The 90,952-nt window shown below is 71.4% G+C and carries 75 protein-coding genes and 2 pseudogenes; 64 read left to right on the top strand and 13 right to left on the bottom strand.

What is annotated here, in order from left to right:
• Nucleotides 1–1,302 precede the first annotated feature (1,302 nt).
• From ACFVU9_RS17715 to ACFVU9_RS17675, 9 genes are all read left to right on the top strand, one after another.
• Nucleotides 1,303–2,172: a hypothetical protein gene (locus ACFVU9_RS17715; RefSeq protein WP_387594218.1), complete on the top strand. Its 870-nt coding sequence runs from the start codon at nucleotides 1,303–1,305 to the stop codon at nucleotides 2,170–2,172.
• A 41-nt stretch (nucleotides 2,173–2,213) separates the two neighbouring features.
• Nucleotides 2,214–2,795, top strand: coding sequence for a hypothetical protein (locus ACFVU9_RS17710; RefSeq protein WP_387594216.1), 582 nt, complete (start codon nucleotides 2,214–2,216; stop codon nucleotides 2,793–2,795).
• Between the two features lie 30 nt (nucleotides 2,796–2,825).
• Complete coding sequence (locus ACFVU9_RS17705; protein WP_387594214.1) at nucleotides 2,826–3,101, top strand: hypothetical protein; 276 nt, start codon at nucleotides 2,826–2,828, stop codon at nucleotides 3,099–3,101.
• Nucleotides 3,098–4,192: a conjugal transfer protein gene (locus tag ACFVU9_RS17700; RefSeq protein ID WP_387594212.1), complete on the top strand. Its 1,095-nt coding sequence runs from the start codon at nucleotides 3,098–3,100 to the stop codon at nucleotides 4,190–4,192. The genes ACFVU9_RS17705 and ACFVU9_RS17700 overlap by 4 nt, the downstream gene beginning before the upstream one ends.
• 62 nt (nucleotides 4,193–4,254) lie before the next feature.
• Nucleotides 4,255–4,536 (top strand): hypothetical protein, encoded by a 282-nt coding sequence (locus ACFVU9_RS17695; RefSeq protein ID WP_387594211.1) that lies wholly within the window; start codon nucleotides 4,255–4,257, stop codon nucleotides 4,534–4,536.
• Nucleotides 4,533–5,129 carry a hypothetical protein gene (locus ACFVU9_RS17690; protein ID WP_387594209.1) on the top strand — a complete coding sequence of 199 codons (597 nt, stop codon included), beginning with the start codon at nucleotides 4,533–4,535 and terminating at the stop codon, nucleotides 5,127–5,129. The genes ACFVU9_RS17695 and ACFVU9_RS17690 overlap by 4 nt, the downstream gene beginning before the upstream one ends.
• Nucleotides 5,130–5,168: 39 nt before the next feature.
• Nucleotides 5,169–7,676 carry an ATP-binding protein gene (locus ACFVU9_RS17685; protein WP_387594207.1) on the top strand — a complete coding sequence of 836 codons (2,508 nt, stop codon included), beginning with the start codon at nucleotides 5,169–5,171 and terminating at the stop codon, nucleotides 7,674–7,676.
• A complete protein-coding gene (locus tag ACFVU9_RS17680) occupies nucleotides 7,676–9,859 on the top strand; it encodes a hypothetical protein (protein ID WP_387594205.1) in 2,184 nt (727 codons plus the stop codon). The genes ACFVU9_RS17685 and ACFVU9_RS17680 overlap by 1 nt, the downstream gene beginning before the upstream one ends.
• Nucleotides 9,856–11,040: a C40 family peptidase gene (locus ACFVU9_RS17675; RefSeq protein ID WP_387594203.1), complete on the top strand. Its 1,185-nt coding sequence runs from the start codon at nucleotides 9,856–9,858 to the stop codon at nucleotides 11,038–11,040. The genes ACFVU9_RS17680 and ACFVU9_RS17675 overlap by 4 nt, the downstream gene beginning before the upstream one ends.
• Before the next feature lie 74 nt (nucleotides 11,041–11,114).
• On the opposite strand, the gene ACFVU9_RS17670 is transcribed toward ACFVU9_RS17675, so the two are convergent.
• Nucleotides 11,115–11,897 (bottom strand): hypothetical protein, encoded by a 783-nt coding sequence (locus ACFVU9_RS17670; RefSeq protein WP_387594202.1) that lies wholly within the window; start codon nucleotides 11,895–11,897, stop codon nucleotides 11,115–11,117.
• Nucleotides 11,898–12,447: 550 nt separating this feature from the next.
• A complete protein-coding gene (locus tag ACFVU9_RS17665; protein ID WP_387594200.1) occupies nucleotides 12,448–13,821 on the bottom strand; it encodes a tetratricopeptide repeat protein in 1,374 nt (457 codons plus the stop codon).
• A 269-nt stretch (nucleotides 13,822–14,090) separates the two neighbouring features.
• Between ACFVU9_RS17665 and ACFVU9_RS17660 the strand changes: the two genes are divergently transcribed.
• The 8 genes from ACFVU9_RS17660 to ACFVU9_RS17625 all read left to right on the top strand — a co-directional run bounded on the left by ACFVU9_RS17660 (nucleotide 14,091) and on the right by ACFVU9_RS17625 (nucleotide 19,620).
• A complete protein-coding gene (locus ACFVU9_RS17660) occupies nucleotides 14,091–14,474 on the top strand; it encodes a hypothetical protein (RefSeq protein WP_387594198.1) in 384 nt (127 codons plus the stop codon).
• Complete coding sequence (locus tag ACFVU9_RS17655; RefSeq protein ID WP_387594196.1) at nucleotides 14,474–14,740, top strand: hypothetical protein; 267 nt, start codon at nucleotides 14,474–14,476, stop codon at nucleotides 14,738–14,740. The genes ACFVU9_RS17660 and ACFVU9_RS17655 overlap by 1 nt, the downstream gene beginning before the upstream one ends.
• A complete protein-coding gene (locus ACFVU9_RS17650; protein WP_387594195.1) occupies nucleotides 14,737–15,324 on the top strand; it encodes a hypothetical protein in 588 nt (195 codons plus the stop codon). The genes ACFVU9_RS17655 and ACFVU9_RS17650 overlap by 4 nt, the downstream gene beginning before the upstream one ends.
• A 487-nt stretch (nucleotides 15,325–15,811) precedes the next feature.
• Entirely contained in the window at nucleotides 15,812–16,516 is a 705-nt protein-coding gene (locus ACFVU9_RS17645; RefSeq protein WP_387594193.1) for a hypothetical protein, read from the top strand.
• Nucleotides 16,516–16,917, top strand: a complete 402-nt coding sequence (locus tag ACFVU9_RS17640) for a hypothetical protein (RefSeq protein WP_387594191.1) — start codon at nucleotides 16,516–16,518, stop codon at nucleotides 16,915–16,917. The genes ACFVU9_RS17645 and ACFVU9_RS17640 overlap by 1 nt, the downstream gene beginning before the upstream one ends.
• A 249-nt stretch (nucleotides 16,918–17,166) precedes the next feature.
• Nucleotides 17,167–17,658, top strand: coding sequence for a hypothetical protein (locus ACFVU9_RS17635; protein WP_387594189.1), 492 nt, complete (start codon nucleotides 17,167–17,169; stop codon nucleotides 17,656–17,658).
• Complete coding sequence (locus ACFVU9_RS17630; RefSeq protein WP_387594187.1) at nucleotides 17,655–19,043, top strand: tetratricopeptide repeat protein; 1,389 nt, start codon at nucleotides 17,655–17,657, stop codon at nucleotides 19,041–19,043. The genes ACFVU9_RS17635 and ACFVU9_RS17630 overlap by 4 nt, the downstream gene beginning before the upstream one ends.
• Before the next feature lie 37 nt (nucleotides 19,044–19,080).
• Entirely contained in the window at nucleotides 19,081–19,620 is a 540-nt protein-coding gene (locus ACFVU9_RS17625; RefSeq protein WP_387594185.1) for a LuxR C-terminal-related transcriptional regulator, read from the top strand.
• 667 nt (nucleotides 19,621–20,287) lie between these two features.
• Here ACFVU9_RS17625 and ACFVU9_RS17620 read toward each other — a convergent pair.
• Both ACFVU9_RS17620 and ACFVU9_RS17615 read right to left on the bottom strand, forming a co-directional pair.
• Nucleotides 20,288–20,503, bottom strand: a pseudogene (locus tag ACFVU9_RS17620) (GNAT family N-acetyltransferase); the annotation flags it as partial.
• Between the two features lie 220 nt (nucleotides 20,504–20,723).
• A complete protein-coding gene (locus tag ACFVU9_RS17615; RefSeq protein WP_387594183.1) occupies nucleotides 20,724–22,097 on the bottom strand; it encodes a sporulation protein in 1,374 nt (457 codons plus the stop codon).
• Between the two features lie 255 nt (nucleotides 22,098–22,352).
• Here ACFVU9_RS17615 and ACFVU9_RS17610 point away from each other — a divergent pair, with 255 nt between their 5' ends.
• The 26 genes from ACFVU9_RS17610 (at nucleotide 22,353) to ACFVU9_RS17485 (ending at nucleotide 45,991) form a co-directional block, all read left to right on the top strand.
• Nucleotides 22,353–22,832, top strand: a complete 480-nt coding sequence (locus ACFVU9_RS17610) for an NUDIX domain-containing protein (protein WP_387594182.1) — start codon at nucleotides 22,353–22,355, stop codon at nucleotides 22,830–22,832.
• Between the two features lie 31 nt (nucleotides 22,833–22,863).
• Nucleotides 22,864–24,132 (top strand): hypothetical protein, encoded by a 1,269-nt coding sequence (locus tag ACFVU9_RS17605; protein WP_387594180.1) that lies wholly within the window; start codon nucleotides 22,864–22,866, stop codon nucleotides 24,130–24,132.
• 73 nt (nucleotides 24,133–24,205) lie between these two features.
• A complete protein-coding gene (locus ACFVU9_RS17600; protein ID WP_387594178.1) occupies nucleotides 24,206–25,543 on the top strand; it encodes a UDP-glucose dehydrogenase family protein in 1,338 nt (445 codons plus the stop codon).
• 63 nt (nucleotides 25,544–25,606) lie between these two features.
• Entirely contained in the window at nucleotides 25,607–25,945 is a 339-nt protein-coding gene (locus ACFVU9_RS17595) for a hypothetical protein (RefSeq protein WP_387594176.1), read from the top strand.
• Between the two features lie 75 nt (nucleotides 25,946–26,020).
• Nucleotides 26,021–26,515: an NUDIX domain-containing protein gene (locus ACFVU9_RS17590; RefSeq protein ID WP_387594174.1), complete on the top strand. Its 495-nt coding sequence runs from the start codon at nucleotides 26,021–26,023 to the stop codon at nucleotides 26,513–26,515.
• Nucleotides 26,516–26,737: 222 nt separating this feature from the next.
• Nucleotides 26,738–27,166, top strand: coding sequence for an NUDIX domain-containing protein (locus ACFVU9_RS17585; protein ID WP_387594172.1), 429 nt, complete (start codon nucleotides 26,738–26,740; stop codon nucleotides 27,164–27,166).
• A gap of 248 nt (nucleotides 27,167–27,414) precedes the next feature.
• Nucleotides 27,415–27,747, top strand: coding sequence for a hypothetical protein (locus ACFVU9_RS17580; protein ID WP_387594170.1), 333 nt, complete (start codon nucleotides 27,415–27,417; stop codon nucleotides 27,745–27,747).
• Nucleotides 27,748–27,914: 167 nt separating this feature from the next.
• On the top strand, nucleotides 27,915–28,043 hold the full coding sequence (locus ACFVU9_RS17575; RefSeq protein WP_387594169.1) for a hypothetical protein: 129 nt from the start codon (nucleotides 27,915–27,917) through the stop codon (nucleotides 28,041–28,043).
• 227 nt (nucleotides 28,044–28,270) lie between these two features.
• Entirely contained in the window at nucleotides 28,271–29,284 is a 1,014-nt protein-coding gene (locus ACFVU9_RS17570; RefSeq protein WP_387594167.1) for an NAD(P)H-dependent glycerol-3-phosphate dehydrogenase, read from the top strand.
• Between the two features lie 70 nt (nucleotides 29,285–29,354).
• The gene (locus tag ACFVU9_RS17565) at nucleotides 29,355–29,489 is read left to right on the top strand and encodes a hypothetical protein (RefSeq protein WP_387594165.1); all 135 of its coding nucleotides are present in this window, start codon (nucleotides 29,355–29,357) and stop codon (nucleotides 29,487–29,489) included.
• 162 nt (nucleotides 29,490–29,651) lie between these two features.
• On the top strand, nucleotides 29,652–30,086 hold the full coding sequence (locus ACFVU9_RS17560) for a hypothetical protein (protein ID WP_387594163.1): 435 nt from the start codon (nucleotides 29,652–29,654) through the stop codon (nucleotides 30,084–30,086).
• The gene (locus tag ACFVU9_RS17555) at nucleotides 30,083–32,269 is read left to right on the top strand and encodes an ATP/GTP-binding protein (RefSeq protein WP_387594162.1); all 2,187 of its coding nucleotides are present in this window, start codon (nucleotides 30,083–30,085) and stop codon (nucleotides 32,267–32,269) included. The genes ACFVU9_RS17560 and ACFVU9_RS17555 overlap by 4 nt, the downstream gene beginning before the upstream one ends.
• A 13-nt stretch (nucleotides 32,270–32,282) precedes the next feature.
• Nucleotides 32,283–33,287 (top strand): replication-relaxation family protein, encoded by a 1,005-nt coding sequence (locus tag ACFVU9_RS17550; protein WP_387594160.1) that lies wholly within the window; start codon nucleotides 32,283–32,285, stop codon nucleotides 33,285–33,287.
• A gap of 111 nt (nucleotides 33,288–33,398) precedes the next feature.
• Nucleotides 33,399–34,193, top strand: coding sequence for a hypothetical protein (locus ACFVU9_RS17545; protein ID WP_387594158.1), 795 nt, complete (start codon nucleotides 33,399–33,401; stop codon nucleotides 34,191–34,193).
• Nucleotides 34,187–35,113 (top strand): ATP/GTP-binding protein, encoded by a 927-nt coding sequence (locus tag ACFVU9_RS17540; protein WP_387594156.1) that lies wholly within the window; start codon nucleotides 34,187–34,189, stop codon nucleotides 35,111–35,113. Before ACFVU9_RS17545 ends, ACFVU9_RS17540 begins: the two co-directional genes overlap by 7 nt.
• A gap of 24 nt (nucleotides 35,114–35,137) precedes the next feature.
• Nucleotides 35,138–35,815: an SAF domain-containing protein gene (locus ACFVU9_RS17535; RefSeq protein ID WP_387594154.1), complete on the top strand. Its 678-nt coding sequence runs from the start codon at nucleotides 35,138–35,140 to the stop codon at nucleotides 35,813–35,815.
• 1 nt (nucleotide 35,816) lies between these two features.
• Entirely contained in the window at nucleotides 35,817–36,626 is an 810-nt protein-coding gene (locus ACFVU9_RS17530; RefSeq protein WP_387594152.1) for a hypothetical protein, read from the top strand.
• Between the two features lies 1 nt (nucleotide 36,627).
• Nucleotides 36,628–38,265 carry a CpaF family protein gene (locus ACFVU9_RS17525; protein WP_387594150.1) on the top strand — a complete coding sequence of 546 codons (1,638 nt, stop codon included), beginning with the start codon at nucleotides 36,628–36,630 and terminating at the stop codon, nucleotides 38,263–38,265.
• The gene (locus tag ACFVU9_RS17520) at nucleotides 38,265–39,161 is read left to right on the top strand and encodes a type II secretion system F family protein (RefSeq protein ID WP_387594148.1); all 897 of its coding nucleotides are present in this window, start codon (nucleotides 38,265–38,267) and stop codon (nucleotides 39,159–39,161) included. The genes ACFVU9_RS17525 and ACFVU9_RS17520 overlap by 1 nt, the downstream gene beginning before the upstream one ends.
• Entirely contained in the window at nucleotides 39,158–40,045 is an 888-nt protein-coding gene (locus ACFVU9_RS17515; protein WP_387594146.1) for a hypothetical protein, read from the top strand. The genes ACFVU9_RS17520 and ACFVU9_RS17515 overlap by 4 nt, the downstream gene beginning before the upstream one ends.
• 27 nt (nucleotides 40,046–40,072) lie before the next feature.
• Nucleotides 40,073–40,297: a hypothetical protein gene (locus ACFVU9_RS17510; RefSeq protein WP_387594144.1), complete on the top strand. Its 225-nt coding sequence runs from the start codon at nucleotides 40,073–40,075 to the stop codon at nucleotides 40,295–40,297.
• A 6-nt stretch (nucleotides 40,298–40,303) separates the two neighbouring features.
• Nucleotides 40,304–40,723 (top strand): TadE/TadG family type IV pilus assembly protein, encoded by a 420-nt coding sequence (locus ACFVU9_RS17505; protein ID WP_387594143.1) that lies wholly within the window; start codon nucleotides 40,304–40,306, stop codon nucleotides 40,721–40,723.
• Nucleotides 40,708–41,184 carry a TadE/TadG family type IV pilus assembly protein gene (locus tag ACFVU9_RS17500; protein WP_387594141.1) on the top strand — a complete coding sequence of 159 codons (477 nt, stop codon included), beginning with the start codon at nucleotides 40,708–40,710 and terminating at the stop codon, nucleotides 41,182–41,184. The genes ACFVU9_RS17505 and ACFVU9_RS17500 overlap by 16 nt, the downstream gene beginning before the upstream one ends.
• A complete protein-coding gene (locus tag ACFVU9_RS17495) occupies nucleotides 41,184–41,633 on the top strand; it encodes a pilus assembly protein TadG-related protein (RefSeq protein ID WP_387594139.1) in 450 nt (149 codons plus the stop codon). Before ACFVU9_RS17500 ends, ACFVU9_RS17495 begins: the two co-directional genes overlap by 1 nt.
• A gap of 7 nt (nucleotides 41,634–41,640) precedes the next feature.
• On the top strand, nucleotides 41,641–45,249 hold the full coding sequence (locus ACFVU9_RS17490) for a LysM peptidoglycan-binding domain-containing protein (RefSeq protein WP_387594137.1): 3,609 nt from the start codon (nucleotides 41,641–41,643) through the stop codon (nucleotides 45,247–45,249).
• Nucleotides 45,250–45,262: 13 nt separating this feature from the next.
• Nucleotides 45,263–45,991, top strand: a complete 729-nt coding sequence (locus ACFVU9_RS17485) for a prepilin peptidase (RefSeq protein ID WP_387594136.1) — start codon at nucleotides 45,263–45,265, stop codon at nucleotides 45,989–45,991.
• Between the two features lie 77 nt (nucleotides 45,992–46,068).
• On the opposite strand, the gene ACFVU9_RS17480 is transcribed toward ACFVU9_RS17485, so the two are convergent.
• Nucleotides 46,069–46,842 (bottom strand): hypothetical protein, encoded by a 774-nt coding sequence (locus ACFVU9_RS17480; RefSeq protein ID WP_387594134.1) that lies wholly within the window; start codon nucleotides 46,840–46,842, stop codon nucleotides 46,069–46,071.
• A 273-nt stretch (nucleotides 46,843–47,115) separates the two neighbouring features.
• On the opposite strand from ACFVU9_RS17480, the gene ACFVU9_RS17475 reads away from it, so the two are divergent.
• From ACFVU9_RS17475 to ACFVU9_RS17465, 3 genes are read left to right on the top strand one after another with little or no spacing between them, the layout of a single operon-like run.
• The gene (locus ACFVU9_RS17475) at nucleotides 47,116–47,244 is read left to right on the top strand and encodes a transposase (protein ID WP_387594220.1); all 129 of its coding nucleotides are present in this window, start codon (nucleotides 47,116–47,118) and stop codon (nucleotides 47,242–47,244) included.
• Complete coding sequence (locus ACFVU9_RS17470; RefSeq protein ID WP_387594132.1) at nucleotides 47,241–47,405, top strand: hypothetical protein; 165 nt, start codon at nucleotides 47,241–47,243, stop codon at nucleotides 47,403–47,405. Before ACFVU9_RS17475 ends, ACFVU9_RS17470 begins: the two co-directional genes overlap by 4 nt.
• The gene (locus tag ACFVU9_RS17465; protein ID WP_387594130.1) at nucleotides 47,402–48,199 is read left to right on the top strand and encodes an IS3 family transposase; all 798 of its coding nucleotides are present in this window, start codon (nucleotides 47,402–47,404) and stop codon (nucleotides 48,197–48,199) included. The genes ACFVU9_RS17470 and ACFVU9_RS17465 overlap by 4 nt, the downstream gene beginning before the upstream one ends.
• 75 nt (nucleotides 48,200–48,274) lie before the next feature.
• On the opposite strand, the gene ACFVU9_RS17460 is transcribed toward ACFVU9_RS17465, so the two are convergent.
• Nucleotides 48,275–48,757 (bottom strand): ATP-binding cassette domain-containing protein, encoded by a 483-nt coding sequence (locus ACFVU9_RS17460; protein WP_387594128.1) that lies wholly within the window; start codon nucleotides 48,755–48,757, stop codon nucleotides 48,275–48,277.
• A 13-nt stretch (nucleotides 48,758–48,770) separates the two neighbouring features.
• Nucleotides 48,771–48,944, bottom strand: a pseudogene (locus ACFVU9_RS17455) (ATP-binding cassette domain-containing protein); the annotation flags it as partial.
• Between the two features lie 830 nt (nucleotides 48,945–49,774).
• Here ACFVU9_RS17455 and ACFVU9_RS17450 point away from each other — a divergent pair.
• From ACFVU9_RS17450 to ACFVU9_RS17435, 4 genes are all read left to right on the top strand, one after another.
• Entirely contained in the window at nucleotides 49,775–50,389 is a 615-nt protein-coding gene (locus ACFVU9_RS17450; protein ID WP_387594126.1) for a LuxR C-terminal-related transcriptional regulator, read from the top strand.
• Between the two features lie 90 nt (nucleotides 50,390–50,479).
• The gene (locus ACFVU9_RS17445) at nucleotides 50,480–51,358 is read left to right on the top strand and encodes a GNAT family N-acetyltransferase (RefSeq protein ID WP_387594124.1); all 879 of its coding nucleotides are present in this window, start codon (nucleotides 50,480–50,482) and stop codon (nucleotides 51,356–51,358) included.
• A gap of 1,448 nt (nucleotides 51,359–52,806) precedes the next feature.
• Entirely contained in the window at nucleotides 52,807–53,070 is a 264-nt protein-coding gene (locus ACFVU9_RS17440) for a helix-turn-helix domain-containing protein (RefSeq protein WP_387594122.1), read from the top strand.
• A gap of 134 nt (nucleotides 53,071–53,204) precedes the next feature.
• Complete coding sequence (locus tag ACFVU9_RS17435; RefSeq protein WP_387594120.1) at nucleotides 53,205–53,663, top strand: hypothetical protein; 459 nt, start codon at nucleotides 53,205–53,207, stop codon at nucleotides 53,661–53,663.
• Nucleotides 53,664–53,727: 64 nt separating this feature from the next.
• Here ACFVU9_RS17435 and ACFVU9_RS17430 read toward each other — a convergent pair whose 3' ends face one another.
• Nucleotides 53,728–57,597 carry a discoidin domain-containing protein gene (locus ACFVU9_RS17430; RefSeq protein WP_387594118.1) on the bottom strand — a complete coding sequence of 1,290 codons (3,870 nt, stop codon included), beginning with the start codon at nucleotides 57,595–57,597 and terminating at the stop codon, nucleotides 53,728–53,730.
• A 364-nt stretch (nucleotides 57,598–57,961) separates the two neighbouring features.
• Between ACFVU9_RS17430 and ACFVU9_RS17425 the strand changes: the two genes are divergently transcribed.
• The 11 genes from ACFVU9_RS17425 (at nucleotide 57,962) to ACFVU9_RS17375 (ending at nucleotide 81,158) form a co-directional block, all read left to right on the top strand.
• Entirely contained in the window at nucleotides 57,962–60,022 is a 2,061-nt protein-coding gene (locus ACFVU9_RS17425; protein WP_387594116.1) for a hypothetical protein, read from the top strand.
• 313 nt (nucleotides 60,023–60,335) lie between these two features.
• On the top strand, nucleotides 60,336–65,702 hold the full coding sequence (locus ACFVU9_RS17420; RefSeq protein WP_387594115.1) for a DUF6603 domain-containing protein: 5,367 nt from the start codon (nucleotides 60,336–60,338) through the stop codon (nucleotides 65,700–65,702).
• Nucleotides 65,702–68,167 carry a hypothetical protein gene (locus ACFVU9_RS17415; RefSeq protein WP_387594113.1) on the top strand — a complete coding sequence of 822 codons (2,466 nt, stop codon included), beginning with the start codon at nucleotides 65,702–65,704 and terminating at the stop codon, nucleotides 68,165–68,167. The genes ACFVU9_RS17420 and ACFVU9_RS17415 overlap by 1 nt, the downstream gene beginning before the upstream one ends.
• Nucleotides 68,164–73,128, top strand: coding sequence for a hemopexin repeat-containing protein (locus tag ACFVU9_RS17410; protein WP_387594111.1), 4,965 nt, complete (start codon nucleotides 68,164–68,166; stop codon nucleotides 73,126–73,128). Before ACFVU9_RS17415 ends, ACFVU9_RS17410 begins: the two co-directional genes overlap by 4 nt.
• Nucleotides 73,125–74,525, top strand: coding sequence for a hypothetical protein (locus ACFVU9_RS17405; RefSeq protein WP_387594110.1), 1,401 nt, complete (start codon nucleotides 73,125–73,127; stop codon nucleotides 74,523–74,525). The genes ACFVU9_RS17410 and ACFVU9_RS17405 overlap by 4 nt, the downstream gene beginning before the upstream one ends.
• 13 nt (nucleotides 74,526–74,538) lie before the next feature.
• Nucleotides 74,539–75,960, top strand: a complete 1,422-nt coding sequence (locus tag ACFVU9_RS17400) for a hypothetical protein (RefSeq protein ID WP_387594108.1) — start codon at nucleotides 74,539–74,541, stop codon at nucleotides 75,958–75,960.
• 95 nt (nucleotides 75,961–76,055) lie between these two features.
• The gene (locus ACFVU9_RS17395; RefSeq protein WP_387594106.1) at nucleotides 76,056–77,537 is read left to right on the top strand and encodes a hypothetical protein; all 1,482 of its coding nucleotides are present in this window, start codon (nucleotides 76,056–76,058) and stop codon (nucleotides 77,535–77,537) included.
• A 198-nt stretch (nucleotides 77,538–77,735) separates the two neighbouring features.
• Nucleotides 77,736–78,263, top strand: coding sequence for a hypothetical protein (locus tag ACFVU9_RS17390; protein ID WP_387594104.1), 528 nt, complete (start codon nucleotides 77,736–77,738; stop codon nucleotides 78,261–78,263).
• Between the two features lie 504 nt (nucleotides 78,264–78,767).
• A complete protein-coding gene (locus ACFVU9_RS17385; protein WP_387594102.1) occupies nucleotides 78,768–80,183 on the top strand; it encodes a S8 family serine peptidase in 1,416 nt (471 codons plus the stop codon).
• A 236-nt stretch (nucleotides 80,184–80,419) separates the two neighbouring features.
• Nucleotides 80,420–80,641 (top strand): hypothetical protein, encoded by a 222-nt coding sequence (locus ACFVU9_RS17380; RefSeq protein WP_387594101.1) that lies wholly within the window; start codon nucleotides 80,420–80,422, stop codon nucleotides 80,639–80,641.
• Nucleotides 80,642–80,687: 46 nt separating this feature from the next.
• Nucleotides 80,688–81,158, top strand: a complete 471-nt coding sequence (locus tag ACFVU9_RS17375; protein ID WP_387594099.1) for a hypothetical protein — start codon at nucleotides 80,688–80,690, stop codon at nucleotides 81,156–81,158.
• A gap of 249 nt (nucleotides 81,159–81,407) precedes the next feature.
• Here the strand turns inward: ACFVU9_RS17375 and ACFVU9_RS17370 are convergent, their stop codons facing one another.
• From ACFVU9_RS17370 to ACFVU9_RS17355, 4 genes are read right to left on the bottom strand one after another with little or no spacing between them, the layout of a single operon-like run.
• Complete coding sequence (locus ACFVU9_RS17370) at nucleotides 81,408–82,274, bottom strand: glycosyltransferase family 2 protein (protein ID WP_387594097.1); 867 nt, start codon at nucleotides 82,272–82,274, stop codon at nucleotides 81,408–81,410.
• 19 nt (nucleotides 82,275–82,293) lie between these two features.
• The gene (locus tag ACFVU9_RS17365) at nucleotides 82,294–83,055 is read right to left on the bottom strand and encodes a hypothetical protein (protein ID WP_387594095.1); all 762 of its coding nucleotides are present in this window, start codon (nucleotides 83,053–83,055) and stop codon (nucleotides 82,294–82,296) included.
• Complete coding sequence (locus tag ACFVU9_RS17360; protein WP_387594093.1) at nucleotides 83,052–83,813, bottom strand: hypothetical protein; 762 nt, start codon at nucleotides 83,811–83,813, stop codon at nucleotides 83,052–83,054. The genes ACFVU9_RS17365 and ACFVU9_RS17360 overlap by 4 nt, the downstream gene beginning before the upstream one ends.
• Nucleotides 83,810–84,457: a 2OG-Fe(II) oxygenase gene (locus ACFVU9_RS17355; RefSeq protein ID WP_380506171.1), complete on the bottom strand. Its 648-nt coding sequence runs from the start codon at nucleotides 84,455–84,457 to the stop codon at nucleotides 83,810–83,812. Before ACFVU9_RS17355 ends, ACFVU9_RS17360 begins: the two co-directional genes overlap by 4 nt.
• 1,267 nt (nucleotides 84,458–85,724) lie before the next feature.
• On the opposite strand from ACFVU9_RS17355, the gene ACFVU9_RS17350 reads away from it, so the two are divergent.
• Entirely contained in the window at nucleotides 85,725–87,437 is a 1,713-nt protein-coding gene (locus ACFVU9_RS17350) for a protein kinase (RefSeq protein ID WP_387594091.1), read from the top strand.
• 331 nt (nucleotides 87,438–87,768) lie between these two features.
• Here ACFVU9_RS17350 and ACFVU9_RS17345 read toward each other — a convergent pair whose 3' ends face one another.
• Entirely contained in the window at nucleotides 87,769–88,980 is a 1,212-nt protein-coding gene (locus tag ACFVU9_RS17345) for a hypothetical protein (RefSeq protein ID WP_387594089.1), read from the bottom strand.
• A 286-nt stretch (nucleotides 88,981–89,266) separates the two neighbouring features.
• On the opposite strand from ACFVU9_RS17345, the gene ACFVU9_RS17340 reads away from it, so the two are divergent.
• Nucleotides 89,267–89,557, top strand: a complete 291-nt coding sequence (locus ACFVU9_RS17340; RefSeq protein WP_387594087.1) for a YciI family protein — start codon at nucleotides 89,267–89,269, stop codon at nucleotides 89,555–89,557.
• Nucleotides 89,558–89,626: 69 nt separating this feature from the next.
• Complete coding sequence (locus tag ACFVU9_RS17335; RefSeq protein ID WP_380498732.1) at nucleotides 89,627–90,880, top strand: phenylacetate--CoA ligase family protein; 1,254 nt, start codon at nucleotides 89,627–89,629, stop codon at nucleotides 90,878–90,880.
• The last annotated feature ends 72 nt before the right edge of the window (nucleotides 90,881–90,952 follow it).

Here is a 90,952-nt window from a genome sequence, read left to right as displayed (position 1 = left end):
GGCTCCAGCACAGCCCACTGGCCATCCGACAGATCCCCACGCCCCATCCGATGAGCCTGGCATCAAGTCCGATGACCTTCCAAAACAGACCCTAGTCACGTGCTGGTCCTTCACTTCTCGATGGTTGGTGTATCGGTGACGGCTTGCCGGGCCTGCTCACCGAGCGCGTCTGGGGCCAGCATTTCGGTCACGTAGCGGGATTGTTCAGCCTACGAAGGTAAAGAGTTTCGGACCAGGCTGTTCCGATTGAACAAACGGGCGACCACATCTGTCGCATGGGCCGTATGGCCAGCGAGGATTCGGTAGCCCCGTGATCATTCAAGGATTAATCACACTTTCCCCGTCCTGGCTTTCAAATCTTCAACTACTGAATCAATGTCGGAGGTCGGTCGGGGATGTCCCGTGCGGCCGCACCAGTGCGACCGTTCACCTCCGCCAGGAAGTTCGTCCGACGCTGGCACCACGCCCGTCGGGGCACAGTCGGGATCCTCACCGCCCACAGCGGTGTCGGCCGGATAGGACGAACAGCAGCGCCCCAACAACAGCTCGCCGCACCGGCGACCCAACCGGTTGCAGGCTGGAGGATCGACGGTCCAGGGGTGGCGGAGAGGGAAGGCCGTGCGCGGGCTCCGGCAAGGCACGTTCCGTCCGGCCTGACTCTTCCTCGGCTATCGCGAGGAAGAGGTGTCGTCTGCCGTGGTTCGCTTGCCCAGGGGTTCTGACCTGCAGAAATCCCTTCGGACGCGGCTGCAGGACTGCAACACCCGGTGGCACTCTCAGTACAACTTCCCAGCCCCCGGCTCAGACAACGGTCCGGCACCCCACAGAAGCACTCGGACACGACTGGCTGCTCCTGGTGAAGCGTCGTCGGGCTCCGGACAGGCAGTACTGACGCACTGGCCGATGAGGCTCATGCGCTCCTCGGCCATGGCGGGGCCTGCAAGGGCTGCGTTGAGCGCCTCATCCTGGTTGCCGGCTCGCCGGCCGACTTCCCGTCCCCCGATGCGGACGCGGGTGATCCTCCAGGGCCATCGAGCGTCTGCGGCGAAGGCACAGGGCGCGACCACGGCCGATCTGGGACAGCGGACGGTCTGTCGCTTGGGGACGCCGTACTTGATCCGGGATACCGCGGGGTCGGGCAAGCGGGGCTTGCCCGAGGCTGCTGGCGGCTTGCCCAGGTTGACCGTCGCAGCGGGCAAGCCCGTCGGGCAAGCCCGTGGCCTGGGCTTTTCGTGGAACGGGCAAGCCGGTGGGCAAGCCGGTGTGAGGAGAGTTCAGGCATCGATCCGAGACGGAGGTGCCATGACTCCCCCATCGTTTTCCCCGGGGCTCTTCGACCGCCTGGATGCCGAATGGGCGCTGCTGTGTTCCGACGGCTCGGTGCGCGCCGTTGTGGCCGGCTGGCTGACGGCCGACCAATTGGGGCCCGGCATCGCCGCGGCCTGTGATGTCTGGGTATCGGATCTCGGTCCGGAGCATGTCCTTGCCGTCCTGCGGCCGGCAGGCAGGCCCGGGTTCGGTGACAGCCTGTCCGACGGGGTGCTGCGTGCGCTCCTTCGGCGCGCGAGCGGGGCCGGCGGTGCGGCGGTGCTCGCCGCTCGCGTCGTGCTGCAGACGATGGTGCCCGCAGCCGTGCGTCTGGCCCGGAGCCAGGTGCGGTCGTTCGGCGGCCGTTGCTTCGAGGACGTCGCCCAGGTGGTCGTCGCCGCGTTGTTCGAGACCGTGGTGTCCGGCCGCATCCACGCGCGGCCTGGCCGTCCCGCCGCCAACCTCATGCTCGACGCTCTCAAGCGCGCGTGCCGCGAGCTCGGTGCCGACCGGGATTCGCTCGACGCCGACGTGTTCGGAGCCAAGGAGCAGATCTGCAGCGGTCCCGGCCCGTACGAGCACGCCTATGCCTCGACCGTGCGCGCCGCCGCCCACGCCGCGGGTCTGGCATCTGACGAGGAGCCGGACCGCGGCCGCCTCGAACTTCTGGGGCTGCTGGTCGACGCCATCGAATCCGGTGTCCTGTCCCCGGCCGACGCGCGGGCCATCGCCTGGCACTACACGGTTTCGCCCGTGCCGGACGCCCGGGCCGCCGCGGCCGCCGGAACGACCGCGGGCGCCTGGCAGCGCCGCCGCTCGCGCGCCGTGCACGCCCTCAGGGCCTCGCTGCGGCCCGTCGGCTGACCCGTCCCGGCCCTGCCCCTCCTTCCTGTCTGGAGACATCTGTGTCCTCTCTGCTCCCCGCCTTCACCGTCGGGCTCGACACCACCACGCGCCTGCTCGTGCTCGGGGCGCTCGCCTATGTCGTGGCGGGCTGGATCTACGTGGCGTCGACCGGGATCGGCGGCGGCATCCGCCGGCACGAGATCGGGGACGGCGCCCTTGCGGCCGTGGCCGCCGTCCTTGTCTGGACGGCGGTGACGCTGCTGTGGCCGGTCCCTCTTGCCGCACGCACCCTCCGCGCGGTGCGCCGTCCCCGCACGGTGGCGGACCCGGTGCTGTGGCGGCGGCAGACCGTTCCCCCGCCTGCGCTCACGCCCGCGAACACACCGCCGCCGTGGCCGGCGCCGCCGTACTGGTACCGCCAGCGCTACGAGGCCGCCCGGGCCGTGCTCGCCGAGAGCGGGCCGGTCGCCGCACTGGAATCCGTCTCGGGCCTGCTCTCCGACTGCGCCCTGCTTCTCGGCGACGACCACACGTGGACGCTCGACGCCTGGGACCTGGTAACGCACCTCGCCGCCACCGCGGCCACCGCCGACGGGGCCTGCCGGGCCGACGGCGTCTACCGCTCCCTCACCTTCTGCTGACCCCGCCCCTCTTCTCATGTGGAGACGACGATGACCAGGCCCCATGGCCTTCGGGTCCAAGAGCTCGACATCGACGAGGAACGCGTCACCCGCGCCCGCCGGCTGCTCGTCGGGCTCGGCGCGGCCCTCGTCCACCGCCCTTTCGACACCGATGCCCACCAGCGCCTGCACGCCTTCCTCACCGAGGACGCCTCCGGGGTCCTGGCCTCGCTGAGCGTCCTTCGCCGACGTCTCAAGGAGCAGCTGCGGCGCAGGAGCGCCGAGCTGTGCGGCAACCGCCTCCGCCCGGGCGGAGGCGCGTCGTGAGGTTCCTGTCGAAGCGCAGCCCCGTGCCGGCCGAAGAGCATCTCGGTACCGCGGTGGCCGAGGACGGCGACGCCGAGGACGGGGGTGTCGAGGCTGGCGGCTGGTCCACGGGGGCGCGGGCGAACTCTGTGGTCCTCGTCCGCTGGGCCGCTTGGTGTCTGCTGCTCCTCGGCCCGGTGCTCGGCGTGGCCGCCTGGTTCTCGATGCCGGCGCCGACGGCGGCGGGCCTCCCGCAGGCCCAGCCCGGTTTGCCGGCCACGGGGTCGCAGGGCGCGGCGGGTTTCGCCCAGCTGTTCGTCGCCGCGGTCATCTCGGCCGGGGACGGCGACCAGGCCCGGCTCGCCGCCTACTTCCCGGCGGCCTCCGGCCTGCGCCTGGAGGGGACGCCGGGGCGGCGCAGCGGTGAGCAGCTGGCGGTGGTGCGGTTGCGGCAGACGGACCGGGATGTGTGGTCGGTGACGGTGGCCGCCCGCATCACGGGGGCCGGCGGGTCGCCGGGGGCGGCGCCGTCCGCTGATGGGCGGCGCGATCCGAAGGTGGAGGCGGCGGTCGCTTCGGCGGCGGCGGTGCACTACTTCCAGGTGCCGGTGGCGGCGGTGCCTTCGGGTGGCGGCGTGATGGGGTATGTGGCGCTGGCGATGCCGGCGGAGGTGTCTGCGCCGCCGCGGGCGCAGGCACCGGTATTGGTGTATGGGCCGGTGCGCCCGGCGCTGCCGGGCGATGCGCGGACGCAGGCGGTGGCGGCGTTCCTGGCGTCGTATCTGACGGGGGCCGGTGAGCTGGACCGGTATCTGGCGCCGGGGGTGCGTCTGGAGGCGGTGGCCCCGGTGCCGTACACGGCGGTGGTGGTCGACCAGTTGGCGGTGGAGGGTGAGCGCGGCGGTGAGGGTGCCGGTGCGGTGCCGGCGGACGGTGTGCGCGCGCGGCTGCTGGTGGTGCTGCGGGCGACCGGTCACGACGGGGTGCGGGTGCCGCTGACGTACGCGTTGACGCTCAGTTCCCGGGCGGGGCGGTGGGAGATCGCCTCGCTGGACGGTGCCCCGTCTGAAGCACTCGACCCTGCCCCGTCCGGGCCTGCCACCACGTCCTGACCCTCCCCCTTCTCCTCTCCTCCCCATTCCCCTCTCTGGTCTCTTTGTTCGAGGAGTTCGTCATGCACAACGCCGTACTCGCCGCCGGCTGGATCACCACCGGCACCGGCCTGGGCAACGACTTCAAGGCGCTGATCTTCACCGTGGGCATCCCGGTGCTGTGCGGGATCTTCGTCATGGTCGTCGGCTGGAAGACGAAGGCCCCGGGGCCGACGATCATGGCCGTCATCCTGGCCACGGTCGTGTGGGGCCTGTCGGCCAACATGGACACCCTGAAGGACAAGGCGACCGAGGACGTCACCCACTACGACAGCACCCCGGCGGTCCAGAAAGGCGACCGGTGAGCGCGCCCGAGGACGAGGACGTCCTCGTCGGGCGCTGCTACACCAGGGCGCGCCGCTCCCCCGTGGTCGTGGGGGTAGTGCCGGGTGGCGGCGGCCGGAACCTGCGGCTGGCCGGCGGGCCGTACACGGTGACGCAGCTGGGGACGATGGTCGTCTCGGTCGTGGTCCTGGTACTGACGCGGCCGGTGTGGGGCAGGCACGGCGTGGCGGACCTGGCGGTCCTGGCCGGCGTGCCGTTCGGCGCGGCCTTCGCACTGCGGCATCTGCACATCGACGGCCGCAATCCGCTGGCCGCCGCGGCCAGCGTGGTGATGCTGCTGTCCGCGCCCGGCGCGGGTCTGCTGCGTGGCCGGCCCGTGCGGCCGGTGCGCCCGTCGGATACCCGTGCCCTGGTAACGCTCGGTTCGGGCCCGGGGACGCCCGTGCCCGGGCCCGCACTCTCCCCCGGAACCCGCACGGCCCGCACGGCCGCAGGCATCAAGGCCGGGACCGGATCTGCCGGAGCGACCGCGTCCGCCGTGCCGGTGGAGGCGCCCGTCGCCTCCGGGGTCCAGGCCCTTCTCGCCGCCCGCCGTACATCTCTGGGGGACTGACCTGTGGGACGACTGCCGATCCGTCATATCGCCGGCAACGTGATCTGGACGACGCACGGCGCGTGCTGGGCGGTGTGGCGGGTGGGGGCCACCAGCTACACCTACGCCCCGGCCTCGGCGAAGCGGGCGCGTCTGAGGGCGATCGAGGCCCTGCTGAAGGGCCTGACCGGCGAGCCGATGCTGCTGAGCCTGTGCCCGCAGGTGGACCCCGTCGCCGTGGTGCGCGCGATGGTCGAGGGTGTCGACCTCGACGCGAGCCCGCGGTTCGAGCGGCTCGGGCACGCGGTGCTGGACCACCTCGGGCAGATGGAGCTCACCGGGCGCACCGACTGGCTCGCCGTGCCGCTGCCCGCTGCCTCGCCCAGGGACGCGGTGGCGTCGGTGTTCTCCGCGGCGACGGCGGAGCTCTCCGCCCAGCTCGGTCTGGTGCCCGCCCCCGTCGGGGTGCGGGAGAGCGAGCGGCGCCTGGCCCAGGCCCGGCAGATGCAGGCCCGGTGGCCGGCCGGGGTGGCGATGCGCCCGGCGAGCGAGGCCGAGATCCTGTGGATCTACGCGCACAGCATCCGCCGCGGCCTGCTGGAGCCGCAGCTGCCCGGCGACGGCGGGCAGCGGCTGCGCGGACGCGGGCGAGGGATCGCCGCTCTGGAAGACGTCGTACTCGCCGAGGGCAGCGGCGCCGACGGCTCGGTGCCGGTGAACCCGTTCGCGCGCCGCTTCCTGCGGATCTCCAGCGAGTGGGGCGACTCCTACCAGGCGCTGCTGGCCCTGGCTCAGATGCCGGAGGCGTTCACGCTGCCGGGCGCGGCCTACCTGCAGCAGCTGGACGACATCGCGTTCCCGGCGGACTGGGCGGCGCGCCTGGTCATCGTGCCTGGCACCAGGGCGGAGGCGAAGGTCCGCAAGCGGGCCCGGCACCTGCGTGCCCAGGCCGCCGAGTACGCGGGCGATCCGGCCGGTCCGCCGCCGCTGGTGGCCCGCAACGCAGCCGACAACGACGAGTACCACGAGAAGCTGACCGCCTCGCCGCGGGAGGTCGAGATCCGGGCGATGGTCACGCTGGCGGTCTGGGGCGCCACGGCGCAGGAGGCGCAGGACCGGGCGGCCGCGCTGGCGTCCGATTTCGGCGGCGACGACTACGCCTTCGCGAGGCCGGTGGGCGAGCAGCTCGGCCTGTGGCGCTCGATGCTGCCGGGATGCCGCACGCCGCGAGTGATGGCCGGCTACGCGCAGATCCTGCTGGCGCGGGACTTCGCGATGGCGATGCCGTGGTGCGGGTGCCGGCTCGGCGACGAGCGCGGTGGCCTGTTCGGCGTGCAGGTCGCCGCGGGCGGGGCCCGGCCGGTCCTGCTCGACTCCGCCCGGGGACCGCGCGAGGACTGCGCCGCCTCGATGGCGTTCATCGGCGAGCTCGGCAGCGGCAAGTCGGTGGCGATGAAGGCCTCGGTGTTCAACGTGCTCACGCGCGGGCGCCTCCTGGGCCGGCCGGGGTCGCGGGGCCGGGCGGTGGTCGTGGACCGCACGCGGGACGAGGAGTGGGTGCGCTTCGCCCGTGCCTGCCCCGGCACGACCCAGGTCATCCGCATTGGCCAGGGCGCGGAGGTGAGCCTGGACCCGCTGCGGCTGTTCGCCGGTGAGAGCCCGAAGGCGGCGCGGTTCTGCGAGAGCTTCCTGACGCTGCTGCTCGGAGTACGGCCGATGGACCTGGAGGGCGTGGCGCTGTCGGAGGCGGTGCAGGCGGTACTGGAGCGCCCGCATCCGTCGATGCGGCGGCTGGCCGACGAACTCGCCGCGCGCGGCGCCGGCGACGACGCGGCCCGCGGCTTGGCCCGCAAGCTCGCGGCGGTCGCCCGCAAGGACCTCGCCGCCGTGGTGTTCGACGAACACCTGCCGGTGGTCGACACGTTGGGCGCCGACAGCGTCGTGTTCGCCGTCAACGCCCTGCAGCTGCCCAAGAAGGCCGAGCTGGCGAGCGACCACCGCATCGAGCGCCTGGAGTTCGAGAAGGTCCTCGGCCGGGCGGTGATGTACCTGATCGCGGCGGTGGCCCGCGAGACCGTGCTGCGAAGCCCGGAGGAGTTCGGGGTCGTGGTCTTCGACGAGTGCTGGTGGCTGACCAGCAGCGACGAGGGGCTGGAGCTGCTGCTGGAGATGTTGCGCGACGGGCGCAAGCGCAACGCCGCCGCCCTTCTCGGCAGCCACGACCCGGACGACATCGGCCCCGCGGACAGCGAGAAGGGCGCCATCGTGCGGGGTCTGATCCCGCACCGGCTGATGTTCCGCCAGACTTCCCGGCCGCTGGCCGCGCGCGCCCTGGCCTTCCTCGGCCTGGACGCGGCCGACGCGGATCTGCTGGACCTGGTCACCGGCGGCCTGTCGCCGATCGACCTGCCCGAGGAGGAGAAGGCGGAGCGCGCCGGGGAGTGCCTCTATCGCGACCTGGCCGGGCGGATCGGGCTGATGAAGGTGCTGATCCCGTTCGACGAAGCCGTCGCCGACGCGATCCACACCACCCCGGGCCGGGACACCTCGTCCGGGAGGGCGGCCTGATGGGCGCCTGGCTGCGTTCGCTGCGGCTGCTCGGGGCGGCCCGCCTGCGTGCGGCGCTGGCGGTGGCGGTCCTGGCCGCCACCGCGCTCACGCTCCTCACGTCCCTGCCCGCGCAGGCCGACCCCACGCCGGCCCCCGCTGCCCCTTCGGCGCCCGCGCAGCCCTCGGCCTCGGCCCCGGCGCCGACGACCGAGCAGCTGCAGCAGATCCAGGACGTCCTGCGCCAGCAGAGCGAGAGCGTCTCCCCCGACGAGCAGGAGGCCCGTCTCGCGCGCGAGACGGCGGAGCTGCGCAAGCTGCTGCCCGACGAGGGCGGGCTGCTCGGCGCCTTCAACGTCACCGACGCACGCGGCCTGCCCGTCTCCGCCTACACCGTGCGCAGCAGCACCGGCGGCGTCCTGGACTGGGACCTGGGTGTGGAGAACCTTCTGACCGAACTCGCGTTCATGGTCACCAAGTGGCTGATCGCGTTCGGGTGCTGGCTGATCGCCTGGGCGCTGTCCTTCGGGCTGGCGAAGCTGCTGCTGACGCCGGCGCTGTCGGTCGCCGCCTCCCTGCACGCCCAGGTCGTCGTCGCGATGGGGCTGCCCTCGCTGTTCCTTGCGGTGTGCGCGCTGATCTGTGCCGGGAGGATCTTCTTCGGCGACAAGGCCCGCGGCTGGGGGGACGCGGCGGTGTCGATCGTGCTGGCCGCGCTGACCACGACGCTGCTCGCCTCTCCCCCGCAGATGCTCCTGGGCGAGGACCACGGCGCGCTCGCTGCCGCCCGCGGCCTGTCCCTGGAGATCGCCGGCATCGTCCTCCAGACCGACCCCGTCGCGCCGCGCTCCGAGAACGACGCCGCCACACACTTCACTCTGTCCCGCCCGCTCACCAACGCCCTCGTGGACGCTTTCGTCGTCAAGCCGGCGATGCTGCTGCAGTACGGCCGGGTCTTCGACGGCGCTTGCTCGGAGGAGTACGCCCGCGCCCGCATCGCCCAGCTCGCCTGGGAGCGGGGGGCCGATCAGCAGGCCGACAGGATCAAGAAACTCGCCACCACCGTCACCAGCTACCTGCCTGGCGGCGCCATGCTCAACGCTTCTGGGCTCGTCGACCAGCCCATGGACATGGCGCTGCAGTGGGCGGCCCACCACTACGGCGTCCCGCCGATGGAGAAGTTCGAGAAGAAGTGTGTGCCCGGCGACGTCACCGCCGCCAAGCAGGCCAGCCTCGACAAGGTGGGCGGCGGCGCGTTCCTCCTCCTCGCCGCCGCCATCGTCACCGTCCTGATCTGCGCCCTCGCCGGATCCTTCCTCATCGCGCAGTGCCGCATCGCCTGGGACGCCGTCCGCGGCGAGGGCGCGCTCGTGTTCGGCACGATCCCCGGCGCCGGGCGCGCCTACCTGTGGGACTGGTGCGCCTCCGTGCTGCGCTCGCTCGGCCAGATGATCGCCAGCATCATCGCCCTGGCCGTGTTCATCGTGGTCCTGCGTGCCGTGCTCGATCCCTCCCAGAGCGACTGGGGCGGCGAACTGACCCTGCGCTTCCTCGCCATCGACGTTGTGTGCCTGGCGGCGGTGCGCAAACGCCGCCAGATCGCCGCCCGCTCGCGGCAGGTCGCCACCGCCTGGCGCCAGAAGATGTCGTCGGCCCGGATCGGCGGCAGCCACGGCAGCGTCTTCGGCCCGCCCACCGGCCCCGCCGTGAAACCGCCTCAGATCGGGCGCACCACCGCCCGCGTGCTGGTGCGTACCGCCCTGGCCGGTGCCTCTCTGGCCCAGGGCAACCCGTTGGCCGCCGCCGGCTACGCGATGCCGCAGTCGATCGGCGCCACCGCGCTGATGTCCCGTCTCGCACGAACCCAGGGAACGAACCGGCGGCGTCCCGCCCAGCGTCCGGCCCGCCCGAGCGGGCGCCCTGGTGCCCGGCCCGCCGGGCGCCCCGCATCCGCCGCGCCCCGCACGGCCCCGCCGGGCCGCCCCCGTACCGGCCCCACACCGGCCGCCCCGACCGCGCCGGCCACGGCCCCCGGCACGACGCTGGCCCGCCCGGCCCGGCGCGCAGGCGCCCCTGGTCCCGCCGCGCGCGCGGCCGCCCGGCGCCAAGCCGCCACGCCGGCGGCCTCCGCGCAGCAGCAACGGCTTCGCCAGCGTCTCGACCGGGCGAACCGGCCCGTGCCGCCACGGCGGCGGCGCCGGTGAACGAGCCGGAGAAGAAGCGATCCGCCGTCAAACCCCTGCTGCTGGCCGCCGGGATCGTACTCGTGCTGGGTTTCCTGCTGGTCGCCGCCGCCGCGTCGCACGCCTCCAACGCCGCCAACGCCCGGCAGAAGAAGGCCAAGGCGGCCGCCCGCCAGAACGCGGTCCCGTGCCCGGCCGCCCCGGCGGCGGATCCGGACACCGGGCGGATCGCCGAGCAGGTGAAGGCTGTCCTGGCCGGCACAGCCGGATCCGGCACACCGGCCGACCTGTCCCAGCTGGCCGAACAGATCCCCAGCGCGAAGACGATCGTCGCCACCGGCATCCGCATGTCCGTCCCGGCGCGCGGCCAGGTCATCGCGCTGGCCACCGCTCTGCAGGAATCCGGGCTGCGCAACCTTCCCGCGGGCGACCGCGACTCGGCCGGCCTCTTCCAGCAGCGCCCCTCCCAGGGCTGGGGCACCCGCGAGCAGATACTCGACCCCGTCTACGCCAGCGCGCGCTTCTACACCGCCCTCCAGCAGGTCGACGGCTGGCAGCAGCTGCCGCTCACCGTCGCCGCCCAACGCGTCCAGCAGTCCGCCTACCCCGACGCCTACGCCCACCACGAGCCGCTCGCCACCGCCCTCCAGCAGACCATCGCCCCCACCCTGGGCGCAGCCCCCGCCACGGCGACCACCCCCGCACCGGCCGGCTACGCCTCCTGCACCGGCACCGTCCCGGTTTCCGATTCGACGACCGCCCCGGGCACGCTCCCGGCGGGCTACCAGATCCCGCTCGACGCGCCCGTAGCGGTGCGCACCGCGATCCGCTGGGCCCTGGAACAGCTCGGCACGCCCTACCAATGGGGCGGATCCTGCACCAACGCCCACGGCCCCGACCCGTCCGGGCGCTGCGACTGCTCCTCCCTGGTCCAGCGCGCCTACGGCGTCGCCGGCATCCAGCTGACCCGCACCACCTACGACCAGGTCGGCGAAGGCACCGCCGTGCCCGCCGACCCGGCGTCACTACGGCCCGGAGACCTCGTCTTCAGCCGCGGCACCGCGCAGCACCCCGAGCACGTGGCCATGGTGATCGGACCCGGCCTCATCGTGCAGGCGCCGCGCACCGGCGACGTCGTCAAAGTCTCCGAGCTGGCGCAGCAGGGACCGATCCTCGCCGCCCGCAGGATGGTTTCCGGCTGACGACTTCGGCGCCCCGCCGGGTTGCCGCGAGGCGGTCGGCACCGTCCAGTGGGACGACCGGTGCCGGTCGTCCGTCATCCGGTTGAGAAGGCCGTTCTGGCCGTCAGCAGGGCCGCGCGGGCGCGGGCGGCTCCTCTGGTCGCCACGGTCGTTTCCGCCTTTCCCGCCGCAGGCGGGCTGCCGAGGCCCGCGCAGCTGCGGCAGATGCCTGGCCGGGGCACGGGGTCGTGGCACTGCCGGCACTCCAAGTACCGGGCCGGGTGGCGCTCTTGGGTGCGGACGGGCGGCATCTTGTGTTCAAGGCGGTAGCGGAGCACTGCCACCGCCGAGTGCATGGGGGTGGGCAGCCCCGGCAGCAGGGCCTGGGCCAGATCTCCCGGCGTGCTGCCGCGCTCCAGCCACTGCGCGACCAAGGGCGCCAGCTCCCGCGCTTCGGATTCGCCCAGGCGAAGACGCGGTTCGGGCCTGATCACGCGGAACAGGATGGCGACCGCTTCACGGACCGCCTCGTCCGTCACGGGACCCGGATCCGGAACGCTCCCAGGACCCGCCTCCCGCCCCTCCGGCCTGCCGACGGCGGCGGCGGTCACCGGCGAGTCGTCCGGCCCCGCGGGGAGGGAGGGTTCTTCATGCCGGTTCTTTACAACAGGACGGCCTGCACGCCCGGCACCCGCTCCACCGGAGGCCGGACGGACGGCACCCGGTGCCACCAGCCGCGGGACGTCGTAGACGTGAGCCTCGCTGCGAAGCGTGCCGTCGGGCAGACGGATCAACTCGACGCGGTAGAAGCCGGCTTCGGTCAGCTCCTTGAGTGCCTTGCGGACGGCACCGCGGCTCTGCGTGCTGGTGTCGGCCATGTGCCGGCCGTCCTCCCTCCAGCCGTCAGGGCGGGAGAGGAGATCGGCGAGGAGGCCTCGGGCGGTGTAGCTCAGCCGCCGGTACTGCAGAACGGCGTTCGGAAGCACGGTGAAATGACGTGCATGTTCTGTACGATGTAGTCGCATCGGGAGTTTCAGCTCCTGTTGCCGGACCCCGGGGTGTTACCAGCACCGCCGGGGTCGCTCTATCTTCGGTTAGATTACGGAACGTACCACGACACGTGGCGTGGCAAGGGCCCTTCACAGCATCAACCTTGACTTTCCGTCAAGACCGATCATGGTGCGTGGTCCAAGCAGCACGCCGTCGCGGCCACGGTCGCGATCCCACTGTTCTGGATTGAGGCCGCCCAGGGGCGCGCCCCCGAAAGCCCCGACTGGGTCCGCATCAGCGTCGATGTCGTCGCCGACGGTGGAGACGAGTTCACCGTCCACCGCTACGTCGGCGGCGTTCCTCGACCACCGCCGTATGGGCCTCATCGCTTGACGGCGACCCCGATGGCGGTCGGGAGGCGCAAACGCACTCGGCGAGCTAGGCAGCCAGAGACGCCCGTGCTCGCTCGGAGAGCGTTCCGGCACCGGGCACACCTCGGGCCGTATAGCGGCGCATCGTGCTGCGCATCGACTTGATGGACTCGGTGTTGCGCGCGGACGAGATGCCGTCCATCAGGTCCAGCGAGTGACCCCAAGCTTCGACGGCCTCGTCCATGCGCCCCTGTTTGTCAAGCGTGCCGGCGAGTTCGGACATCGTCAGCGCGTGGATGCGCCGGAACTCCTCCGGGTCGCGGCCGACGAGCGCGGCACGCCGGTGCTTCTCCGCACCGCGGTGGTCGCCGAGCTCGCTGAGCGTCTTGCCGGTGTGTGAGCTGATCGTCGCACCCACCGGGCCGACCGCCAGCGCGTAGTCGGCGACCTGGTCGCCGGTGCGCAGCAGGGCGTCTTCGGCGCTGAGGAGCGCGGCCGCGGCCTTCTGCTTCTGCCTGGTGGCGCCGTATGCGCGGGCGCTGGTGATGAGCAGCAGGGCCCGGGTCTGGGCGTCGACCTTCCCGGCCGAGCGGCGCAGGGCTTCCTCGGCCAGATCGACGCAGTGGGCGGGCTGCTTGAGGTTGAGGGCTTGGTGGGCGAGGGCCCGGAGCATCCAGGAGCCGTGGCCGTGGTAGTCCGCTTCGCACGCCAGCTGGTACCCAAGCAGGTAGAAGCGCTGTGCGGCGCCTTCCTGGTTGAGGTCGTGGTGCTTCCAGGCGAGGAGGTAAGCGAGTTCGGCGACGGCGGAGTAGGCGTCGAAGCGTACGGCGTCGTCGCCGAACTTCCCGGAGAGCATCGGGGCGGCGGCGTCGGTGAGGTAGAAGGTGGCGGCGCTCAGGCCGTGGCCGCCGCCGAGCTGCTCGTCGGCGGCTCGGAAGGCCCGGATGGTCTGCCGTACGGCGGCAATTTCAGCCCTGCCGACGCGGGCTCCCGGCTGGCGCGCGCGCAGGGTCCGTGCGACTGCCTCGTGGTCGTATCCCAGGGGCAATGCTAGGGCGGCCGAGACGTAGACGGCCTGCTGGAGAAAGGTTCGGCGGTCGGTGTCCATGAGAGCTCTCCCCAGGTCAGTGGTGGCGGCGACCGGGTCCGTCGACAGCGTCGGCAGCTCCTGGGGCTGCGCGTCGCCGTACCCGATCTCCTCCAGTGTGACGAGGCGTTCGGTGAGCTTGCTCAGCGCCTGTGCCAGGTACTCGCAACTCCTGCCCTGAGGCCGCCGGTGCCCACTGGCCCACAGCGACACCGTCGACTTCGTCGTCCGTACGTCGAGGTCGCCGTTGATGACAGCCTGCTCGCGGTGCGCGCGAGCCACGACGTCCAGCTTCAACCCGTAGGAGCTGATGATCCGCTGGAGGCCGACGTTGGGCTGCGGAGATGCCGTCATGAGTCCCACCCCAGTCTCGGCTGCAAACCGTGTAAACCACTTTCCGTGGTGCTGACTGTACCGAGAGATACCACGCGGGTGTTGAACTGATCGTGCACCTCGGCTTAGCCCAACGTACCGTCAACCCTCTGGTTTGAACGCACTCTTGGGCTGAAGGGCCGCTGAGATCCACCCTCAGTGGCTGTGAGGTGGCCGCCTTCGGGGCTGCGACGCAGATAGCCCCGAAGACCACTCCCACCCCTAGTGAACCGGCGCCCCGGAGGCCTGTCATGAACGCATCGCCCATGGTTGCAACGTACGCGCTGTCTCCTGGCCTGGGGCGACCGAGCTTGCAGCTCGGGAACTGCTCGAACCTGGCGGTGGCCCGTGGGTGGCGGCCGGTGCAGGAATTCTGGGACGTCGGTCCGCGGCCGGGCGACGTCCGCGTCGACCTCGGGGAGCAGTGGGCGATGGCGCTGAAGCAGGCCGAGTGCGGCAGGGTAAAGGGCCTCGTGGTGGACCGGCTTCAGACCGTCGTGCTTGACCCCACCGGTCTGCGGCGCTTGGAGGACTGGGCGTCCGACTTCAATACGTTCATCCACTTCTTCCACGCCCAGCCCTACGGGTCCACGCACCACCAGATCGGCCGTGTACCGCAGAAGGTCGGCGCGTGATGGGCGGCGACATTCCGACACGGGCCGAGACGGCGAGGGAGGCGGTCGGGCGCGCACTGGCGCTGCTCGATATCCGGTTGCCGAGCCTGGCTGCGGTGCCGTACCCGGTGGGCCCGGGCGCCGAGGCGATGGTGGAGCTCGGGGGTGCGACGGCGGCGACGGTGCTGCGGCTGGCGGCCGCGATCGAGGAGTTGTGTCGCGCGTGCCCGGAGGTGGCCGCCCGCATTCGCGCCGCCGCCGGCCACCCAGCCCTGTCCGACCGATGAGAGGGACCACCGTGTGCTCCGCCCCGCCCGCTCCCGCGCCGGCCGACTTCCCCGGGCGCAGCTGGCTCTCCTACTGGACGACCGACCCGGCCGCGTGTCAGGCCGCCTGGGACGACGGCGGGTTGGCTCCGATTCCGCTGGGCGGTTTCTGGGCGGTACAGACCTCGACGTCGCTCGGGTACCGCGCGCTGCGGTCCCTGCCGGGATACGGGCCGGTCCTGCACAGTGTCGCCCGGGGGACGATCGAGTTCCTCGTCGCGCCGGTGGCCGCGGCCGGGCCGGTGCCCGGCATCGGACAGGTCCTGGAGACGGGGCACCTGTTGTGCCCGGCGCCGGAGGCGGCGGTGCCGATGATGACGGCGGCGGGCCTGCCGGTCTGGCGGACTCCGCGGTGGGTGGTGCCGCCGGACGGGACCGGCCGGCTCCCGGACCCCGGAGAGGTGCTGCGCGCGCTCGCGGAGGACTACGAGCGCGTCCTGGCCTCCTCCCTCGCGGAGCAGGGGGAGCAGCGTTCGGGGCCGGCCCGGCCGGACGCGGATCGGGTGGTGGCCTTCATCGAGGCGGGCCGCGCCGGCCGTATCTGAGCGCGGACCCGCGAGTCCGCGCGGTGGACTCCTGGTGGCCGAGCGGCTCTCGGCCACCAGGGACGACGCCCGCCCGGGGCGGGTAGGCCGCGGCGGGACAGGGTGCTCGGCCTCGCAGAGCGCTCGCTGTCCCGTCGCCGGCCCCGCTCCCGGCGGGACGTGCCCGCGGGGAGCAGGGTGCTGCCGTGCCGCTGCAACCGGCGCGGCGTCACCCCTTCGGGACCGGCCGCCTTGCCGGCGGTCGAACGGTGGGTCCCGGGCGATTCGACGCGCGCCCGGGGCCCACCGCGCCAGACCCTTCGACGACACCACAGGGATAGGGATGAGGACCAAGATGGGATGGGGCGGGACGGCGTTCGCCGACGGACGGACGGGACTCGCGGCACCTCCGCGGGCGACGGCCACGCCAGCCCGGCCAACCCGGCCCGGCGCCGTTTGCCGGCCCACGGGCGAGGAACCGGCGGCGCGGGCACGGCCGGCCGCCGTCGTGCCGGAGGACGTGCCGCCGCTGCGGGTGCTCGCCTGGGACCTGGAGGACGCCGACCAGGTCCTCGCCGCCGAGTGGCTGCGCGACCAGGACCACGACGTCGCCCTGCTCTGGGGCCTGGACACCCGGCGCTTCCACCGGTTCCAGGAGGCGGTCGCCCGGCACTGCCACACCCAGCGTGTCGAACGCCGTGACCGGTGCGCGGCGGTGGTCCTCCCCGACGACGGGCCCTTGGTGGTCGGCTACGACTTCCCGCCCTACGCCGCCCCCTGGCCCTTCGCCGCCCAGGTCTCCGTCCGCCTGCGGGACACACCCGGCGGCCGCGGCCGCTCGCTGCTGCGGCTCATCGCCGCGGCCCCGTGCACCTGGGCACCACAGCGCGCAGACACCGAGGCCCGCTGGCTGGCCGCGATCGCCCGACACGAGCACGTCCTCGTCGCCGGCGGCTGGCCCGCGAACCCGGACGGCGACGACACCGACACCGTGCTCACCGACGCAGGCCTGCCGGCCATCCCGGCCACCACACCACCCGACGACCGGCCCCATCCGGGCCGGATCCACATCAGCACCACCCTGCTGCCGGCCGTCACCTCCCTCACCACCCCCGACGACCCCGAACTGCGCGACATCACCCCGCACCCGCCGCTGCTCGCCGCCCTCGACTGGCACCCGCTGCGCACCGGCCTGGCCGTGAGGGGACGCTGATGTACGAGCAGGCGGACCTCGACGAGGCCCTACGGCTGGTCGACCTGGCCCAGCAGCGCATGCCCGGTGTGGAGTTCGAGAACGGCGAGCCGCTCCTGTCGGAGGACGGCGCGCTCGCCTTCATCGTCACCGCCCTCGGCGCGATCGGGGGTCCCGACCTGCCCACGCCCGTCGTCGACGAGCTGCCCGGCGTCTTCACCTTCACCGCGATGTTCCAGCTGATCATGAACGGTCCGGGGCCGGTGGCGGAGGTACTGGAGGACGCCGCCGAGGGGCTGAGGGAGCTCCTCACGTCGGACCCCGGCCCGGAGAGGATCCTGTCCCGCCTGCGGATGCTGTGCATCGTGGTGGCCACCCTCCCCGAAGTCGTGGACATCGCCACGGATCCCGGGCCGCCCTGACCTCTGCTCCTCCGTCGCCCTGGACGGCGGCGGACGGTGGCCGGCAAAAGACCGACGGGGCCTGGGGAGGACCCGGGGTCCACCGCCGGCCGAAGCCGCCGCAGGCCACCCGACTCGCAGCGGCCCGGCCTGCTCACAACGCCCATGTGGTCCCGCAACAAGGCGGGGCGCCGGAGCAGGCCACTCGGGCCGGGCCGACACCGGCCCGGCCCGAACCCGGAAGCACGACTACACGCCACAGGAACCCCGTTGACACCCACAAACCGCGCCACAACCACCACCGACGCCACGGCCGCCCGCCACCGGCAGGCGGCCGCCCTCGCCGCACGCACCGGCATCCCCGTACTCCTGCTCGCCACCGAGCCCGACGAACCGGTCCTCGGCCTCACCGCCGCCGGCCAGCCCCGCCACTACACCTCCACCATCGCCTCCTACCGCAACGGCCTGCGCGCCGAAGTCCACACCCCCGCGGGCCCCACGCCGGAACAGCTCGTCCGCCGGGCGCTGCCCGGCGCCGCCACGACCGACCCTGGCATCCTTGCCACGCCACGCGAGATGACCTGGGGAGTGGAGGCCCGCCACGACGGGCTGCTCGCCCGCGCCGGAATCTGGTGCGGCTGGACGCTGCTCCACGTCACCGTCGACCCGAAGGGACGCGGACCGGTCCCGGCACTGCGGCTGGTCGGCACGGACACCCTGCCCACCGGCCGCCCCGGCCTCCCTGCGGGAGGCGGCCGATGACCGTCCACGACACCGTCGCCGCCGACCCGGCGGCCGGACCGCCGGAGAACGCCGTGACCGACGCACTCGACCAGGCTTACCAGGCCCTCGCCCCGCGCACCGCCCTTGTCTACCGCACCCTCGGAGTTCTCCCGCTGCCCTCGACCCGGATCGACCCCGGCATGGCCGCGGCGGCCACCGGCCTCGACCCGGCGGCCACCGAACTCCACCTCACCACCCTCACGCAGGCCCGGCTCATCGCACCCGCCGACGACGGGATGTTCGACTTCGTCGCCACCGACGGCCGGCGCCACGCCGCCGCCCTCGGCCGCCAAGAGGACAGCACCGGCGCGACCGACAAGGCCCGCCATCGCGCCCTGGACTGGCTAGTCGCCGAGTTCGCCGCCGCCGGACGCGTCGTCGACCATTACCGGCGCAGGATCGACCCTCAGGTCATCTACCCGCCGCCGCACCGCGCCGCTGTCGCCACCACAGAGCAGGCCCTCGCCTGGCTGCGCACCCGCAGCACCTACCTGCGGCCCGCCCTGGAGGCTGCCGACGCCTACGGCCTGGACTACATCGTTAGCCAACTGGTCTATGCAGCTTGGCCGTTGATTCTTCGCGAGCGGGACTACGGCCAGTGGATCTGGATGCACGACCTCGCGATCCCCGCCGCGCGGAACCTCGCCGACGCGGCCCCCCGCACCCGTACAGGCGGCGCCCGCCTCATGCTCCGCGAGCTCTACGGCGCCCGCGCCGCCGCCCTGCGCGCCGTGGGCCGTCACACCGAGGCCATCGAGGACTGCCACAGCGCGCTCGCCTCCGCCAAAAGAGAAGCCGACGAGACCGGCCAGGCCCAGGCACTCCACAACCTCGGTGCCTGTGCCCAGGCGGCCGACGCGCCCATCCTCGCCCTCATCTACCTCACCCGGGCCCTGGAGCGCCGATGCGACCTGCACCGCGCACGGGACGCCGGCGTGACCCGGCTCCTCCTCGGCGTCGTCGAGCACGAGCTCGGCAACCACCCTGCGGCCCTCACCCACCTGCACACCGCGCGCCGCCAGCTGGAGGACGCCGACGACGCGCTGAACGCGTCCCGCGCCCAGGCCTGGTGGGGCCGCGTGCTCGCCACGGTCGGTGTCTTCGACGATGCCGACAAGGCGTTCGCCGCCGCCAGAGAGGGCTTCCGGGAACAGGGCGCCGACCTGTGGGAAGCCCGAACCCTCCTGTGGGAGGGCGAGAGCGCCGCCGCGCAGCACCGCAAGGAGACGGCCATCGCGCTGCTGCGCCAAGCCCACGCGCTGTGCACCGGCAGCCTCGACGACGTGCAGCGCGTCGAGGCTGCCCTGCAGCGACTCGACGCCGACCCGACCGAGCCGACGGCCGTCCTGGCGCACCGGCGCTGACCGACATCACCACCACCGAGCGCATTGGAGCCGATGCATGCCCCTCCTCACCGCCGATCCGCAGGCCCAGCCCGCCCACGGGCGGCCCTGCCCGAGGTGCGGGTCCCGTCTGCGCCTTGCCGAGCCGCAGCGCGCCATGCTGTGGCGGATCGCCATGGGCGAGACCCTCAAGGCGATCCGCACGCGCTACGGCTGCGGCAAGGACAAGGCCGCCAGCGCGCTGGGCGAGGTGATCCAGACCCTTGGGGCGACCGGGCGGGCGCAGGCCGTCGACATCGCCTGCCGGGCTGGGCTTTTGCCCTTCCCCGACACCACTCAGAAGAAGCAGTTGCTGGTCCGGCCCAGCCAGATGCGCGTCGCCATCCGCCTGGCCGCCGGGGACAGTTACGCGAAGATCGCCGCCGACCTCGACTGCAGCCCGGACACGGTGAAGTCCCACCTGCACGCGCTGTACAAGGCGCTCGAAGCGGTGAGCGCGCCGCACGCGGTCTACTCCCTGCACGCCCGCGGGATGCTCCACACCCACCACCCGTGCCCCTGCCCGACGCCGCCCTCTCCACGGGCCGTCGGCCGGTAGGGGCCTCCTCGGCGCCGTCCGATCGACTCGGGGCGGCGGTGGTTCCTTCCTGCCGTTCTCGACGGCCTGCTCGTCCGAGCCGGGTGTCAGGTGAGCAGGAGCAGGCCGTCCCACTGGGGGTGCCTGGCGGCTGGCGCCCGCTCGGCCCGCCGCCTGGTCCGGGAGAAGCTGACGGAGTGGGGCTTGGAGGAACTGGCCTACGCCGCCAAGCTGATCGTCTCCGAGCTCGTCGGCGACGCTGTCAAGACCGGCTGCCTGACGTCCATGCAGGTTGGCAGCCGACAGCCCACCGCCCGGCGCGTGCGCGTCTACGTCCGGGATGGCTCCCGCACGCTGCCGGTCCTGATCACCGCCGACGAGGAGGATGAAGGCCACTGCGGGCTCGCCACTGGTGCACGAGCTGACCGAGGGCCGGTGGGGCGTCATCCTGGAGATCTATGGCAGGACCGTGCACGCCGACCGCGCCATCCCGAAATTGACGTCCGTCGCGGGTACGTGGGCAACGGCCTCGTGCTGTTCGGCGCGCGGTTCGTCAGCCGGTGGCGCGCAGGAGGAGCAGGTCGAAGACCGGTCCGCCGGTTCCGGCCTGGTAGGGCCCGGCGTAGTTGTGGTAGAGGCGGCGGGCTGGCTGGTTGCCGGGCATGACGAGCAGGGAGGACCAGGCGGGGTCGAGGATGCGGAGAAGTTCGGCGTGCAGGGCGGTGCCGATTCCGTGGCCCCGGAGGCCTGGTCGGACAGCGAGTTCGCAGACCCCGATCAGCCGGGTGGTGGTGCGGGCGGGTTCGGGGATGGTGGGGAGCAGCTGTTCGCCGTACCAGTAGGCCGGGGTAGCGGGGAAGGCGTAGCCGAAGCCGGCCGTCTCGCCGTCGTGGTAGGCGGCGATGAGGGTGAAGCCGTCGTGGCGGGTGTGGCCGGTGATCTGCCGGCGGAGGCTGTCGGGGTGAGGCCGGCTGCTGCTGTTTCGCGGTCGTCGTGGTGGGCGTCGGTCCAGACCTTGGTGAGAGTGTCCAGGAGAGCGGGGACGTCGCCCGGGCCATAACGGTGGAGGGTGGTGTCCGGGCGGGTCGGCTGTTCGGGAACGGGCGCGGGCTCTCTTTGGCCGGTCATCCGGCGGTGAGGACGAGGTCGGCGCGGTGGAGGAAGTCGGCGACGTCGTGTTCGGTGCGCCAGGGGTTGAGAGTGGTGGTGAGGGTCCGCAGGTAGGTGCGGCTGCGGGTGGAGTGGACGTTGCTGAGGATTGTCAGGGCGCGTTCGCCGGCTTCGAGGCCGGGTTCGAGGTTGCGCTGTTGGAGGTGGGCGGTGGCGATGACGGCATGGCGGATGCCGACGGCGCGGCTGAAATCAGCGGCGGGCATGGCGGCGGCCTGGAGGTTCCAGCGCAGTGCTTCGGTGGGGCGGTTGAGGTCGCGGTAGACCTCGGCGGCGTCGGCGGCGACGCGGGCGCGGGTGAGGTAGGCCAGCCAGTCGGGGTCTCGCGGATCCGTCTCGGCGGCGTCGACCAGCTGCTCGCAGCGGCTGAGGGCGGCGGCGGCTGCAGGAGCGTCGCCTGCCTGGCCGTGGGCTCGGGCTTCAGCGAGTTTGGCGAAGGCGAGTACGCGGGCCGGTGCGGTGTGTCTGGCCCGGTCGTAGGCGCCCTCGGCCATGTCGATCGCTTCCTGGGGGAAACCGCGCAGGTAGGTGTGGAGGCTCATCGTCGCGAGGACGTACGAGCCGACTGCGGGGTCACCGGAGGCGCGGGCCAGGCGCAGGGCTTGGACGAAGTGGGCCTGGGCGGCGGCGTGGTGGCCCATGTCGACATCGTGCCAGGCGGCGACACGGGCGAGTTCGGCGGTGGCGGAGAACAGTTCGGTGCCGATGGCATCGGTGAAGGTGCCGCGCAGCAGCGGGGCGGCGCGCTGGCTGAGGCAGTCGGTGACCATGGAGGCGCGCCAGTTTCCGCCTCCGTACTTGGAGTCCCAGCGGCGTGCGTCTTCGGCGGCGGCCCAGAGTTCGTCGAGGTCGGTGCGGCCGACGCGGCGGCCGGCGACGCGGGCCAGGGGCGGGTCGGTGGGGACGGCCAGCCACCGGGTGACCGGGGCGGTGTAGGCGGTGAGGGCGAAGGGGCTGGCCTTGACGAAGCTCCGGCGGTCCACAGTGCTCCAATATTCGGCCGCGAGGTCCAGGGCCTGATCGGGGTCTCTGTGGAAATTCAAGCCGGTTTCGAGGGTGGGCGTGGGCGTGTCGGCCATGCCCATCTCTTCGAGTGACACCGTCCGGCCGAGCCGTTCGCCCAGCGCGATGGCCAGAAGCGCAGGTGCGGGCGGGTCCGGGACCATGGCACGGGCGGTCCAGTTCCTGATCGAGGTATGCGTGTACGCGCGGTTGACGCCCGCTCTGTCGGCGAGCTCGTTGACGCGGTGCGCGAGGGCGGCGTTGCTGGCCGCGCTGTCCTCGATGAGCCGGGCGAGGCGGTGGTTCGGCTCCCGGCGTTGCGCCATGGCGACCCCTCTGGTGTCCGGACGGACCTGTGGACCCCGGGATGGCAATCCGGTCTTCCCCGTAGCCGCTCTCCAGGGGAACCGAGCCTAGTTCCAACTCACCGTACGTGGACGGGCTTTCGCGATTGTGAGCCCCCTCTGTGAGCCCTGCTGGTGCCTCCGCCTGGGGTGTTGTCTGGTCTTCCCCGGGAAGCCGAGCAGGTTTCGGCCCCCCGGGGGCAATCCCGCGCTGCCACAGGAAGGAACCGGTCTGCCGTGGACAAACCCGACTACTTCCGCGATCCGCCGCCGCGCCGCACCGGGGCGCTCGGCTGGCTGGAGAAGCCCGACGGGCGGTTCGCCGTCATCCGCCGCACCCACTGGACGCCGATCTCCCGGTGGGGGCTGCCCGGCGGGTCGGCTCCGCCGAACACCCACCCCCGGTCGGCGCTGACGCTGGTCACCGAAGCGAAGCTCGGCCTGCGGATCACCCCCGGCCGCAAACTCGCCAGCGACTACGCGCCGCACAAGCCCGGCCAGCACGAGGGCACCAATGAGATCTACCACGTGGCGGTGCCCTCCAGCGCCGAGGCCGAGATCGCCGCCGACTGCGGCTACGTCGAGCTTCGGTGGGTCACCCTCGCGCAGGCCTGCGAGCTCGCGGTGGACCACGAGCGCTGGCGCATCGAGCAGTGCGCCCAGGCGCTGGCCGACGGCTCGTACCGGGACCTCTACCTCGGGCTCCCGTTCCACTGACCCACCACCACCCACTGATCGAGGAGGCACCGTGTTCTTCCCCTACCCCGTGATCGAGAGCCTGACCGAAGAGCAGGTCGAGCGGTGGAGCCAGCACTTCGCCGGCGACCGGCACGAGCGCCCGCGCTCCATCGAGGAGGGCATCTGGCGGCGCACCCAGGAGGCGGCCAACGCCGAGCAGTCCGGCTGGTCCCAGGACTCCCACGGCCGGCGCCGGGTCGTCCACTACCGGTACGAGTACGGCATCAACCGGGTCTTCCCCGTGCCGCGGCTGGTGCTGGACAACCTGTACCTGATGGTGTCGCACCTGGCCCCCGCCGACGAGATCGCCGCCTACCGCGCCGACCTGCACACCTGGCTGGCAGAAGCCCGCTGGCGGCAGCTGCCCGGCGGCGGCTGGACCAAGGGTGACCTGTTGCTGCACATCACCGAGCACGACGAGCACCCGCAGGACGAGCGCGCCGCCCGCCCGACCCCGGCCGGCTTCCGCTCCCTGGACGTCACCTTCATCAACGGCGGCCACGACGTCCACCGCACCGTCCGCAACCTGCCGTGGGACGTGCTGGCCGGCGGGATGCGGATCAAGGAGCAGCGGGGCGAGCCGACGATCGCGCCCGACCTGGCCGAGCTGCTGGCGCACGGCCCGTTCATGGTCGAGGTCGGCTGCGGCACGTCGATCGAGGCGGGCATCCCGCCGCTGCACTACCTGCACGAGGTCTACCGGGTGACCGCCCGCAAGGACAACTCCCTCACCCAGTCCCACGCCTTCACCCTCTCCCCCCAGGCCGACACCCTGGTGCGCGAGATGGTCCTCGGCGCGGAGTTGAAGGCGCCGGACCTGGTGACGATGTTCCGGGCCTGCTTCCTGGCCGAGCCGACGTTCGCCCACCGGGCCCTCAAGGCGCTGGCGGATGCCGGGCTGATGGTCGGCCCGGTCGTGACGCACAACTTCGACGTCCTGTCGGCCCGGGCCGGGCTGGCGGAGTGCTTCGTGCGGCGCTACGACCAGAAGATCCCCGAGATCCCGTTCGACCCGCGCGCGAAGTCCCTGCTGGTCGTCGGGCTGCACGCGGACCGGCGGGCGGTACAGGAGCGGGCGCGCAAGCGCGGCATGCGGGTCTTCTTCGTGGACCCGGAAGGTCTGGAGGAGAACGGCGTCTTCAAGGAGTACCCGGTCGAGGGTGCCCGCGAGGGGGACGTGATCGTGCGCCAGGGGGCGATCGAGGCGCTGGGGCGGCTGTGCGAGCTGGCTGGCGTCACCGTTCCGGACACGATCAGTGACCGTCCGGTTACGCGATAGCGTTCGGGGGTGCGCCCGGGGACCGTCCGGGCGCACCCCCGAAGTCCCCACCGACGCAAGGACATTGAACATCATGCGCGTTTCCGTGATCGGCTGCGGCCACCTCGGCGCCTCCCACGCCGCCGCGATGGCCGAGCTGGGCCACGAGGTGATCGGCGTCGAGATCGACCCCGCCAAATGCGACGTCCTCAGCACCGGCAAGTCCTGGTTCTACGAGGCCGGCTTGGACGAGCTGCTGGCCAAGCACGTGCCCACCGGCCGGCTGCGCTTCACGACCGACCCGGCTGAGGCCGCCGCCTTCGCCGACCTGCACTTCATCGCCACCGGCACCCCGCTGCGCGAGGACGGCCGCGGCTACGACGCCGGCCAGGTCATCGGCGCCGTCGAGACCCTGGTGCCGCTGATCGACCGTCCGGCGACCATCGTCGGCAAGTCCACCGTCACCGTGGGCACCGTCGCCACCCTCCAGCAGCTCGTCGCCGACAAGGCCACGGTGCCGGGCGTCGAGCTGGTCTGGAACCCGGAGTTCCTGCGCGAGGGCTACGCCGTCCAGGACTCGCTGTTCCCCGACCGGCTCCTCGTCGGCCTCACCTCCGACACCGCCCGCAAGGCCATCGAGGAGGTGTTCGCGCCGATCCTGGCCCGCGGCGACATCGAGATGGTCGTCACCGACCCCCAGACCGCCGAGGTCGCCAAAGCCGCGGCGAACTCCTACCTGGCCGCCAAGATCAGCTACATCAACGCCGTCGCCGAGGTCTGCGACCTCACCGGCGCCAACGTCGACGACGTCGCCTACGCCATGGGCATCGACAAGCGCATCGGCCACGCCGGCATGCGCCCCGGCCTCGGCTACGGCGGCGGCTGCCTGCCCAAGGACGTCGCCGCCTTCGCCTACGCCGCTGGCGAGATGGGCGCCGCCGGAGCAGCCGGACTCCTCGACGCCGTCCAGGCCGTCAACCGCGGCCGCCAGCACGCCGCCGTCGCCCTGATCACCAACGCCCTCGGAGGCAGCGCCCGCGGCCGCACGATCGCCTTCCTCGGCGGCGCCTTCAAAGCCGGCACGAGCGACGTACGCGACTCGCCCGCGCTGCGCCTGGCCGCCCGGCTCCACGAGCTTGGCGCCACCGTGCAGCTCTTCGACCCCAAGGCCCTGGACAACGCCCGCCGCTCCCACCCACAACTGTCCTTCGCCGACAGCACGCTGGATGCCGTCGAGGGCGCCGACGTCGTGGTCATCGCCACGGAATGGACCGCGTTCACCGGCGACCCGAAGCTGCCCGAAACGGCTGGCGGGCGGGCGCGGACCCGCACGGTGGTCGATGTCCGCAACGCCCTGGAAGCCGACCCCTGGCTCGCCGCCGGCTGGACCGTCCACCAGATGGGCCGGCCGTCCCGAACCCCCGCCGCCTGACCGCCCCGGGCGAGCCCGCGGCCGGGAGCACCACCCCGCCCCCTGTAGAAGGAGTGATGTCCGGTGCAAGATCTCTTCGACCAGATCCACCAGCTGCGCCTGCGCGACGAGCGGCGCAGCGGGACCCCCGACGAAGCGGTGAAGGAGCTGCTGCTCGTCTCCAAGGTCGCCGAGGAGGCGTGCGAGGCCGGCGAGCTCTACCGCCGGTCCAAGGGCTGGGGCACCGGCGGCCCGGTGAGCGCCACCCCGCGTGAGGCCCAGCACGAGATGTGCGCCGCGGTCATGGCCGGGCTGGTCGCCCTGGACCGGCTCTGCCCCGACGGCGACGCCGCTCAGGTGTGGGCCGGCTACCTCGCCTACGGGTACGAGCGGGCGCTCGCCGAAAACGCCGCAGCCGCCTGACCCAACCGACCCCACTGCGGCCCCGGCCGGACGCCCCGGCCGGGGCCGCACCGTGTCCCAACTAGGGAGGACGAGATGACGGAACCCAAGGACTGGCTGCCGCGCGCCCAGTGGCTGGCGGGACTGCCGTTGGCATTCACCGTGGCGTCCGCGCTCGTGACTGACCACCGCGGCCGGGTGCTGCTGGTCAAGGCCAGTTACCGGCTGGAGTGGTCGTTCCCTGGCGGGATTCGGGACCGCAGGGAGTCGCCGGCCGAGTGCGCCGCGCGGGAGCTGCGCGAGGAGACCGGCCTCCAGCTTCCGGCGGGCGGCCTGCTGGCGATCTCCTGGGCGGACCAGGTCGAAGAGAGCGAGCGCGCCGCCGCGTCGTACCTGTTCTACTTCGGCGCCATCGAGCACACCACCCCGATCACGCTGCCCGCGGACGGGGAGATCACCGACTACGACTGGGCGCTGCCGGCCGACGTCGAAGCCGCCGCAAGCCGCAGCCGGGGAGACCGGTTGCGAGCTGCGCTGACCGCCAGGAAGACCGGCGTCACCGAGCCCATCAGCGCGCAGAAGGTGATCTGACCCCCTGGAACCTCAACGCGGGGGCCCCACCACGGCGGCAGGGGCGCCCCCTGCGGTGTGGGCCGAGCAGGTGCTCGCCCGTTTCCGCTGATCGGGCCCGGGACAGAGATCAAAGTGATGTCTGCACCCCAGCCAAGGCCGGCCACCCGCCCCGCCTGGTGGCTCCCCCCTGACCAGTACGTCCAGACGCTCCCCAAGATCACCATGTATGGATGCTTCTTCGTGACCGACCAGGCCGGTCGACCGCTCGGGCTACGTTCCGCCCTCGACCCGGACGAATGGCAGTGGCCGGGAGGCAACGCAGACCCCGGGCAGACACCGTTCGAGACCGCGGTCCGCGAGTTCGCCGAGGAGACCGGCCACAACTTCGCCGAGCTGCAGCCGGGGCTGTTCGCGGACCCGCGACTGCTCGCCGTGCTCTACCACCGGCCCGTTGCCGACTGGCCCTGCGGGAAGATCGGTCTGGTCTTCGACGGCGGCCGGATGACCGATGAGCAGCTGGCTGGCATCCGGCTCAGCGACGAGCACACCGAGTGGCGCATCGCCTCGTTGCCCAGCTGGCGCGCACTCACTCAGAACGGGCGCTACACCACGATCACCATCGCCGACAGGGCCCGGCGTGCCGGGGAAAGCGCCTACCTGGAGCTTTAAGCTTTACTGATCTGCGACAGAGCCCGGGGCAGCCGGACAATGACTCGGCGCGCCGGCCGTCGTTGACAGGGCGATAACCTACGATCAAGATCAGCGCATCGCCGCCACGACCAGCCTCGCTGTTATCCCAAGTTGAAGGCCAGGGCCGGACCCAGGGCGGCTTTGCCTCACCCCTCACCCGCCACCGCCATGCGGATGCTGCACGAGTACGACGAGCAGACGGCCGAGACCCCAGCGAGACTCGGAGCATGAGCGGGAGATCGTGGCCGACCATCCCGGACTGGCTCAACAACGCGGCCGGCGACAACATCGCGGACATCCTGGCGCAAGGGCACCGTGGTCAGCAGCTGCTGGAGTTCTATGCCAAGGACGTGACCGACACCGTCACCGCCGCGTTCGGCGAGGTGACGTTGCCCACGCTCACGCTCTACATCCATACGCTGGTCCGCGCGGACCAGATCCTCAAGGACGCGATGGCGGACCTGCACCTGCCCGAGGGGCTCCAGGAACGCACCGGCCCCGAACTCCACTGGCGCATCACTGCGGCCTGCTGGATCGCCCGCGAGCAAGGACTGGCATAGCTGCGCAGGCCCCCGGGCCGTCCGGCCCCGCTACCAGCCCCCGAGCCGGAAGCCGTCCGGCTCCTCCAGGTCGTCATCGAAGCCGTCGTCCAGATCCTCGGCGGCGCCGGCGACCGCGCGGTGGCGCTGCGCGAGCTCGGCCGCGTCCTGGCCCGGGCGGGCACCTGGTGATCACCCGAGCGACGCGCCACAGCGCACACCCGCCCTGGCACGCCCAGATCGACGCCGCCGAACTCGTCCAGGAGCACCTCGACGAGCGGCCCGGTGAGCCCGCAATGTGGGAGCACCTCTACTGACTGTGGATCGAGCGCGCCGACGAGCTACGCCGCGAGCTGGGCCAGGACCCGGCCGAGACGATGCTCCGCGAGGGGCACCGAGTACTGCCCGCGTTGCGCGGGCGCCGGGCCGTCCTGCTGACCCTGCGGCACAGCGGGGACGTTTGGGACGGAGCGGACGGATCGGTCGTGGCCGATAGGATGCCCGCGCCCGGCAGCGGGCCCGTGTCCGGCGAGAGGATCCCCCAGTGCACGAGCAACGTCCCGTCCGTGCGGCGGTGTTCTCGGCCGGGTCCTGGGGCACCGCCATGGCCAAGGTGCTGGCCGACGCCGGCGCCGACGTCGTCCTGCACGCCCGGCGCGACAAGATCGCCCACGCGATCAACACCACGCACCGCAACCCCGGCTACTTCCCCGACGTCGAACTGACCTCCTCCGTGACGGCCACGACCGACCCGGGCGCCGCGCTGGAAGGCGCGGACTTCCTGGTGCTGTCCATCCCCGCGCAGTCCCTGCGCGAGAGCCTCGCCCTATGGACGCCGCACATCGGTCCGGACACGGTGGTCGTGTCGCTGATGAAGGGCATCGAGGTCGGCACCGGGCTGCGGGCGAGCGAGGTCATCACCGAGGTGACCGGCGTCGGCGCGGACCGGGTCGCGGTGCTGTCCGGCCCGAACCTGGCGGCCGAGATCATGGCGGGCCAGCCCGCCGCCGCGACCGTCGCCTGCCCCGACGAAGACGCGGCACACCGCTTCCAGCGGGCCTGCCACACCCCCTACTTCCGGCCCTACACGTCCACCGACGTGATCGGCTGCGAGCTCGGCGGCGCGGTGAAGAACGTCATCGCCCTGGCCGTCGGCATCGCCTCAGGCATGGGCCTGGGCAACAACTCCACGGCCATGCTCATCACACGAGGCCTGGCCGAGGCCACCCGCCTCGCCGCCGCCATGGGCGCCGACCCGACCACCCTTGCCGGCCTGTCCGGCGTCGGCGACCTGGTCGCGACCTGCGCCTCCCCGCTCTCCCGCAACCGCACCTTCGGCACCCACCTCGGCCATGGCCTGAGCATCGAGCAGGCCGCGGCCGCCACCCGGCAGACCACCGAAGGCGTCAAGAGCGCGGAGGCGATCCTCGCCCTGGCCCACGCCCACGGCGTCGAGATGCCGATCACCGAAGTCGTCTCCGCTCTGCTCCACGAGAAGGTCACCCTGGCCGAGGCCGCCGGCGCGCTGATGCAGCGCCCGCCCAAGCCCGAGCGCTGACCCCCGCGGCACCCCCTTGCGGGGGTGTGCCGCCACCGCCTTCGCTCTCCCGCCACGGAGATTCCCACCCATGCACGGATCCGTGCTACCCGCTGCCCAGACCGCCCTGACCCTCGCCTTGACGGGCTGGATGATCACCGGCTTCACCCGCCTGCCCGGCCGCTGGCGCCTCACCCTCGGCAGCTACCTCGCCTTCGCCGGCTGACCCGCTTCGAACGGCCGCCATATAACGGATTGGCAAACCTCTGGCGGGTGATGTCCGGACGGAGCGGTCTGGGCGGCTTGGTCCAGACGAGATATCCGTTGCGAGCCAGGAGGTTGCCGTGCGCCGCCGTCCCGTTCCCCGCACGACCCGTCTGGGGGCGTCGTGATCGCTGCCGACGCTCTCGATTGGGGCACCCAGGCCACCCCGTACCTGGCGGCCGCCGTAACTGCGGGCGGCGGAACGTGGATTTGGGCGGCGCGGCGCCGACTGAGCCGGTGCCGTTCGGCACTGGCTCGGCGGTCGGTGGTCGAGGTCATCCCCACCACCGCATTCGACCCGAGCGAGGGGGAGGTCGCCCGCTTCGGCCGCCACCTGGCCCGCGTCCACCTCGCCGCCGGCAGCGTTCCCGCGCGTGGCTCGGCCGTGCGACTGCACTACAGCTCCGAGGGCGGGCGGATGCACTGCTATCTGGAGGGGCCGGCCGAGGCGGCGGCGGTGCTGGCGATGCCGGGCTTCGCCGGGGTGGAGGTCCGCGTTGCCGGGGCCCGGAGCGCGATCACCCCGGTCCGCTTCGCCGTGGCGAAGGACGCACGGTGAGCGTGTCGACGGTCAGCCTCGCCAAGCCCTCCGGCAGCCAGCCGGACGCCACCGGGCGTGGCGGGCGGCTGTACGTGCAACGGGCCGAGCTGGTCCTGGCGTTCGCCGACCGCCGCCCGCTGGCGGCGCTGGGCCTGACCCCGGACCCGCTGCAGCAGGTCGCCGCCGCCATGGCCTCGGTGCTCGCCGGGACGGGCGAGCAGGCCGACGTGGTGATCGATCTGGTTCCGGTGTCGGAGCAGGCCCTGGCGAGGCGGCGGCGCCGGTTGTTGGCGCAGTCGAGGCGGCGGGGGCCGTCGGCGTACGGGGAGCGGCTGACCGGCGGGCTGTGGGGCACGGGACTGGCTCAGTCGTTCTCGGCGGCCTGGTCCAGCGGAGGATCCGGCCGCGGTGGCACTGGGCAGCGGCTGCTTCGGATGACGGATGTACGCGACGGGGTGGGCAAGTTCGAGCCTGGTTCGGCGGTGTTCGCTCTGCAGCTGCTGCTGCGCACCCGGGCGGCGCACCCGCAGGCGGCGCTCGCGCGGATGCACCAGCTGCTCGCCGCGTTCGCGGTCACCGGCGGTGAGAACTATCTGAAGGCCAGGGTGCCGCGTACCCGGCAGTCGGTGGCGGCGTTCGACCGGCGGTTCGCCAGCGGAGAGTTCGCGCCGAGCCGTCGGCAGTGGGTGACGGTCCCGGAGTTGGCCGGGTTCCTGAAACCTCCGAGCGCGCGCTGCCACGCGGCCGGCGTCGTGCGCTCCGGCGGCCTGGTGCCCCCGGCGCCGGCGGACCTGCCCGTGTACACCGGGCAGCGCGACCTGGTGCCGCTGGGCGCGGTGGTCTACCCGGACGGCGTGGAGCGCATCGGCGCGGCCCGGATCGATGACCTGCTGTTCGCGCTGATGCTCGGAAAGTCGGGGCACGGCAAAACGGAGTCGGCGCTGGTGCAGTGCATCGCGCTCGCGCACGCGGGCTTCGGCACCTGGTTCCTCGACCCGCACGGCGAGGCCTGGGCACGGGCGAAGCCGTACCTGGCGCATCCCCCCATCGCGCCCCGGGTGTGGGAGATCAACCTGGCACGCTCCGAGCCTGACCAGATGGTCGTCTCCTGGAACCCGCTGTCGATGGAGGGCAGATCGCTCGGCGACGTCCAGGAGGTCGTGCGCTCGATCGTGGAAGGCATCGCCGCAGCCCAGGACTGGGGCGACCACGCGCCGCGCGCCCGCACGATCCTCGCGCGTGCCGCCCAGGCCCTGGCGCTGCTCAACCTCCAAGCCGTCGAACACGGTTTCCCCGAGGCACAGTGCACCCTGTTCCAGCTGCGAACCTGGCTGACGGACGAGGACTGGCGCGCCCTGCTGCTGCCGAAGTTGCCGCCCCGGGTGCGGGCCTACTGGGAGAAGACGTTCCCATCCCTGGCCAGAGACGCGGTGCCGACCGTCACCTACGTCATCGACCGCCTCGACACCAGCCGGAGTCTGCAGGCGTTCTTCGGTTCCCCCCGCTCGGCCTACGACGTGCGCCGGGCCATGGACGAGAACCGGATCGTGTTCGTCTGCCCGTCCGGCTCAGAGTCCGACGCCCTCGTCTCGTGCCTGCTCATCCACGACCTGCACCGCGCGGGCCTCTCGCGCCAGGACACCCCGCGCGAGCAGCGCGCCACCTTCTGGGCGTGGGGCGACGAGCTCACCGCCCTGGACGCCTCCAGCAAGGGATTCCTGGCCGCCATCGCCGAGCAACTACGCAAATACGAGGTCCGCTTCACCGGGATGACGCAGATGGCGCTGCGCCTGTCCGCGACCACCCGGCAGGCGCTGCTGCAGAACCAGAGCCTGCTGGCCACCTGCGCCGCCGACTTCGACGAGGCCGCGTTCGTCGCCCGCCGCTGGAACGGCCACATCACCCCCGAGACCATCACCGAGCTGCCGAAGTACCACTACGTCATGTCGATGAACCTGGACGGCCGGCGCACCACCCCCTTTCGAGTGCGTGGTCTGCCCGTTGAGGAGATCTACGCCCACTACGACAACCCGGACGGCATCCCCGATCTCGACCGCGCCATCGACGCCAACCTGAGCCGCCGCACCGTCGACGACATCCTCACCGCCCTTGAGGACCTCGACGGAAGCGTTCTCGCCCACCACCTCGGTCTGCCGTCCGCCCTTCCCTGTGACGGCGACCCGGTCACCATCCTCGACTAGCCCGGAGCAACGCATGCCCTACCCCATCACCGTCGCCCTAGGCGTCGGAGCGATCGCGCAGCAGGCCATGACCGTCCTCTACCAGCACCGTCTGGTTTCCACCGACCAGTTGCACCGCCTCCTGACCCCGCACCACACCCGAGCCGAGTACATGCGCCGCCAGCTTCACCGGCTTCGCATGGCAGGCCTGGCGGACGCGGTCGGGCGGCGCGCCCACGGACAGACGAGCCTGCTGTGGTGGCTCACGGCCAAGGGCGCCCAGGCCGTCGAGGCTGCCGGTCTTCTCCCCTCCCGCCCGTACCGGATGAGCCCGGAAGCCGCCGCCGGCCCCCTCCAGGAACACACCCTGGCCACCGTGGAGACCGGCATCAGCTTCGCTCACTGGGCCCGCAAGCTCGGCCACGACTGCGGCCCCCTCGACTGGTCACCGGAGATCGCCCACTACTTCCGCGAGGAGAGCCGGCCCGGAGAGGACCTCTCCCTCGTACCGGACGCCGTCCTCAGCTACGTCCACACCGACGCCCGGAAGCGCACCTTGCTGACGTTCTTCGTCGAGATCGACCGCGCCACCATGACCGTCGCACGTCTCGCCCACAAGCTCCACGCCTACGCCTGCTACCAGAAGTACGTGCCCCAGGGCGGTGCCCGAACCCCCAGCACCCGGAGGCGCAGTACCAACAGCCCATCCGCACAGGCCTGGCGCAGCCGCTACCCCGTCTTTCCACGACTCCTGATCGTCTTCACCGGCGCCCCCCGGCCTCGCCTGGAGCGGCGCATCGCCGACCTGCGGAGCCTCGCCGCGAGCAATCCGGTGCTGCTGGCCCAACCGCTGCGAGCCGGTGCGACAACTCTCGACCAGCTCCAACGAGTCGGACCGTTCGCCCCGATCTTCACACCGATCCTCGGGTCGGATGATCCCACCGACGCCTGGCTGCACCATGAAGCCATCCCAGCGCTACCGCCCGGTGAACGCGACCGCGACTTCCCCACCAAGACAGCTGCAGCGAAAGGATGTTGAGTCCAATCCCGCCACTCTGGACATCAACTGTCACATCTGCCACAAGAGTTCAGAGAATCGCACAAACGACACGCCAAGTGACCGTAGGAATAAGGCTTGTCCTCTCGTAGTGTGGCCGATGCGACGCAGACGCACGACAGGGGAAAGACGTGCGCAAAGAACGTTGCGGTTACGGCCGACCAGCCGCAGTCGCTCCTGTTCGGATGCGTGACTCAGGGGCCGCAGGCCAGTTACACCGATCGCAGGAACACCCGTACCGCCGCACGGACAACCACTTTCAGCCATGAACGCCCGGGGGATGACATGTATCACTCAACAATGCGCTCGGCCGTCCGGGCGATCCCGGCGGTTACCGGGCTTCTGTGTGCAGCAATGCTGCTCAGTGCATGCGGATCTGCGCCGGATAAGGCAGCAGCCCCACCATCGAACACCCCGGCGAGCGCGTCCTCCACCAGCACCACAATGACGCCGCCGACTACGGCAGATCCCACAGCCGATGCCAAAGCCCAGGTTCTCGCGGCTTACACGGCGTACTGGGCCGAGCAGGTCAAGGCGTACGCCCAGGCCAGCAGCAGCGGCACGGACATCGAGAAGTACGCCACGGACAAGGCACTGGGGACCATCCACATCGACCTCTCGAAGCGGCGGGATCAGGGCATCATCCTCACCGGAGCCCCGACGCATCAGCCCGTAGTGGAGTCGGTCGACACCGCGTCCTCACCGCAAACGGCGACGATCCGCGACTGCCTCGACATCAGCAGCTGGAAGCCCGTCAACAAGGCCAACGGCACACCCTTGGAGGTCACCAACGCGCACCTCCGCTACATCGTCGTCTACACGGCCCGCACCGTCGGCGCGGACTGGAAGATGGCCGATGTCGCCTCGCACCGGGACCAGCCGTGCTGACCAGACGCATGCCCGCAGTCTTCGGCGCGCTGCTCCTGCCTTTCTGGGCCGTCCCAGCCTCGGCCGTCCCGGGCGACGTCGGCACAGACGCCTGCGACGACGCGTACGTGTGCGTGCGCGCCCAGAGCCCAGCCACGCCGACCTCGGGCGCGTCGGGCAAGCCCGCGAGCGCCAGTGCCCCGGACGTCGAGCCTGCGTGCAGCTGGAACGGCATGGTGTGGCCCTGCCACGACAGCGAGCTTGGCTGGTTCAACAGCGCGGACGGCTGTTACTGGCAACAGCTGTCACCCCCGCCTCCGGCCGGGGACCCCTCCTGGGCCGGACACAAGCCCGGCGACGGCGCGGTCTACTCGGTCGCCTGTATGCAGGCCGGAGGCGGCATGTCCTCCGGGCCCAACCAGTGGCTGCAGAACCCGCCGCCCGGCTACGGCGGCGGAGTCGACTTGGCCGCGCTCGCGCAGCAGGCCGTCGACAGGATGCTGCTCACGGGCCCTCAGATCGGCATGGCGCCCGCCCCCGGGACCACCGGGCTGGTGGGCATGCCGGTGTGGATGTGGACCGCGGTCTCCCCGACGGCCTGGGGGCCGAACGCCGCCACCGCCACGGCTGGTGCGGTCACCGTGACCGCCACCGCGCATGCCACGCAGATCGCCTGGTCGATGGGCGACGGGCACGGCGTCACCTGCAGGGGCCCCGGCACCCCCTACGACCCGTCCTATGGCGCCCACCCCTCCCCCGACTGCGGTCACACCTACACCTCTACCTCCGCCCGGCAGGACGGCGGGAAGTTCCACGTCGGCGCCGTGACCACGTGGAAGGTGGACTGGAGCGGCGCGGGACAGCAGGGACAGCTGACGCTCACCCGCACCTCCGCCACCGACGTGGCCGTCGCCGAGGCCCAGGCCGTCGTCAGGCCCTGAGGCCCTGAGCACCGAGGAAAAACCATGACCACCACCCGTCTCCCCCGCCCGGCGCAGCCCCCCGTCTCCGTGCCGGCCGCGCCGCCGGTGCGTCAGCTGCCGGTACGCCGTCGCCGTCCGGCGATGGTCGCGGCCTCGGTCGCGCTGATCGCCGTCGGTTCGCTGTCCGGTGCCTACCTCTACGCCGCGACCGGCCACCGCGCCCCGGTCCTGGCGCTGGCCCGCGACGTTCCGGCCGGGGCTGTGCTGAGCGCCGACGACCTCGTGGAGGCGAAGATCGCCACCGACCCGGCCCTCAGACCGGTCGCGGCCCAGGACCTCAAGACCGTGGTCGGTAAGCGCGCGGTCTCCGCCCTGCCGGCCGGGAGCCTGCTGACCGGGAAGTCCGTCACCGCCGACCCTCTGGTCGGCCCCGGCCAGCAGCTGGTCGCGGTGGCGCTGGAGCCCTCGCGGATCCCGGCCAGCCCGCTCGCCCCCGGCCAGAAGCTGCAGCTGGTACAGGCCCCGAGGGACTCTGCGGCCACCACGGCCTCGCAGGCCCCGGCGGCCCCCGTGACGGCCGTCGTCGTGCGGGTCGGCACGCCCGCGAGCTCCGGGGGGATCGTCGTGGACGTCGCCGCGGCCGCGGCTGACGGAGCGACTCTCGCCCGGTGGAGCGCCCGCGGCGAGGTCGCGGTCCTAGTCCTGCCGGCGGGGAGCTGACATGGCGGTGATCGCCCTCGCCGGGGCGAGCAGCGGGCCCGGCGCGACCACCAGCGCGCTCGCCCTGCTGCTCACCTGGCCGCTGCAGGCCGGACGCAAGGTGCTGCTCGCCGAATGCGACCCCGACGGCGGCTCGGTCGTCGCCGGCTACCTGGAGGGCCGCGTCCCCGGCCCGCACTCGCTCGCCAACCTCCAGGTCGCTGACCGGCTCGGCCGCCTGGAGGCCGGGCTGTGGGAGCAGCTGATCAACCTGTCGGTGCCCGAGATGTCGGCGGACCGACTGCTTCTGCCGGGCCTCAGGCACCCGGCACAGGCCGCCGGTATGGCGCAGGTCTGGCCGCACCTGGCCTCCCTGTTCGGGGCGTGGCACCGGGGGGCGGGCTGCGACGTGCTGGTGGACCTTGGCCGCTCGGGTGCGGCCCAGGGCGCTTCCGCGCTGGCGGCCGGAGCGGACGTGGTCGCGGTCGTGGTGCGCGGCACACTCCGCTCGATCGTGGCGGCGCGTCCGCGGATCGAGGCGCTGCGGGAGCTGGCAGGGGGCCGGGGCGCGCAGAACCTCGGGATTCTGCTGGTCGGCGAGGGGCCGTACGCGGAGCGGGACATCACGGCCCATCTGGGCCTGCCGGTCCTGGCTCGTCTGCCGTTCGACGCGCAGGCGGCCCGGGTGCTGACCCACGGCGGCGAGGGCGGAAAAGGCTTCGTGCGCTCGCCGCTGCTGCGGGAGGCCGCCGGGGTGGGCCGGCGCCTGCAGCAGCTCGCCTGGGCGCGGCAGGAGCAGCTTCTCGCCCCGGCCGTCGGGGAGGTGGTCTGAGGTGGCGGTGCGCGGCAGGCCGCTCTACCCGAGCGTGTACGTGGCGGACCCGGCCGCCGGGCGGACGGTGCCGGCGGGCGCGTCGGCGGATCCGGGGGCGGCCCCGGTGTGGGCCGCACCGGTTCCCCCGGCCCCGGCCGCCTACCCGGCGCCGCCCGCGGTCCCGGCTCCGGGCACCGTCGCGGCGGCGGTGCGGCCCGGCCCGGTCGCACCGGCGCCCGCACGCCCGGCGGCTGCGGTGCTCGGGGGCCGGGCGGTGCGCTGGGAGTGGTCGACGGTGCGCGGGCTGCGGCGCGAGCTCGCCGACCGCCTGGCCCCGGAGTTTCAGGCCTACAAGGAGAGCCGGGGCGCGGAGATGCCCGGTGAGGACGCCGAGCAGCTGGGCCGGTCCCTGATCAGCGACCTGGTCGCTCGGTGGGCGGCGGACTACGCGACGGCCCGTCAGGTCTCCCCTACCCCGGCCGACGAGCGCTCGCTCGGGCAGGCGGTGTTCGACGCCCAGTTCCGCCTCGGACGGATCCAGCCCTACCTGGACGACCCGGAGCTGGAGAACCTGATGATCAACGGCTGCGACGACGTGTGGGCGGACTGGGCCGGGCGCCCTCGGCGCAGGGTGGATCCGGTCGCCGACAGCGACGAGGAGCTGATCGAGTTCCTGCAGCTGCTGGCGCGCCGTCACGGGCAGGGCGAGCGCTCCCTGTCGAAGGCGAGCCCGATGCTGGCGCTCGCCCTTCAGGGCGGCTACCGGCTGCAGGCGATGACCCAGGTCACCCCGCGCCCGTACGTGACGATCCGCCGCCAGCGGGTGCGCGACATCACCCTGGAGGACCTGGTCGGCTCCGGCACGATCGACACCGCGCTGCTGGCGCTGCTGCGCGCGGCGATGCGCGCGGGAAAGAACATCATGGTCACCGGCACCCAGGGCGTCGGGAAGACGACGATGCTGCTCGCGCTGGCACGGGAGATCGACCCGGACGAGCGGATCGGCACCTTCGAGACCGAGTCGGAGCTGTACCTGCACCGGATCGGGCACCTGCGCCAGGTCGTGCCGATGGAGGCCCGCGAGGGCAACGGCGAGCGCGGCGCGGACGGCCGGGAGGTCGGGCGGATCACCATCTCCGACCTGATCGCCCCGTCCCTGCGCATGAACCTACGCCGCATGATCGTCGGCGAGGTCCGCTCGGCGGAGATCGTGCCGATGCTGCAGGCCATGTCCGGCGGCGAGGGCGGATCGCTGTGCACGATCCACGTCCGCCGGCCGGACGCCGTCTTCGCCCGCATCGCGCAGCTGTGCCTGGAGCACGGCAGCTCCGGGATGACCCAGGAGCTGGCCTACCTGATGGCCGCGAACGCGCTCGACCTCGTCGTGCACATCCGGATGGTCGACGAGTCCGCGGTCGGCGGCGGCCGGCACCGCTTCGTCCAGCACGTCCTGGAGGTCACCGGCATCGGCGAGCGCGGCGGCCACCCCGCCTACAACACGATCTTCGCGCCCCGGCGCGGCGAGCCGCGGGCGGTGCCCACCGGGGTGCTGCCGGCCTGCCTGGACGAGCTGGAGGCCGCCGGGTTCGACCCGGCGTGGCTGTCCACCGCCGGCGTCTGGGCCAAGCCGCTCGCCACCGTCAGCACGGTGATCTGATGGGCGTCCTGATCGCCGCGTTCGCCGGGATGTGCCTGCTGCTGGGCGCGGCCGGGCTGACGGCCGGCCTGCGCGGCACGACCGCGCCGCCCCGGCCCCGGCGCGCCCGCGTCGCCCGTCCGCCCAGGGCCCGGAGCCGCCTGCGGATCCAGGCCGCCTGCGCCGCAGGCTCCTTCGTGCTGGTGTGGCTGGTCACCGGCTGGCTGCCCTCGGCCGTGGTGATCGCCGCCTCGGTGTTCTTCCTGCCGTGGCTGTTCGCCCCGAACAAGACGGCCACGGAGCGGATCGAGCGCCTGGACGCCCTCGCCCAGTGGACCAAGCGCCTGGGGGACCTGGTGCGGGTGGGCATCGGCATCGAGGAGGCGATCGGCGCCTCGCTTCGCACCGCCCCGGCACCGATCGCCCGCGAGGTCGCCGACCTGGCGGCCCGTCTGCAGGCCCGCTGGGACCCGAAGGACGCGCTGCGCGCCTTCGCCCGCGAGCTCGCCGACCCGCAAGCCGACCTGGTCGCCACCGCCCTCGCGCTGCGCATCAAGGACCGCGGCCCGGGCCTGGCGCAGGTGCTGTCCGACCTGGGCCGGCGCACCGCCGACGTGGTGCGCCGGCGGCGCGACGTCGAGGCCGACCGCGCCAAGTCCCGCACCACGGCGCGCTGGATCTGCTGTATCACCGTCGTGGTCATCGCCGGGTTCTCGTTCAACCGGGAGTACCTCGCGCCCTACAACACCTTCCCGGGGATGATCGTCCTGTTGCTGCTGCTCGCCGCCGTGGTCGGCCTGTTCGCGTGGATGCACCGGCTCGGTGGCACGCCGCCGCAGCCGGGCTTCCTGGAGGACGGCGAGCACACCGCCGGAGCGGCGCCACACGCCACCAGGCCCCGGACGGTGGCCCGGTGAGCCCCTTCGCCCTCATCGCCGGCGCCCTGCTCGGCGCGGGCCTGGCCCTGCTGCTGCGCGAGCTCGTCCCGGCCCCGCCCGACCTAGGCGCGGTGCTGGAGGCCATCGACGCCGCCCCCGCCCAACACGCGCAGGACGCCCCTGCAGAGAGCGTGCCGTGGTGGGAACGGGCCGGCGCCACCGCCGCCGTACGGTTCGCCGGTGTGCTACGCCTGCCGCTGCGCGACCTCGACCTGACCGGCCAGTCCGTCGGCAACTTCGTCGCCGCGAAGGCGACGATGGCCGCTGGCGGGCTGCTGCTGCCCTCCCTGCTGACCGCCATCCTCGTCCTCGGCGGCTGGGGCATCGGCTTCACCCTGCCCGCGCTCACCGGGCCCGCCATCGCGGCCGCGGGCTGGTTCGTCCCCGACCTCGCGCTGCGCGACAAGGCCAAACGCGCCCGGGAGGAGGCAACCACCGCCGTCGTCGCCTACATGGAGCTCGTCGCCATGGAGCGCGCCTCCGACGCCGGCGCCGCCGACTCCCTGGAGCGCCCCGCCGACGTCGCCGACGGCTGGGTCTTCCAGCGTATCCAGCAGGCCCTGCTGCGCGCCCGCCTGGACCGCGAACCACCGTGGGAGGGCCTGCGCGCCTTCGGGCGGGACACCGGCGTCACCGCCGCCGAGGACATCGCCGACATCGTCAGCATCTCCGGGCGCGACGGCGCCGCCATCTACGACACGCTGCGCGCCCGCTCCGAGAGCCTCGCCGGAGAGCTGGCCGCCGCCGAACAGGCCCGCGCGAACGCCGCCACCGAGAGCATGGCCGTGCCCCTGACCCTGCTCTCCATGGTCCTCCTGTGCTTCTTCGCCTTCCCCGCCCTGATCCGCATGTTCCTCATGTAGCCACGCCCGAAGGGAAACCCTCGACCGATGCACCGCCTGCAGCACATCCCCCTGCGCGCCTCGATCTGGACCGCCACCACCGCTCGACGCCTGCGCGCACGCCTGGAGGCCGCCCGCGCCGAGCCCGACCGCGGAGACGTCAACATCCCCACCGTCATGTGGATCGTCGCCGGGGTGATCTTCGCCGTCGCCGCCGTCGCCGCGTTCAAAGCCCTCGCCGACAAACACCTGGGCGACCTGAAGGGACTGTAGGTACCGGTGATACTGACGCCCGTCCACGCACTCGCCCGGCTGGTGCACCGCCGCGCCGCACTGGGCGATACGGGCGACGCCAGCCTCCAGATGGTCATCTGCTTCCCCGCTGTCCTCTTCCTGCTGCTCATGGTCGTCGAGGGCTGCAACGTGTACCTGGCCAAGGAGGCCGCGACGACCGCCGCCCGCGAAGGCGTCGCAAGCGCCCGCGGCTACGGCGCCGGCCCCGACGCCGGCGTCCAACGCGCCACCACCGTCCTGGCTCGCCTGGACGGCACCCTCAACCACGGCACCGCCAGCCGCGAGGGCTCCACCCCCGACCAGGTCCGCATCACCATCCGCGGCCAGGCGCCGTCCCTGCTCGGACTCACCATCAACATCACCGAGCAGGCAAGCGGACCGGTCGAGAAGTGGACGACCCCGTGACAGGCACTGCTCCCGCGACGGACAGGACGGCAACACGTCGGCGACGCAACAGGGGCGACGAGGGAAGCGCCGCGATCGAGTTCACCCTCTGGGTGCCGGTGGCCCTCCTGCTGCTGGCCGTCGCCCTCGCCGGCGGGCGCATCATCATGGCCGGCAATGCCGTCGACGCCGCAGCAGCCGACGCCGCCCGCGAGGCCTCCCTGGCCCGCAACGCCTCCGAGGCCGCCGACCGCGCCACCGCCGCCGCCCGCCAGACCCTCGGCGACCAGCACCTGCACTGCGCCGCCGTCGACATCCGCGTCGACACCTCCGGCTTCGCCTCCCCCGTCGGCCAGTACGGCGCCGTCACCGCCACCGTGCACTGCCGCGTGAACCTGTCCGACCTCGGCATCCCGACCGGCGGCGGCAAGGACATGAAGTCCTCCTTCACCTCCGTCATCGACCGCTGGAGGGCCCGCTGATGCCCCGCCCACTCCGCAGCCGGCCCGCCGACGACCGCAGGGACGAAGGCAGCATCACCCTGTGGTGGGTCATCACCCTGGCCGGGGCCCTCATCATGATCGGCCTGGTCGTCGACCTCGGCGGCAAGCTCCGCTCGATCGAGTACGCCGACTCCCTCGCGGCCGAGGCCGCACGCGCCGGCGCCCAGGCCGTCGACCCCGGCAAGGCGGTCTCCGGCCAGGACATCGTCATCGACCCCGCCCGGGCCGTCGCCGCCGCCACCGACTACCTCGCCCGCGCCGGCGTCGCCAGCACCGTCACCCCCGGGACCGACGGCACCAGCATCACCGTCCACGTCACCGTCCGGCACAAGACCCTCTTCCTCCAGGCCCTCGGCATCGACACCCTCCAGGCCGACGGCCACGCCGGCGCCACCCTCCTGCACGGCGTCACCGCACCCGAAGGCTGACCGACCGATGAATACCCTGCGCCGCCTGGCCACCGTCCTGCGCGCCCTCGCCGCCCTGCTGGTCCTGCTCGCCCTGCTCGCCGGACTGCCCGCCCTGCTGTGGCTGTTCACCACCACCCTCCTGCCCCACGGCGTCAGCCCCTCCGAGCTCACCGGACTGCTGACCCGGCACCAGAACGTCGGCACCCCCCTGCTCGCCGTGCTCCTCGCCGCCGGCTGGACCGCCTGGGCCGCGTTCACGGTGTGCGTCCTGCTGGAGATCCCCGGCCAGCTCTCCGGCCGCCCCGCCCTGCGGCTGCCCGCCCTCGGCGGCCCGCAGCGCCTGGCCGCCTTCCTCGTCGGCGCCGTGCTCGTCGCCCTGCCCACCGGCAACGCGCTCGCCTCCCCCACCCCCGCGCACGCCGCCGCCCGCCCCCTCGTCGCCGCCACCGCCTCCCAGGCCCCGGCCCCCGCGGCGGCCGTGCCCTCACCGGCCGAGAACACCACGCCCCCGCACGGCTCCGTCCACACCGTCCAGGACCGCGACAGCCTGTGGTCGATCGCCGAGGACCGGCTCGGCGACGGCACCCGCTGGCGGGAGATCGCCGCCCTCAACACCGGCCGCACCATGGCCGACGGCACCGTGTTCAGCCCGGACGTCATCCAGCCGGGCTGGACCCTCCTGCTGCCCGAGAACGCCACCCCCGCCCCCGCGCCGGCCACCAACGCCGGCCCGGCCCAGGCCGCTCCGAACACCGGCACCACCACCGCCACGCAGGAGTCCGGCTGGCCGACCCACACCGTCCAGGGCCCCTCCGAGACGCTGTGGGACCTGGCGGTGCGCCACCTCGGCGACGGACAGCGCTGGCCGGACATCACCGCCCTCAACCCCACGCTCGCCACCACCCCGCCCGACCAGGCCCTCCCGGACGGCACCGTCCTCAACCTCCCCGCCGACGCCCGCCCCGCCGGCCCCACCGCCACCACGCCCGCCGCCGTCCCGGCGCAGCCCGCCCCCGGCCCCGCTCCGGCCGGGACCGCCCACGTCACCGTGCGGAAGGGCGACAGCCTGTGGTCGATCGCCGAACACGAACTGGGCGACGGCACCCAGTGGCCCCGGGTCTTCACCGCCAACGAGGGCACGCCTCAGCCCGGCGGCGGGCACTTCACCGACCCCGACCTCGTCTACCCCGGCCAGGTCCTCGACCTCCCCCCGGCCGCGTCGGCCCCGCCCGCGGACGCCGAGCCCTCCGCGACCGTCCCGGAGGCCTCCGCCACGCCCGCACCCGCGCCCGCTCCGACGGCCCCGGGTGCCGATACCGGCCGCCGCCAGGACGCCCCCGCGGCCCAGGGCCGGCCCGCACCGGCCACCTCAGCCTCTGCGGCTCCCACCGGCCAGGCGCCGTCCGTGCCCGACCGCCCGGCACCCGCGACCAGCGCCCCCGGCGATCCCGGACCGAGCGCCTCCGCCATGCCCACGCAGGAGAGCCGGCAGCACCTGCTCGTCCCCGCCGCGGCCTTCGCCGGCGCCGGCGCCCTGGCCGCTGCCTTCATCGGCGTCCTCGCGCTGCGCCGCCGCCTCCAGCAGCGCCGCCTGCGCCCCGGGCGCCACATCCCCCTGCCCACCGGCCGTGCCGCCGCCACCGAGCAGTCCCTGCGCGCCGCCCAGCGCCCGGGCGGATTCGACCTGCTCGACCGGGCCCTACGCAGCCTCGCGCTCAACCTCGCGGCCCAGGGCCGCGCCCTGCCCGCCCTGGACGCCGTCGTACTGAGCGAGTCGCGTGTCGACCTCCACCTGGCCGACCACACCGTCCCGGCGGAGCCGTTCACCGCCACCGCCGAGCGGCTGTGGACCTGCCCGGCCACCAGCGCCGGCCTCGCCGACGACGAGCGCCTCGCGGAGGCCGACGCCCCCTACCCGGCCCTGGTCTCCATCGGCCGTGACGCCCGCGAGCGCCTGGTCCTCGTCGACCTGGAGCACGTCGGCGTCCTCCACCTGGACGGCGACCCGGCCACGGCCCGGTACATGCTGCAGGCCGTCGCCGTCGAGCTCGCCACCAGCCCGCTGCCCGCGCACCTGGACGTCGAGATCCTCGACGCTTCGGCCCCCGGCCTGGAACGGGCGGTCCCGGAGCGGGTCCACCGCGCCGCCGACCCGGCGCAGGCCGTCGAGCGGCTGCTCGACCACGCCGCCGGCCAGCACCGCGCCCTGGCCGCCGTCGGCGCCGGGTCCCTGCGGGCCGCGCGGCTGGCCGACGCCTCCGACTCCTGGTCCCCTCGGATCCTCCTGGCCGCCGCCCTGCCCGACGGCGAGAACGGCGACCGGCTGCTCACCGCCCTCACCGACCGGCCCCGCACCGCTGCGGCGGTCGTCACCGCATCCGCCCCGCCCCTGCCGGGCCGCGGCTGGACGCTGCACTGCCCGCCCGACGCGTCCGCAGTCGTCCTGCCGGGCTCCCAGCTCCCCGTCACCCTCCAGGGCCTGACCGACGAGCACTTCGCCGACGCCGTCGGTATCCTCGCCCTCGCCGCCGACCCCGCCGACGTCCCTGCGCCCGGCTGGCTCACCGACCCCGGCGAAGCCGGCGGACAACCGCTGGCTCTCCCCGCCGTCGAGGGGGCCTGCGACGCGCTGCCCGCCGAGTACGCCGAGATGGAAGACGAACTCGCCGACACCGACGAACACCCCGAGCCCGCAGAGCACGAACCCGCGCAGCCCTTCCGCGCACCGGTCCCGCGCCCGCACACACCCGCCCCACCGGTCCCCGCCGGGCCGACGCTCGCCGACATCCTCTCCGGCGAGGACGACCACCCGGCCCCGCCCCCGAGCCCGGCCCCCTCCCGGCGTTCCCTTCCCGCCCCCGAACCCGAGCCGGCTCCCGACGGGCCGTCCGTCCTGCTGCTGGGCCCCGTCGCCATCGAGAACGCCGCCGGCCAGGTCGACTCCAACCGCCGCCGCACCGCCACCGAGCTCATCGCCTACCTCGCGATCAACCCCGGCGCCGACCACCACGCCATCGACGCCGCCCTGTGGCCCGGACAACTCGTCAGCAAACAGGTCCGCAACGCCGCCATCTCCCGCGCCCGCTCCTGGCTCGGCACCACCCCCGACACCGGCCTCCACCTGCCCCGCGTCCAGGACACCGACGACAACCGCTACCGCCTCGCCGACACCGTCGACTGCGACTGGAACCGCTTCCTCCACCACTACCGCACCGGCCTGGCCGACACCGGCGAGGACGGCAACCTCGCCCTGCGCCGCGCCCTCGCCCTCGTCCGCGGCCGCCCCTTCGCCGCCATCGACCCCACCCGCTACGCCTGGGCCGAACCCACCATCCAGACCATGGTCTCCGCCATCACCCACGCCGCCCACGAGCTCTCCACCCGCCGCCTCGACGCCGCGGACGTCCCCGGCGCACTCTGGGCCGCCCGACAGGGCCTCCTCGCCGGCGAGGAGAACGAGACCCTCCACCGCTGCCTCTTCCGCGCCCACCATGCCGCAGGCGACACCGACGCCCTGCGCACCGCCGCCGCCACCCTCGCCCGGATCAACAGCAAACTCGGCGACCTCGACATGGAAGCCGAAACCGCCGCCCTCCTCCACCAGCTGCTCCCCCACCCCCTCACGACCCGCTGACCAACGGACCCGCATGCCCCTCACCCACCTCGCCACCGGCGCCGCGGCCGGCGCCCTCACCGGCGCCCTGGCCGTCCGCCCCCTCGCCTTCCACTACACCGCCCCCACCAGCCACCCACTGCCCCGCCGCACCTGCCCCCACTGCGACCACCCCCTGAACGCCACCCGCCCCCGCGACCTGCGAGCCATCAGCCTCACCCGCCGCTGCCCCCACTGCACCACCCGCATCGGCCCCGCCCCGCTGCTCCCCGAAGCCCTCGCCGCCGTCGGCTTCGCCGCCGCCCTCCATGGCGGCGGCGGGCCGTGGGTGACCGCCGCGCAGCTGTGGCTGGCGACCATCGGAGCGGTACTCGTCATCACCGACGCCTCCGTCCGACGCCTGCCAGACCACCTCACCGCGGCCGCGTCCGTCGGCACCGCGCTGTCCCTCGGGGCCGCCACCGCCAGCGGTGCCAACGGCTCGCCGATCCGCGCCGCCGAGGCAGCCGCTATTACCAGCGCGGTCTTCTTCATGCTCCTCCTCGCCGGCGGCCTCAGCATGGGCGACCTGAAAGTAGCCCCGCCGCTGGCCACCGTCCTGGGCTGGCATAGCTGGAGTTCTGTGTTCTGGGGCCTCGTCGCAGCTTTCACACTCGGTGCTGCCCACGCCGCTGTCGTGCTGGGCAACAACATGCGACAACGGCGGATCGCATTCGGCCCCGCACTGATCATCGGCACTCTTGCCGTCACTGCCATCTACTGAGCAGCGACCGCCTCCAGGATTACCCACCGCAGCCAGGCCCCAGGCCGTCGACCTTGATCAAGTTGATCAAGGTCGGATCATTCGTCATATTCCGGCTCCACGGGCACGCCCCAGGCGGCTGGCTCGTAAACCACAATCGCCCAGCGCTCGACTGCCCCGCTGATCTGCTTACAGGACCGGTCGGTGACGCTAACCTCTTGCTGGAGGCCCGGGTGATGGGGATGCGTAGGTCTTGAGGCTGCGGGCGTGTGCTGTGGTTCACAGTCCGTCCCCTTGTTAGCTTGCTGTCGGCGAGGCCAGCTGCGACTGAAGCTGCGCAGCGTGGCGTGCTGCGTACAGGTTTCCCAGGTCGGCCCCGACCGCAGGTACCGCTCCAGGGCTTCGGGTAGCCGCCGCACTTCGCGGAGAAGGTCGGCCATCTCCCGCACCGCTCGTCGGTCTCCTCTCTCCACCCGTTGACCGAGCCAGCTGAATGCCCGGTCCAGACGGCCGCAGTCCCACAGCATCCACTCAGCCTCCCGGTAGGCGTCGCGCTCCCGAAGATCGGCGGCCTTCGTGAACGCAACCAGGGCTGCCTCGACCTCGCCCCTGCCCGGGTGCAGCACCCCGATGTGCACCAGCGACGCCGCGTCGCCCTGGTCGGTTGCCTTCCCGTACCCCAGCAGTGTCTCCTCCACACAGTCCGCCATCCAGAACAGGGCCGCAGCCTGATGCATCGCCACCGTGTCGCCCTGCTCCGCCGCCTGAAGATAGAACCCCAGCGGCTCTTCCCGCCGGCCCTCCGACAGCAGTAGATCGGCCAGCGGCCTCGCGCTCAGGCCGTCGCCCTTCTGCACCGCCGCCCGGTACATCAGGATCGCCTCGTCGTCGTGGCCCAGCGACTGGAGCCGTTCCCCGCCCTCCCTCCAGGCCCCTACATCACCGGCGACCCCGGCCTGTGAGTAGAAGGTGACGGCTCAGGCCACATCCCCTGTCGCCCACAGGACATAGGCGGTCTCGCGCAGGGCGCCCATGTCCCCCGCCACGGCCCGCCCCGCAGTGAAGTTCCACCCTGCAGCTGGACACCTGGAGACTGGGACGTGTGAGCCTGGGGGAAGCAGTTTCACGTGGGAAGCAACAGCAACATGAGTAAGCGGTACACAGCGGAGTTCAAGCGGGACGCAGTCGCGCTTGTCCGCTCTTCTCCGCACCGGAATGTCACCGAGATAGCCCGGGAGCTGGGGGTCAGCCCGGAGGGGCTGCGGGGCTGGTGAAGCAGGACCGCACGGACCGGGGCGAGGGCCGGCCCGGCGAGCTGACGAGCCCCGAGCGCAAGGAACTCGCCCGGCTGCATCGGCAGAACCTCGAGCAGCAGAAGACGATCGAGATCCTCCGCAAGGCGGCCGCCTATTTCGCGGCCGAGACGAATCGGTGATCCGCTTCCGTTTCGTTGAGGACCACCACGGCGCCTTCGGCGTCAAGCGGATCTTCCGAGCACTGGGGATCGCCCGCTCCTCGTTCTATGCGTGGCGGGCTGGCGAGCAGGCCCGACGCGTCCGCGAACGGGCCGAGGACCTGCTCGCCACCGAGATCACGGTGATCCATCTCGCCTCCCGGGGCGCTTACGGCGTCCCGCGCACCCACGCGGAACTTCGCCGCCAGGGCCGAGCGGTGAACCGGAAGAAAGTGGAGCGGATCATGCGCGAGCGTGGCATCGCCGGCGTCACCCGCCGCCGTCGACGCGGTCTGACCCGTCAGGCTCGCAAACCGGCGTTCGCACCGGACCTGATCGGGCGCGACTTCATCGCACCGCGCCCGGGCATGCGGCTGGTCGGCGACATGACGTTCCTGCCGACCGAGGAGGGCTGGCTCTACCTGGCGACCTGCATCGACCTGGCCACCCGTGAGGTGGTCGGTTACGCAATGGCCGACCACCGCCGCGCCGAACTGCCGGTGGCCACACTGGGGATGGCCGCCGGTCGAGGTGCTCCGGAACGCGGATGCGTCTTCCACACGGACCACGGCAGCGAATATACGTCGAGTGAATTCCTCTCTGAAATAACCAAGTTGAACATGAGGCAGTCGATGGGACGAGTCGGATCCTGTTACGATAACGCCGCCGCCGAGAGCTTCTTCGCCATACTGAAGGAGGGAGATCGGCACCCGGGTCTGGCCCGACCGCGCCACCGCCCGGGCGGAGGCCTTCTCCTTCATCGAGACCTTCTATAACCGCAGGCGGCTACGCAAACACCCCGAGTGGGGCTACCTCACGCCGCTCGAGACCCGCCAGCGGCTCCGGCAAGGTCACAGCCTCGCGGCGTAGAGACAACGTGTCCAGCCGCGGGGTGGAACTTCAGCCGGCTGAGGGGTCGTCGTGCCGGTCAGGTCGATGGTAGTTGTCCGGGTGCCAGGGAGCAGGGTGAGGTCTTGGTCCTGTAGGGCGAGAACGGGTGCCGAGTCGGGCAGGGCTTTGCGTATGGCGCGCAGGAGGGCGTCAGCGGTCGGGTTGCCGAGGGCGGCGGTGGGTTCGTCGAAGAGCGGGATGCGGGGCCGGCGCAGGACCGCGCGGGCGTTGGCGAGGCGGCGGCGCTGTCCTTGGGAGAGCGCGCGGCCGGCGGGGCCGACCGGGGTGTCCCGGGGCAGAACGGCGAGGCCGACCACGGCCAGGGCGGCACACAACTGCTCCGGGTCGGCGAGGGGTGCGGCCGGGCACAGGTTCGCCGCAATGGTGGTGTCGGCGAGCCGGCCGTCGGGCCTCGACCAGGGTGAGCGCCTCGGCGACCGCATCGGCGGGCAGGTCCGCGACGGGGGCGGCGCCCAGCAGCGCCCGGCCCGAGGCGGTCGGTAGCCGTCCGGCCAACTGGGCGAGGAGGGTGGACTTCCCACTGCCATTCGGGCCGGTGACGACGACCAGCCGGGGCACGCGGACAGTGAACGAGAGGGGCCGGCCATCGTTGGCGGTGGGCAGGTCCACGGCGCTGAGCACCGGGTCGCCGCGGATCGGCGCGGGCGGCTGCCGGTCGGCGGTGGTCGCGGCGAGCGGGCCGAGACGCGTAGCCGCCTCCTGGGTGGCGGCCAGGTCCTGGAGCGGCCGGGCCCTGTCCTTCTTCCATCACGCTCGTTCTCCCGGGGCGCCCGGGCTGCTCGCTCCCCGGGCTGCCCAAGGCTATCGCCCGTCAGGCCCTCCTTGGAGGCCCTGGAGCACCGCGCCCCTGCCAGGGTCCTCACACAGCCGTGCTCCCCGCCACCTGACGAACCGCTGGTCAGGCACGGTGATCTGACCGCGCGACCCGGTCATGCGCAGCACGACATCGAGGACCGAGTCCGGGTCGGCGGCGTAGCTGTGTGCGAACCACGGCATGTGGCCGTTCTCCGACCGGGGGCGCGTCCCCTGTGCCATACGCACACCACGCCGATAACGCGGCGGCAGGCCTATAACTTTCATGCCCTGTCCAGCCGACCCACGGGCCGTGCCGCGGCGCTCCGGCAAGCCGACGTCGCGCTGGCGCGGGTGATAACCGACGGTGGTTCGAAACGGCAACAGCCTTGCGAGCGAAGCCCGGTTGTGATGACTATGAGGGGCTGGAATGCTCGGCGTTCCAGCGCCTCCGCCGCGTTCCGGCCCATGCGCACAGGCCTGCCGCGGCGGAGAAGCCAACTCCATTTCGGTGCGAGATCGCACCGCCGCACCGACACTCTCATGGCGTGCGCTTCTCTCGTGACAGATCGTCAAAGATCTTTGATTGCCGCTGAATCAATTCGCAAGGGAGTCAGGTTGTCCACCAGGGAGGGTACGAGGCAGCCATGGATCTCATCTCGGTACGGATCCACACCAATGATCCGATCGTTCGGGCCGGGGTGTCGAGCGAGCTCCTCCGCTTTCCCCACATCTGCGTCACGGATGGCGGGTCACAACCCGTCGGTGTGAATCTCGTGGTGTCCGCCACCCTCGACGAGTCGACAGCCAGGCTGCTCAGGAAGCTGAACCAGGCCGCTCCCCCGCACACAGCCCTCCTGCTCGACCGGTTCGACGACGCCGATCTCGCCCTGGCCGCCGCCACGGGAGTTCTGGCCCTCCTCCCGCGCACACAGGCCGATCCGGACAGGCTCGCCGGCGTCATCAGCGCGGTGTCCCGTGGTGAGGCGGACATCCCCGGCGATCTGCTCAGTCATTTGCTCAACCAGGTCTCCAGGATGAACTCGCAGTCCCAGCGGAGACCGGCGATCGACGTCCTGACGGAACGCGAAAGGCTCTTCCTGTCTCTGTCCGCGGACGGCCTCTCCAACACCGAGATCGCCCTCAAGGTCGGTTTCTCGGAGCGAACCGTCAAGAGTGTCTTCAGCGTTCTCATCACCAGGCTCGGTCTTAACAACAGGGTCCAGGCCGTGGCCTGGGCCATCAGAGAGGGGCACATCTGAGGCCCCAGGCCGCCAGGCCGTTCCGACATCCATGAAATTCGTACATGGCATTCGCCTCAGGCGGATCGACGTCATCGGGAGGAAGAGAGCATGAATCTGCTTCGGTCCAGATTTCGCAACAGGGAAGCACTTCGCCTGTACCGGGACGAGGACGAGTCGTCGGTGCTGAACCTGGTCCACGCCGACCGCCTGCCGGGCCAGCCGGCCGTGCACGTCTCGGACCTGAGGCACGCAACCCGATCCGGAGCGGCTCACCTGGTCGCCGCGGAAGGATTCACCGACCCGTACACGGTGGTCACCACCGACGCGACCGGAACCGTCACCGGAGTAGCCTCCTACGCCACGAACAGATCGAACGGCACGGGAACCCTGCTGTGGATGCACTCCGAGGAGGACCCGGAGATCACCGCCGCACTGCTCGATCACGTTCGCTGCCACTTCGGGTCCGGCCGACGACTCACGGCGTTCCCGTTCGGGACGCGATCGCCGCTGGCGATGAACGGCATCCCGATCCGCAGGAGGATCGTCACGTTCCGGGCGCTGGAAAGCGCGGGCTTCAGCTCGCTCGACAAGAACTACTACTGGCATGCCCCCCATGCCAGACCCGCGGGTCAGGCATATCCGGTGGCGCAGAAAGTACCGTGGACCAGCCCGCCCGGCTGGCGGCTCGAGATGACGCACACCGACGGAGAACTCACCGGAGAGGCCTACATCACCGCACCGCTCGAAGACACCGCCGAACTGTGGTTCCTGAGGGTCACGCCCGGACACCGAGGACACGGTCTGGGCCGCGAATTGCTCCAGCAGTGCCTCGCGGAAATGCGCTCGTGCGGCGCAGTCGAGGTGATCGCCAGGATCTCCGAAGGCCACCTGGAGGATCCCGACGGCCTCGTCTCCCTTCAGCGGTTGCTCGACAACGCCGGCTTCGCGTGGGTCGACTGCCTCTATTCGCTGGTCCGCTGCCCCTGACCCGCTCTCGAAACTTCGGAGGCGAGGGCTCCGCCGAAGTGAACACCGATCAAATCCGAATGTACATGACGGGCATCGCGTCCGGGCTAATGAGGGGTGTGGATTGCTCACCGAGAAGGAATACGATGACGTGCTAGAACTCTGCGGCCTGGGATGGTCGATCTCGGCGATTGCCCGACACCTCGGCCGCGACCGAAAAACGGTGAGAACCTATCTGCGAGGAGAGCGGGTCGCCGGGGTCCGCAGGAGCAACCGGGACGTATTCCTCCGGTTCGTCCCGTACTGTCGTCAACGGCTCGCAGATGATCCGCACCTGCCAGCGACCGTGCTGTTCAAGGAGACCATCAAGCTGGGATACCCGGGCGTCTACTCCAGTTTCACCCGTGCCCTGCGCAAACACCAGGTGCGACCGCACTGCACGACCTGTTACGGCGACGGAACACCCGCACGGCGGGCGGCGATCGAAGAGGCGCGGTTGCCACTGGCTGGAACTGGAGGACCCGCCGGCCACGTGGGGACACGCGGACCGCGCCCACCTCCTGGCGGGCCTGCTCGATGGTTTGGGACGCTTGCGCGGAGTACTGGCGAGGAACGAGCAGTCCCCATAACTCGTCACAGCCATCGACCGGGTGATGAGGCGACTCAGCTGCGCCGCTCCGCGCTGGCGATGGGGCGGAACGCCTGCCGATTGCTGCCCGGCGACCGCCCGGGCCGCGCCCGTCTTCACGAGCGTGGCGAGACAGTACGGCCGGACTGCCGGAGCCTCCCCTGACGAGCGGGCTGTCGGTGACGGCGTGTTGGACGAGCGTCTTCACTCGACCGTCCAGCGCTGGTGGCACGGTGTTCCGGGCGAGGCCAGCCTCTGGGCCACGCAGGCCGCTCTCGACCGGCTTGCCGTGCAGTGGGACGGCCCTCGCCCTCTCCCCGGCAAGGGCTGCCGGTGGGACCGGGCGGCGGAGCAAGGAACCGGTTCGACCGGCAGCCGGGACTCGAACGCGCACGTCAACGCGTCGCGCGATCATCACCCCAGCTGATATTCATTTCCAAAAAAGTGTCATGAGCGATTTCCATCGACATTTTCCGAAAGTCGCCGATGGGTCGACCCATCGGATGAGCCTCGGGGGGGGGCCGCGGGGTGGCGCCGTGGTAGCGCGGCGCGCCACCGGGACGCCACCCCCACGCTACCTCCCAGGAAGGAAGCGATTCGCACGCCGACCTGCCCAGCGGCAGAGGCGCCTCGCCACCTCTGCCGACCGAACTGATGGCATATGCCGCGGGCTCCGATGGACAGTCGGCCCGAGGCCCCTCCCATTTCAGCGAGCAGCGGTACCGCCACGGAAAGTCCGCACCGCAATCGATCGTGCGTGCGAATCACCGAGAGCTATCCTGCTGCACGTCCGCGACGACGCCCACCCGTCCGCGGCCCACCTCTGTCCAAGGACTGCATCATGTACGTGCACAACGTTGACCAGATCAAAGATCTGATGAATCTTCAAGGACTGTCGCAGCGCAGCCTCGCGGTGCGGGCGCAGACGTCCCAGGCGTTCCTCTCACAGCTTCTGCGCGGCCAGCGCGGGGCGAAGCCGATCACCGCGTGGAGGATCGCCACCGCTCTGGGCGTACGGACGGAGGAACTGTTCTCCGACCGCCTCCCCACGCGGCGGACCGGGCCACCCGGGGGCGGCGTCCACCTCACCCACCCCGGCGCGTGACTGCCTGACGCACCGGTTCGAGCATGCCGCGACGGGATTGGGGTTTGCTCCATCCGGATGGCCGGGCCCGTGGTGAACGAAATTCCCCAGCTGCAGGCAACCAGCCGGAATGACATCGCTAGCCTTCAAGAACCATGACATTGATCCACGAGATCACATGGCCCGACGAATGGAGTTTCCCCATGCGTAATCGCGTCACTCGAACTGTCCTTGTGGCCGTGGCCGCTCTCGGCCTCTCAGCTTCCGCAAGCCCTGCCACCAGCTTTGCCGACAGCACCACCAACGACCTGCTCTGCCGACCTGGCCAGCTGTGCCTGTTCTCCGGCGCGGGAGGTACCGGAGAGGTCCTTTACGCCGTGGACGAGGGTGTCCAGATGAATTCGTTCACCCCCCGAATCGAACTCGACGTCAAACTGCCCGGAAAGCCCAAGTCGGTGCGCAATCCCCTCCGCTACGAGACCTTCAAGTGCGGCTGGGTCCTCAACGACGGGCCCTCCTTCGAGGGAAGCGAACAGCGAGTCACCACGCTCGGCGTGAGCAACCTCGACCTTGCCGGCGTGAGATCCATCGGCGTCTTCTGCGGCCGCTCGTAGCAGCCCGCAGGTCCGGCTGCCCGCGATGGCACGTCATCGCGGGCAGCCGGACCGGAACGCATCGTCAGGTGGCGAGGCGAGCGTTGTATCCGCTGATGCTCAGCGCGCCTTCCGCGACCGAGCTGAGGACGTTGATCCCCGCCTTCCCCGCGAGGACGACCCCTCCCTTCGGTCCGGGAAGCGACCCGGCCACGCTGGTGAGGTGGCCGAAGATGTCGGGGATCGCTCCGACGACACCCGCCCAGGCGAGATAGGTCGCATCGTCGCTCTCCGCCGCCAGCAGCAGCTTGACGCTGCAGCCGCAGCTGACCAGCCCGGCGATGGTCTCGGCCAGCGAAGCCGCCCAGTCCAAGGCACCCACGGTGCACCGCTTGATCGTGCGACTGCCGAGGGAAAGGGCGGTGGTGACGAGGTCGAACGCCAGCATCCCCTGGTCCCAGGCGTCCTCGCTTCCCCATTCGGCAGCGAGCAGCAACCCGAACTGCGGCATGTAGTACCCGAGTTCGGCCAGGCCCACCTTCATGGCGGGGCCGGGGTCGGTAGGATCCAGCCAGGTCTGCTTCACCTCGTAGGCGTCGCACCCGGAGGACACCAGCGCGTCGGCGATCTGGAGGACGCCCAGTACGATGCCGCTCTCCGGGCTGCCCAGCGCACCCTGTCGGCCGGCCCGCGCGGGGGCGACGAGTCTGCCGCCGGGGAAGGGCTGCCTGCTGGGATCGCCGACGGCGATCTTGTACCCGATCGTCGCGGGGAACGCGGCCACCAGGCTCACCAGCGCGCCGATGCTGGGACTCAGCCCGGGTCCCGCGGCCCACGTCCAGACCTTGTCCAGCGGCCAGGGAAGGTAGAGCGGGGCCTTCAGGTACAGATCCAGCTGCTCGACGAGGTACGAGAGGAGGGAAAGAACCGCTCGCATGGTGGCGGCACCGGCGCGGAACGCGGCGGTCACGATCTGCTCCAGCGCGTCCAGCAGCGCGGTGACCGTGAGCGCACCGAAGCCTTCCGGGCTGGTGAAGGCGTCCGCGAGAGCGTCGAAGGCATCGACGATTCCTCCGGCGATGTCGCCGACCGCTTCCGTGATCTTCTCCGCGAACTCCCGCAGGATGTCCTCGGGAAGCCGGAGCAGGGGCGTTTCGGGCCGGTGGGACTCCGTCTTCTCGGCCATCCAGTTCGCATGGGTGTCGGAACCGATGCCACGCTCCCCCGGCCCGACCTCGTCCGTGGGTTCGGGCTCACCGACGGACTTGTCGCCCCACTTCTCACGCGCCTCGGCGAAGGACTGACGAATCTCCGCCTCCTGCTCCTCGAACCATTCGTCACCCAGCCTGCCGTAGTAGGCGATCGCTGTCTGCAGGCTCGCGAACGAGCGGGTAAGGGCCTCCTGGAGCGCCTTCTGGGTGTTGCGGACGTGGTCGAGATCGAAGACCGCCTTCAGCCAGTCGACGGCAGCGGTCACGGCGACACCGATCCCGGCGACCACGCTCTCGGCCAGGCGACCGAGTCCCAGAATGCCGTTCCACGCGACGCCGGCGAGGCGGATGATCTCCTCCCCCGCAGCGGCCACGATGTCGATGACCTTGTTGACGGTGTCGACGAGGAACGTCCTGACGACGAGCACGCCGCTGGCGATGCCTTCCCAGAGGTCCCCCGCCATGCGCCGCAGCCAGCTCTGTGCCTGCCCCGGTGCCGCCACGCCGGCGGCACGCCTCGCCTCGTTCAGACTGTCGAGGGTATGCGGCGTCAGGACGGGGACGATCGTCCCGTCCGTCCCCCGCACCAGATTCACCTCGAAGGCCTCGCAGGGCGCGTCCGAGCCGAGCATGGCGTACCGGATGCACTGGGCGGCCTGCGCGGCCTGTTCGTCGCTCAGGTCGGGAGCCAGGGTCTTGAGGGCGCTGCCCTGTTCGTCGAACCGCGGCAGCGGTCCCCCGGGGTTGGTGGGGTTGAGGTCGTCCTTCTCCCCGGCGAGGTACTGCTGGACCTCCTCGGCCGGCTTGAGCGGAACATCATCGGACAGGCCCGGCACCTCCAGCCGGAATTCGGGAGCCACCAGCCCCTCGGGGGCGACGCTGACCGTCACCTTCCCCAGGCCGTCGGTCCACACCGGCGCGGCCTTCCCGGTGACCCACCGCGTCCGGCCCTGGACGACGGCCTCGCAGGCCGGCCCGTCCGCGGGAACGGCCAGTGCGACCGGGAAGTCCGGGACGGGCGCCCCCGCCGCGTCGACCACCGTCGCCGCCAACCGGTAGCGGGCGACCTCGGTGGCGTCCTGTCCGGCCACCGCCACCCGGGACTGCTGCCACAGTCCGGTCCTGAAGTCCTGGTGGTGCAGGCGCAGGTTGCCGCCGTCCCCGTCCCACAGAAAGTACGAGGAGTGGTCCGTGTCGGCCACGGACATCCGGATCGACCCTGATCTCAGCGGCACGGGACGCGTCCACTCCTCGGGAGGACGCCCCTCCCCCGAGGGCACCAGGTGCCGGGACACCCAGACCTGCGTTCCGGGGGCATCGTCCGCGGAGGTTCCCAGCGAGTAGACAGCTCTTCCGTCGTCGAGGTCCGGCTGGTGGAAAACCGCTTCCACCTTGTTGCCATTGCCGTTGAGCAGGCTCTCGCCACCGCCGTTGAGCAGTTCCTTGCCGTAGAAGCGGAGGCCCGAACCGCTCTCCGGATCATATTCGTACGTGCACGTCCACAGCGCCGAATCGACATCGGTGTACAGGAGCCGGGCCGCGTCCGTGTCGTAGCCCGTCTCGAAGCCGCCCATGACCGAGTGGACGTCCCAGTCGGCCGAGGAGAACGGTTCTTCCTCGACGAGACGCGGTGCGCTGTTCGGCCCGTCGCGCTCGATCGTCCATGACTTCAGCGTGCGGTCCGCCGCCGCCAGCAGGAGACAGCGTCCGTCCAGGAGGGGAATCAGGTCGTAGTCGTCGCTGACGATCCCGAGCCCGGAGACGTCGAGAGCGGAACAACGGGGCCGACCGTCCTCGAAGTCGTCCCGCAGGAAGGCGAGCACCAGCTCCAGGCCCTGGTCGTCGGCCCTCTCCCGGAGGGCGTGCAGGACCGAGCCGACCTGCTCGCCGTGGGCCAACCGTACCGAGTGGAACGGGTCGAACAGGTGCTGGGGCTCGGTCCAGCCGCCGTCCGCGTCGGACATCTGCGAGAAAAGCAGGCCGCGGTTGTAGCAGTTCAGGAACCCCAGCACCCTGGCCGCGTTCTTCCGCCCGGTCTCGGCCACCAGGAGCTGGAACACGCGATCGTCCTGCTCGGCAGCCAGGGTGAAGGGACGAACGGATCTCCAGCCGGTCACCTCGCCCTCGGCCCGCTCCACCGAGGCGATGTCCGATATCCGCTCACCCGGGCCGAGCACCAGGGCGCGCCGGTCGGACATCTCTTCTCCCGAGTCCTCCTGCTGCCCGCCCGGTCCGTGGAACGCCGCGACCTTGTTCCCGGAACCGGGAGAGCAGCGGACCTGCTCGGAGAAGTCGAGATCCTGATCCAGGGTCACCGAGACGTCGACCCGCTCGGGCTGATGCGGACCGGGCTCGTGTTCCACCCGGAAGGAGTTCACACCGACCATGTTGGAACTGGCTCCGGTGAAGCGCAGACGCACATATCGTGCCAGAGCCGTTCCCGGCGGGGGGCTGGCTCCCGCGTCCAGCACATCCCAGGAAACGCCTCCGACCCTCTTCCACGTCTCGCCGTCGGCGGACACCTCCAGCTCGGCCGCCGGGGGTCGGTAGCGGTTCAGCAGGTCTCCGCCGAACCTCAGCGTGATGTTCGTGACGTACTCGACGGTCTGGAGGTCCACCGTGACGTAGTCCCCGCGCACTACCTCCCGGTCGGTGCGGAAGTACGTCAGGCGGTCGCCGTCGAAGAGATTCTCCAGTGGATATCCGCGACTGGCCGGAACATTTGAAAAGGCAACGTGGGACATCGAAACCCTCCTGGTCGCTGCCTGGATCACAGGCGATCCAGTTCACCGGGCCCGCGGCCCGGCACTCGTCGCCGGGGCGGCCCGCAGAACAGCCTGCCCGCGCCGGTGCGGGTCCGATCGGCCCGCACCGGCGCCCGGACGGGAAGCACGCGACCCGTTCGGGAACCGGGCGATGAAGAGCCCGGAAGCGGTACCCCAGGAGGCGGTGGCGCTGTCCGTCCGGGAACCGGAAGGGGAATACCGCCCCCCGGGCAGGCCGGGAGACTTCAACCAGGGACAGCAGTCGTGTTCCCGCGTCCGGTGAGCGCGCAGGCCCGCATTCCTGCCGACTACGACCACCCACCTCATGTGCACGGAGCCACCCATGCCACACCCAGCATCCGACGGGCCCACCATCCAGTGGCATCGCAAGATCCTGAATTTCGGGGTCGACGACACCTCCCCGCCTAAGAAAAGGGAACTGGAGGCCTATGAGATCGACGGCATACCCGGCATCGCCATCCAGACGGCGTTCGATCCGGCGAGCCCCACCCCGCAGGCGACGGTCGACTCGGTCCAGGTGGGGTACGGCTGGGGACTGGCGTCGAAAAGAGAGGCCCAGACCTCCCTCCAAGGGCTGAGCAAATGGGCGTTCCCCACCGAGAAGGAAATCTCCCTGCCGGGCATCGGGCGCATCGGGCGCATCAAGATTCCGAAGCGGGACGAGGTGAAGGACTTCCCGGTCAAGGCGGGATTCATCGGCTACATCACGTTTCTCCTGGAAATGCTCAAGCAGGAGGGAACCCTGGGGCAGTTGCTGCTCGACGACATCAAGAACCTGGTGCCGATTCCCGCCGGATACACACCAGGAACCGGATTCGACTTCACCAAGACCGAGGCATCATACGCACGCGATCCGTACTCGCTGTACGGCGTGCAGCGGATCGAGAGCGCGGACCTGAGCCTGCTGCCGGGAGAAATGGGCAAGGACAGCGGAATCCGTGTCCTCATACTCAACGGCGGAACGGACATGCGGAACATGTGGGTCAAGGCCGGCAGCGAGGTCCACGCCGGCGACGGCAAGGGATCCTGGGTCATCATCTCGTTCCCGTGGGCCAGGATCCTCCAGGCCGAAGGTTTCCTGCTGCGCCCGGACGTCATGCTGGGCAACTGTCTCCACCGGGCCGGGCTGATCCTCGCCGGCGTCAGCGACCATTCCCGGGTCCATGTGCCGGTGTCCTGCTCGATGACGCAGTTCGAAACCGTCGAGATGACGATGGACGACGCCTACTCGATCGGCGCACCCGCCGCGCTGCGCTTCGCCCAGACCACCTCCGACCAGGAGGACGTCAAGTACCTGGCCGCCCTGGGGGAGGCCAAGATCGAAGCACCGGCGAAGGTGAGGAGAGCCGCCGAGCTCGCCAGGGACTTCAGGATCGAACTGTACGGGAACCAGAACAGCGATTATCTGAGGGAGCTCTACCGGAGCATCGAGGGCACCCAGGCGGCGCGCGAGAAGGCCTGGGAGGTGAACGAGCGCGAACTGAGCGAGGAACGGAGCCTGCCCTACCGGCTGGCTGCCCAGAAGGTCGGCCCGGACATGTACTGGCAGCGCAGGGTCATCAAGGAGCCCACGCAGCTGGGGGAGGTGGAGGTCAAGAATCCCAAGACCGCGGCCGCCCTGAACCTCGTCGGCTGGGACGCCGAGTTGTACTACAACCCGCAGGAAAAGAGCGACATCGCCTGGATGATCGGTGCGACGGTCGGGGACATCCTCACCGATGTCGTCGTCCCGATGTTCGGCCTGAACGTCCTCGGGCTGGGATCGAAGGTCAAGCTTCTCATGCCCCGGAACATCTGGGCGTACCGGAACATGGCACGCTGGGTCACCACCTACGTGCCTGCGGCCGGCTACCACGGAACCGTGAAGGACAAGTTCGCGGTGGCCGCCCAGGCCGGCAAGGACATGTACCAGTTCGCCAGCGAATTCATTGACAGCGGCGAAGCGAAGAACGACGTCCAGAAGTACTTCAGGCTCGCCTCCGACGTCGGGATACTCGACTACGCGAAGGACCTGGTCCTGTCGAAGGAGGAGCCGGACACGCCCACCGCGCGGGCCGCGTCGAAGGGGATCAAGCCGGCGGAGGAGGAGGACGAAGCCCTCCAGGAACTCAAGAAGCTCGTCGAGGGAGGCGCGGCGTTCGCACTCGGAAAGATCGACAAGATCTCCTTCGTGTCGTTCGACCAGGCCAAGATCGTCTTTCACAAGCTCGCGACCAAGACGAAGGGCGACAACGCCTTCACGGCACGGGTCCGCCGCCGCCTGATGGAACACCGGGCGCTCTTCGTGCACGAGTACCCGAGCATGGCCGAGGCGGCGTTCCTCGATCCGGCAGCGGATTTCGAGAAGACCCTCGAACGGACGGCCAAGTACTTCAGCGGGTAGGGGGGCCGCGGGAAGCGAATCACGAAATCCTGATGCCGGTTGCCATGACATTTCGGCCAACCGCCCCTGGCCCGCCGTTTTCCAGCCACGTGATCGACCTGGAGACATTATGAGTCTCTCCGTGCAAGAGCTGAGAAGGATGCTGCGGGATGCCTCTCAGCAGCAGTATTTCGAGATGGATGCCGAAACCCTTGATATCGAGGGTGCCGACGGCCTGTTCACCGACTATTTCGGCGGTGGGCCCCTGGTCCTCACGGGGGCACGAGGAGATCCGCTAAGGCTCACCGCGCACGGGGAGATCGATCTTCCGGGGGTGGGTGCCCAATCGGCCCAGGTCCGCTTCACCGCAGACGACGAGGCGGTGAGCGGCTTGCAGGTGGCGGTGACCTGGGAGGACTGGCACATCGACATGCACGGCGTCGATGTGGACCTGCTCCCGCTGAAGGAGGACTTCTCCTCCTACTTCACCTCCCCCCTGCTGGTGTTCTCCGCAATTCCGGACGGTTTCGAGCGGGTCGTGCCGGAGGCGATGGCAGCCGTCGACCTGGCCGACGACATGGGGTACCTGGCGCTGGTCGAGCAGCCTTGGCCGGAGCGCAGCACCATCCTGGGGGTCTTCCCCGGTGGGATCTCCTTCGGGTCGCTGGCGGAGCTGGCGCGGAGGATTCCCCTGCTCCCCGAAGGGGCACTGGACGGCGTGGAACTGCCCGGCCCCGTTCAGGGCGCGCTGGAAGCCGTCCTGCTCATGGACGTGAGTGCGGAGTTCGACTGGGGCTCACGGGAGTTCTTCCACGTCTGCGGGGACCTGCGCCTGGACACCGACGGCGGCTGGGACGTCATCCCCGGCTTCCTGGCACTTGAGGAGTTCTCCGCCTGGTTCTACTACAACAGGACCGACGAGGACGAGGAACCAGCCGAGGAGGAGAGCGAGTTGGCCGCCGGGCTGGCCGCCCGCCTGAGCGTGGGCAGCAACAAGGACCTGGTCCTCGATGCCGCTCTGACGCTGCCCGATCTCTGGGTGACAGCCACGATCGCCAAGCCCGACAGCGGCAGCGAGCTCTTCCGTCCCTACCTGCCGGAGGATCTGCGACAGCGGGCCGACCTCCAACTGGAGTACGCCTACATCCAGTTCGACGCCGCCAGCGGAGCCTATTCGCTCGGCTGCGCCACCGCACTCGACTGGGACTTCGGCCTGGGTCTGGAGCTGTCGGAGGTCCTTCTGGAGATCTCCTCCGCCCCGGACCGGGAGACCGGTGGCACGCTCGTCGCGAAGATCAACTCCGGAGACACGCCCATCGTCGTCATGGCCCGCAAGTCCGAAGCCGGCTGGGGGTTCTCCGGAACGGCCCGCGACATCCAGTTCGACGGATTCTGCGACTGGTTCTACGACACCTTCAGGACGCACATACCGGCGTCGATCAGGGACATGCAACTGAGCGTCGTCCACGTCGAGTTCGACAGTCAGTCCGCCGGCGCGTTCCATTGCCGGGGATCGCTGCCGCTGGGGGACCGGTCCAACGACGCCGAGTTCGTCCTGCACGCCTCGGTCGGCCCAAACGGCTGGCGCTTCGATGCCGAACTCTCGATCGAGGTCACCCTCGGAGACGAGCCGGAACCCTACCCGATGGTGTTCGCGGTGAGCTTCGGCGACAGCGACGACGAGTCGTTCTGGACGGCCAGTTGGGCCGCCGAGCGGGAGCCGCTGCCCGTGCTCGACGTGCTGCGCGCCCTGGGCCTGCCGGGTGGCGACTGGCAGGACCGATGGCCCGAAGCACTGAAGCCGACCGTCAGCGCCGTCTCCTTCAGCTACCGCGCAGGCCAGATCGTGGTGTCCGTCTCCACCGAGCGGCTGAACCTGACCGTCGTGTCCGTCCCCGACCCCCTGAGTGACGACGAGACTGTCTGGGCGTTCCAGTTGGCGGTGCGGGTCACGGCCAGTCTGAAGCAGATCCCGCTGGTCGGCGGGCTCATTCCCTGGCAGACCGACCTCTCCGTCACCGGTGTCCGGATCCTGACCTGTTCGGGCCTTCTGGACGCCGAACAACTGGAGGCCGTGAACACGGCGCTCGCGGAAGGGGTGGAGGAGGCCACGCCGTTCCCGATGATCGGTGAGGACGGCGGCCTGCTCGAAGGCCCGATGCTCATCCTGGACTACACGCTGCCGGGCGTGGAGCCGGATCCGCTCATCCTGGTCATGCCCACGGACACGGACACCGACGAGGAGGACCCCGACCAGCGCCCCGCCATGATCTGGCCCGGATCGCGCTTCCTCCTGCCGGCCGGGTCCGACGACTCGGGCGAGACCGACGAACACGCCGCTCTGGACAGCCGGGCCGGATCGGTCGCCGGCGGCGCCTCCTGCTGGGTCGACGTGGGTGCCGAGTTCGGTCCCCTGCTGATCCAGCGGATCGGCCTGAACTACCGGCGCGGCGTGGTCTACCTCATGGTCGAAGGCTCCCTGTCGGCGATGGGGATGACGCTGAGCGTCGAAGGCATGGGCCTCGGACTGGATCTCAATGCGAAACAGATTTGGCCGCTGCCCGTCAAGCCACGCATCGACGGTGTGGGCCTGGACTTCAACCAGCCGCCCCTGCACATCGGCGGCGCCTTCCTGCGCCTGGACCCGCCGCCGGACTACGACCTGATGCTGGCCGGCTCCGCGCTGGTGGAGCTGCCGCAGCTCGGCCTGTTCGTGGTCGGTGCCTACCAGCGTCGCGAGAACGGCGGGAGTCCGTCCCTGTTCCTGTTCGGACGGGTGATCGGCCTGACGCTGGGCCTGCCTCCGTTCGTCGTGACGGGCTTCGCCGCGGGCTTCGGCTACAACAGCACCGTCGCGATCCCGGGGCAGAGCCAGGTGGCCTCCTTCCCCCTGGTGGCGGGTCTGGACGAGGGCGGCCTGCCGGACAACCCGATGGCGGTCCTGCAGGACCTCATCGCCCGCAGGACGGTCTCTGCCAGACCCGGGCAGGTGTGGCTGGCCGCCGGCATGGACTTCAGCATCGTCGAGTTCATCCGCGCGCGGGTGCTCCTGCTCCTGGAGATCGGCGACGGCCTGACGGTCGCGCTGCTCGGCACCGCGGCGGCCGCCTTCCCCCCGGAAGGCACGGCCTACGCACAGGTCAAGCTGCAGCTGCGGGTCGTGTACTCGTACGCGCAGGGGCTGTTGGCCGCGAGCGCGGAGCTGTACGACTCCTTCGTGATCGACCGCTCCTGTGTCCTGACAGGTGGGTTCGCCTTCTCCTCGTGGTTCGGGAACAGCGCGCACCCCGGGGAATTCGTACTCACCATCGGCGGGTACCACCCGGATTACCGGGACCAGAAGCCGGACCACTATCCGGTGGTGCCACGGCTCGGCTTCTCCTGGTCGCTGGGCTCCAACATCAGCATCACCGGTGGCGCCTACTTCGCCCTCACCCCGCGCGAGATCATGGCGGGCGGGGTGCTGGCCGTGCGCTACAAGGTCGCGAACGTGAAGGCGTGGCTGGATGCCAAGGCCAACCTGTGGATCACCTGGGCACCGGTGACCTTCCGAGCGGAGATCGGGGTCGTCATCGGGGCGTCCATCGACCTCTGGCTGACCAAGCCCAGTGGCGAGCTGAGTGCGAGACTCCAGCTCTGGGGACCGCCCACCGGTGGCCGGGTCGAGGCGAAATTCGTCTTCGTCACCGTCAAGATCAACTTCGGCTCCTCCGGGATCGGTGGTCCGAAGGACATCACCTGGCCGGAGTTCGTCAAGCAGCTCCCGGAAGAGCCGGTGCAGATCGCGGCCACCGAGGGCCTGCTGGTGGACGCCGAGGAGGAGGCGGAACGGATCGCGGGCAGCGAGTCCGACACCGAACGGTGGCTGGTCGGGTTCGACGGTTTCACCTTCCGCGTCAGCACGGCCGTTCCGGCCTCCACCGTCACCTTCGAAGGCAGGCCGATCAGCGGCGACGCCCTCGACATCCGGCCGATGCGCAAGCAGCAGCAGCAGTCCCCAGTGACGGTGACCGTCCAGTACAACAAGGCCGCCCGCGGCGCCGCCGCCCAGTGGGGGACGCTGGCCGACCCCGACACCTGGCCACGGGAGGCGATCCGCGGCAACGTCCCGTCAGCGCTCTGGGGAAAGCCGCGTTCCGTCGACGACAGGGAACTGGTGCCTCACCAGCTCACCGGGGTGACGGTCACCGTCCCACCGCCCACCGAAGGCGATGCCCTGCCGAAGATCACCGAGCAGGCGCTGGGCAACGAGGAGATGCTGGATGCGGTGACGCCGGTCAGTCGGCACCGGCCGCCTGCGGGAGTCGTCGTCGAGCCCGTCGAGGAGTCCGGCGCGGGCGTCGCGCTCGTCGCCGAACGGATCGCCCGGCCGGAGACGGTGACGGCCCGCGGCAACCTGCACCAACTGCTGGACACGCTGTGGGCAGAGCTGCCCAATGACCGGCTTTCGGGTCTCGCCGCGCACGCAGCCGAGATCGGCCTGCCGTCCGATCCGCTCCTCGTGGAAGGTGCCCTGGAGCCCGAGCCCGTGCCGGAGCCGCGGCCGGCGATGGCGTGGCTGTTCCACGTACTCGGACGGGAGGTCGGCGTCGTCGACCTGGAGACCATGGAACAGCTCGAACCGCTGCCGGTGCCCTCGGGCTTCGATGCAAACGCGGCAGTGGCGACACCCGACGGTTCCAGGATCTACACCTGTTCCAACAACGGCATGTGGGTCATCGACACGGCGAGCAGGACCATCAGGTCCTCGGAGATCGTCGGCACGCAGCCGTTCGTCATGGCGGTGCGCGCCGACGGGCAGCGCGTGTTGGCCGCCTCCATCCCCCGCAACCGCGCGGTGGTGGTCGATCCGGGAGGAGCCTGGGGACCCCGGGCCTTCGACTTCGTCCATCAGGGCTCCCGGACCGTGGCCATCGATCCCGAGCAGGGCCGGCTGTTCGCCCTGCGGGCGACACCGTCGACGGTCGACGTGTACGCCACCGAGACCGGACAGCTGCTGAACAGCTGGCCCCTCGCGCGGCACTACCCCTACCAGGCGGCCGTGACGTCCGCCGGACAGCTGTTCGTGTTCGTCACGTCGTCCTCGTTCTCCGGCCAGCCCGGCTCGGTGCAGGCTCTCGACCCGGATACCGGACGCGACTACGCGCCGCTCGACGTCGGGAACGTGACCAGACTGTTCGCGGGTTCCTGGGACGGGGCGCCCTGCGTCTTCGCCCGGGAGGGGTTCCTGCTCCGTGCCCTGCGCGCGGAGACGGACGGCGGCGGCCAGCCCCGCACCGTCCAGCTGGGCACCTTCAACCTCATGACCCTCGTCACCGCGGAGCAGTCCCCTGACGGCCGCATCTGGGCCGTCGACGGTGCGGGACCGAACTGGGGGATCTACTCCTCGTTCGACACGAGCAGCCTGATCAACGCCGGCCAGGCGGACCTCCTGCGCTTCTCCCCGGACGGGGCGCGCGCCTACGGCGTGCGCGCGGGAGCGAACCGGCAGCTGCACGTCGTGGACGCCACGGCCGTACCACCGCGCCGGCTGGGGAGCATCGATCTGGGCAGCGAGAACCTCTGGCGCTTCGTCGTCACCGTTCCCATCACGGAGTCGGGTTCCATCCTTCGGGAGCAACGCGAGTCGGCTCCCCCTTCCTCGTCATCGAATGGACCGCAGCGCGATGCCGGCACCTCGCCGGTCGAAGGAGAGGCGTGATGGCTACGCACAACAGCGGCCCCATGACGGGGCGCCGGGACGTCAGCTTCAGACTGGATCTGCGTGATCACCTGGTTCCCGCCCTGCCGGGTGGCTCGTACCGGATCGTGGCCAAGCAGGGGCTCCCGAACCTGGGCGAGTCCACCGGGCCCTACTTCGACGAGAAGGTGCAGGAGTTCGAGATCCGCGCTCCGCAGTTCGCCCTCCCCGAGGACATGGTGACCGCGGTCAATCCGGTGCCGCACGAGCTCGGCGCCTTCGCCGGCACGCTGCCACACATCACCCTGGCCGACCGGCTGCTGCCGTGGGAACGGACCCTGGAGCCCGGGGCGCTGGACGTCTCGGCGACGGTTCCAGCACCGTGGCTGGCCCTGCTGGTATTCGCCGAGGAGGAACTTCCCAATGACCCGGGTGCGTTGGGCGCGGTCGACACCAAGATCGTCGAGGACCTGCTGACCCGGCCGGAGCCGGGCGTCATCACCCCCAAGATCCCGCTCACCCAGGTACCGGAGGACGACCTTCGCCGTGAGTGCGCGACGATCCGCGTCCCCCGGTGGGTGTTCTCCCTCGTCTGTCCGCACGAGGACGAGCTGCGCTACCTCGCGCACACGCGAACGGTCGAGGAGGACCGGCTCCTGCGCGGGGAGGACTACGCGGAGGGCGAGTTCGCGGTGCTGCTGGCCAGTCGGCTGCCCGATCCGCTCGGCGGCCGCTACGTGGCGCACCTGGTGTCGCTGGAGGGCTGTCTGGAGGCGCTGCGGGCGGGTCCCGTCACGGGGCCGGACGATCCGCGGGACGTGCGGGTGGTGTCTCTGCATCGCTGGTCGTTCGACTGCCTGCCGTCCACCGGCGTCGCCTTCCCCAGCCGGATGAGCGACATGCTCTACGGACCCGACGCGCGGCAGAAGGACCTGATGCTGCGCCTGCCGGAGCCCGGCGGCGGTGGCGGGGCGGCCGGGACCGAGGTGCGGGAGCGCCTGGAGGGCGGTTGGGTGCCCTTGCCGTACCGGGTGGAGTCGGGGGAGGGAACGTTCGCCTGGTACCGGGGGCCATTGACCGCGGAGCCGGCGCGGAAGCTGCCGGAGTCGGCACCCGCGCGGGCGGGGACGGGGGCACGTGCGAGGGTGGGAGACGAGCCCGCGCCGGAGCGCTGGACGGATGCGTCCCAGTTGCAGGTCTACCTGCACACCTGGGGTGTCTTCGACACCTCGTGGTCGGTGGCCTGGTCCCTGGGACGGGCCCTGGCCCTGGCCGACGCCGATTTCTCGGCCTCCCTGTCGCACTGGCGTACCCGCGCCCGGTTCCGCGCGGGCATGCTCGCGCAGCGTCTGGCCGGCGTCGATGGCGCCGCGGGCCATGACGCGCTCGGGCGCCTGATGGCACCCTGCCCCCAGGGCAAGCGGTTCGTGCAGCTCGTCGCCGACGGAGCCGCTGGCTCCATGGTCCGGGCGCTGGCCTCCCCCGACCCGCTCCGGGCCGTGCCGCCGCGTGGCACCGCCGTACGGGGCGGCGGGCGTGGGCCGGCGCTGCGCACCGTGCTGGAGGACGCCGACAAGCGCGCGGTGCTGGGCGAGGTGCTGCGTGATCGGATGGAGGAGCCGGCCGAGCCCGTCACCGGCTGGCTGGAGCGGCTGAGGCTGCTCCACCCGGTGCCGTTCGCGCATCTGGTCCCCGACCCCGAGATGCTGCCGCCGGAGTCCTTGCGGTTCTTCTACGTCGACCGGGGCTGGCTGACGGCTCTGGAGGCCGGAGCGGTGAGTGTCGGTCTGACCGGGAGCACCGATGAGCAGCTGGAGGCCCTGGCCGCGCCGTGGGCCGAGGGGCTGCCCGAGGACGACTCGTGGCCGAGAGCCGGAGTGCTCGTGCATTCCTCCCTGGTCACCGACTGCCCCGGGCTGATCATCCGCGCGTACCGGCGGGAGCAGGTCGGTCGTCCGGCACGCCCCGAGGAGGGGGACCGGCCGGTGCGGCTGTTGCGCTGGGAGTACCTGGCACCGGACATCCTGCTCTGCCTGTTCGGTGAGGTTCCCGACACGCTGGAGATCACCGAGCCGCCGGAGGGCCTGTCCTTCGGGATCGACGTCCACCCCGGCCCGGGTGACGACAGGGACAAGCCGGTGATCAACCTGCGCCGCCTGACCGCGTCCGGGACCGGCCAGACCATCCAGGGGGCCTACTTCCCCACTCCGGTCGGGGAGTCCGGGGTCGAGGCGTACCTGCGGACGGACCCGGCGGGCCGGCCGCGCGTGCTGGACCTGCGTCCAGGCACGACCGGGGGTCTGCTGAGGGACCTCGGCGTCCGCTTGGGGCAGGCCCAGCAGCCGGTGCCGGCCGCCGGGCCGGGTCCGGCGGCCCTGGCTGTGCAGCTGGCCAACGCTCCGTATACCCAGTATTTCACCCCGTGGCGGGCCGATCTCGAACCTTCGAGCGGCCTCGGGACGAGTGAAGGGCAAGACACGCCATGACCGTTACCCCGCCCCTTGCGGCCGACGGACCGACGCCGCTGCTGGTGCCCATTCACGTCGATGCCCTGGTGGTCAACAATCAGGTGCGGTGGGCGGAGAACTTCCACCGCTGGCAGGCGAACTACCACCTCACCAAGGCGAACCGGGTCTCCCCCGAGCCGCAACCGTTCAGCAACATCGGTATCAACTTCGCTGCTGATCCGGATAGTTGCGGGATCTATCTGGACTGGCAGCTGCCGCAGGCCCTGGTGTCCGGGAGTCAGGACCAGGAGACGGGCGTGACCGAGTTCCCGCTGGTCCCCAACCGGTGGCTGGTGGTGCGCACCCACGGCAGGGCCGACTCCGAGACGCGGATCCAGACGGCGTGGATGGTCGAGAGCGACTTCCTCGATCCCGCCGAGGGTACCAGCGCCTACCTGACACCCGGCAGGGAGCTCACCCGGATCGGGCGCCGCGTCGATCTGGCCGACGGCTGGTCCGAACCCGAGCCCGCCGCCCGCGATCTCTTCCTGACCGCGATCGGCCCCGGCGTGGCGACCTTCGCCACCTATCAGCCCTACAACACCAATGTCTTCTCCCTCCACGACCTGATGCGCGACCTGGCCGGTGATCCGCAGGAGAACGACACCGGGGAATGGATCGTCAGCTACCTGGTCACGGGCTGGTACAGCGATCCCGCCAAGGACCTCCTGGCCGGTGCGGGCGATGACCTGGCCGCGGCGCTGGAGGCGCTGGAGTGGACGGCGAGCGATCCACCCGCGGCCGGACCGGTCACCCGCACGGTCTACCACGGCATCGCCCTGGACGTCAGCTGGCAGCTGGACGGAGACCTCCCGGACTCTCCGCGTCCCGACCGGACCGACGTGGCGATCGGCCACACCAGTACCGACGCCTTCGAGAGCCTGCTCGGCGCCGCCCCTGGCGATGACGACGAGCTGCCGGCCCTGCTCGGTGCCTGCCACCACGGCGTCCTGGACGACCTGGACGACGCCGACGGCGAGTACACCGCCGCGGATGCGAGGCACGCCGCCCGGTTCACCCCCTCGCCCGCCGCCACCACCTGGGTGCTCGAAGGGGTGCCCGCCGAGGAATCCCTGCGGACCGCCGCCGTCCCCGTCCCCGGTCAGCTGTTGCCACCCCGGCGGCCCACGACAGTGGACGCGGTGCTCGTCCACGACTCCGGTGAGCGCGTGCAGTTCGTCGAGGCGGGCCGCGTCCACACGGTGGGCACCGGTCGCCGTGGTACGGCCACGATCGCCGGCGCCTGGGGTGCGCCGGAACCTTTCGGCCAGGACCTGGACACCGCATTCCTGGACGAGCACGGCCTCCGGCTGATCCTGGCGGGTGACCAGTGCTGGTCGCAGGCTCCGTGGGAACAGGCCTCACCGATCGCCCGACGGTGGCCGGGCCTGCCCACGGACTTCCAGGCAGACCTCGACGCCGGCGCCGTCCACGAGGGTCTGCTGTTCCTGTTCAAGGGACCGCGATACGTGGTCCATGACATCGCCACCGACCGGACCCGGCCGGGCTTTCCCCGTTTGCTCGGTGCCGACTTCCCCTCACTGCCGTCTGCCTTCACCGACGGGATCGACGCGGCAGCTTTCATCGGCCGGTTCCTCTACCTGTTCAAGGACGGGGACACCACAGGGGTCGCCCTCGACGGCGAGATGACGTGGCTGAACGAGCTCAACTGGCACCAGGCGGACCACGACGCCACCGCCCACCGCCTGGCCGCGGCGCAGCGCCGGGTGTACGACCTGTGGTGGTGCTCCGGCCTGCCGCGCATCCCCGAGTTCCCGGGCGCGTCCTGGATCGCCACGCCGGTCCCCAACATCTTCAAGCCGCAAGGGGGGCCCGGGGTACCGCCCCGGCCCCAGCACCTCGCCGATGTCCTGTGCTACGGCTCGCCCGTACACTTCGTCCACAAGAGCGGGAGCACGGTCGGCCGCGGCAACCTCGAAACCGACCAGATGGAAAGCGATTCCACCATCGCGGCCCTGTGGAGCCTGCCCGCTCCCTTCACGGCGGACCTCGATGCGGCGTTCGCCATGGCGGACACCGACCAGTGGTTCTTCAAGGGCGACCAGTGCTGCCACCGCGTGACAGCCGGCAACACGAAGACCGTCAAGCCGATCAAGGAGATGTTCCGCGGGCTGCAGGAGAACCGATTCGAGCACTTCTGGAGTGACCTGGACGCCGTCGATCACGCGTCCGGCCTGGTGTTCTTCTTCAAGGGCATGCAGTACCTGATCTACGACTGGCAGAACGACACCGTGGAGGAGGGCTACCCGCGTCCCTACCTCGACGACATGCCCGAACTGCCCATCGCCATGAGACGGGGCATCGACGCCGCCGTGGTGGTCGAACCGTTCCTCTTCCTGTTCACCTCCGCGCTGGAGACGACCGGAACGGTGGGCACGCTGATCCCGGGCCCCCGAAGGCCGCGCTACCGCGACGTGCTCGCCACGTGCCTGGCGGATGCCGAAGCCGAGGCCTCCGACCTGGAGGGCCTGCTCGCCGAGGCACGCCGGCACATCCCGTGGGGCCGGACCGCGGAGGAGCTCCAGGACTCGATCGCCGACTACATCGACCGCAACGGCCTGGAACTGCCCGAGGGCGCGGAACTCAAGTGCGCGGTCCAACCCGACTTCCACCGGACCAACGACCCCATCGTTGTGCTCCACGGCACCAAGGCCGACCAGGTCGCGCGGCTGGAGGCCGACGAGGGGCTGCGGTGCCGCTGGCCCGCCGAACTCATCACCACGCTCTTCCTCTCCCCGGCCAACAGCACCGAACCCGTGTCCGCCGGGAACAGGGTCCCGCTGCCGAGCAACCTGCCCGTCCCGCCGGGGCTGGGCACAGCGGTGCTGCCCGCACTCCTGAAGGAGTTCTTCCACCTCGACCCGGCGAACGCCCCTGCCCTGGCCAGGCTCACCGTCCCGCCGCTCAACGCCGATCAGACCGCCCGTCTGGTCCGGGCCATGCGCCTCCCCAAGGAGCATGCGGACGGGCCTGTGCCCGCCCTCGGTGCCCGCCCCTGGGAACAGCCGTGGTCACCGCTGTTCTTCCAGTGGGAGGTGGAGTACTACGCCATCCCCTTCCAGGAGGGCGACCCCGCCGAGGGCCTGCAGAACCACTGGGACTTCGACGGCACCGAGTACCGCTGGCGCGGTGGCTACAGCAGCACGGAGCCCCAGACCCTGCGGGGGCGTCAGTTCCTCACCCCCACACCCTCCGAGACCGGTGCCGCCCGGCTGCACGACTACGCCGACGACCACCCGGGGCCGCACGCAGAGGCGCTGCACGCCCTGGCGGACGAGATCAGGCACTCGGACTGCATCTCCCAGTCCCTGGACGGCTTCAGCGCTCAGCTCCTGAGCCGCAGTTCCAGCCGGGCCGTGGCCCCGCTGACCGGCAGCCACACCCTGCGCACCGCGCTGGAACAGCAGATGCTGGAGACCGCTCCCGCCGACCCGGGTCCGCTGCCACGGCCGTTCCTCGGCTGGGCCGATGCCTACGACTACGGTGTCCGGTTCCGTGAACTGCGCTGCGGGCAATTCGCGTTCACGCGACTGAACGTCGTCGACCGCTTCGGCCACGTCCTTCCGGTGGTCATCCCGGACGAGGTCAAGATCCGCGACACCATCGGCCTGGGCGTGCCCGCGCACCAGTTCCGCCCGGTCCTGACCCCCGACCTCGCCCCGGGCCTCGACGATCACGACGAACCCGTCACCGTGATCAGGCAAAACGCCGGCCGATTCGTGCAGCTGACGCCCCGGATCAACCAGCCGGCCCGGATGCGGCTCACCTTCCTGTCCGCCCGCGACGACACCCACACTCTGGACCCCGACGAGGCGGATCGGGCGATCTGTGCCTGGCTGATCCCCAACTACCTCGACCAGTCACTTCTGTGCTTCGCCCCTGAGGGTGCCCCGCTGGGCTACCTGCGCGACATGCTCCCTCCCGGCGGAGAGCGGCGCCCGGTCTGGCAGCCACTGCCCTTCTCCGGGTACGAGAAGGTGGACGACCTCAGGCCCGACTACGTCCACCTGCATGGCTTCGTGCAGGACCTCCTGGCCCAGGGGTCCCCGGGCCTGACGGTCATGCTGAAGGTCCTCGACCGCGCCCTGGAGACGATCTCCCCGCGGGGTGAGATGGACCTAACCTCCCCCTGCGCCCTGATCGGCCGGCCGCTGGCGCTGATCCGGCTGCGCGCCCAGATCGACCTGGACGGCCCCGCGTACCGCAGCCCGTCCTGGTTGCACCTGATCGAGGACCTGCCCGACCCTCACTACCTGTTGAACGAGCGCTGGCCCGTTCGCCTGGGCGAACGCGACAGGCTCGGCGACTCCCTCATCGGCTACTACCGCGACAGCCTCGGCCGCGGCGGGACCTACGAGCGGCTGTACACCGTCCTGACCTCGGACGATCTCGTCGAGCTGATCGCCGGGAACGAGGCGGCCATGGACTACTTCGAGCCCATCGGCAGCGGAGAGAACCTGTCTCTGCCGGCCAGGAACACTCCCTTGCACGAACGCGCCAGCATGGGTCACCTGACGCTCATCGCGGACCCGCTGGGCAGCGTTCACGCCACGACCGACATCCTGCCGGTCACCAAGGCCCGCCTGCCCGGCCACCTGGTCGAGGAGAGCCTGAATACGCTCTTCGCCTCCTTCCAGTTCGCGCCGATGCTCACCGTGCCGCAGGAGTCCGTCGCCGAAACCGCCACGGACGAACCCCCCGGCCTCCTGCTCCCCCGCCCCTCGGACCGCCACGGCCTGTGGACCTGGACCGAGCGGAGCGCCGATGCCTGGGCCGAGGCGGCCACCGTCCCGGCCGACCCCAAGGCCCGCTACCCGCACCCGCGCCCCACCCTGCACACGGGGGCACTGCAACTGCGCCCCGCACGCACCACGCAGGAGTCCCCCGACGCGGCCCACCAGGAAAGGCCCTCCTCATGACTACCCCCGTCGGCAGCACCCCAGCGGCGTCGGTCGGGCCGACCCTGCTGGACTACTCGGTGGCCAGCTCACCGTCGCCCTTGCAGGCCAGTCCGCTCGACACCGGCGCTCCCTACAGCACCACGGCCCTCGACCTGGTCGCGTGCACACCGCCGAACGAGGAGGGCCGGCTGACCAGAATCGTCGTGGTGGTGCCAGTCGGCGGCGGCACGCACGACATCGCGGCCATAGGTGAGGGCATCAGCGCCGTGCTCACTCCCGACACCATCTGGGAGGTGACCGAAGTGGCGTCGGACACCGCCGTCAGGTTCACCATCGCTCCCAAGGCCGGCGGCTCGGCGACCATCGATGCGCTTTCCCTGCGTCTGGACGACATCCGGGTCAACCGTTTCCCCGGCCACGCCCAAATCCTGGTGCAGGAGTACTCATCGGAGGGCGGCCGGGATCCGGACAGCGTGGCGTACCTGGTCATCACCAAGCACCAGTACGCCCCGGAGCTCGTCGCTGGCACTGCCAACCGGTTCAGGGCGCTCCGCAACAACGGCAGCCGGCAACCCGCCACACGGATCTCGGCCGGTGAAACGGTCCTGCTGGAATGGAAGGACGATCACGACAAGAAGCGCCGGCTGTACTACCAGCGCCCCGGCGGGACCCACACCGGCCCCGACGTGAGGGTCGACACGGACGTCAGCGACCGGTCCACCTACACCGTCGAACGCCTCTACCGCACGACCACGTTCACCCTGATGACCTGCGACGACGTCACCGGAATATGTTCCTACGACACCGCCACGGTGACCGTCGACAAGCCGGTCCTCAACAACCTCCTGCTCACCGGCCCGCTGGGTGGCAGACCCACGCTCACCATCACCAGCGACGCCACCCTCGGGCAGAAGCTCGACCTCGCCGGACCCCTGACGGCCCGGACGGCCGTCGCGCAGGGTCCCGTCAACCCCGGCCGGCTGCTGGCCTCCACGACGATGTCGGTGAACGGCTCGATCGACGCGACCAGGATCACCACGCGGGGCAAGGCGGTCATGGGCGACACCAGAACGGCTGCGCTGACCGCGAGGAAGCGGGCCGACATGCTCGGCACCCCGGTCGCGCTGACCCGCGGTCTGTACTCGGACTCGGCCGCCCGCCAGCCCCGGGCGGTGACGGACGGATTCTTCTGCGGGTGTTCCCAGGTCGACATGCCGCCGATCTCGTACGACTACCGGGCTCGCTTCACCGCGGGGGCGCGGGAGGGCGGCATCAACGTGGACAAGGACATCGTCCCCTCGGACTCCCTCTTCCTGCCCGTCAAGAAGAGCGAGCTCTGCCCCAACGGCTACCTGAACTCCAACAGCTACCTCGGCGCGACGTACACCTACCACTTCGTTCCGCTCGGAAACTAGCGAGGAGGAAGCCGTGACCGCCCCAGTCATCGAAACCCGGGCCCCGGCGGGCGAAGGAACCCTGCTCACCTACTCCGCGATCACCTATCCCGAGATCCTGGAAAGCGACCCGGACCGTCCCCAGACGCTCGCCGACGTCATCCTCGTGGTCTCCAACACCACCAGCAGGATGGTGCGCGTCGACAAGCTCGAAGTCGAGTTCTCTATCGGCGGCAGCCCGCAGGACCTCGCCACCGCCGCGGTACCAGCCGAGAGGATCTTCGTCGACGGCAGCAACTGGCTCCACCGGGTAGGGAATCCGCCCGCGGACAACATCATCACCTTCACCCCGAACGCGGACGAGGACCCGCTGGCCGGCGGGATCACCATCGACTACGCGGCCATCAGGCTCACCGATGTCCCCATCAACACCGCGCCGGGAATCGCCTATCTCCAGCTGCGCGAGTGGGCGGAGTACGGCCATCCGGTCGGGGACGAGCCGGAGTACGAGCTGCGCCGCGCGAACATCAAGATCACCAAGTTCGCCGCCGGAACGGGCTCGGGCGCGGACTCAGGCACCGGCTCCGACCTGCGCGCCTATCTGTTCCCCTACACCCCGGGCGACGCACCGGTGACCAGCGTCGCTCCGGGCAGCGATGTCCTCCTGCGCTGGGACGCCATCCGCGACGTCGCCTACAACATGCACTACCGCGACCAGGACGAGGGGATCATGCCCGATCCCGGAACGCGTGGCACCTGGAAGTGCCCCGAACCCCTGGTCAGCGACACCACCTTCACCCTCCAGACGGTCTCCCAGCACGGAGGCGATCCGACTGTTCGTTACGACACGCTCACCGTCGCCGTCACCGAACCGACATATCCCGGCCTGACGGTCCAGGACGGCGCCATCACAGCGTCCCCGTCCGGTCTGAGCGTCATCGGCCCCGTCGTCGCGGAGAAAGACCTGCGGGTCACCAGCACGGTCGACGCGGCTCAAGGCGCCACCATCACCGATCTGTCGATCACGGCGACAGCGAATCTCCGGGCCACAACCATCGAGATCGGCGAAAGGCTCACGGCGACCGGGCACTTGAAATCCACGGCCAACACCATCGCCACCGACCTCAGCTGTACCGGTGATCTGACCGCGACCGGCAAGGTCAGGCTCCTCGGCACTCCTTCCAGGCTCACGGATACCAGGGGCACGGCTTCGACCGACGGATTCATCATCGGATTCGCCAAGCGCAGTGATGCCCGCGGTGGAACCATTTCGGCGGAAACCGATATCCCGGAAGGCTCCACAGGCGGCTTCCGCAAGTGCCACAGCACGGTGCGCGCACTGGGCAACGAGAGACGCACCAGCTTCTGCCTCCTCGTCAGACGAGGCGAGTCCTGGGCGACCTCCTTCTCCGCCGGCCTCACCAAAGAGTTCTGGTGGATCCCCTTCGGTGTCTAGACCTCGCACCTCCCGGATCCGCCACCGCTGTTGGCCGCTTCCGGCTGCAGCGCCGACCCAGCACACCCGTACAGCACACCCGTGAGGAGCCCCACATGGCCGCCCTGACCGCCAACCCTCCGGCTCTCCTCGACTACACGGTCCAGTCCGTTCCTACCATCCTGCGAACGAGCCCGATCGTCGGTGAACTCGACAGCGTCACCATCGACATGGTCATCTCCGACAGCCGGGACGCCCCCGTCTGCTGCGCGGAGATCCGGATGATCATCCCGATCGGCAAACTGCCCCAGGACCTTGCGGCATCGGCCGCCGGCATCACCCCCAGGATCAGCCCGGACACGTGGACCGCGGTGATGGTCCAGGACGACGTCCTCGTCCTGCGCCCCCAGAGCAACACAGCCACCTTCTCCCCACCCTCCCTCGCCGACAGCGGTGGCGGCTACTTCACCCCGATCGGGGAGGACGACGCGACCCTGGAGACATCGAGCCTGACGCTGCGCCTCAGTGGGGTCCGGGTCAGCCGCATGGCGGGAATCGCCAACGTGGAGATCGAGGAGTTCAGCTTCGAGGCAGGTGAGGATTCGGGGGACCAGATGGGCCCGCGCCATCTGGAGATCCCCATCGGCACGTTCCCCTCGGAACGCGAAGGGTCCGGCAAGAAGATCGCCGGGAACTTCTCCGCCCACCTGCCCACCGCCGACAGTGGGACCAACCCTGAACCGGCCACCCTCGTCCCGGTGAACACCCCGGTCGTCCTCGACTGGCTCGGACCCGCTGGGGCCACTCATCGGCTCTACCATGACGGCAGTCCCGAAGGGTTCCCCGTGTCCTTCCCGTACGAGACGCCACGGCTGACCCGCGACACCACCTTCACCCTGGACACCGCACTCGGACGCGAACACTACTTCGCCACGCTCACCGTCACCGTCGACGCCCCGGTCCTGCCGGCCCTCACCCTCGACACCCTCACCGGTGTTCCCGAGCTCACCATCGGCGCTCCGGTCGTCGAGGAGCACGCCCTCGACGTCATGGGCACGCTGACGGCACGGAACTCGTTCGTCGTGCCACCCGACAAGAGCATCACCGCGGGCCACACCGAAACGGTCCAGACCGGAACCGGCACGACCACGGAACTGTCGGCCGGCTCTTCTTCCACCGTCGAGGCCAGCGCACTGGAGGTGGCGGGCGAACTCACCACCGAGGAGCTGCTGTCCATCAAGGACGGCGGGCACGTGCAGATCCTCGGCCCCGTCCAGAACCGCCGTGGAACGGCCGACTGGGCCATGGCCCCCACCAACGGATTCTTCCAGGAGGAATCCAACACCGGATGGGTCACCAGCTCCGGCAATCTGGAGCTCACCTCCGCGATCGAACGGGACTACCGGGATCTCAAAGGATCGGTTTGCCTGCCGGTCAATGAGGGCTACCAGTGTGCTGCCGAAACAGCACAGAATACCCCCTGCTACTGGATCCCGATAGGGATCGGCCCACTCCCCGCGACAACGCGGGACAGGGAACCGCCGTCCGAACCGGCCACCGGACAAGCACCTTCCGGAGACGCGGACTTAGAATCCTGAGCCGTGCTCCCGCGAGGTTGACGATGAAACCGACTGGGGAATTGCGAGCAGCAACTGGGGAATCTCGGAGAAAAGCCATCCAGTTGGCGTTTTCCCCGTGGCGATCCGGACGACTGCTGCGCAGGATTGGCGTACGCATAGGGGGTCGTGAACAAACCCTCTCGTGACGTGACCCAACAAGACCCAGGAGAATCCTCGATGTCCGTCTACACCACCATGTCACCGCAACTGGGGCAGCAGTACCCGCAGCAGTCCAATGGATACGCCCACCCGTTCGTCCAGCCGTCGTACCTCCAGCAGCAGGACCTGTTCGGGCAGTTCCCGACGGCCTCTCCGGGACTGGGCGGCATGCCGTTCACCCAGCCGCTGCCGTCGACCCTCCCGTGGGACACCAAGGCCTGGGGACACGGCCTCCCGGGCCTGCCGCTGCTCCAGGAGGCCCCGCTCCAGGGCCTGTTGCCGCAGATCGTGACGGACCTCGCGCTGAAGTGCGCGGCCGCCACGGCCGCCGCGGTCATCGAGCAGCTGCGGATCGAGCCCCAGGCACTGGTCGGGATCCAGACGCAGGGACAGATTCCGGCGCACCTGGTGTCGAGCGTGCTGGTGGAGTGCGCACGCCGGGTGGCCCCCGTCATCCACCTCACGCTGGCCCAGCTGAACGGCCGCCCGGTGGCAGGACAGTCATGGCCCGCCTCGGCGACGGGGTTCTCCGGCCTCACGATCTGACGTACCGGTGCGCGGCGTGGCCTGACCGAGGCACGGCCGGCCAGCTCCCCTGATCACACCTGCTGTCCCGTGCGAGGCGCAGGGCCTCGCACGGGACGGCACGCGTCCCGTCTCCAGATCCGAAGGTTGGTCAAGTACATGAGTGACAGCACGGGAAAGGTCTCCCCGAGGACTTCCGGCAACAAGCCCAACGGGGCCGAACCCGGAACACGAGATGCCCAGGCGCCTTCGCCCCCCGCCTCTCCCACCGCGTCTCCCACCGCCCGGCAGCCGGAGTCCGACACGCTCCTGGCCGCATCGGGCCGAGGCCGGTACCTCCTCGCTCCTCGCCCCCCGCTCTTCCTCCCGGCCGGAGTGGCGCCACCCGAATCGGCCAGGCTGTTCGCACAGTTGGAGGAGGATCCCGAGGTCAGGGTGCTCGCCCGGGTGCATGCCACAAGCGCCGACCAGGCGCAGGCGACCGACGGGCCGCGCCCGTTGTGCCCGCCCGTGATGGTGGCGGAGATGACGAAGGCACACGCGGCAGCCCTGGCCGCGAACCCGCAGGTGTTCCTCGAACCCGACCAGCCGCTCGTCTACGACGTCGTCAGCCCGCTCGTCCAGGCCGTACCGGCGACCGACCCGGCCGTGGCCGTTCCGCTCGCGGAGAGCGTGCGCCTGACGGTCCAAGTCAGGGGGGCCGACGGTCCGGCCCTGGAAGGCGTCCACGTGTGGGCGGTTGGGTCCACCGCGCCGACGCACGCGGTTAGCGATGCCTACGGCAACGCCCTGCTGGCTCTTCCCACCGATACGGCGACGACGCTGCGGGCCCTGCACGTCCGGCCGCGGAACGGCTACTGGCCCGCCCGGATCGAGTGGCCCACGATTTCGGACGATGGAGACCTGGCCGTCCTTGTGGAGGTACAGCCCCTCAGCGATCTGGCCGCCGAGTTCCCGGACCGACCACTGACAGGCTGGGGCCAGCAGGCCATGCGGACGCACCAGCTCCCCCGGTCCCAGCGGGGCGACGGAATCAGGATCGCTCTGCTGGACTCCGGCATCAGCCGGGAACACCCCGACCTGAAGGACGCTGCGCGGACGGGGTATGACTTCGTCGCCGGCTCCGATCAGACCTGGGCGTCCGATCCGACCGGACACGGCACGTGGTGCGCCGGGGTCATCGCAGCGGCCGACAACGGCACGGGGATCACCGGTGTCGCCGCCGATGCCGAACTGCACGCCTGCAAGCTGTACCCGGGCGGGCGGGTCAGCCACCTGCTCCAGGCCCTGGACTACTGCATCGGCCACGGCATCGACATCGCCCAGCTCAACCTCGGTTGCGCGGCGGCCTCGCAGTTGCTCGCGCTCAAGATCCTCGACACCCATACCGCAGGAACGGCCGTCATCGTCCCCGCAGGGGACAACGGCGTCTCGCCGGCCTTCCCGGCGAGCCTGTCCACCGTTCTCGTCGTGGGCGCCATCGGCCACACCGTCGCCCACCCCGCGGACCCGCGAGCCCGCGACGCCGGTCCCCTGCCGACCCGGCCCGGCTCCTACGCCCCGAGCTTCACCCCGCCCGGCCCCGGCGTCGACCTCGCCGCGCCCGGCGTGGCAGTGATCACCACCGCCCCCACCTACGGCTACACCCCCGCGGACGGCACCGCGCTGGCCGCCGCCCACATCGCCGGCCTCGCAGCCGTCCTCCTCGCCCATCACGAGCAGTTGCGCGCGCTCCCCCGCCACAGCGCCCGCACAACGGCGTTGTGGACCGTGCTGCACGCCAGTTGCCAGCCGATTCCCCTCGACCCGATGCGGCGCACCGGTGCCGGCTTGCCGGACGCTCCCACCGCGCTCGGACTACGGACCCCGGCCATCGCCTCCCCGGCCTCACCGGAACCGGCTTCTCCCAAGACCCGTCCCGGATCCTCCGGCACGCCCTGACCGCCGGCCGGAAGGACCGAGCCGCCTCGTTCCGGGCCACGGGAAAACCTGGCACGAGGCGGTGACGGGCTCCCCTGAGCGACCGTCCGCCTACCGCCAGAGGTCGTTTCCGACGGAGCTCTGCGGCGTCCGGGCCGTCGCCGGAACCACTGTGACCCGCTCGGTCATTCTCCTCCACCAAATGAACGTTCTCCATATGATCGCTGAGTTACGGTCAGGCACGCATCCTGCTGGCCGTGCTGGTGAACATCACCCCCGATGGCTGTCTACACGACGTCGAGGGCGACTACTCGGCGGGCCGGTGGGGCGGCTGGCGTGGCCTGTGCGCCGCTGGCGTCAAGCAGGTCACCAGTGCAGCGACCGGATCGACCAACCACGTCCTTGCTGCAGCGCAGCACCGGGCCGGTGATGGCGGCGGACCGGGCCCCGCCCCCATGGTGATCATGACGCATCCCTGACAGCATGGGCAACCGTGCCGCAGGGAGCGGCATTTGGAGGGGGAGCATGCGCAAGGGACTCAATGCACTCGCGGTCGGTGCCGTCACGATGGCCTCGATCGTCCTGGCCAGTGCCCCGGTGTTCGCGGCCGGGGCCGCACCTGCCCAGGCAGCTCCGACGGGGGCCCCGAGTACCGGCACCAGGGTCATCTACGTCCACGGCAACGCGACGCAGACGAATGAGGTCATCTACGGGCCGGTCGGCGAATACCCGTCGAACTGGCCGCAGGCGAGCTCGTGCTGGACCAGCTTCGACCCGTCCAGCCCCGGCGGGCGTGCGATGAACCATTACTACGAGAACTGCGGCTCCTACGTCACCACCGTGTGCCCGGCGGTGCGCATCAACGGCGTCGGCCCGCTGTACGTGTTCATCGACCACGCCGTCTACCTGCACGCCAAGCCGACGGTCGACTACGGCGTCGACTGGCACTACGAACAAACCACCAAGAACGGCTGGTACACCACCGTCACCTGCTAGAGGTGAGGGCTGGGGGGAAACGCAGGACGTTGTCGGGCAGCTGAGCCCGCATCCGCTGCACGGGCGGGAGCGCGCGGCGATCGGCTCGGCGGCTGCGGCGATCCCGCTTCGTCGGGGCGGGCGGCAGGAGGCGGCCCGCTCTCCGGGCGTGGCGGCGACGACCTCCTCGCAGCTCCGGCTCCGAGCCCGCCTTCCCGCCGGTCGAACCCCGGGCACGGCCGACACGGACGCGACGAGGTGGATCCGGCCTCAGGGGCCGAAGGCCCGGGGTGCCCACTGGTCGAGGTAGTCGGCGATCGGCCGCAGCTCGGTGATGAGGAGCCGTTGCTGCGCCGCCACCCACGGCTCGGCGAGGACGGTGGCGATCGCGCCGGGGAAGGTGGAAAAGCGTGCGCAGGCCAGGGCGGAAGCCCGCAGCTGCGGACCGGGCAGGTGCAAGAGCCCGGTGCGCAGGATGTTCTGGAGCCACGGCTGCTGCTCCGGCCGGTACGGCGGAAGTGTCCGGAAGCGGTGGGTGACGACGGCCCCGGGGATGCCGAGCGAGGGACGCCCCGCCCGCCACCACCGCAGTGCCAGCTCCACGTCCTCCAGCCCGAATCCGCTGAAGGCCGCGAAGCCTCCTTCCATGAGGAAGCGGTCCCGGACGACCGCCAGGCAGCCGCCGGGGAGGAGACCGACCTCGATGGGTCCGGGCCCGGCCACCGGGCGCCAGCGGTAGGTCAGCAGGGCGTCCACGAGTTCGGCCCCGCAGCCCACGAACCGGCTGTCGGAGGCGTCCCGCACCGCGGGTCCGACCAGCGCGTCCGGCGTGCGCTCGAGCGCGGCCACGAGCGGTGTCAGCCACCGGTCGTCCACCGCGCAGTGGGCGTCGAGGAAGACGAGGACCGGTTGGTCCGCAGCCCGCGCGCCGCGGTTGCGGGCCGCGGCCACGCCGACATGGTCCCCGCGCAGCGTCCGCACCCACGACGGCCAGTCCCGCTCGCAGCCGCCGTCCGTGCTGCCGTCGTCGACGAGGACGAGTTGCCGCGGCCGCACGCACGCGCTCGCCACCGACCGGATGGTCTCGGTGACGCGGTCACCCTCCTGGTAGGCGCAGACGACGACGGAAACGGGCACCGAGGAGCGCATGCCGGCGTCACCGATGCGGTGGAACGGCGGGTTGCGGACCGGCGGCGGCAAGCTCCGGCGGCAGGTCGCCGACCACCGAGGCGGGCGTCCGGGCCCGGCTCCAGAAGCTTCGGCACTCCGGCAGCAGACGGCCGTGCCGGGCGGTGTCCACCCAGGTGTACCGCTCCGGTTCCCGGGTCAGGGCGAACCCGCGCAGCAGCGCGAACTCGCAGAACCTGCCGAACCCGGCGGCGTGCGCGTAGTCGCTGATCGACTGGCCGTGTGCGTCCCGGCAGTGGGCACGGAGCCCGGCGTACACGTGCCGGGGGACGACCAGGGGCGGCGGCTCGGTCACGTCCGGCCGCACCGGTTCACCGAAGAATGCGGCCGGGCACCGCCGCCAGCCGTCCGACTCCGGCCGGGCACCGCCCGAGTCGAAGGCCATCCGTGGCCGGCCGCAGTCGAACAGACGGTCCGTCAGCTCGCACGGCGCCGTGAACACCTGGTCCGAGTCCAGGTGCAGGATCATGTCCGCGTCCGTGTAGCGGTCCGCGTTGAGCTTGGTGATCTGCTGGCCGAGGTAGTCGTCGGCGTAGTCGCGGCACGTGGACAGACGCACGCCCGTCGACTCGATCGCCGACGGCTCCATACGTTCCAGACTCGACCGCGGCACGACCACGACGACCTGGCGGTGGCCCGACGCGAGCAGGGCGATGGAGCGCAGCGCCAGGGCCAGCCACTGCCGGTCCCGGTGGTAGGACCGGATGAAGACGTCGATGCTCGGGGTCACTCGACGGGCTCGTCCCCGATGCCGATCGTGGGTCCCGGAGTGCCCGTGATGCCGCCGGGCGGCAACGTCATCAGGAGTTCGTCGAACCCGGGGAACACCTCGGCCCACCGCGTGTCGCCGGCCCAGTGCGGCGCGATCCCCGCCGCGAGTGCGAGGTGGAATCCCGTGAGCCGGGAGATCCGGGCCCGGTCGAGGTTGAGGGCCAACGCATCGCCGAGACGGGTGGCGTCCAGGCCGAGCTCCTTCAGCACCGCGGGCGGGCTCGCCGAATACGCCGTGAACTCGGCCCCGCCGGTCAGGATCCGGGCCTGCCGGGGCACGAAGCCGACGTCGGCGAGCTCACCGGAGACGACCGCCGACTGCTCGTTGACGAACAGGGACACCCAGTCCACGCCCGCGCCCGCCAGGTCCTCGAAGAGGAACTTCGTCATCGCCGCCGCCAGCCCCACATTGGTGGCGTCCCGCACGGAGAGGAACGCCGGGGTGAGCAGCGACTGCCCGTTGTCGCTGACCACCGCTACCGCCATGCCGCGCAGGGTCCTCGCGCCGATGCCGGACGGCGGCCACGGACGCTCTTCGAAGGCCACGGCGATCCTGGTGCGGGCCCTCACCGTGAGCGGGGCGAGGACCTCGTCGAGCAGGTGCCCGAGGCCGAGCCGTCTGAGGAAGTGGGCCAGCTCCGGCCGGTACTCGCCGAGGAGATCGGTGGTGATCCGCAGTTCCAGACGGTCGTTCAGCTCGTCGTGAAGGTTGTTCATCGCTTCTCCTCACTGGTACTGCTGTCGTCCACGTCGTAGAGCCACGCCACCGCCGAGTACCGCACGCCGGTACGCACCGGGCGCACCTCGTGCAGCACATCGGAGCGGAAGGTGACGATGGAGCCGGCTTCCAGCCGGATGTTCTCGGGCGCCACGGTGCCGTCGGGCCGCGGAACGTAGAGGACCAGCGCTCCGCCATCGAAGGAGGGGAGGCCGTCGTGCGGTGTCGCGTCGTTCAGCAGGCAGACGATCGACAGCCGTCGATGGCGGACGACGGCGGGATCCAGTGGGTCGTCGGAGCTGTCCCGGTGGGCGCGGAAGAGTCCGCGCTCGGCATAGCTGCAGAACTTCGGGCCGTCCAGTGCGGCCCGTCGCCATCCCTCGTCCTCGATCGTCTTCCGTGCCACCTCCCGCATCGCGGCGACGACGGGCTTCGACCGCTCGGGCGCCAGCAGGTGCTCCGAGCAGCTGCGCATGCTCAGGTCGACCACGTCCTCGCTGCGGCGCAGCACCGGGCCGGTGATGGCGGCGGACCGGGCCATGGCCTCGACGGCGGCGCGGCAGTCCTGCGGTGACAGCGCGTTGCGCCAGATTCTCGGCTGCGCCTCGTTGCGCTCTTCACGGCTGGGAGTACCGGTCCGCATCCTTCTCCCGCTCTCGGTTGGTCGTGCGACGGCAACGGGAAACCCGCGCGATAAGTTAACCAACAGTGATGGCATCGTCATGGAAGGTGATCGTCCGGGAGTGTGCCGTGTCTCCGTCGTCGGCTCACGCATCCCCTTCCGGGACCGGCCGGGCCCACCGCCGACAGGACGGGCCGCACGGCCGTCCGGCAGCGGCAGGTCGCCGCAGGCGTTCGGGCGACCACCGGCCCACTGCCCCCGACCGCTGTCGGAGGCGCGCGCCGAATCTCGCGGCGCCGGCGACAGCCACGACATCGACACCGCAATGCCCAGGATGCGCCAGCAGTTCATGCCACGGAGCCTTGACCCGCGCCACCGAAGCCGAACTCGCCATCGTCCCTGAGTCCTGACCGCACCCCGGCCCAGCCGATGGCCTGCGAGCGGGTGGTCGAGGCCACGGCCGTTCCCCAGAAGCCCAGCCGCCGGACCACCGGGCACAGCGCCGAGGCCGAGCGCTTCGACCAGTAGGCACGGCGCAGCGGGCCCGGTGGGCCGGACCCGGCCGGCGCCGGACGTCCGTCAGCCCGCGGCTCGGACAGGGGACGCAACGCCCGCCACCTGGGAGAAATGGCGACGCTTCGTCGACCGCAAACGGCCCGCGCCGCCCTCACCCGAACGACCCCGGCGCGGCGCTGCCCAACGCCTGGCCTACCGCTCCCGGTTCGTCGTCGTGCGCACCCCGGCCCTGGAGCAGATCACCACCAGCGTGCGGGCCCTCACGCTGCGCGGGCGTCACCAGGACGGCACCGCCCGACCGGGGCTGATCGTCATGCGCAGCCGAACGACAGTGCCCCAGACGGCGTGCGGCGACGAGGAGCCCGACGGGTACGGCGACGACGCGGCACGAGACCGACGAGCAGCAGGCAGGCGGCGCCGACGCGGCAGGGCGGCTCGGCGGCGGGCGGGTGAGGTCAGGCGCGTAGGGGGCCGCGGCCGGGCAGGCACCGCTTCCTGACGGCCGGCCGGCGGCTCGCCGTGCTCGGGCTCGTTTGCGCCGGAGATCTGAGTACCGGGCTCCGCCCCGACGGTGTCACCGGCGTCGCTGGTCGGTTCCTTGGCGTGCCGGCACGGCACGACGCTGCGGGACGCCGGCCCGGGCGCGCACGGGAACAAGGTGGGATCTCCCCGGGAATTGGCGTCCGCGCCCCCGGCGGCCGAGAATCTCGGGGATCACCCGTCACGGGCGGATCACCGCGGCGGGCGGGCAGAGGACGAAAGAGGTGCCCAGGTGGGCGAGGACCGGTTGATCACCGGCCGGTACCGGCTGCTGGAGCGGATCGGCAGCGGCGGCATGGGAACCGTGTGGCGGGCCGAGGACGAGCTGCTGGGCCGCGACGTGGCCGTGAAGGAGCTGCGGATCCGCCCGGAGCTGTCGCCCGAGGAGACCGCGACCCTGCTGGAGCGGACCCTCCGCGAGGCGCGCAGCGCCGCCCGGATCAGCCAGCGCAACGTCGTGGTGGTGCACGACGTCGTGGAGCACGAGGGGCTCCCCTGCGTGGTGATGGAGTACGTCCCCTCCCGCACCCTTGCCGCGGTCCTCGCCGAGGACGGGCCGCTACCCGCGGCGGACGCCGCCCGGATCGGGCGTGAGATCCTGGCCGGGCTTCGGGCCGCCCACGCCGCCGGCGTCGTGCACCGCGACGTCAAGCCCGGCAACGTCCTGCTCGCGCTCGACGGCCGGGTCGTGCTGACGGACTTCGGCATCGCCACCATCGCGGGCACCTCCAGCCTGACCAGGACCGGCGAACTGGTGGGATCCGTCGACTACCTGGCACCGGAGCTGGTCCGCGGCGGCACCCCGACCCCCGCCTCCGACCTGTGGGCGCTGGGCGTCACCCTGTACCAGGCCGTGGAGGGGCTGTCTCCGTTCCGCAGGGCGACCGCGATCGAGACCGTCATGGCGATCGCCGCCGACCCGCCGGAGCCGCCGCTGCGCGCCGGTCCGCTCACGCCGCTGATCGGGTCGCTGCTGGAGAAGGAACCGCTGGAGCGGCCCACGGCCGAGGTCGCGGAGCTGCTGCTCAACGACACCGCGGCGGGGTGGGCGAAGCCGGTAGACGGGACGGAGCACGGCCCGGGCCTGGCCGTCAGGAACGGTGGAGCCCCCGTTCACGCCGTGCCCGGGCCCGCAGCCGCAAGTGGCGCGCACACCGTGGCGCAGCCTCCCGGCACGCTCGTCACACCCGGGGCCCTCGCCGGGGATCAGCCGCCTGCCACGCCCGCAGCCCGCCCCGCCGTGCGGCGGACCCGCCGCCGAACCGGACTCCGCTGGACCGTCGCCGCCGCGTTGGCAACGGCCGCCGCGGCCGGCGGTGTCCTCGTCCTGGACCCCGGCCTGCGCCCCGGGAAGCACGAGGCACAGGCCGAACCGGTGCCGTCCCCGGCGACGTCGTCCCCGGCAGGCGCGGCCGGCGCGTCGTCCGTGAGCCCGGCCGGGCCGTCCCCGGCCGCGTCCTCCCCGGCCGTCCCGAGCGGCACCGGCCCGGTGGCCGTCCCCGCCGGGTCCAGCATCCGCCGGGACCCGGCCGGCTTCTCGCTGGCCGTCCCCGACGGCTGGGTGCGCGACACCGACGCCGCCGGCCGGGTCTTCTACCTCTCGCCGGACCACGCCTTCCGGATCGGCGTCCACCCCACCACCCCGAGCGGTCAGGGCATGCTGGCCGAACTCCAGAAGCAGGACGCCGCCGGCCCGCGGACCAACCCGGGCTACCGCGGCGGCAGCGTCCAGCCCACGGTCTTCCACGGCACCGCCGACGCCGCCCTGTGGCTGTGGACCTGGAACGGCTACCCGGAGGACGGATTCGGTGCCCGGCGCGTGCAGGACATCTCCTGGACCGAGCAGGGCCGCAGCTACGACTTCTGGGTCTCCGCACCGACCGGTCGCCTCGACGAGGCCAACCGCTACTTCCAGATCGTGTCGGCCACCTTCCGGATCGGCTGAGACCCGGTCACCTCTGCGGCCACCGAGCGGCGCGCGGACGCCGCAGCTCGGCGATATCGAACTCCGTCATCGACTCCACAGCCCGTTTCGCCACCGCCGCCGGGCCGGCCGGCAGTCCGGGCGGCCCGGCGGCGCCTTCCCGCCGCCGCGTCTTTTGCCGCGTCCCGGGGCGACCAGGCCGTGCGGTGCGAGATCGCCGAACGCGGCGAGGGCGTCGGCGCGCGGCGTGGTGGTCCCAGCCGTCGGAGTTGTCGGTGCCGCGCCGGTAGGGCGGGCCGGCCCGGGCGGGACGGGACGGGCGGGACGGGACGGGCGGGACGGGCGGGACGGGCTACTTCCAGACCGCTGCGAAGTGAGCGGCGTAGCCGCGCATGCCGTGGACCAGGGAGACTCCCACGACGAGTCCCGGGTTGTTGACGAACCTGGCCGACGCGACGTCCGGCTGGGACAGCACGGTGGTCGTCCCGTCGGGGTTCCAGCGCAGCGCCGTCTGGAACTCGCGGGCGGGGTCGCCGGTCCAGGAGTACCCGACGACGGTGCCGTCGTCGTTGATCGCGGTGGCGGAGCTGGAAACCGGGCCCGACGCCTTCGGCCCGAGCAGCGTCGCCGTACCGTCCGGGGCCCACTTCGTGGCGCTCCCCAGCGTGCCGACCGAGGCGGCCGTGCCCGCCACCGTGCCCGAGCCGTTGACCGCCGTCACCCAGCCGAAGTCGGCCACCTGCGTGATGGAACCGTCGGCGTGCCAGATCAGGCCGAGCGTGGCCGCGGGGTTGGGCCCGCCGAAGCCGATCACGACACCGGCATCGTTGATCCCGACGGCCCCGCTGTCGGCCCAGCCCGTCGGGGAGTTCAGGGCGGTGGGGGTCCCGTCCGGGCTCCAGAGCACCGCGTGCCGCGGGCCCACGCTGTCGGCGCCCTGGGAGTACCCGACGGCCACGCCCGAGCCGTTGATCCCGGACACGACGGTACGGACGTCGTCGCCCAGCGGCTCCAGCTCGACCGCCGTCCCGTCCGGAGCCCAGGCCACGGCGTGCTGCTGTTCGGCGTCCGCCCAGGAGGAACCGATCACCACGCCGGTGCTGCTGACCGCGGCGGCCCGGGCGTTGGTGTCACCGGGCAGCGGATCCAGGGCGGTGGCCGTGCCGTCGGGGGCCCAGGTCACCGCGTGCGTCCCGGACTGCCGGCGGGAGAACCCGACCACGGTGCCCGCGTCGTTGACACCGAAGGCCTGGTCCTCGGTGTCACCCTCCAGTGGGGCGAGCACGGTGGGCGTGAGGTCCGCGTTCCACCGAATGGCGCGGCGCGCCGAGTTGGTGCCTTCTCCGTACAGCCACCCGACGACGACACCGTTGTTGTTGACCCCGGTGGGCTCGCTGAACTGCGTGCCGGCCGGGGTCGCCAGCACCAGGGGCGCCGGGGCCGCCGGAGCGGTGTCGGCCACCGCCGCCGGGGCCGCCGAGGCCGCAGGGCCGACGGCCAGGACCACGACGGTGGCGGCGACGGCGGTGGCGAAAGGGGTCGATCGCGAGGTGCGCTTGCTCATGATGGGCAGCTCCTGTCTCAATCGGCATCACGGAGACACCGTCAAGGTGACCGCGTGTCAACTATCCGTCCTCGGACCGAACATCAGTCTCAGGCATCGCGGGCACACCCCGCAGCCCGATCGCCGATCTGCCCACGGCCGGCCGATCCGCTGCCGGGGCGACGGCAGCGCCCGAGGGTGGCGGTCCCTGCGGGCATAGCCGCTGCCATGCCGGCGTTTCACCTGGCGCGCCCGCCTCACACCGTGGGGGTGACGCGTTGTCGGACGAAACCGTGCGGAGGACGCCATGGCCTACTACGCCGTCGAATACACCTTCACTCCCGATCGCCGCCACCTTCGGGTACGGCCCCCGCACCGCGAGTACCTGGCCGACCTGGCCGAGCGGGGCAGCATCGCATTGTGCGGACCGCTGGCAAGCGACACCGGCGGGCTGCTGATCTTCCGCGCCGGGAGCGAGGCGGAGGTGCGGGAACTGGTGGACGGCGACCCGTACATGCGGGAGGGCGTGATCGACGGCGTCCGCGTCGAGGAGTGGAACCCGGTGATCGGCTCGCTGATCGGACACCTCGACGGGTGACCGCGGCGGCCCCGACCCGCGACGATGCGACTACGATCAACTGGTAATCCCATCGCAGGTTTGGATGACATGACTGACCCTCAGCTGGCTGATCTCCTGGCCCATGTACGCGAGCACTCGCCCTTCTACCGCGACCTCTACGCCGGACTGCCCGGCGACGTCGCCGACCTGTCAGCGCTGCCGCTGATCGACCACACCGCCTACTGGGGCGCCCACGGCATCGAGCGCAGCGATCTGCTCACCGGGCCGCACCAGGACGGCATCGTCTTCAAGACCGGCGGCACCACCGGCGCACCGCGCGTCTCGGTCTACACCCGCGACGAGTGGCGTGCGATGGCCCGGCGCTTCGGCGGCGGGCTGCCCGCCGCCGGGGTGCGCGCGGGCGACCGGGTGGCCAATCTGTTCTACGCCGGGGAGCTGTACTCCAGCTTCGTCTTCACCCTCAACGCCTTCCAGGAGGCGCCGGTCCCGGTGGTGCAGCTGCCGATCGGCGGTGCGGCGCCGCTGGACTTCACCATCGAGGCCCTGCGCGACTTCCGCGCCACGGTGATCTCCGCGCCGCCGACCTCGCTGTGCCGGCTGGCCCGCCAGGTGGCCGAGACCGTGGGGACGCTGCCGCAGGTCCGGCTGGCGCTGTTCGCCGGAGAGGCCTTCTACGGCGACCAGTTGGCGCTCATGGCCGCCGCCTTCCCGAACGCGCGGGTCCGCTCGATCGGCTACGCCAGCGTGGACGCGGGTATCCTCGCCGGGCCGGTGGCGGACGAGCCGGACACCCGGGTGCACGAGGTGTTCGGCACCGACAAGGTGATCGAGCTGCTCGACCCCGAGAGCGGCGAGCCGATCACCGAGGAGGGCCGTGCGGGCCGGGTCATCGCCACCGACCTGGTGCGTCGCCTGATGCCGGTGATCCGCTACCCGGTCGGCGACATCGCCGAGTGGGTCGACTACCCGCGACGCCGCTTCCGGCTGCTCGGCCGTTCCGAGGAGGGTGCCCGGGTCGGCGTGGTCACCGTCTACCTGGAGGACCTGCGCGCCATGGCCGCCCGGGCCGACCGCCAGGGTGCGGTCGGCGACCTGCAGGTCGTGCTCCGCCGCCGCGAGGCCAAGGACGAACTGCTCCTGCGGGTGGCCGGCCCGGCCCGGTCGGCCGACTTCGAGCGGGAGCTGCTCGCCGTGCTGGACGAAGCCCGGCCGATGTTCGGCGCGGAAGTGCGGAAGGGGAACATCCACCCGCTCGCCTTCGAGTGGGTCGGCCCGGACGGACTGGACATCAACCCGCGCACGGGCAAACTGATCCGTCTCGTCGACCAGCGCGCGAACTGACGTCCGGGCCCGCGGCGGACCGGCAGGAACGCGGGGAACCGCGCGACCGGCCATGCGGCATCCCAAGCCGCA

Source organism: Kitasatospora sp. NPDC057936 (assembly GCF_042887525.1).
Lineage (GTDB): Bacteria > Actinomycetota > Actinomycetes > Streptomycetales > Streptomycetaceae > Kitasatospora.
This window is presented reverse-complemented; position numbering and strand designations above follow the sequence as displayed.

Coding starts and splice junctions, on each gene's coding strand:
- ACFVU9_RS17715 (WP_387594218.1), top strand. CDS start 1,303: ATGACTCCCCCATCGTTTTCCCCGGGGCTCTTCGACCGCCTGGATGCC.
- ACFVU9_RS17705 (WP_387594214.1), top strand. CDS start 2,826: ATGACCAGGCCCCATGGCCTTCGGGTCCAAGAGCTCGACATCGACGAG.
- ACFVU9_RS17695 (WP_387594211.1), top strand. CDS start 4,255: ATGCACAACGCCGTACTCGCCGCCGGCTGGATCACCACCGGCACCGGC.
- ACFVU9_RS17680 (WP_387594205.1), top strand. CDS start 7,676: ATGGGCGCCTGGCTGCGTTCGCTGCGGCTGCTCGGGGCGGCCCGCCTG.
- ACFVU9_RS17670 (WP_387594202.1), bottom strand. CDS start 11,897: ATGGCCGACACCAGCACGCAGAGCCGCGGTGCCGTCCGCAAGGCACTC.
- ACFVU9_RS17665 (WP_387594200.1), bottom strand. CDS start 13,821: ATGACGGCATCTCCGCAGCCCAACGTCGGCCTCCAGCGGATCATCAGC.
- ACFVU9_RS17660 (WP_387594198.1), top strand. CDS start 14,091: ATGAACGCATCGCCCATGGTTGCAACGTACGCGCTGTCTCCTGGCCTG.
- ACFVU9_RS17655 (WP_387594196.1), top strand. CDS start 14,474: ATGGGCGGCGACATTCCGACACGGGCCGAGACGGCGAGGGAGGCGGTC.
- ACFVU9_RS17650 (WP_387594195.1), top strand. CDS start 14,737: ATGAGAGGGACCACCGTGTGCTCCGCCCCGCCCGCTCCCGCGCCGGCC.
- ACFVU9_RS17640 (WP_387594191.1), top strand. CDS start 16,516: ATGTACGAGCAGGCGGACCTCGACGAGGCCCTACGGCTGGTCGACCTG.
- ACFVU9_RS17630 (WP_387594187.1), top strand. CDS start 17,655: ATGACCGTCCACGACACCGTCGCCGCCGACCCGGCGGCCGGACCGCCG.
- ACFVU9_RS17625 (WP_387594185.1), top strand. CDS start 19,081: ATGCCCCTCCTCACCGCCGATCCGCAGGCCCAGCCCGCCCACGGGCGG.
- ACFVU9_RS17615 (WP_387594183.1), bottom strand. CDS start 22,097: ATGGCGCAACGCCGGGAGCCGAACCACCGCCTCGCCCGGCTCATCGAG.
- ACFVU9_RS17600 (WP_387594178.1), top strand. CDS start 24,206: ATGCGCGTTTCCGTGATCGGCTGCGGCCACCTCGGCGCCTCCCACGCC.
- ACFVU9_RS17590 (WP_387594174.1), top strand. CDS start 26,021: ATGACGGAACCCAAGGACTGGCTGCCGCGCGCCCAGTGGCTGGCGGGA.
- ACFVU9_RS17580 (WP_387594170.1), top strand. CDS start 27,415: ATGAGCGGGAGATCGTGGCCGACCATCCCGGACTGGCTCAACAACGCG.
- ACFVU9_RS17565 (WP_387594165.1), top strand. CDS start 29,355: ATGCACGGATCCGTGCTACCCGCTGCCCAGACCGCCCTGACCCTCGCC.
- ACFVU9_RS17550 (WP_387594160.1), top strand. CDS start 32,283: ATGCCCTACCCCATCACCGTCGCCCTAGGCGTCGGAGCGATCGCGCAG.
- ACFVU9_RS17535 (WP_387594154.1), top strand. CDS start 35,138: ATGACCACCACCCGTCTCCCCCGCCCGGCGCAGCCCCCCGTCTCCGTG.
- ACFVU9_RS17530 (WP_387594152.1), top strand. CDS start 35,817: ATGGCGGTGATCGCCCTCGCCGGGGCGAGCAGCGGGCCCGGCGCGACC.
- ACFVU9_RS17520 (WP_387594148.1), top strand. CDS start 38,265: ATGGGCGTCCTGATCGCCGCGTTCGCCGGGATGTGCCTGCTGCTGGGC.
- ACFVU9_RS17510 (WP_387594144.1), top strand. CDS start 40,073: ATGCACCGCCTGCAGCACATCCCCCTGCGCGCCTCGATCTGGACCGCC.
- ACFVU9_RS17495 (WP_387594139.1), top strand. CDS start 41,184: ATGCCCCGCCCACTCCGCAGCCGGCCCGCCGACGACCGCAGGGACGAA.
- ACFVU9_RS17490 (WP_387594137.1), top strand. CDS start 41,641: ATGAATACCCTGCGCCGCCTGGCCACCGTCCTGCGCGCCCTCGCCGCC.
- ACFVU9_RS17485 (WP_387594136.1), top strand. CDS start 45,263: ATGCCCCTCACCCACCTCGCCACCGGCGCCGCGGCCGGCGCCCTCACC.
- ACFVU9_RS17480 (WP_387594134.1), bottom strand. CDS start 46,842: ATGTACCGGGCGGCGGTGCAGAAGGGCGACGGCCTGAGCGCGAGGCCG.
- ACFVU9_RS17475 (WP_387594220.1), top strand. CDS start 47,116: ATGAGTAAGCGGTACACAGCGGAGTTCAAGCGGGACGCAGTCGCGCTT.
- ACFVU9_RS17460 (WP_387594128.1), bottom strand. CDS start 48,757: ATGCGGTCGCCGAGGCGCTCACCCTGGTCGAGGCCCGACGGCCGGCTC.
- ACFVU9_RS17450 (WP_387594126.1), top strand. CDS start 49,775: ATGGATCTCATCTCGGTACGGATCCACACCAATGATCCGATCGTTCGG.
- ACFVU9_RS17445 (WP_387594124.1), top strand. CDS start 50,480: ATGAATCTGCTTCGGTCCAGATTTCGCAACAGGGAAGCACTTCGCCTG.
- ACFVU9_RS17440 (WP_387594122.1), top strand. CDS start 52,807: ATGTACGTGCACAACGTTGACCAGATCAAAGATCTGATGAATCTTCAA.
- ACFVU9_RS17435 (WP_387594120.1), top strand. CDS start 53,205: ATGACATTGATCCACGAGATCACATGGCCCGACGAATGGAGTTTCCCC.
- ACFVU9_RS17430 (WP_387594118.1), bottom strand. CDS start 57,597: ATGTCCCACGTTGCCTTTTCAAATGTTCCGGCCAGTCGCGGATATCCA.
- ACFVU9_RS17425 (WP_387594116.1), top strand. CDS start 57,962: ATGCCACACCCAGCATCCGACGGGCCCACCATCCAGTGGCATCGCAAG.
- ACFVU9_RS17415 (WP_387594113.1), top strand. CDS start 65,702: ATGGCTACGCACAACAGCGGCCCCATGACGGGGCGCCGGGACGTCAGC.
- ACFVU9_RS17410 (WP_387594111.1), top strand. CDS start 68,164: ATGACCGTTACCCCGCCCCTTGCGGCCGACGGACCGACGCCGCTGCTG.
- ACFVU9_RS17405 (WP_387594110.1), top strand. CDS start 73,125: ATGACTACCCCCGTCGGCAGCACCCCAGCGGCGTCGGTCGGGCCGACC.
- ACFVU9_RS17395 (WP_387594106.1), top strand. CDS start 76,056: ATGGCCGCCCTGACCGCCAACCCTCCGGCTCTCCTCGACTACACGGTC.
- ACFVU9_RS17390 (WP_387594104.1), top strand. CDS start 77,736: ATGTCCGTCTACACCACCATGTCACCGCAACTGGGGCAGCAGTACCCG.
- ACFVU9_RS17385 (WP_387594102.1), top strand. CDS start 78,768: ATGACGAAGGCACACGCGGCAGCCCTGGCCGCGAACCCGCAGGTGTTC.
- ACFVU9_RS17375 (WP_387594099.1), top strand. CDS start 80,688: ATGCGCAAGGGACTCAATGCACTCGCGGTCGGTGCCGTCACGATGGCC.
- ACFVU9_RS17360 (WP_387594093.1), bottom strand. CDS start 83,813: ATGAACAACCTTCACGACGAGCTGAACGACCGTCTGGAACTGCGGATC.
- ACFVU9_RS17355 (WP_380506171.1), bottom strand. CDS start 84,457: ATGCGGACCGGTACTCCCAGCCGTGAAGAGCGCAACGAGGCGCAGCCG.
- ACFVU9_RS17345 (WP_387594089.1), bottom strand. CDS start 88,980: ATGAGCAAGCGCACCTCGCGATCGACCCCTTTCGCCACCGCCGTCGCC.
- ACFVU9_RS17340 (WP_387594087.1), top strand. CDS start 89,267: ATGGCCTACTACGCCGTCGAATACACCTTCACTCCCGATCGCCGCCAC.
- ACFVU9_RS17335 (WP_380498732.1), top strand. CDS start 89,627: ATGACTGACCCTCAGCTGGCTGATCTCCTGGCCCATGTACGCGAGCAC.